This window comes from Brachybacterium sp. YJGR34 (genome assembly GCF_003347015.1).
Lineage (GTDB): Bacteria > Actinomycetota > Actinomycetes > Actinomycetales > Dermabacteraceae > Brachybacterium.
Window position 1 is genome coordinate 171309 of record NZ_PNFB01000004.1, and the last position, 86254, is coordinate 257562.

General features: G+C 71.9%; 73 protein-coding genes and 1 pseudogene (1 of these 74 running past the window's edge). 44 read left to right on the top strand and 30 right to left on the bottom strand.

Annotation, left to right across the window (positions count from 1 at the left end; genetic code table 11):
* Both CXH06_RS05820 and CXH06_RS05825 read left to right on the top strand, forming a co-directional pair.
* Nucleotides 1–195, top strand: the 3' portion of a protein-coding gene (locus CXH06_RS05820; protein ID WP_198684019.1) for a phytanoyl-CoA dioxygenase family protein. The gene continues 660 nt to the left of window position 1, outside the view; 195 of the gene's 855 nt are visible here — the last part of the coding sequence; the start codon falls outside the window, past its left edge; it ends in the stop codon at nucleotides 193–195.
* 1 nt (nucleotide 196) lies between these two features.
* Nucleotides 197–1582, top strand: a complete 1386-nt coding sequence (locus CXH06_RS05825; RefSeq protein ID WP_157975624.1) for a sugar porter family MFS transporter — start codon at nucleotides 197–199, stop codon at nucleotides 1580–1582.
* An 88-nt stretch (nucleotides 1583–1670) separates the two neighbouring features.
* On the opposite strand, the gene CXH06_RS05830 is transcribed toward CXH06_RS05825, so the two are convergent.
* Both CXH06_RS05830 and CXH06_RS05835 read right to left on the bottom strand, forming a co-directional pair.
* On the bottom strand, nucleotides 1671–2510 hold the full coding sequence (locus tag CXH06_RS05830; RefSeq protein WP_114854216.1) for an alpha/beta fold hydrolase: 840 nt from the start codon (nucleotides 2508–2510) through the stop codon (nucleotides 1671–1673).
* Between the two features lie 139 nt (nucleotides 2511–2649).
* Entirely contained in the window at nucleotides 2650–4593 is a 1944-nt protein-coding gene (locus CXH06_RS05835; RefSeq protein ID WP_114854217.1) for a glycosyltransferase, read from the bottom strand.
* Between the two features lie 205 nt (nucleotides 4594–4798).
* Here CXH06_RS05835 and CXH06_RS05840 point away from each other — a divergent pair, with 205 nt between their 5' ends.
* A complete protein-coding gene (locus CXH06_RS05840; RefSeq protein WP_114854218.1) occupies nucleotides 4799–5767 on the top strand; it encodes an aldo/keto reductase in 969 nt (322 codons plus the stop codon).
* Nucleotides 5768–5887: 120 nt separating this feature from the next.
* Nucleotides 5888–6652 carry a DUF6270 domain-containing protein gene (locus CXH06_RS05845; protein ID WP_157975625.1) on the top strand — a complete coding sequence of 255 codons (765 nt, stop codon included), beginning with the start codon at nucleotides 5888–5890 and terminating at the stop codon, nucleotides 6650–6652.
* A 42-nt stretch (nucleotides 6653–6694) separates the two neighbouring features.
* Here CXH06_RS05845 and CXH06_RS18310 read toward each other — a convergent pair whose 3' ends face one another.
* The 6 genes from CXH06_RS18310 to CXH06_RS05875 form a co-directional block, all read right to left on the bottom strand.
* On the bottom strand, nucleotides 6695–7360 hold the full coding sequence (locus tag CXH06_RS18310; RefSeq protein ID WP_157975626.1) for a hypothetical protein: 666 nt from the start codon (nucleotides 7358–7360) through the stop codon (nucleotides 6695–6697).
* Nucleotides 7361–7433: 73 nt separating this feature from the next.
* A complete protein-coding gene (locus CXH06_RS05855; RefSeq protein WP_114854219.1) occupies nucleotides 7434–8255 on the bottom strand; it encodes a carbohydrate ABC transporter permease in 822 nt (273 codons plus the stop codon).
* A gap of 3 nt (nucleotides 8256–8258) precedes the next feature.
* Nucleotides 8259–9188 carry a carbohydrate ABC transporter permease gene (locus tag CXH06_RS05860; RefSeq protein WP_114854220.1) on the bottom strand — a complete coding sequence of 310 codons (930 nt, stop codon included), beginning with the start codon at nucleotides 9186–9188 and terminating at the stop codon, nucleotides 8259–8261.
* A 76-nt stretch (nucleotides 9189–9264) separates the two neighbouring features.
* A complete protein-coding gene (locus CXH06_RS05865; protein WP_114854221.1) occupies nucleotides 9265–10539 on the bottom strand; it encodes an extracellular solute-binding protein in 1275 nt (424 codons plus the stop codon).
* 16 nt (nucleotides 10540–10555) lie between these two features.
* Entirely contained in the window at nucleotides 10556–11455 is a 900-nt protein-coding gene (locus tag CXH06_RS05870) for a dihydrodipicolinate synthase family protein (RefSeq protein WP_114854222.1), read from the bottom strand.
* Between the two features lie 3 nt (nucleotides 11456–11458).
* A complete protein-coding gene (locus CXH06_RS05875) occupies nucleotides 11459–12163 on the bottom strand; it encodes a FadR/GntR family transcriptional regulator (protein ID WP_114854223.1) in 705 nt (234 codons plus the stop codon).
* A gap of 141 nt (nucleotides 12164–12304) precedes the next feature.
* Between CXH06_RS05875 and CXH06_RS05880 the strand changes: the two genes are divergently transcribed.
* The 8 genes from CXH06_RS05880 (at nucleotide 12305) to CXH06_RS05915 (ending at nucleotide 25571) form a co-directional block, all read left to right on the top strand.
* Nucleotides 12305–12847, top strand: coding sequence for a SipW-dependent-type signal peptide-containing protein (locus CXH06_RS05880; RefSeq protein ID WP_114854224.1), 543 nt, complete (start codon nucleotides 12305–12307; stop codon nucleotides 12845–12847).
* A gap of 152 nt (nucleotides 12848–12999) precedes the next feature.
* Entirely contained in the window at nucleotides 13000–13611 is a 612-nt protein-coding gene (locus tag CXH06_RS05885) for a SipW-dependent-type signal peptide-containing protein (protein WP_114854225.1), read from the top strand.
* A gap of 43 nt (nucleotides 13612–13654) precedes the next feature.
* The gene (locus CXH06_RS18540; protein ID WP_114854226.1) at nucleotides 13655–14935 is read left to right on the top strand and encodes a signal peptidase I; all 1281 of its coding nucleotides are present in this window, start codon (nucleotides 13655–13657) and stop codon (nucleotides 14933–14935) included.
* A 452-nt stretch (nucleotides 14936–15387) separates the two neighbouring features.
* Complete coding sequence (locus CXH06_RS05895; RefSeq protein ID WP_198684020.1) at nucleotides 15388–19815, top strand: choice-of-anchor G family protein; 4428 nt, start codon at nucleotides 15388–15390, stop codon at nucleotides 19813–19815.
* A 154-nt stretch (nucleotides 19816–19969) separates the two neighbouring features.
* Nucleotides 19970–20689, top strand: coding sequence for a DUF5819 family protein (locus CXH06_RS05900; protein WP_114854228.1), 720 nt, complete (start codon nucleotides 19970–19972; stop codon nucleotides 20687–20689).
* The gene (locus CXH06_RS05905; protein ID WP_114854229.1) at nucleotides 20686–21774 is read left to right on the top strand and encodes an HTTM domain-containing protein; all 1089 of its coding nucleotides are present in this window, start codon (nucleotides 20686–20688) and stop codon (nucleotides 21772–21774) included. The genes CXH06_RS05900 and CXH06_RS05905 overlap by 4 nt, the downstream gene beginning before the upstream one ends.
* 135 nt (nucleotides 21775–21909) lie before the next feature.
* Nucleotides 21910–23703: a glycoside hydrolase family 2 protein gene (locus tag CXH06_RS05910; RefSeq protein WP_114854230.1), complete on the top strand. Its 1794-nt coding sequence runs from the start codon at nucleotides 21910–21912 to the stop codon at nucleotides 23701–23703.
* On the top strand, nucleotides 23700–25571 hold the full coding sequence (locus CXH06_RS05915) for a beta-L-arabinofuranosidase domain-containing protein (RefSeq protein WP_114854231.1): 1872 nt from the start codon (nucleotides 23700–23702) through the stop codon (nucleotides 25569–25571). The genes CXH06_RS05910 and CXH06_RS05915 overlap by 4 nt, the downstream gene beginning before the upstream one ends.
* Here the strand turns inward: CXH06_RS05915 and CXH06_RS05920 are convergent.
* The 3 genes from CXH06_RS05920 to CXH06_RS05935 all read right to left on the bottom strand — a co-directional run bounded on the left by CXH06_RS05920 (nucleotide 25505) and on the right by CXH06_RS05935 (nucleotide 28627).
* Entirely contained in the window at nucleotides 25505–26404 is a 900-nt protein-coding gene (locus CXH06_RS05920) for a helix-turn-helix transcriptional regulator (RefSeq protein WP_198684021.1), read from the bottom strand. The two genes, CXH06_RS05915 and CXH06_RS05920, sit on opposite strands and share 67 nt — an antisense overlap.
* A 566-nt stretch (nucleotides 26405–26970) precedes the next feature.
* Nucleotides 26971–28038: a patatin-like phospholipase family protein gene (locus tag CXH06_RS05930; RefSeq protein WP_114854234.1), complete on the bottom strand. Its 1068-nt coding sequence runs from the start codon at nucleotides 28036–28038 to the stop codon at nucleotides 26971–26973.
* A 46-nt stretch (nucleotides 28039–28084) separates the two neighbouring features.
* Nucleotides 28085–28627: a YdeI/OmpD-associated family protein gene (locus CXH06_RS05935; protein WP_114854235.1), complete on the bottom strand. Its 543-nt coding sequence runs from the start codon at nucleotides 28625–28627 to the stop codon at nucleotides 28085–28087.
* Nucleotides 28628–28745: 118 nt separating this feature from the next.
* On the opposite strand from CXH06_RS05935, the gene CXH06_RS05940 reads away from it, so the two are divergent.
* The gene (locus tag CXH06_RS05940; RefSeq protein ID WP_114854236.1) at nucleotides 28746–30005 is read left to right on the top strand and encodes an MFS transporter; all 1260 of its coding nucleotides are present in this window, start codon (nucleotides 28746–28748) and stop codon (nucleotides 30003–30005) included.
* 258 nt (nucleotides 30006–30263) lie between these two features.
* Here the strand turns inward: CXH06_RS05940 and CXH06_RS05945 are convergent, their stop codons facing one another.
* The gene (locus CXH06_RS05945) at nucleotides 30264–31484 is read right to left on the bottom strand and encodes a PT domain-containing protein (protein WP_114854237.1); all 1221 of its coding nucleotides are present in this window, start codon (nucleotides 31482–31484) and stop codon (nucleotides 30264–30266) included.
* Between the two features lie 137 nt (nucleotides 31485–31621).
* On the opposite strand from CXH06_RS05945, the gene CXH06_RS05950 reads away from it, so the two are divergent.
* From CXH06_RS05950 to CXH06_RS05960, 3 genes are read left to right on the top strand one after another with little or no spacing between them, the layout of a single operon-like run.
* Nucleotides 31622–32686: a MoxR family ATPase gene (locus CXH06_RS05950; RefSeq protein WP_114854238.1), complete on the top strand. Its 1065-nt coding sequence runs from the start codon at nucleotides 31622–31624 to the stop codon at nucleotides 32684–32686.
* Nucleotides 32683–34020 (top strand): DUF58 domain-containing protein, encoded by a 1338-nt coding sequence (locus CXH06_RS05955; RefSeq protein WP_114854239.1) that lies wholly within the window; start codon nucleotides 32683–32685, stop codon nucleotides 34018–34020. Before CXH06_RS05950 ends, CXH06_RS05955 begins: the two co-directional genes overlap by 4 nt.
* The gene (locus CXH06_RS05960) at nucleotides 34017–36551 is read left to right on the top strand and encodes a DUF3488 and transglutaminase-like domain-containing protein (RefSeq protein WP_114854240.1); all 2535 of its coding nucleotides are present in this window, start codon (nucleotides 34017–34019) and stop codon (nucleotides 36549–36551) included. Before CXH06_RS05955 ends, CXH06_RS05960 begins: the two co-directional genes overlap by 4 nt.
* A 201-nt stretch (nucleotides 36552–36752) precedes the next feature.
* Here CXH06_RS05960 and CXH06_RS05965 read toward each other — a convergent pair whose 3' ends face one another.
* Nucleotides 36753–38198 (bottom strand): NAD(P)/FAD-dependent oxidoreductase, encoded by a 1446-nt coding sequence (locus CXH06_RS05965; RefSeq protein WP_114854241.1) that lies wholly within the window; start codon nucleotides 38196–38198, stop codon nucleotides 36753–36755.
* Between the two features lie 535 nt (nucleotides 38199–38733).
* Here CXH06_RS05965 and CXH06_RS05970 point away from each other — a divergent pair.
* The 4 genes from CXH06_RS05970 (at nucleotide 38734) to CXH06_RS05985 (ending at nucleotide 43892) form a co-directional block, all read left to right on the top strand.
* Nucleotides 38734–41235 carry a 5'-nucleotidase C-terminal domain-containing protein gene (locus CXH06_RS05970; RefSeq protein WP_114854242.1) on the top strand — a complete coding sequence of 834 codons (2502 nt, stop codon included), beginning with the start codon at nucleotides 38734–38736 and terminating at the stop codon, nucleotides 41233–41235.
* Between the two features lie 173 nt (nucleotides 41236–41408).
* Nucleotides 41409–42794, top strand: coding sequence for an APC family permease (locus tag CXH06_RS05975; protein WP_114854294.1), 1386 nt, complete (start codon nucleotides 41409–41411; stop codon nucleotides 42792–42794).
* Between the two features lie 38 nt (nucleotides 42795–42832).
* The gene (locus CXH06_RS05980) at nucleotides 42833–43228 is read left to right on the top strand and encodes a helix-turn-helix transcriptional regulator (RefSeq protein WP_114854243.1); all 396 of its coding nucleotides are present in this window, start codon (nucleotides 42833–42835) and stop codon (nucleotides 43226–43228) included.
* Nucleotide 43229: 1 nt separating this feature from the next.
* Nucleotides 43230–43892, top strand: a complete 663-nt coding sequence (locus tag CXH06_RS05985) for an SRPBCC domain-containing protein (protein WP_114854244.1) — start codon at nucleotides 43230–43232, stop codon at nucleotides 43890–43892.
* A gap of 6 nt (nucleotides 43893–43898) precedes the next feature.
* Here the strand turns inward: CXH06_RS05985 and CXH06_RS05990 are convergent, their stop codons facing one another.
* The 14 genes and pseudogenes from CXH06_RS05990 to CXH06_RS06050 form a co-directional block, all read right to left on the bottom strand.
* On the bottom strand, nucleotides 43899–44657 hold the full coding sequence (locus CXH06_RS05990) for a bifunctional 2-polyprenyl-6-hydroxyphenol methylase/3-demethylubiquinol 3-O-methyltransferase UbiG (RefSeq protein ID WP_114854245.1): 759 nt from the start codon (nucleotides 44655–44657) through the stop codon (nucleotides 43899–43901).
* 198 nt (nucleotides 44658–44855) lie between these two features.
* The gene (locus CXH06_RS05995) at nucleotides 44856–45551 is read right to left on the bottom strand and encodes a hypothetical protein (RefSeq protein ID WP_114854246.1); all 696 of its coding nucleotides are present in this window, start codon (nucleotides 45549–45551) and stop codon (nucleotides 44856–44858) included.
* A 108-nt stretch (nucleotides 45552–45659) separates the two neighbouring features.
* The gene (locus CXH06_RS06000; protein WP_114854247.1) at nucleotides 45660–47123 is read right to left on the bottom strand and encodes an NAD(P)/FAD-dependent oxidoreductase; all 1464 of its coding nucleotides are present in this window, start codon (nucleotides 47121–47123) and stop codon (nucleotides 45660–45662) included.
* A 46-nt stretch (nucleotides 47124–47169) separates the two neighbouring features.
* Complete coding sequence (locus CXH06_RS06005; protein ID WP_157975630.1) at nucleotides 47170–47694, bottom strand: hypothetical protein; 525 nt, start codon at nucleotides 47692–47694, stop codon at nucleotides 47170–47172.
* 117 nt (nucleotides 47695–47811) lie between these two features.
* Nucleotides 47812–48177 (bottom strand): hypothetical protein, encoded by a 366-nt coding sequence (locus CXH06_RS06010; protein WP_114854249.1) that lies wholly within the window; start codon nucleotides 48175–48177, stop codon nucleotides 47812–47814.
* Between the two features lie 60 nt (nucleotides 48178–48237).
* Nucleotides 48238–48957 (bottom strand): DUF402 domain-containing protein, encoded by a 720-nt coding sequence (locus CXH06_RS06015; protein WP_157975631.1) that lies wholly within the window; start codon nucleotides 48955–48957, stop codon nucleotides 48238–48240.
* A gap of 68 nt (nucleotides 48958–49025) precedes the next feature.
* Nucleotides 49026–49730 (bottom strand): LD-carboxypeptidase, encoded by a 705-nt coding sequence (locus tag CXH06_RS06020; RefSeq protein ID WP_232820218.1) that lies wholly within the window; start codon nucleotides 49728–49730, stop codon nucleotides 49026–49028.
* Nucleotides 49731–49752: 22 nt separating this feature from the next.
* Nucleotides 49753–50139, bottom strand: a pseudogene (locus CXH06_RS18795) (LD-carboxypeptidase); the annotation flags it as partial.
* A 17-nt stretch (nucleotides 50140–50156) separates the two neighbouring features.
* Nucleotides 50157–50504, bottom strand: a complete 348-nt coding sequence (locus CXH06_RS06025; protein WP_114854251.1) for a ParB N-terminal domain-containing protein — start codon at nucleotides 50502–50504, stop codon at nucleotides 50157–50159.
* Between the two features lie 85 nt (nucleotides 50505–50589).
* The gene (locus tag CXH06_RS06030) at nucleotides 50590–51114 is read right to left on the bottom strand and encodes an ATP-binding protein (protein ID WP_114854252.1); all 525 of its coding nucleotides are present in this window, start codon (nucleotides 51112–51114) and stop codon (nucleotides 50590–50592) included.
* 49 nt (nucleotides 51115–51163) lie between these two features.
* Complete coding sequence (locus tag CXH06_RS06035) at nucleotides 51164–51949, bottom strand: inositol monophosphatase family protein (protein ID WP_114854253.1); 786 nt, start codon at nucleotides 51947–51949, stop codon at nucleotides 51164–51166.
* Nucleotides 51946–52326, bottom strand: a complete 381-nt coding sequence (locus CXH06_RS06040) for an N-acetyltransferase (RefSeq protein WP_232820219.1) — start codon at nucleotides 52324–52326, stop codon at nucleotides 51946–51948. Before CXH06_RS06040 ends, CXH06_RS06035 begins: the two co-directional genes overlap by 4 nt.
* A gap of 238 nt (nucleotides 52327–52564) precedes the next feature.
* Complete coding sequence (locus tag CXH06_RS06045; RefSeq protein WP_114854255.1) at nucleotides 52565–53032, bottom strand: NUDIX domain-containing protein; 468 nt, start codon at nucleotides 53030–53032, stop codon at nucleotides 52565–52567.
* A 60-nt stretch (nucleotides 53033–53092) separates the two neighbouring features.
* On the bottom strand, nucleotides 53093–53737 hold the full coding sequence (locus CXH06_RS06050; protein WP_114854256.1) for a hypothetical protein: 645 nt from the start codon (nucleotides 53735–53737) through the stop codon (nucleotides 53093–53095).
* Nucleotides 53738–53832: 95 nt separating this feature from the next.
* Between CXH06_RS06050 and CXH06_RS06055 the strand changes: the two genes are divergently transcribed.
* The 6 genes from CXH06_RS06055 to CXH06_RS06080 all read left to right on the top strand — a co-directional run bounded on the left by CXH06_RS06055 (nucleotide 53833) and on the right by CXH06_RS06080 (nucleotide 61017).
* Nucleotides 53833–54291, top strand: a complete 459-nt coding sequence (locus tag CXH06_RS06055) for an NUDIX domain-containing protein (protein ID WP_114854257.1) — start codon at nucleotides 53833–53835, stop codon at nucleotides 54289–54291.
* Nucleotides 54288–54878, top strand: coding sequence for a DUF402 domain-containing protein (locus CXH06_RS06060; RefSeq protein WP_114854258.1), 591 nt, complete (start codon nucleotides 54288–54290; stop codon nucleotides 54876–54878). Before CXH06_RS06055 ends, CXH06_RS06060 begins: the two co-directional genes overlap by 4 nt.
* Entirely contained in the window at nucleotides 54875–55699 is an 825-nt protein-coding gene (locus CXH06_RS06065) for a Cof-type HAD-IIB family hydrolase (protein ID WP_114854259.1), read from the top strand. The genes CXH06_RS06060 and CXH06_RS06065 overlap by 4 nt, the downstream gene beginning before the upstream one ends.
* A gap of 52 nt (nucleotides 55700–55751) precedes the next feature.
* Nucleotides 55752–56912, top strand: a complete 1161-nt coding sequence (locus CXH06_RS06070; RefSeq protein ID WP_114854260.1) for an exonuclease SbcCD subunit D — start codon at nucleotides 55752–55754, stop codon at nucleotides 56910–56912.
* Nucleotides 56909–59989: an AAA family ATPase gene (locus tag CXH06_RS18700; RefSeq protein ID WP_114854261.1), complete on the top strand. Its 3081-nt coding sequence runs from the start codon at nucleotides 56909–56911 to the stop codon at nucleotides 59987–59989. Before CXH06_RS06070 ends, CXH06_RS18700 begins: the two co-directional genes overlap by 4 nt.
* 74 nt (nucleotides 59990–60063) lie before the next feature.
* Entirely contained in the window at nucleotides 60064–61017 is a 954-nt protein-coding gene (locus CXH06_RS06080; RefSeq protein WP_114854262.1) for a beta-ketoacyl-ACP synthase 3, read from the top strand.
* Nucleotides 61018–61029: 12 nt separating this feature from the next.
* Here the strand turns inward: CXH06_RS06080 and CXH06_RS06085 are convergent, their stop codons facing one another.
* Entirely contained in the window at nucleotides 61030–61650 is a 621-nt protein-coding gene (locus CXH06_RS06085; RefSeq protein ID WP_114854295.1) for a VanZ family protein, read from the bottom strand.
* 168 nt (nucleotides 61651–61818) lie between these two features.
* Between CXH06_RS06085 and CXH06_RS06090 the strand changes: the two genes are divergently transcribed.
* From CXH06_RS06090 to CXH06_RS06140, 11 genes are all read left to right on the top strand, one after another.
* A complete protein-coding gene (locus tag CXH06_RS06090) occupies nucleotides 61819–62331 on the top strand; it encodes a DUF456 domain-containing protein (protein ID WP_114854263.1) in 513 nt (170 codons plus the stop codon).
* Nucleotides 62328–64418, top strand: coding sequence for an ABC transporter ATP-binding protein (locus tag CXH06_RS06095; protein ID WP_114854264.1), 2091 nt, complete (start codon nucleotides 62328–62330; stop codon nucleotides 64416–64418). The genes CXH06_RS06090 and CXH06_RS06095 overlap by 4 nt, the downstream gene beginning before the upstream one ends.
* A complete protein-coding gene (locus tag CXH06_RS06100; RefSeq protein ID WP_114854265.1) occupies nucleotides 64415–66292 on the top strand; it encodes an ABC transporter ATP-binding protein in 1878 nt (625 codons plus the stop codon). Before CXH06_RS06095 ends, CXH06_RS06100 begins: the two co-directional genes overlap by 4 nt.
* A 45-nt stretch (nucleotides 66293–66337) precedes the next feature.
* On the top strand, nucleotides 66338–66715 hold the full coding sequence (locus CXH06_RS06105) for a nuclear transport factor 2 family protein (RefSeq protein ID WP_114854266.1): 378 nt from the start codon (nucleotides 66338–66340) through the stop codon (nucleotides 66713–66715).
* A gap of 8 nt (nucleotides 66716–66723) precedes the next feature.
* Complete coding sequence (locus CXH06_RS06110; RefSeq protein WP_114854267.1) at nucleotides 66724–67554, top strand: class I SAM-dependent methyltransferase; 831 nt, start codon at nucleotides 66724–66726, stop codon at nucleotides 67552–67554.
* Nucleotides 67555–67597: 43 nt separating this feature from the next.
* Nucleotides 67598–68245 (top strand): DUF6318 family protein, encoded by a 648-nt coding sequence (locus CXH06_RS06115; protein WP_232820221.1) that lies wholly within the window; start codon nucleotides 67598–67600, stop codon nucleotides 68243–68245.
* Between the two features lie 123 nt (nucleotides 68246–68368).
* Nucleotides 68369–70105, top strand: coding sequence for an ABC transporter ATP-binding protein (locus CXH06_RS06120; protein ID WP_114854269.1), 1737 nt, complete (start codon nucleotides 68369–68371; stop codon nucleotides 70103–70105).
* On the top strand, nucleotides 70105–72156 hold the full coding sequence (locus tag CXH06_RS06125; protein WP_114854270.1) for an ABC transporter ATP-binding protein: 2052 nt from the start codon (nucleotides 70105–70107) through the stop codon (nucleotides 72154–72156). Before CXH06_RS06120 ends, CXH06_RS06125 begins: the two co-directional genes overlap by 1 nt.
* 109 nt (nucleotides 72157–72265) lie before the next feature.
* Nucleotides 72266–73198, top strand: coding sequence for an ABC transporter substrate-binding protein (locus tag CXH06_RS06130; RefSeq protein ID WP_114854296.1), 933 nt, complete (start codon nucleotides 72266–72268; stop codon nucleotides 73196–73198).
* On the top strand, nucleotides 73195–74181 hold the full coding sequence (locus CXH06_RS06135; protein ID WP_114854271.1) for an amino acid ABC transporter permease: 987 nt from the start codon (nucleotides 73195–73197) through the stop codon (nucleotides 74179–74181). Before CXH06_RS06130 ends, CXH06_RS06135 begins: the two co-directional genes overlap by 4 nt.
* Nucleotides 74181–74966: an amino acid ABC transporter ATP-binding protein gene (locus tag CXH06_RS06140; protein WP_114854272.1), complete on the top strand. Its 786-nt coding sequence runs from the start codon at nucleotides 74181–74183 to the stop codon at nucleotides 74964–74966. Before CXH06_RS06135 ends, CXH06_RS06140 begins: the two co-directional genes overlap by 1 nt.
* A 15-nt stretch (nucleotides 74967–74981) precedes the next feature.
* Here the strand turns inward: CXH06_RS06140 and CXH06_RS06145 are convergent, their stop codons facing one another.
* Nucleotides 74982–77273: an HAD-IB family hydrolase gene (locus CXH06_RS06145; protein ID WP_114854273.1), complete on the bottom strand. Its 2292-nt coding sequence runs from the start codon at nucleotides 77271–77273 to the stop codon at nucleotides 74982–74984.
* Nucleotides 77274–77394: 121 nt separating this feature from the next.
* On the opposite strand from CXH06_RS06145, the gene CXH06_RS06150 reads away from it, so the two are divergent.
* Genes CXH06_RS06150 through CXH06_RS06170 form a run of 5 tightly spaced genes read left to right on the top strand, consistent with a single transcriptional unit; the run spans nucleotide 77395 to nucleotide 81768 of the window.
* Nucleotides 77395–78171 carry an SDR family oxidoreductase gene (locus CXH06_RS06150; RefSeq protein WP_114854274.1) on the top strand — a complete coding sequence of 259 codons (777 nt, stop codon included), beginning with the start codon at nucleotides 77395–77397 and terminating at the stop codon, nucleotides 78169–78171.
* Nucleotides 78172–78175: 4 nt separating this feature from the next.
* Nucleotides 78176–79000 carry a lysophospholipid acyltransferase family protein gene (locus tag CXH06_RS06155; protein WP_232820222.1) on the top strand — a complete coding sequence of 275 codons (825 nt, stop codon included), beginning with the start codon at nucleotides 78176–78178 and terminating at the stop codon, nucleotides 78998–79000.
* Nucleotides 78997–80712: an FAD-binding oxidoreductase gene (locus CXH06_RS06160; protein WP_114854276.1), complete on the top strand. Its 1716-nt coding sequence runs from the start codon at nucleotides 78997–78999 to the stop codon at nucleotides 80710–80712. The genes CXH06_RS06155 and CXH06_RS06160 overlap by 4 nt, the downstream gene beginning before the upstream one ends.
* 14 nt (nucleotides 80713–80726) lie before the next feature.
* A complete protein-coding gene (locus tag CXH06_RS06165; RefSeq protein ID WP_114854277.1) occupies nucleotides 80727–81344 on the top strand; it encodes a histidine phosphatase family protein in 618 nt (205 codons plus the stop codon).
* A 34-nt stretch (nucleotides 81345–81378) separates the two neighbouring features.
* A complete protein-coding gene (locus tag CXH06_RS06170) occupies nucleotides 81379–81768 on the top strand; it encodes a hypothetical protein (RefSeq protein WP_114854278.1) in 390 nt (129 codons plus the stop codon).
* Nucleotides 81769–81908: 140 nt separating this feature from the next.
* On the opposite strand, the gene CXH06_RS06175 is transcribed toward CXH06_RS06170, so the two are convergent.
* On the bottom strand, nucleotides 81909–83492 hold the full coding sequence (locus tag CXH06_RS06175; RefSeq protein WP_157975633.1) for an HNH endonuclease: 1584 nt from the start codon (nucleotides 83490–83492) through the stop codon (nucleotides 81909–81911).
* Nucleotides 83493–84232: 740 nt separating this feature from the next.
* On the opposite strand from CXH06_RS06175, the gene CXH06_RS06180 reads away from it, so the two are divergent.
* Both CXH06_RS06180 and CXH06_RS06185 read left to right on the top strand, forming a co-directional pair.
* Nucleotides 84233–84997 (top strand): ThuA domain-containing protein, encoded by a 765-nt coding sequence (locus tag CXH06_RS06180; RefSeq protein WP_114854279.1) that lies wholly within the window; start codon nucleotides 84233–84235, stop codon nucleotides 84995–84997.
* A complete protein-coding gene (locus CXH06_RS06185; RefSeq protein WP_157975634.1) occupies nucleotides 84987–86195 on the top strand; it encodes a Gfo/Idh/MocA family protein in 1209 nt (402 codons plus the stop codon). The genes CXH06_RS06180 and CXH06_RS06185 overlap by 11 nt, the downstream gene beginning before the upstream one ends.
* The last annotated feature ends 59 nt before the right edge of the window (nucleotides 86196–86254 follow it).

Here is an 86254-nt window from a genome sequence, read left to right on the forward strand (position 1 = left end):
CGGCCGGTCCTCGTCCTGGGGATGGACGGCCCGGAGGCGGACAACGCGGAGCAGCACGACCTCGCCGTCACCCGCGGCTACTGGGAGGCGCTGCCCGAGCGGGTCCGCGCGCACCTGGACTGCCCCGTGGTCGACGAGCTGACGCCGATCACCCAGAAGCACACCATCGAGGGCCTGGTCATGGGTGATGCGTGAGGTGAGCGCCCGCACCCCGCGGCTCGTCTACGCCGTCGCCGGGGTCGCGGCCCTCGGCGGACTGCTGTTCGGGTACGACACCGGCATCATCGCCGGCGCCCTCCTCCAGCTGCGCGAGGACCTGGATCTCTCCTCCCGCGAGCAGGAGATCGTGGTGAGCGTGATCCTGCTGGGGGCGATGGTCGGTGCCCTCATCGCCGGCCGCCTGGCCGTGCGGTACGGGAGGCGCTCGGTGGTCACCGGGGTCGCGGTCGTCTTCGGTCTCGGGGCGATCGCGGCCGCCCTGTCCCCGAACGTCGCCGTGCTCATCGCCTCCCGTTTCGTCCTGGGGCTGGCCGTCGGCGGGGCGTCGAGCATGGTCCCGGTCTACATCGCCGAGCTCTCCCCGCCGGTGATCCGCGGACGCCTCATGGTGGCGTTCCAGCTCATGGTGGCCATCGGGCAGCTGATCTCCTTCGTCTGCGGGCTGGTCCTCGCCGAGGCCGGCGGGTGGCGGCTGATGTTCTTCCTCGCCGTCATCCCCGCGGTGGTCCTGGCCATCGGCATGGTCTTCCTCCCCGAGAGCCCGCGCTGGCTGATCGAGAGGGGCCGCCGGGACGAGGCGCTGCGCACCCTGCGGCGGCTGCGCCCTCACGGAGCGGACATCGAGGCCGAGGCCGAGGGGATCGCCGCCGTGGCCACCTCCTCCGGGACGGTGGCCTCGCCGTGGCGCTCCCTGGGGCAGCGCTGGGTGCGCCCCGCCCTGTTCATCGCGATCGGCATCGCGGCGTTCTCACAGCTGACCGGGATCAACGCGATCGTCTACTACGCGCCGACGATCCTGGCCGATGCGGGATTCGGCGACTCGGTGGCGCTGCTGACCGGGGTGGGGATCGGCGTGATGCTCGTGATCGCCGGAGTCGTCGGCGCGATCGCCGTCGACAAGATCGGCCGACGTCGCACCATGCTGTGGTTCCTCCCCGGATCGGCCCTGGCGATGGCCGTTCTCTCCGTGGTGTTCATCGACATCCCCAGCACGGACCTCCAGCAGTGGGTGGTGATCGGATCCCTGTTCGCCTACATCCTGTTCAACGGCATCGGCATGCAGGCCGTGGTGTGGCTCATCGGACCCGAGATCCTTCCCCTGTCCATCCGCGGGCCGGGCGTCAGCCTCTCGACCCTCAGCCTGTGGGCCTTCGACCTGCTGATCGCGGCGACGGCGCTGACCGCCATCAGGCTCATCGGCCAGTCGGGGACGTTCGCCCTCTACGCGCTGATGAACGTCCTGTGCATCGTCTTCGTGGCGCGGAAGGTCCCGGAGACGAAGGGACGCTCCCTCGAGGAGATCGAGAACGCGCTGCACACCCCGGAGCCGTTCCGCCGGGCGCTCGCCGGAACGAGATCCTGAGCAGCTCCCGGAGTGCTCCTCGCCCCGGACCGGTCCTCCCGGTCCGGGGCGAGGTGCGTCGGGGGGGGGGGGCGCAGCACCGGCGCGCTCAGAGCGCCAGCATCGCCGCCGCGACCTCGTCCGACGCCGCGTCCGGGAGCGCGCCCGCGGCGTCATCGAGCACCAGGAGCCGGGCCTCGGGGATCTCCCGCGCCAGGGCCTCGCCGTTGCCGAGCGGGAAGAACAGGTCGCGGCGTCCGTGCACCACGAGCGCCGGCAGGGCGAGGTCCGCGAGGCGTTCGCGCCAGCGCGGGCTGCAGTCCAGCCGGGAGAACACCATCGCCAGCTGGTCGGCTCGGTGCGCCTCCGGCTGCGTGCCGGGCGTCCGGTCCCAGATGCGCGCGGCGAGGTCCCGGGCGGCAGCGGGATCGTCGCCGAGGATCCGGGCGCTCTCGGCGGCGTGCTCCGCGACGGCCTCGCGATCGGCCCAGTCGGGTTCGGGACGGGAGAAGAGCCCCTCCAGCGTTGCGGCGTCGTGGTCGGGGAGGTCCGCATCGACCGGACCGGGCGCGAGAGGCCGGGTTCCGACGAGGGTGAGCGCCGAGAACGACTCCGGGTGGTCGAGCGCCGCCACCTGCGCGACCATCCCGCTCACCCCGATGCCCGCCAGGTGGGCGGGGCGTTCATCGAGAGCGCCGGCGAGGGCGGCGGCGTCGGCGGCGAGATCGCGCAGCGTGTACGCCGGCGCCGTGAGGTCGCCGATGGTCGATGCCCCCGCATCGCGCAGGTCGCAGCGCACCACCTGCCGACCTCCCCGCGCGAGGGCGGTGCAGAGCGCATCCGGCCAGGAGAGCATCGTGGTGGCGCCCAGGCAGAGCACCAGCGGATCGGCCTCGTCGCCGAAGCGCTCGATGCCGAGGCTCACGCCGTTCACGTCCAGGATCGTCATCGTCTGCTCGCTCCGGTGGGGGTCGGGGGGGGGCGCTCCGCGCCGCGTCGTCGGGGCCGACGGGTGGTGGCACTGTCCATCCTGATCCGCGGGGGACGGGGTGTCGAGCACATATCCCCTGGATGTCAGCGCCGCACCCTCACACCATCACGTGCTCCTCGTTCACCCCGAACCACGCCACCTCGCCGGTGGCCAGCACCTCGCGGTCGCTGACGGACCAGGCGTGCCCGCCCGTCTCGCCCCGCCGCATCTGCGTGAAGTTGAAGCGGTCCGCGGAATAGATCCGGCCGCCGGCGGAGACCACGGCCTCGAGGAAGCCGGAGTCCTCCCCGCGACTGACGTCCGCGAAGGGGTGCGCGGCGAAGACCTCGGCCCCGGCGGTGATCGTCGGCCCCATGACGTGGTCGGTGAAGCGGTGCTCCATCCAGGGGAAGCGCAGCAGCGTCGCATCGGGTCCGGCGACGTGCATGTAGTGGGCGTGCTTTCCCACCACGTCCGCGCCCGAGAACTCCCGCGCCCGCAGCAGGTCGTGGAGGTAGAAGGCGCCGTAGAGGTCGTCGTCGTCCATCTTGGTCAGCACGCCGCCCTCGGCCCGCTCCACCGCGGCGTTCAGGCACGCGCCCAGGGACCAGTCGCTCGGCGCCTCCATCACCACCACGTCCTCGACGCCCAGTTCGCGGGCGCGCAGCGCCACCGCCTCGGGCGCCTCGAAACCGTGCGTGACCAGAAGCAGCTGCCGCTGCACCCCCGCCTGCCGGCCGATCTGCCCCACCAGGTGATCCAGCTGCTCGGGCCGGTTGGTCACGGCCAGGATGCTCACCGCGGGCAGGCCCGCTCCGCCCACCAGCCCCGCGCGGCCGGCCCGCTCGCCGAGGCCCACCGCGTCGAGCACCTGGCGGGCGCGGTGGGTGTAAGTGTGCTCGTGCCAGATCCGGCGCTGGGCGAGGTGGACGGTGCGGTCGCGCAGCTCGCGGGAGCGCACCAGCGCGCGCACCACATGCGCGGCGTCCTCCCGCTCGGCGACCACGGGCACCTCCTCCTCGGCGAAGAACTTCCCGATCGCGGGGGAGGGGGCGGAGACCACGGGAGTACCCGAGGCGCTGATCTCGAAGATGCGCCGAGCGCACATCGAGGGGCTCGTGACCACGGAGTTCACGTTGAGGAACACCTTGTACGCCTTGTACGCGGTGAGCATCCGGTCATAGCTCAGCGAGCCCACCACCCGATCGGCCAGCTCTCCGGGGAACTGGTAGTTCTCGTCGTCGCCGAGGAAGCGGGAGAAGATCTCCAGGCCCTTGTCCATCCGCGCCGAGGCCTCCAGTGCCCCGCCCAGCAGCATGTCCATCTGCGTGCGGCGCTCGGGGAACTTGTGTGCGAAGTACATCCCGGCGAAGGCCACGTCCCGCGCCTGGTGCCCGTGCTGGGGACGGATCGGGTTGTGGACCGCGGACTGCGCGGCGAAGGGCAGCACCGCCACCCGGTCATGCCCCAGCTCCTCCCGGTACCGGGGCAGCAGGGTCACGTCCGTGGTGAAGACCTGGTCGAACAGCCGCGCCGTGTCCAGGAAGTCCTCGAAGTGCGGCGGGTCCTCCTTGTTCCAGAACACGGTGGGGATCCCCTGCTCACGGCAGTGCGCCACCAGCTCCTGCAGCGGCGGGCTGGGGGCCTTCGAGCCGGTGAGCTGGTACTGCCAGGCGTCGTCGTTGCCGTGCCAGGCGGACTCCACCAGCAGCAGATCCACCGCCGTCTCCGCGAGCTGCTCCCGCCACCGCGCCGGGGTCACCGCCACGGTCTCGAACTCGTGGCTCCAGGCCAGCAGCGAGAAGTCGTCGAGGATGACCGCGGCGCGCAGGCCGGCCAGGTGCGGGGCGCGCTCCGGCATCACGGCCGGCGCGAAGTCGAGGCCGCCGTCCCGGGCGGGCATGCCCGAGCCGTCGGCCGTGGAGGCGGCGATCCGCCGCCGCTGCTGCCAGGTGCGCAGCTGGGAGATCCCGCCCGTGCGCAGATGCCACAGGGCGGTGCGGGCGGTGCGGAGGGTGGACTCCGAGCGCCGGCCGGAGGGGCCGGGAGACTGCGCTGACATGCGGCGGGACCTCGAGGGGACGGTGGGGCAGGGGCGGGGCCAGCCTACGTGCTCGCCCCTCCGGCCCGGGGTCGTGCGGAGGGCGCCCGGAGCCTGGACGGGGCGGCCCCGGTGTGATGGGGTCGAGCACGGCGGCGTCGCCCGGAGCGGAATCGGCCGCGAGCCGCCGCCGGCCCGCCCACCACCCCCTTGCGAAACGAGCTCCATGGACAGCGATCGCCCCACCACCCCCGCCCCGAGCCTCCCGATCGGCGCCCGCCCGCTGCCCGGCACCGCCCTGGACGCCGGCCCCCTCACACTGGGCACCACCAGCCTGGGCGCCGACACCGCGCCGGGCAGCGCCGAGGAGGCACAGGCCGTGGAGCTCGCGACCGCGATGCTGCACGGCCCCTACGCCCTCATCGACACCTCCAACGCCTACGCGGGCGGACGCAGCGAAGCCGTGCTGGGCCTCGCCCTGCGCGAGGCCGGCATCGCCGAAGGCCGCGCGATCGTCACCAAGGTCGATGCCGACCCCACCACCGGCGCCTTCGACCGCGACCGCGTGCTGCGCTCCGTCGAGGAGAGCCGTGAGCGGCTGGGCCTGGACACGATCGGCCTGCTGCACCTGCACGACCCCTACGGGATCACGGTCGAGGAGGGCATGGCCGCCGGCGGCCCGGTCGCCGGTCTGCAGGAGCTCAAGGAGCAGGGCGTCGTCGGCGCGATCGGCATCGCCGCCGGGAAGCTCGACCTGATGCACCGCTACGTGGGCACCGGGGCGTTCGACGCGGTGCTCAACCACAACCGGTTCACCCTCGCCGACCGCAGCGCGACCGCGCTCTTCGAGGAGGCGAACAAGCGCGGCATGGGCGTGTTCAACGCCGCCCCCTTCGGCGGCGCGCTGCTGGCCAAGGGGTCCGCCAGCGGCGCCACCTACGCCTACCAGCAGCCGCCGGCGGAGCTGGTGGCCTGGGTGCGGCGCGTCGAGGAGCTCTGCGCGCGCCACGGGATCACCCTGCCCGCCGCGGCGCTGCAGTTCTCCCTCCGCTCGCCGCTGGTGCACTCCACCGTGGTGGGCATCTCCTCCGCGGCGCGGATCGAGCAGCTGGAGCAGCTGCGCACCGTCCCCGTGCCGGAGGCCTTCTGGGAGGAGCTCGAGGCACTGGAGCGGCCGGCGACGGGCACCGCGTAGGAGGGCGTGCGGAGGGTCTGTGACCTGGCACGAACGTGCGATCCGCCATGCGGACCGGTCGCGAGCACCGGGGTGCGGGTACTCTGATGCGCGCTTCCGCTCGTGCCCCGAAGGAGACCCGTGACCGCCGATTCGACTGCCAGCGCGCATCCCGTGCGCGTCGTCATCTACGGCAGCTGCGTGGCCCGGGACACCGTGGACCTCGCCGGCGGTGACCGCTTCGACGTCATCGCCTACATCGCCCGGCAGTCGCTGCTCTCCGCGGAGCACGACGCCAGTGCGCACTTCCCCGGCGACGCCTCGATCGAGTCCGACTTCCAGCGCCGCATGATGGAGGGCGACTTCGCCGGGAACCTCGCCGAGCGCCTCGCCGAGGCCGCGCAGGAGGCCGATCTGCTGCTGTGGGACCTGGTCGACGAGCGCCACGGCGTGCACGTCTTCGACGACGGCGGCGTCGCCACCCGCAGCATCGACCTGGTCCGGGTGCCCGAGGTGCTGGCCGCCGTCGAGGACGCCCGCCACCTCGAGTTCGGCGCCGAGGAGCACTTCGCGCTGTGGTCCGAGCGCGCCAGCACCCTCCGCGACGAGCTCGCCGAGCTCTCCCTGCTGGAGAAGACCGTGGTGCTGCAGGTGCCCTGGGCGCTGGTCACCGTGGACGGCCGCCACACCCCGCGCAGCATGGGCACCTCCGCCAAGGAGGCCAACGAGGCGTACCTGCGCTACTACCAGCGCCTGCGCGAGCTCGGCTTCCGGATCCTCGAGCTGCAGCCCCTCGGCGTGCTCGCCGATCCCGAGCACCGCTGGGGCCTGGCGCCCTTCCACTACAGCCAGGACGTCTACGAGGAGATCGTGGAGCGCCTGAGCGCCGAGGACCCCTCCGCCTGAGAGGCGCGGCGGCCGACGGGATCACCGGTCAGCGAGGCAGGTTCAGACCTCGCAGGTGACCAGCGGCATGCGCACCAGCACGTCGTCGTTGTACGTGTCGCTCGACTCACGCAGCAGATTGGACATCCCGACCGTGACCGTCTCGTCCTGCGTGGCGGTGAAGGTCACCGAGTAGGTCTGCCAGACGGGATCTCCCTCGGACATCGGCAGCGCCTCGGTGCCGTTGAAATCTTCCGGTCGGGTCGCGACCGCGGTCCGCGCCAGCGAACCGCCGTCCGCACCGGTGACGGTGAGCTGCATGGCCTGCCCGGCCGTCTCCGCCGCTTCCGGGTCCGCAGATTCGGCGGACCACTGCCCTGCCGCCTCGAAGGAGATGGTGTAGGTGACCCCCGCGACCACCGGAAGCTCGGCGTCCGTGAAGATCGTCGCGCCCTGGACGATGTCGTCCGGGGAGCTGTTGCGCTGCGAGATCCAGGTGTCGACGCCGTCGCGGTTCTGCCAGCTGGTGGTGGAGGTGTCCGTCTCGGCATCGAGCGCACCGGAGGGCATGGTGGTCTCCCACTCCTCCGCCGCCGGGAGCGTGGGGCACTCCTGGAGCGAGGCGGCGATCGCGGGGGCGGCGACGGCGATGCCCACCACGGGCGCGGTCCAGGCGACCCCGCGCAGGAGGGCGCGGCGCCGGAGCGGGGCGTCCGATGGGCTGGTCATCTGCCCTGTCTAGCAGGATGATGCGCCCAGCTCAATGGTCCTGTGCCCACGGCCTCGGACTCGCCTCCGCGCATCAGTCCTTGAGCCCGCCCTCGGCGAGGCCGGCCACGACGTGCTTCTGCAGCGCGATGAACACCACGATGATCGGGATCGCGATGACCGTGGAGACGGCCATGAGGTTCGTCCATTGGGTGCCGAAGCTGGCGATGAACCGATTGAGCACCACGGTGATCGGCTGCTTGTCGTCGCTCGTGGCGAGCGTGAGCCCGAAGACGAACTCGCCCCAGGTCATCACGAAGGTCAAGGTGGCCACCATGATCAGGCCCGGCCGGGCAAGCGGCAGCCCCACCCGGAGGAACGCCCCGACGATCGAGCAGCCGTCCAGCCGGGCGGCCTCCAGCAGCTCCCCGGGGATCGCGCCCATGTAGGGGCGCAGCAGCACCACCGCGAAGGGCAGTGTGACCGAGACGTTCGCGATGATCAGCCCCGTATAGGTGTCCACCAGGCCGTACTGGCTGAAGATCGCGAACAGCGGCAGGGCGAGGCTGATCGTCGGCAGCATCTGGGCGGCGAGCAGCAGGAACAGCACGGCACCGGTGATGCGGAACCGGTATTTCGCCAGCGCGTAGGCGGCCGGGGCGCTGAGGACCAGGGTCAGCGCGAGCGCGGGCAGGGTGATGATCGCACTCGAGCGCAGGCCGCTCCAGACCGCCGGGTCGGAGAGCACCGTGTCCGCGTAGGCCTGCAGCGTCGCGGGGCTCGGGATGATGTCCGGCGGGGTGGCGAAGACGTCGGCGGGGAGCTTGAGGGACGTCGCGACCATCCAGTACACGGGGACGAGGTAGATGAGCACCAGCACGGTCGCGGCGACGGTGAGGACGGCGGGTCGCTGCATCGCTCAGCCCTCCGTCCGGGTGGAACGGAAGTACAGGATCGCCAGCAGCACCGGGATCACCAGCAGCAGCGTGGTCACCGTGGCACCCGCGCCGAGGTCGAAGTTCACGAAGGCCTCGTTGTACGCGAGGATCGGCAGCACCGTGGTGGCATCGCCCGGCCCGCCGCGCGTCATGACGAAGATCGTGTCGAAGGTCTTGAAGGTGTAGATGAAGCCCAGCAGCGCCACCACGGCGAGGACCGGGCGCAGCAGCGGCACCGTGACATGCCGGAAGGACGCCCACGCCCCGGCTCCGTCGAGCGCGGCCGCCTCGTAGGTGGTGCGCGGGATGCCCTGGAGACCGGCGATGAGCAGCAGCATCGCGAAGGGGATCATGGTCCAGGCGGTCGCGAGGATCACCGCCGGCAGCGCCAGCACGGGACTGCCCAGCCAGAACAGCGGCTCGGGGATGATCCGCAGGGTGACCAGCACGTGGTTGAGCAGGCCGTTGGTGCCGTCCAGCATCCACCGCCACACGTTCGCCGCCACCACCGAGGGCAGGACGTAGGGCAGGAACAGCAGCGAGCGCAGCAGCTTGTTGCCCGGGAAGGGCCGGGTGAACAGCATCGCGAGCGCCGTGCCGATCACCAGCATCAGACCGATCGTGCACAGCGTGTACGCGAGCGAGGTGCCCAGGCCCGTCCAGAGCGCGGGATCCGTGAGCGCCGCGCGGTACTGCGCGAGCCCCACCCACTCCACGGTGCCGCGCAGGAACTTCTGGATCGGCGCGTCGTAGAAGCCGAGATTCACGGTGTACAGCAGCGGATACACGGTCGTGGCCAGGACGAAGAGCAGCGCCGGCAGGAGGAAGAGGTACTGCGCGCCGCGGCCGGCCCATCGGCGCCGCCGCCGACGGGCCGGCGGCGCGGAGCGCCGATCCACGGCGGCGGTCATCGTCGACCTCCCGTCCGGAGCCGACGGACGGTCCGCAGGTCCTGCCGCGTCCCGCGCGGGGTGTCGACGAGTGCCCTCACTCCGTCAGGGCCTTGTCCGTCGTGACCTGGAGGGTGGCCAGGGCGTCCTCGGTGCTCGCCGCGCCCGAGAGCACGGACTGCATCGCCAGTTGGACGGCGGTGAAGATCTCCGCGGAGGCCGGGGCCACCGACTCCTCGGGCGCCCAGGCGATCTCGAGCTGGTCGATGAAGACCTTCTTCACCGGATCCTGCCACTGCGTGTCCTCGGCGATGTCGGTGCGCACGGGCAGCTTGTTGCGCTCGGGGAGGTAGTCGTTCATCACCTCGGGCCGCTGCATCCAGACGATCAGCTCCCAGGCCGCGTCGGGATCGCTCGCGCCGCGGGTGATCGTGAGGTTCTCCGCGGACAGCCACGAGACGGGCTCGGCGTCGGCCGGCATCGGGACGATCTCCACCTCGAGGTCCGGCGCCTCCTCGGCGAGGGAGGTGAGGTACGAGGCGGAGTTGATCATCATGGCCGCGGCCTCGGTGCGGAACTGCGTGTAGGTGTCGTCCTCGTTCCACGTCAGCACCCCCTCGGAGAAGCCGTTCCCCTCGAGCATCCGGGTGAAGGACTCCATCGCGGCGGTCCCGGCGTCGCTGTCCGGGGCGGTGAGGTCGCCGCCCGCGGCGAGGAAGCGCAGCATCCAGGAGGTGGCGCCCTCGACGCCGGTGATCCCGCAGAAGGCGAGGCCGTAGCTACCGTCACCGGCGGCGGCGATCGCCGCCTCCTCGGTCTCCTGCCAGGTGCTGGGTGCCTGCGTTCCGGCGGCGGAGAGGGCAGTGGTGTTCGTCCACAGCGCGTAGGTGTCCGCGACGTGCGGCAGCGCGAAGGTCGCGCCGCCCACCTGGGTGGTGTCCCACGGACCCGCGGCATAGGCGTCCTGCTCGCCCCAATCGCCGACGCGATCGCTGAGATCGGTGAGCATGTCGGAGCCGGCGAAGAGGGCCGTGTCGAAGGCGTTGATCAGGGCGATGTCCGGCAGGTCGTCGCCGGTCGCCGCCTGCAGCAGGGTGCGGTTGAAGTCGCCGAAGGGGATGAAGCGGACCTCGACCTCGGTGCCGGTCTCCTCGGTGTACCGCTGGATCAGGGCCTCCAGCGGCGCGGTCGCGGCCCCTCCGTAGTAGTGCCAGAGGGTGAGGGGTCCGCCGTCCCCGCCGCCGTCGCTCGCGGCGGAGTCGTCGGCGGCGGGCGAGCCGCCCGGGGTGCAGGCGCCCAGGGCGGCTGCGGTGAGGCCGAGGCCTCCGGCGAGGGCGGTGCGACGGGTCAGGGGTGAGGGGGTGATGGGCATGACGACTCCTTCGTGGTCAGGCGGGCAGTTCGAGGGCGGCGACGTCGGCGAGGAGGCGCTGGCGCGCGGCCGCATCGAGATCGCGCTGGGGGCGCCGGCTGGGTCCCATGTCGAGGCCGCGCGCGGCGAGCAGCGCGCGCAGCGAGGGCATGACGCCGTGGTGCGCGAGCACGCGCACCAGCTCCTCGATGCGGCGCTGCGAGGCGAGCGCGGTCCCGTGGTCACCGGCGCGAAAGCTGCGCAGGAGGTCCTGATACAGGCGCGGGAAGACGTTGAAGGTGCTGCCGATCGCGCCACAGGCGCCGACGGACAGCCCGGCGTAGAGCACCTCGTCGTGCCCGTTCCAGACCCGGAACTTCCCCCCGCGCAGGCGCGTGAAGCCGGACATCTCGAAGACGTCCCGCGAGGTGTTCTTCAGTCCGTGGAGGTTCTCTTCCGCGGCGAGCTCGGCGAGCAGATCATCGGCGAGGCCCACGCCCGCCCGGGCGGGGAAGTTGTAGGCGATGAAGGGCGCGGGGGAGGAGCGGACCACCTCGAGGAAGTAGTCGCGGACCTCCGCCGGCGTCAGCGGGATCGCCGGGAGGATCGAGGAGACCGCGGCGGCGCCCGCCTGCGCCGAGCGCTCCGCGAGGCGCAGTGTGAGCGCCGTGGCGTTGGTGCCGACGTGCGCGATGACCGGGACCTCCCCGTCGGCGGCCTCGACGGCCGTCCGAGTGCAGAGCACGCGGTCGTCCTCGTCCAGGGTGACGCCGTCCCCGGTGGAGCCGCACACGTAGAGCCCGTCGATGCCGGCGGCGACGAGAGAGGCGGTGTGGGTCCGGAGGGTGTCCACGTCGATCGAGCCGTCGGCGCGGTAGGGCGTGATCAGGGCGGCGACGATGCCGTCGGCGCGGTCGAGGAGGTCGGTGTGCGGCATGGGTCAGCGTCCTTCGGAGGTCTCGGGCCGTTGCTGGCCGAAGTCCTCGGCACGTTGGCGGATGTCGAGGAAGTGGTCGTCGAGAGCGATGACGGGATCCAGGCGCTCGAGGTCTCGCAGCGCCCGCACGATGGCGGCGTGGCGCTCGGCGAGGTCGTCGTAGCGCAGGGGCGGGAGGCGGTCGCGCATACGGTCCATGAGCTGCCAGAAGGCCTCGAGGGTCCCCTCGACGACGCGGTTGTGCAGGTCGACGTACAGGCTGCGGTGGAACTCGCGATCCTCCTCCGGGAAGGCGAGCCCCCGGCTCTCGCGCTCGCGCATCTGCTCGACGATCTCGTCCAGGTGGGCGAGTCGCTCCTCGTCGAGGCGGCCGGCGACCTCGCGGATCAGTCCGCGCTCGAGGGCGGCGCGGGCCATGAGCAGCTCGTCGAGATCGGCACCGGACTCGATGAGCTGGTAGGGCAGGCGCGAGATGACCGGGGCCACGGAGAAGGAGCGCAGGAACAGTCCGCGCCCCTGCTGCGCCTCGAGCACCCCCTGGGATTGCAGGGCGCGGGTCGCCTCCCGGAGCGAGGCGCGGCTGACGCCGAGCTGCTCGGCCAGCACGGCCTCGGAGGGCAGGGCGTCACGGGGCTTCAGGTCGAGCTGCTGGATGAGCTCCAGCAGATCGCTCTGCAGCGTCTCGAATCGTGCTCCGGTGCGTGCCATGACGGCAAGTTATCAGATATCTGACAAGTGGGGGCGTCCGTGGTTCGGCCGATTGGGGCAGGGGGCGTGCTTGCGCCTGCCCGTGGATCGTGGTGATCTGTGCGGGTGGGCCCCGCGGCGCCAGGGAGGTTCGATCCGCATATGACCGCCATCCGCTCGCGGACTGCGCCTCGCCGGCTCCCCTTGTTCGGGCGCCTGCGTGTGGTCCTCGCTGCGGGGCTGGTCCTCGGGCTCGGGGCGACGTCGACGGTCGCGACGTGGACGGATTCGGAGCGCGTGACCGCGAGCTTCGAGGCGGGCGTGGTCCCCGCGCCGAGACTCACCCAGGCGTGCCGCTTCGTACCCGGGGTCCTCGGGATCGGCGCGAGGGTGCGTGTGTTCTGGGCCCTCCCGGAGGGGTACACGCTCAGCGACGTCCGGGTCGAGGCGTCGACCCGCGGACTCGGGTCCGTGCTCGCACCGCTGACGGGTTTCAGCCTGACCGCCAACACCCAGCGCCAGAGCGACGGCACCTATCGCACCGACGTCCCGACGAACCTCCTGGGAGGGCTGCTCGGGCTGGGGTCGGAGCTGGAGATCGCGTTCCGGGTCGTCGACGGCGGCTGGGAGTCGACCCGTGCCTCAGTCGCGAGCAATGCCGGCCTGATCGGCGGGATCGGTGGGAACTGCCGCAATCTGAGCTGACGGGCGCGCCTCCACGGCGCGAACCGGGGCCGGCTGCGCCCGTGCCTCGCTGTGGGCGGCGTCGGCCGTCTTCCGTCAAGGCGGCGCGCGACGGCACCGCAGTCGCTAGTCTGGCCGTGCGAGATCGCCACTGCGTCGTGAGGGGAACACCGATGTCCACTGCCACCACCAACTCCACCCGACGCGGACGAAAGATCCGCGCCCTCCTCGCCGGCGGTCTGGTGCTCGGAGTGGGAGCAGCCGTCACGCTCGCCGCGTGGACCGACGAGGAATGGGCGATCGGCACCTTCGGGGCCGGGAGCTTCAACGTCGAGGGCAGCACCGACGGCACCACCTTCGCCGATCACACCTCGGCAGACGGCGCGGCGGAGCTGGCCTTCGATCTCGAGGCGGCGGAGAACCTCACGCCCGATGACGTCGTGGCCGCCCCCTTCGTCCTCCGCCTGGATGCGGACACCAGCTACGACGCCGTCGTGGAGCTGACCGATGTGAGCGGAGCGGGGGCGAACGCCGCGAACCTGACCTACGGGATCATCACCGTGCCCTCGGCCGCAGAGTGCACGGCCGCCGCCACCGGCACCGAGATCGTCCCCGCGGGAACCGGACTCGATGCCGGCACCGGCACCTTCGACCTCACCGCCGGCACCGAGGGGGCTGCCGGCGACGAGGTCACCCTCTGCTTCCGGGTCACCGCCGGTCCCGACCTGGTGCAGGGCGAGTCCGGCACTGCGACGTGGGGGTTCACTGCCACATCGGCCGAGTGATGGCGTCGCGGCTGGTCGTACCGCCCTGCGCGGGGTCGGAGCGATGAGAGCTCGGATCCCGTCCACCGGCACGAGAGCGGTGCGGCGACTGGGTGACCTCCTGCTCACGCTTCTGGCCGCCGGCGGTGCGCTGTGCATCGTGCTGGTGATCCTCAGCGTGTTCTTCAGCATCTCGATCATGATGTTCCGCACCGGATCGATGAGCCCGACGATCACCGCCGGCTCGATCGCCCTGGTGCGTGAGATCCCGGCGGTCGAGATGTCCGAGGGGGATGTCGTCACCGTCGACCGTGGCGAGGGCATGCTTCCGGTGACGCATCGGGTCGTCGAGATCCGCGCGCGCGACAGCACCTCCGGCGAGGTCACCTTCACGATGCAGGGCGACGCCAACGACGTCCCGGACCCCGACGCCTACTCCGCCGTCGAGGTGCGGCGCGTGATGTTCTCCGTCCCCGGGGCGGCGGGCGTGGTCCAGTGGTTCGGTGATCCGCTCGTCCTCGGGGCGCTCACCCTCGGCGCCGCCACCCTTGTGGTCTGGGCCTTCTGGCCGCGGGCCGATGATCCCGACGGCGGCCTGCAGGCCGTCCGGAGCTCCTCCCCTCGCGAGCCCCCATCGCACACGGCGTTCGGCGTGCCCGCTCTCGCCGCCCTGGTGCTCGCGGCTCCTGCACTCGGCCACGCCGACGTCACCCTGACCACGGGCGAGCACCTGCGCATCCAGACCGAGGGGGACCCCGGCCAGATGCAGAACCTCGCCCCCGGTGACTCCGCGGTGTGGGAGGTCGGGATCTGGGCGGAGGCGCCGGAGCCCGGGGAGATCCGGCTCGGTCTCACCGGGCGCGGTGATCTGGTCGAGGCCCCGGGCGCGCTGCTGGTCACCGTGGACAGCTGTGGAGAGCCCTGGCGTGCCGAGACGTGTCGGTCGGGTCCGACGACGCTGCTGGACGAACAGAACCTCGCCGATATCGCTGCGCAGTCGAGGAGTCACCACCTTGCCGCCATGCCCAGCGATCAGCAGCGCTGGCTGCGTATCACGGTCACCCTCTCGGAGGCGGCCGGGCTGCACGGCCTGGAGGGCGCCCGGGGTGACGTGCTCATCCATGCTGCCGGCGCCGGGGAGCATCTCACCTCCGCGGGTCCCTCGCCCGTGGCGCCGGAGGTCGATGGCGAGGATGGCCGTGCGGCCGACGGCGCGGGCCTGGCCAGGACCGGTGCCGCCGGTCTGCTTTCGGTGGTCGTCGCGGCCCTCGTCCTCGGCATCGTCGGCGCCGCTCTGGGGTGGGCTGCGCGACGGTCGGGGAGTTCGCGGCCTCCAGTCTCCTGAGCCTCCTGAGCATCTGTGCTTCGGGGCGATGGAACGTGCGGAGCGTGGGGTGATCGGCGCGCGGGGCCGCGCCCGCGCGCGCTTTCCGACATGCGCCGTCACTGTCGTGCGAAGGGTCGTGAGCGGCGCCTGAGGTCAGTGTCGAGCCGGAGAGGGGGTGTGGAGAACCTCGTGCACTCAAGGGGAAAAAACTCTGACCCTACCAAGAGGTGTGATCAATGGGTAGTTACTCGCTGGTCATTACAGGCCCTCTCGGAAAGCGCTTGGAAAGATTGTGACGGTTGGTAACTTTCTGGCAACAAGTGCACGGCTGTCCAGAAGAAGCATTCCGCTGCGGGGCGGCGCCTGCGAGGCTGTCGAGGTCACCTGTGTGACCCCGCCCACCGCGTAGGCCTTCCCCCTTGGTGCGCTCGTGCGGGCCCTGTCCCCGACTCATCGATGATGGAGTGAATGTGGAACGACTGCAGCCCCCACGATCCTCGACGCACCGAGGGAGCCCACCCCTCCTGAAGGGCGTTGTCGCGGCCGTCGCCGCAGCGAGCCTGACCCTTCTCGGACTCCCGCCGGCGGTCGCCGCCGAGACGGACGACTCCGAAGCGCTGGGCCGCGTGATCAACGCCGATGCGCTGGGTCTCGACCTGGCCGATGTCGGCACCAGCGCCTCCGGCTTCCCGAGCGATGCGGGCCCGAACGCCAACCCGCTGAACGTCGGCCTGATCGACGACTCGATCGCGCTCGACCTCGGCACTCTCACCCTGCCGCTGATCGGCGACGAGAACAACGTCGGCCTGCTGCACCTCGGCGAGGCGGGGGCTCTCTCGAGCTTCGCCACGTCGCCGGATGCGGTCAGCTCGACCGCGAGCGCCGGAGCCGTGGGGGAAGGCGGAGGCCTGGACCTCGACGGGATCGCGAATGGCACGTACGGCACCTCCCGCGTCGACCTGACGACCCTGCTCGCGCAGGCGGGTGTGGACGGGCTGACCGATGACATCGTCGACGAGCTCGCTCTCGAGCTCGGCGCCATGGGGTCCACGGCCTCGGAGGCCAACGGGGAGACCTCGTCCGAGTACGTGATCGTGGACGGTCAGCTGATGATCAGCTCGCCGCTGGTCGGGGAGCTCGCCACCGAGCTCGACACCGCGGTGACAGGCGTCGGCACGACTCTCGACGCGGCCGTCGGGGCGGAAGGTGCGCTGGGAAGCATCGCGCAGGCCGCGTCGATCGATCTCAATGTCGGCCTGGTCGCCGTCGAGGCCGGCGGCGGGACGATCGGACTGACGGGGCTCGACGCGGCGCTCGAGCAGGCGAGCTCCTCGCTCCTCGAGCAGCCGTTGACCGATGAGAACGGCCTGGTCTCCATCAGCCTTGCGGACGGGACCATCGCTGTCGACCTGCAGCAGCTGGGCGGAGCGGACGGCCTCAACGGCCTCCCCGCGAACACCGAGCTCCTGGACGCGGAGACCATCGGACTGATCACGGGAGCCACGAGCGAAGCTCTCGGCACCGTCTCCGAGCGTGCCGGTCAGGTGCTCATCGACGACGTGTTCAACACTGTCGGTCTCACGGTCGAGCTCCCCGCCTCGGTCTCGGCCCTCGGGCTGCCCGCGGCCGATGTCGACATCGTCGTGGAGACGACGCTCGGCCAGCTCGCCGGCACCGCCGAGGGCGAGCCGACCATCGACATCGACGGAAGCCTGCTCGGTATCATCCCGATCGGCACTCTGCTCGATGCGGTCGAGCCGGTTCTCGAGACCGTCCTCATCGCGCCCCTCCAGGGGGCTATCGGTGGTGTGCTCGACACGGCCACCACGGGTCTCACCGAGACCATCGACGGGCTGGTCAACCCCGCCCTGAACCTGCTCTCCCCGGTGCTCTCCGGTGTGCTGTCCGAGGTCGTCTCCGTGACGATCAACGAGCAGCCGTCCCCGGGGTACCTCGGCGACGAGTCCTTCACGGTGAACGCCCTGAGCCTCGAGCTGCTCCCGAACCTCGCCGCGGTGAACGTGGATCTCGCCTCCTCCACCGTCCGTGCGGCGGATGAGGCGGTCTTCGATCCGACCCTCGCCGCAGAGCCCGGAACGGTCGAGGACGGTTCCACGACCAGCGTGACCGGCGAGGGCTACCCGCCGAACACCGAGGTGGACGTCCAGCTGACCGATACCGAGGGCAACCCGGTCGGTGAGCCGGTGACGGTCACCTCGGATGATGCAGGGGCCTTCACCACCGACCTGACGGTGCCCGAGGGCACCGACGGCGGTGACTACACGGTGGTCGGCACCGCTACCAGCGGTGAATCCGCCTCCGCGCCCCTCGTGGTGACCAATGCTCCGGCGATCACGGCGGATCCCGACCGTGTCCCGGCCGGTGAGACCACCACCGTGACCGGGACGGATTTCCCGGCGGACTCCGAGGTGACCGTGCAGCTCCAGGATGCTGCCGGCGACGATGTCGGTGACCCCGTCACCGTGACCACCGATGCCGACGGTGGCTTCGAGGCCGTCCTCCCCGTTCCCGCAGATGCGCCGGAGGGTGAGGACTACCAGGTCGAGGCTTCGGCTCCGACGGGTGAGTCGGCGACGACGCCCCTGGCCGTCATCGCGGACAGCGCGGCAGACAACACGGCTGAGAACACTGAGGTCAACACCGAGGTGAACACGGCTGAGAACACTGAGGTGAACACGGCTGAGAACACTGAGGTGAACGAGGCTGACAACACGGACGTGAACACGGCTGACAACACCGAGGTCAACACGGCTGAGAACACTGAGGTGAACGAGGCTGACAACACGGACGTGAACACGGCTGAGAACACTGAGGTCAACGCAGCTGACAACACCGAGGTGAACACGGCTGAGAATACTGAGGTGAACGAGGCTGACAACACGGACGTGAACACGGCTGAGAATACTGAGGTGAACGAGGCTGACAACACGGACGTGAACACGGCTGAGAACACTGAGGTCAACGCAGCTGACAACACCGAGGTGAACACGGCTGAGAACACTGAGGTGAACGAGGCTGACAACACGGACGTGAACACGGCTGACAACACCGAGGTCAACGCAGCTGACAACACCGAGGTGAACACGGCTGAGAACACTGAGGTGAACGAGGCTGACAACACGGACGTGAACACGGCTGAGAACACTGAGGTGAACACGGCCGACAACACTGAGGTCAACGCAGCTGACAACACCGAGGTCAACACGGCCGAGAACACCGAGGTCAACACGGCCGAGAACACCGAGGTCAACGCTGAGGTCAATACGGCTGAGAACACCGAGGTCAACGCGGCTGACAACACCGAGGTGAACACTGCCGACAACACGTCGGACAACACTGCTGACAACACTGCGCGGGCGGAGATCGATCTGACGCCCAGTCGCGCCGTGCAGGGCGTTGACGACGTGCTCGTCCTGGGGACCGGCTACACCCCGAACGGCACCGCTGAGGTCTACCTCAAGGCGACCGACGCTGATGTGCTTGAGCCTGACGCGTCTGCCGTCGAGGTCGCTGTGGCGGCACTTGCGGCCATCGTCGATCCGGGTGAGCGCATCAATACGGTCGACGTTGATGAGAATGGGGAAGTTGCCTTCCGCGTCAACTCCTCGGAGCTCGAGCTGGGTGACTATGTGGTGACCGTCATCGACAACATCGACCCGATGCTCGGCGACTCGGAGCCGTTCACTGTCGTGGCGGCCAGCGATGGCTCGGACAACACTGCCGACAACACGGCGGAGAACACCGAGGTGAACAACGCTGAGAACACTGAGGTGAACACTGGGGTGAACACGGCTGAGAACACTGAGGTCAACACCGAGGTGAACGCGGCTGACAACACGGACGTGAACACGGCAGAGAACACTGAGGTCAACACCGAGGTGAACGCGGCTGAGAACACCGAGGTGAACACGGCTGAGAACACCGAGGTCAACACGACCGACAACACCGGGGACAACGCTGGCGACAACGCCGAGGCTCCCGGTGTCTCGGTCGACCCGTCCACGGTCCAGGACGGAGAGTCCACGACGGTGACCGGTGAGGACTTCCCGCCGAACACCGAGGTGGAGGTCCAGCTGACGGGCCCGGACGGCAACCCCGTGGGGGATGTCGTCACGGTCACGACCGACGATGACGGTGGCTTCACCGTCGACATCCCGGTCCCCGAGGGCTCTGCCGCCGGTGACTACACGATCGTGGCCACTGCGGAGACCGATGAGACCGCCTCGGCGGACCTCACGGTCACCAACGGCTCCGTCGGTGATCCCGGTGATGACGGGACTGTCGATCCGGTCGTGAGTGTCGACCCGGAGTCCGTGGAGGACGGAGAGTCCACGACGGTGACCGGTGAGGACTTCCCGCCGAACACCGAGGTGGAGGTCCAGCTGACGGGGCCCGACGGCAACCCCGTGGGCGATCCCGTGACCGCCACGACCGACGATGACGGTGGCTTCACCGTCGATGTCCTGGTCCCCGAGGGCTCTGCCGCCGGTGACTACACGGTCGAGGTCGCTGCGGAGACCGGGGAGGCCGCCTCGGCGGCCCTCACCGTCACGAACGGCTCCGACGGTGGGAACGCGTCCGACAACGACGCGGACAACACCGCTGACAACGGGTCGGACAACACCGGGGCGAACGCCGGAGACGGCTCCACCGGTGGGAACGGCTCCACCGGTGGTAACGGTTCGACCGGTGGGAACGGCTCCACCGGTGGGAGCGGTTCGACCGGTTCGAGCAACGGCGGCAGCACCTCCGGTGACGGCTCGGGCTCCCTCGCCCGCACCGGCGCCGGCGGCACGGCCGCGATGGTCGCACTGGTGGTGCTGCTGCTCGTCGGCGGCGCCGCGGGGGTGATCGTCTCCCGTCGCTCCGCGTCCTGAATGACACGGACGTCCTGTTGATGGCCGTCGGGCCGGCACCGCACGCGGTGCCGGACCCGGCGGCCATCGCCGGTGCCCTGCCGGCTCTTCTCGCTCGCCCCCTGCAGATCGGACCCTCCCAATGGCTTCGCCACGAATCCGCCGCTTGCCCGCCGTGGTTCTGGCCACCGTCGGACTGCTCGCCGCCGGGCACATCGGCGCGACCCTCGCGTACACCGGACCCGACACCCCGGTCCGCGCCGCTCTGCAGCCCGCGCTGAACAGGTACTTCCTGGGCCCGCTCGATCAGGGCTGGAACCTCTTCGCACCGGGTCCGTACTCGCAGGACGAGTACATGCTCGTGCGTGCTTGCATCAGCGAACCGGAGGTGTGCGCAGGCGGTGCCGCTGCCGGCGCCGAGTTCACCGAGTGGCGGAACGTCACCGCGGAGGAGTCGGAGGCCATCGAGAACAACATCTTCGCCAACCGCGAATCGAGGCAGTCGAAGGTGGTCCATGGGCGGCTCTGGCCCGCGGCGCACCGTCTTCCCGACGACCAGCAGGCCATGGTGGCGGCCAACCACATCGACGGCGAGCCGGTGTTCGGGGTGGACCTCTACTCCGAGGAGGCGGAGGAGATCTTCGCTCCCGGCCAGCTGAACGATCTGCGAACGTACCAGCGGCTCGAGGAGGTCGCCGTCGGCATCGCCACCCTGTACCTGCAGCAGGAGCACGGCGATGCGGTCTCCCTCGTCGAGGTGCGGATGCTGCGCGAGGCCGTCCCCGCCTTCGAGCAGCGGCACGACCCGCCGGAGGAGCCCGCTCAGCAGTGGACGGAGATCGGCTGGCGCCCCGCCGCCGAGTTCGACGACGACGTGAAGGCGGCCTGGTCATGACTGCTCCCACCCCGGTCCGCAGCTGGCTGCGGGCTCATCGCGACCTCCCGGCCCGGACGCTGAGCCGGGTGGTCACCTGGTTCATCGCCGACCGCCACTCGGACTACGGCGTGGCCGTCATGCGCATCGCCACCGGGGCGTTCCTGCTGGGATGGCTGCTGGTGAACCTGCCCGTGGCGTCCCGCATCTGGGGGCCCGGCTCGCAGTACTGGCAGCCCTACCGCGAGATCCTCGGTTACGACGCCCCGTTCAACGCCCTCCAGCAGGCCGGGCCGGGTCTGTTCTGGCTGTGGTATCTCGCGACCATCGCCCTGGTCACCGCCTTCATGCTGGGCTGGCGCACCCGGATCGTGACCCCGCTGCTGTTCATCGCCTACACGACGCTCAACGGCCAGAACACCCCGATCTCCGACGGCGGCAACTACTTCATTCGGATCATGCTGATCTACCTGATCCTCATGGACGTCTCGCGTCGCTGGTCCCTCGACGCGCGGCGACGTGCCCGCAGCGCACGGCCGGAGACCCAGACGGGGTCGGTGCTGCACAACATCGGACTGTGCCTGGTCATCGCTCAGATCTGCATCGTGTACCTCGAGGCCGGGCTCTACAAGGTGCAGGGGACGCTGTGGCAGGACGGCACCGCGGTGTACTACCCGCTGCAGTCCGTCGCCTACGGCGTGTTCCCACCCCTGGCCGATCTCATGACCGCCTTCGCGCTCCCCGTGGTGCTGGCGACCTATGTGACCGTGCTGGCGCAGATCGCCTTCCCGTTCTTGCTGTTCCATCGGGTCACGCGACGCATCGCGCTGATCGTGCTGCTGGGCATGCATCTGAGCATCGCGGTGGTCATGGGGCTGCCGTTCTTCTCCGGCATCATGGCCTCGGCCGATGCCGTGCTCGTCTCGGGCGCGACGTGGATCGCGATCGTCACCTGGCTGCGCACGGTCGTCCTGGGGAACCCTGCTGCCCGGTGGGTGGCGCAGAAGGGGCGGCGACTGCGGCCGCCCCGCCCGTCGCCGGAGGGCGGCCGCTCGTCCACGGAGCCGAGCGCGGAGACCGCCGGCGAGGAGCGCGTCTCGGCGTGACCTGTGCGAGGCAGGACCGGCAGGCGACGCCGTCGTGGAGGTGCGGACCTGCCGTCGCACCCGCTACGCTGTGTTGTACAACGTGAGAACCCAGGACTCACCTGCCGCCCTCGACACCCTCTCCAGGAGCCACCGATGACTCTGCGCGCCACCCAGCACGACGGCACCCACCCCCGCCCCACGCTCATGCGCGAGGACTGGAGCAGCCTCGACGGCACCTGGTCCTTCGCGCACGACGACGAGGACCGGGGCCTGGCCGAGCGCTGGTACGAGCCCGCCCGGGAGGCGGTCTTCACGCGCTCCATCACCGTGCCCTTCGTGCCGGAGTCCGAGGCCTCGGGCATCCACGCCACCGGATTCCACCCCGTGGTCTGGTACCGCCGCACGATCACCGCCCGCGCCGAGGAGGGTCGGCGGGTCCTGCTGCACCTGGGCGCCGTGGACCATGCCGCGCAGGTGTGGGTCGACGGCCGCCTGGCCGGCCATCACGTGGGCGGACAGACCTCCTTCACCTGCGACCTCACCGATCTGCTGGATGCGGGCGACGAGCACGTCGTCGTGGTCCGCGCCTTCGACGACCCGCACGACATGGAGCTGCCGCGCGGCAAGCAGGACTGGCGCGAGGAGCCCCACGGCATCTGGTACCACCGCTCCACCGGCATCTGGCGCAGCGTCTGGCTGGAGACCGTCGCGACGCAGCACGTCACCGGCTTCCACTGGGAGTTCGACATGCCGCGGGCGCGCGTGGAGGTCTCCGCGCGCCTGGCCCGTCGGCCCGTGCCCGGCACCACCGTGCGCGTCACCCTCACCGCCGGGGAGGAGCACCTGGGCGCCGTCGAGATCGCCGCGCAGGACACCCGCCTCCAGGGCGTCGTCGACGTCCCCGCCGTGCGCAACACCCAGGACCGCGACCGCCTGCTGTGGAGCCCCGAGCACCCCAACCTCGTGGACGTGACCCTCGAGGTGCTCGTCGGCGGCGAGGTGGTCGACACCGCCGCGAGCTACCTGGGCCTGCGCACCACCGGCATCGACCGCGGCTGGTTCCTGCTCAACGGCGAGCCGTACTTCGTGCGCTCCGTGCTCGAGCAGGGCTACTGGCCCACCTCCCATCTCACCGCCCCGAGCCTCGAGGCCTACCGTGAGGAGGTCGAGCTGATCAAGGAGCTCGGCTTCACCGCCGCCCGCGTCCACCAGAAGGTCGAGGACCCCCGCTTCCTGTTCTGGGCCGATCGCCTGGGCCTGCTCATCTGGGGCGAGACCGCCAACGCCTACGCCTTCAGCCCCCGGGCCGCCGCGGCGCTGACCGACGAGTGGATCGAGATCGTCGAGCAGGTCCGCCCCCACCCCAGCGTCGTCACCTGGGTGCCGGTCAACGAGTCCTGGGGCGTGCGCGACCTCGCCGACTCCGCCCCGCAGAAGGACCTCACCATCGCCCTGACCGCGCTCACCCGCTCGCTGGATCCCAGCCGGCCTGTCGTCTCCAACGACGGCTACGAGCTCACCGGCGGGGACATCATCGCCCTGCACGACTACGCGACCGACGGCGAGGAGCTCGCCGCCCACTACGCCGACGAGGCCGCGACCGCCGCCACGATCGCCGGGCGCGGGCCGCAGCGTCGCCGTCCCATCGACGACGCCGCCCAGGGCCTCACCGAGGGCGCGCCGGTGATGGTCACCGAGTTCGGCGGCATCGCCTACGCGGCCGAGGGCACCTGGGGCTACGCCACCGTGTCCGGGCCCGAGGAGTTCGAGGAGAAGGTCAGCTCCCTCTTCGACGCGCTGAACGCGAGCCCCGTGCTGGCCGGGCACTGCTACACGCAGATCACCGACACCCTGCAGGAGGCCAACGGCCTGGCCACCGCGGACCGTCGGCCCAAGCTCGACCCGGCCGTGATCCGCGCCTTCGTCACCGGGCGCGCGCCGCGATGAGCGCCGCGCCCGTCGCGTCCCCCTTCCGCCGCACCGCGAGCGCCCTCCCGCTGGGGCGGATCCGCCCGCGCGGCTGGCTCGAGCGGCAGCTGCGCCTGCAGGCCGACGGGATCACCGGGCAGCTGCCGGAGATCTGGCCGGACGTGGGGGAGGACAGCGGCTGGCTGGGCGGGGACGGCGAGAGCTGGGAGCGCGGCCCGTACTACCTCGACGGGCTGGTCCCGCTGGCGCACGTCCTGGGCGACGAGCAGCTGATGGACCGGGCGCGGCCCTGGATCGAGTGGATGCTCGCCTCCCAGGACGCCTCGGGCTCCTTCGGGCCGTCCGCGAACGACGACTGGTGGCCCCGCATGGTCGCCGCGAAGGTCCTCATCCAGCACGCCGAGGCGACCGAGGACGAGCGCGTGGCCCCCTTCCTGCTGCGCTGGTGCGAGCATCTGCGCGAGCAGCTGCCCGCCCGTCCCCTGAGCGACTGGGGCCGGGCGCGCGGCGCGGAGCTCGCGCTCGCCGTCGTCTGGGTCCACGAGCGCACCGGCCAGGAATGGCTCGCCGAGCTCGTCGACCTCGTGATGTCCCAGACCGTCGACTGGAACAGCTACCTCACCACCGAGCTGGTCACCGGCCCCGCCCGCGTCTTCGAGCACCGCACCCACGGCGTCAACGTCGCGATGGGCCTGAAGACCGGGGCGGTCGCCTCCCTGCGCGGGGACGAGGCCGCCGAGCGCGAGCGCACCGAGGCGGCCTTCGCGGCGCTCGAGCGCTGGCACGGGCAGGCCCACGGCTGGTTCTCCGGCGACGAGTGGCTGGGCGGGCGCGAGGCCACCGCGGGCATCGAGACCTGCCTGGTGGTGGAGATGATGCACACCCAGGAGGTGCTGGCGCGGCTGTTCGGCGATGCCCGCCAGGGCGACCGGCTCGAGGAGCTCGCGCTGAACCTGCTGCCGGCCTCCTCGGACCCGCGGATGCGCGGCCACCAGTACCACCAGCAGGGCACGCAGATCGCGGCCTCGGTCGCACATCGCGACTGGTCCTTCTCCAGCGACGACGCGAACATCTTCGGTCTCGAGCCCCACTTCGGCTGCTGCACCGCGAACCTCCACCAGGGCTGGCCGAAGTTCGCCGCCTCGCTGTGGGCACAGGACGCCGACGGGGGCCTGCGCGCTGTCGCCTACGCCCCGGCGAGCGTGGAGGCCGCCGTCGACGGTCGGCCGCTGCGGATCGAGGTCGAGACCGAGTACCCCTTCGAGGAGACCGTGCGCCTCACGGTCACGGCCGACGGTCCGGCCCGCGTCCCGCTGCGGCTGCGCCTGCCGCAGTGGTGCACCGCGCCGGAGCTGAGCATCGACGGGAAGGAGCAGGAGGTGCGCGACCGCGGCGACGGCCACGTCGAGCTGGACCGGGACTGGGACGGCACCACCGCCGTGCAGCTGCGACTGCCGATGACCCCGCGCATCACGCGTCGCGAGCGGCAGGCCGCCTCGGTGCACCTGGGACCGCTGGTCATGGTCGCGAGCCCGGGGGAGAACTGGGTGGAGGTCGAGGGCGCGCCCGGGATCGGCGAATGGGAGGTCCACCCGCGCAGCTCCTGGAACTGGGCGCTCGCCGACCTCTCCGCCGCCGACCGCTGGCCGGTGCGCCGGGGGACGGTGCCCGAGGCGCCCTTCGCACTCGGCGACGCGCTCAGCCTCGAGGCCACGGGATGCCGCGTGCCGCACTGGCGACGCCGCGGCGCCTCGGCCGCGCCCCCGCCGCCGAGCCCGATCATGGACCGCGGACCGATCCACGGCCTGCGCCTGGTGCCCTACGGCACGGCGCGCCTGCGCGTCATGGAGTTCCCGGTCCTGCTCGAGGAGGGGGTCGAGAAATAGGGGGAGTGGTCCCACGGGCGGTCGCGGAGCACCGCCTGCAGGGCAGCTCCGGCGCTGCGCCACCGGTCCGAGGGCGCGGAGCACGCATCCACGAAGGCTCGTCCCAGCGAGGTGAGCCGCAGGGCATGCCCGCAGGTGATACCGCTGAGCTCGGGACCGTCGCTGCTCATGAGGAGGACGCCCCGCTCGGGGGAGGTCTCCGGCCACCGCAGCACGCGGGCGACCGCCGCGGGATCGCTGACATAGATCCTCGGGGTCGCGTGGAACGAGGCGTCCGGGAGTTCCAGGGCGGGCGCGAGGCCGGAGGCCGCATAGTCGAAGCCTGCCTCGTCGATCTGCAGCGCGGCCTCCCGCCAGTGCCGCGCGTCGCCGACGGCGAGGGCGGGCACGCCCCGGGGGAGAGGGCCGGAGACCGTCGCGGCGATCTCCACCATCCGGCGCACCTGGATCGCCTGCATGAACCTCTGCGTCTCCGGGCCGTGGGGGATGAATCCTGCTCGCTCGAACCGGTCGATCCAGCTCTGCATGGCCGTGGTGGGCTTCCGCTGCCTCAGCCTGCCCCCGAGGGAGACGAGGAGACGGTCCAGCACGAGCGCCGCCGCGGCGCCGGCCGCGGGGTCGCCCGTGGGCCGGACGTCGTCGCCGACGAACCGCGTTCCCGCGGCATCGAGCAGGCGCGTCAGCATGCCCCAGGTGGGGTCGAGGGTCCCCGCCACGATGCGGCCGACGGTCGACGGGCTGACCTCGGCGAAGCGGGCGAGCTCCGTGCGCGACAGCCTCATCCGGACGCAGACCTGCCGGATGATCATCCGTGCGGACATCGGTGCGGTCATCGGCGCAGGTGTCGGAGCGGCCGTCGGCACGGTCATCGGCGCGGGCGTCAGTGCAGGCGACGGCACGACGGTCGGCGCGTCCGGCGGTTCTGAGCGTGAAAGGGTCATCACGGGCGTACTTCCGGAGAGGCGGATGCTCCGGTCCGGAGCGTCGGTGCGGGGATGCTACCCATCGGCCGGCCGGCGATCGTGCGTCGTGCACAACGACGAGGTCAGCGGCGGGAAGTGGGGTGTCGACCGTTCACCAATTTGCGTATCCGCACATTAGTGAACGCCGCGGAAGGGACCTGGCCCAGGAGCGTGAGGCGCGACCTCGCGGCTGCCTCGCCTCGCCTCGCCTCGCCTCGCCGAGGAGCCGAGGAGCCGAGGAGCCGAGGAGCCGAGGAGTCGAGGAGCCGAGGGGCAGGGGACCGGGGGCCCGGGGAGCAGGGGGCCGAGGGGTCGAGGGGCTGAGGGGCAGAAGGACCCGAGGGCCGGGGCCCGAGGAGCCGCGGGGCTGCGGAGCGTCGGCCGCAGGACGCAGCACGGCGGCGACGCCGGCTGCTCGCGAGGGGGATGGCGTGTTTCTAGGCCGGTGAGGACGCTGGCCGGCCGCCGCGGAACGTCTCCACGTACCGTGCGAAGTCCCAGGGCTCGTGATCGTCGTCGCCGTCGAGGAAGGACGTCGCCGCCTGTCGCCCCGAGCGGTAGAGCTGCTCGCGGGATTCCTCCTCGAGATCGAACTCGGTGGGGCGCACGGCGTCGGTGTCGATGAAGATCGTGCGTGCGACGGCGTCGGAGGCATCGACGTGGAGGCGGTCATAGAAGCCCGTGACAGTGTCCAGCACCGCCCGGCCGTAGGACAGCGGGCCGGTGATCCGATGCGCCACGCCGTGGTCCGCCTCGGGCTTCGCCGAGAGCTTGATGCCGAGGGTGGGCCAGCGCGGGACCTCGCCGGCGGGCCGGTCGAAGACGGAGACCGGGAAGTTCGACAGCATCCCGCCGTCGACCAGCCAGGAGGTCGTCCCCGTCGCGCTCGTCCACCGTTCGGGGCGGAAGAAGAGAGGGATCGCCGTGGAGGCGCGGACGGCATCGGCCACGCGCAGCGTCTCGGGGGTCGTGCCGAGATCGTCGGCGTCGGTCGGCAGGTAGCGCAGGCGCCCGCTGCTGAGGTCGGAGACCGTGACCACCAGCCGGTACGGCGGCCCGCTCACCGCGGTCCGCTCCGGGTCGGGATCGCGGTAGACCAGATCCGCGAAGGTGCCCGTGGAGCCCGGGGCCCCGTGCGCGGTGAGCTGCTCCTCGATCCAGGCGCGCAGTCTCTCGCCGCGGTGGATGCCCTGGTGCAGCAGGACGCTCAGCGCCGCCCCGGGAGGGAAGCGGGTCCAGGCCGGGCCGTCGGCGAACCGCCGGTAGTCGGTCTCGCGGAGGATCTGCACGATCGTGGAGGCGGGGATCCCTGCCGTGATCAGGGCCCCGGCGACCGCTCCGGCCGAGGCTCCTGCCACCCGGTTGACGCGGTACCCGCGCTCCTCGAGCACCTCGAGCGCCCCGGCCAGCGCGACCCCTTTGACCCCGCCGCCCTCCAGGACCAGGTCGACGCGGCGCTCCGCGGTGGATCCGGTGGGGCCTGCGGCGGCATCGAGGGAGGTCATCCCGGCAGGATAGGAGATGGGGCCGAGGCCCCTCACTCCGCCGCGCTCACTCCAGACCGATCAGCTTCCCGCTCCTGGCGAGCTCCGGATCGGTGCACGAGGCGAGGTCGAAGCAGCAGGGCCGGCGCTTGCCACCGCGGAGCTTGTCGATCGAGACGTCCACGCGCTTGGCGCGGGTGGCGGGATTCTTCGTCGCACCGACCCACCGCACCCACTCCCAGCGGGCCATCGGCGTGATGCTGCTCCAGGTCCCGGCGAGGTCCTCGGCCTCGGCGAGGGCGGCGCCGAGGTCCTCGGGGATCTCCGGCTCGGGCCAGACCGCCGACGGCGTCAGGGAGAACTCGATGCTCATGCCGTCGGCAGCTCCCAGCGCGCGCACGAGCGCGTCCGTCAGCGAGATCCAATGGCCCTTGCGGCCGTCGGGCTCGATGACCAGGGTGGTCTCCGTGCCGCCGAGCACCGCGTCCACCGCGACCTGCCCGCGCGAGGGCAGCTGCGCGCTGGCCTCCTCGGGCAGCGGGAGGATCAGGCGCTCGCCCATCGTGCGGACGGCGGCGGTGCCGGTGATCGTGGTCTTCGTGGTCGCCATGATGTGGTCCTCCGGATCGTGACGGGCCGGGTCGGCCGCTGCGATCCACGGTACCGCCGCCGCGTCGCGCCGGCTTCTCGCATCCTGACCGACCCGTGCCGGAGTACGCTGACCTGCGATGAACCTCGCTCCCCCTGCCACTGCGCGCCGATTCGGTCCGCTGCGGGACTCCCACTCGCGCCCGTACCTGATCACGGCCGGGATGGCGATGATGGGCGACAACATCGAGCACGTCATCACCTACTGGGTGCTCTGGCAGGTCTTCGAATCACCGTGGCTGGTGGGATTCCAGGTCATCAGCCATTGGCTGCCGTTCCTGCTGTTCTCCGTGCTCTTCGGATCCCTGGCGGAGAAGTACGACTGCCGGCGCATCATCCAGATCGCGCAGGGTCTGTTCGCCGCGGTGTCCCTGGGCTGGGGCCTGCTGTTCCTCACCGGCACCCTGGAGATGTGGAGCGCCTGCGTGCTGCTGGTGCTGCACGGCTGCGCGGGCGCGCTGTGGGGGCCGGCCGAGCAGCTGATGCTCCACGACTTCGCCGAACCCCACGAGCTGCCCAGCGCGGTGCGGCTGAACGCCACCTTCAAGAGCCTCGGGGTGCTCGCCGGGCCGGTGGTCGGCTCGGTGCTGATGCTGCTGCTGGGGCCCACCTGGGGGATCTTCGCCAACATCGTCTTCTACCTGCCCATGACCCTGCTGATGCTGCGCACCCCGTACACCGGGCACGTCCGCAGCGGCTTCGTACGGCGCGAGCGGGTCTCGATCCTGGACACCCCGCGGGTGCTGCGCACGGTGGCCGACGACAGGGTCCTGCTGGGCATGATCGCGCTGGCCGGCCTGATCGCCGTGTGCGTCGGCTCCTCGCTGACCGTCGCGATGCCCAACTTCGCCGAGACCCTGGGCGCCGGGGACGACGGGGGACTGGGCTACGGCGCCCTGCTGTTCGCCAACGGCATCGGAGGCGTGGTGGGCGGCTTCCTGCTGGAGGCCACCGGCTTCCTGCGGGTCACCGTGCGCAGCGCGATCGTCGCGGCCGTCGTCTTCGGGCTGACCACGGTGATCGTCGCCGTCACCGCGTCCTACCCGGTGGCGCTGACCGCGCTGGTGATCGGCGGCATCGCCAACCTCGCCGCGGTCTCGATCGGCCAGGCGATCGTGCAGCTGCGCGCCCCGGAGGACCAGCGCGGGCGCGTGATCGGTGCCTACTCCATGATCGGGAGCGGCCTGCGCACCGGCAACGGCATCACCCTCGCCTGGCTGGGCGCGCTGATCGGCGTGAGCGCCGCCGTGGCGGTGGGCGGCGCGGCGCTCGTGATCGGGGCGCTGATCATCGCGGTCCTCGTCGCGCAGGGCGCCCGGCGCCGCCGGACCGCGGTCTGAGGCCTGATCCGGGGGTCGGCGCTCCGGAGGCGGGGTGCGCGCTCGAGGTTCCCGCGGTGCGGGGCGGGATCACAGCCAGTATGTGCACAGGAAGGCCCTCAGTGAGGCCTTCCTGTGCACATACTGGCTGTACTCAGCCCTGAACCACCGATGGGTGATGACACCGGGCGCCGGACTGGAGGTCGCGGACGTTCGGTGACCCAGGCACGCGACGTGGCCCACCACGGCCAGCGGATCGGGGAGGGGGCGGCGACGGTCTCAGCGGCCGCGGCGCCGCTGGTACCAGAGGGCGCCCGCGCCGCCGGCCAGCAGGATCCCCGCGACGGCCAGGGCGGGGCCGACGGAGGTGCCGGTCGCGGCGAGCTCGCCGCCGCCGTCGGAGGCGTCCTGCTCCGCGGAGGGCTCCTCGTCGACGGCCCCGAGCTCGCCGTCCTCGAGCAGGGCGGCCAGCATGCGGGCGAGCTCCGTGCCGCGCGTCTCCTCCGAGCTCTGCTCCGGGGTCGCCGATCCGCTGTCCGGGGTCGAGGGGTCGTCCTCGTCCGCCGAGGGCTCGTCCTCCGACGGGGGAGGGGTGGTCTGCTCCGGGGTCGTGAAGACAGGGTCCTCGCCCTCGCCGCCGCCCTCGTTCTCGTCCGGGCCGGCCGGCGGGGAGTCGGTCCCCTCGGCCGGAGCGGTCGGGGAGCCGGTGGTGTCCTCGTCGCCGGGCTCGACCGTGGGGGTCGTGGACGGGTCCTCGGCGGGGGCCGACGGCTGCTCGCTCGGCGTGTCGGTGGGGTCGCTCGTGGGCTCCGGGGTGGGGGTGGTCGTGGGATCGGTCGTCGGGTCCGCGGTGGGTTCCTCGGTCGGCTCCACCGTCGGTTCGCCGGTGGGGTCCTCCGTCGGCTCCACCGTCGGCTCGCCGGTGGGCTCGTCCGTGGGTTCCGCGGTCGGCTCCTCGGTGGGTTCCGCCGTCGGCTCGTCCGTGGGCTCCTGCGTCGGTTCCTCGGTGGGTCCTTCCGTCGGCTCGTCCGTCGGTTCCGCGGTCGGCTCCTCCGTGGGCTCCTCGGTCGGCGGGTCCGTCGGCTCCTCGCCGCGGCCCATCGCCGAGAACTGCCCGTCGTCCTGGACCTCGTCGACGGTGGCCACGAAGGTGTAGTCGCCCGGGCTGCTCGGAGCGTAGCTCGCCGCGGCATTGCCGTCGAGATCCGTCGTGATCGAGAGCGATTCGTGCTCGCCGTTCGGGCCGATCACGGTGATCGTGCCCGAGGCGTTCTTCGGGAAGCACTGGATCGAGAACTCCGCGGCCTGGCCGGTCTCGAGATTCACGGTGTCATCGGCGACCGTCGCGGTGGGGGTCTGGCAGATCTCGCCGCCCGCCATCGGCGCCGCCTCCGCGGCAGCGATCTCGCTCGGCGCCGTGGCCGGGACCAGCACGCAGGCGGCCGCGAGCGCGAGGCCGGCACCCAGGCGGGCGGGAGCCGGACGGCGGAGGACGAGCACGAGAACTCCTCTGAGGACAGCAGGAACCCGTCATACTGTACGAGGCATCACCTCAGTTCGGTCCTCGATCAGTTCATCGCAGGGCAAACTCTTTGTGAACACCCGTCACGGTGGTGGAACCGGAGGAGCGCGACATCATGACGCAGAACACCGCACCGGCCCAACCGCCCGACGACCTCCCGCCCTCCGAGGGCGACCGCGGGGCGCGGTTCGACCCTCACGGCCCCGCCGCCGTCCTCACCGAGGCGGAGGCGCGCGATGTCGCCGACGAGGCCCAGGCCGTGGTCGAGGAGATCGCGACCGTCGTCGAGGGCAAGGACGAGGTGGCGCGCATCGCCGTGCTGGTCCTGCTCGCCGGCGGTCACCTGCTCATCGAGGACATCCCCGGGGTCGGCAAGACGATGCTCGCCAAGTCGCTCGCGGCCTCCCTCGGCGCCGAGCGCCACCGCATCCAGTTCACCCCCGACCTGCTGCCCGGCGATGTCACCGGCGCGAGCGTGTTCAACCAGGCCAGCGGTCAGTTCGAGTTCCGGCGCGGCGCGGTGTTCACCCAGATCCTGCTGGCCGACGAGATCAACCGGGCCTCCCCGAAGACGCAGTCCGCGCTGCTCGAGGCGATGGAGGAGCGGCAGGTCAGCGTCGACGGCGAGACCTACGCCCTCGCCGAGCCCTTCATGGTGGTCGCCACCGCCAACCCCGTGGAGATGGAGGGCACCTACCGGCTGCCCGAGGCCCAGCGGGACCGCTTCCTCGCCCAGACCACGATGGGCTATCCGATCGCCTCCGCCGAGGCGCGGATGCTCGCCGCCCAGTCCGGGCCGGTCCGCGCCGGGGATCGCGACGTGCTCGACGCCGTCGCGCGGCGCACCACCCCCGAGCGGATCGCCGAGCATGTCCGCGCGGTCCGCACCGTCCACGCCTCCCCGGTGATCCTCGACTACGTGGTGCGCCTGGCCGAGGCCACCCGCAGCCATCCGCACGTCACCCTGGGCGCCTCCCCGCGCGCGGCCGTCCACCTGGTGCGCGCGGCCAAGGCCGGCGCCGCGCTGGACGCCCGCACCTTCGTCACCCCGCAGGACATCGCCGACGTCATCATGCCGGTGTGGCGCCACCGCATGCACCTCACCCCGCAGGCCCTCTCGCGCGGGGTCGGGGCCGGGGACCTCCTCGACCAGGTGCTCGCCGGCACCTCGCAGACGTGAACCCGGCCCCCGGCGCCCGGCTGCGTCCCACGGGGCGCGGGATCGTCGTGCTCGTGGCCTGCCTGCTGCTGTGGGTGCTGGGGGACCTCACACGGGTGGTGCCCGCCCGCCAGGTCGCCGCCGGGCTGCTGCTCATGCTGGTCATCGGCGCGATCTCGATCGCCGTGTGCAGCATCGGGCTGCGACCGCGCCGCTCGCTGGTGGACGACGCGGTGCCCGTCGGCGCCGTGGCCCGGGTGCAGCTCGAGCTGCTGGGCACGCCGTGGATCACCGTGGTGCCGCTGGGCCGCGGCGTGGTGCGCGAGCACCTCCCCGAGGCGCTGGGCGGGCAGGGGGACCTGCCGATGGACCGGGCGATGCCGCACGTGCTGCGGGTCGCCCGTCGCGGCGCGCACCCGCTGGGGGCCTACAGCCTCATCGTCCGCGACGTGTTCGGGCTCTTCCACCTCCGCCGCACCCTGAACGACTCCCTGCAGATCACGGGCCTGCCCGTGATCGCCGAGATGTCCCCGGCGGCCGAGCGCGCCACCGGCATCGCCCGCGAGGACGCGCTCGGCACGGCGGCCGCCCCGGGCGTCGGGGAGATCGGCCCCATCGCCCGTCCCTACGCCAGCGGGGACGACATCCGCCGCATCCACTGGCGGGCCAGCGCCCGCACCGGTCAGCTCATGACCCGCGAGGACGAGCCCGCCGCGGGGTTCAGCGCCGTGATCGTCCTGGACACCAGCCAGCGCGCGCACCCCTCCGCCGAGGTCGAGGACCGCCTCGTCTCCCACGCCGCGACGCTGCTCGAGTCCCTCGGGCTCAACGGCTGGGACGTGCGGATCCTCGACGCCTCCGGGGACGAGATCACCCGCAGCTCCCGCCGCCGCGGCATCCCCGGCCCCTCGCCGCTGGGCAGCGAGGCCGATGCCGTCGAGCGCCGCGCCTCCCTGCTCGCGCTCGCCGACGTCGCCTTCGACGACGACGCCTCCGGCGGGATCGGCCACGACCACGCCGCCGGGCACACCGCGCTGGCGATCGCCCTGGGCCCGGATACAGGCGAGCCGTTCTCCGGGCTCGAGCTGGACCGCTTCGCGGGCCGCGCCACGCGCCGCACCGCCATCGCCGTGCGGTCCGTGCTCGCCGAGAGCGAGCAGAGCGCGCCCCGTCGCGCCCGTCGGCTGGAACCGGCCGACGCCCCCGACGGCGGCCGCGCCGAGCAGCTCGCCGCCGCGCGCGAGCAGCACACCCCCACCCGCAGCGAGCTCGGCGCCTGGACGCTCGTGCGCGGGACCACGGCCGACGCCCTCACCGACCTGCTCACCGCTGCCCGGGAGGAGGAGCCCGCATGAGCCCGCTCATGGGCCGCCCGCCGCTGGAGGGTCGCCACCTCACCGGCCGAGCCCTGCTGCTCCTGGTCGCCGTCGTGCTCTCCAGCGCCCCCGCCTCGCAGCTGCTGACCGGCTCCTCCTGGCTGCTGCTGACGCTCACCGCCGCCACCGCCGTGATCCTGGGCGGGCTCGCGCTGCGCCGCCTGGTCCGCCAGCAGGTGCTGGTCCCCGTGCTGCAGATGGGCGTGCTGCTGGTGCTCGTGCTCGTCCTCGAGCTCGCCGAGGATCTGATCCAGCTGGAGGACGGGCCGTTCGCCGCCCTCGCCGCCCAGGAACAGATCGTCCGGGTGGGGCTCGAGGAGCTCGCCGGGGGCCTGGCGCCGATGACCCTCGGCCCCAGCGCGACTGCCGTGGTGGTGCTGGTCATCGGGTTGATGGTGCTCCTGCTGGATGTCATGTTCCTGGACCTGGGCTGGCACACGCCCACCGCGCTGCTGCTGATCAGCTCGATCCTGCTGCCGGCCCTGCAGCAGCCCGCCGGCGGGCCCTGGTGGAACGTCTCAGCGCCCATGCTCGCCGGGGCGATGATCTTCGCCGCTCGCACCGTGCACTCCGATCCGCGCTACATCCAGGGGGATCGCCGGCCGCAGGCGGGACCGCTGACCGCCCCCGGTCGCACCCTGGGCGCGGCCGTGCTCTGCGTGGGGCTGGTCGCGGGGCTCACCCCGGGGCTCGCGAGCACCCTCCCGCAGCTCGCCCCGACCCGCATCGCGCTGAACATCGATGTGCTGAACTCGTGGCAGAACCCCGGCGGATCGTCGCTGGGACCGGTGATGATCGACGACTCGGTCTCCGTGCGCCGCTCCCTGCTCCAGCAGGAGGAGGTCGAGGTGCTGCGCTACTCCACGACCGACCAGGACCCCTCCTACCTGCGGCTGCGCACCCTGAACACCTTCGACGGCGAGACCTACAGCGGCGGTGCCGAGTCCGAGCAGCCGCTGCTGGGGACGACCTCCTTCTCCGACGCCCGCACGGACGGGCAGAGCGTGGCCGGCTCCGCCGAGGACCTCGCCGAGACCACCGTCGAGATCACCGACCTCGCCGGCAACCGTCTCCCCGTGCCCGAGAACATCCGCTCCGTCAGCGCTCCCGACCCGGCCCTGACCCGGGCGATGTCTGTGCAGCCCACCGATGGGGAGGTGGCCCTCACCGGTGTCCCCGCCGGGCTCATCGGCCAGAGCTACACCGTGCGCACCGAGGAGAACCCCGCCACCGCCGAGCAGCTGCGCGCCGTGGACCCCGCCGCCTTCACGACCCCCTTCGACGACGGCTACACCTCGCGCGCGGAGGTGCCGCAGCCCGCCGCGGACCTCGCCGAGGAGCTCGCCGCGGACGCCGGCGCCGAGACCGCCTACGACACCGCCATCGCCTACCAGGACTACTTCCGCAGCTCCTTCGCGTACTCGCTGACCGTCAACTCCCCGCCGGGCGAGGACCCCCTGGAGTCCTTCCTCGAGGACCGGATCGGCTACTGCGAGCAGTTCGCCTCCGCCTTCGCGCTGATGATGACCTCCCAGGGGTACCCCACCCGGGTCGCCATCGGCTTCACCGCCGGGGAGCAGGACGGCGGCGACTGGTCCGTGAGCTCGACCAACGCCCACGCCTGGCCCGAGGTGTGGTTCGGCCCCGAGCACGGCTGGGTGCGCTTCGAGCCGACGCCGGCCGCCGCGGCCAACGGGGTCAGCGCCCCGGACCGCAGCGAGCCGGCCCCCGGCCAGGAGGAGCCCGCGCCGGAGACCGAGGAGTCCGCGCCGCCCGAAGAGGAGACCCCCGCCGAGGAGGAGGGGCCCACCGAGGAGCCCACCAGCTCCGAGGAGGCCGCGGCCTCCGACGCTGGCGGGACCCCGGTGCTCACCCAGGAGACCGCGCAGCGAGTGGAGGGCGGGCTGCTCAGCGCGCTCTCCCTGGGCGCGCTCGTCGCCGGCGGCGGAGCCGCCGCCGTGCTGCTGATCCGGCGCCGACGCCTGCGCGCCCGCGAGGAGCGCTGGGCCGCCCAGGCCGGCGGCGGCGCGGCACCGGGCACGGATGCCGCGGCCCGCGAGCGGCAGCGGCGCGGTGCGGGGGAGCTGGCCTGGTCGGAGATCGAGGGCGAGCTCGCCATCCGCCGAACCGCGATCCGCTGGCTGGGTGTCACCGGTGCCTGGGGTCGCCCGCCGCGGGCGATCGGTCTGGACGGGGCGCTGCCCCCGGAGCGCGCGCTCGAGGACCTGCTCGACCAGATCGCCGCCGGCGACCGCGAGGTGACCGCGGAGCATCACGCCGCGGCCGGTCGCATCGCCGCGGCGGTCTCCGCCGCCCGCTACGCCGCACCGGTGGTGGACGGGGGCGGCGTGGCCACGGAGGAGGCGCCGGGCGCTGAGGACGGAGCGGAGACCGGGCCCGTGCCGGGGGAGGGGGCTACACCGTCAGGGGCCGCCCCGACCGCCACCACGCAGCACCCCCTGCGGCGCGACAGCGACCTGATCATCCACCTGCTCCGCGCCGCGCGGTGAGGTCCGCCCGGTCCACGTCGAGGCCGGGACGCCGGGGCTCCTTGCGATCAGTGTCGGTATACGGACAGGCAGCGCGTATAGGGGCCTGCCTGTCCGTATTCCGCCACTGATCGTCACGGGTGCCGCCGGGGACCGCTGCCATGACGCCGTCGGGGCCCCGTGCGCGTCCGTGGTGGCGCGGGCCTGGCGACCGGCGCGCGCTCAGTCCTTCGTGGGCTCCGCGACGGAGGCGGCGCCCTCGGCCCGCGCGGCGGCACGGACGGAGGAGCGGTCCCCGGCGCCGGCGCCCTTGCCGAAGCGTCGGCGGGCGGCCTGCTCCTCGAACACCCGCGCGGCGCGCAGCGAGTCGACCTCGCCGACCACGGGGTTCGGCTGGTGGGTGGCGCGGGTGCCGCCGTAGAGGGAGATCAGGTTCATCGCCACCGCGCGCTGGTTGCGGTGGCCCATCATCTTGGTGATGTGCACGCCCAGCCAGGCGGCCCAGCCGATCGAGCCCTCGAGGCCTCCGATGCCGGGGATCTGCGCGATCGCGGCGTGCCGGCCGATGGTCGCCATGGTGCCCAGGTCGGTGTACTTGAAGGGCTTGCGCGGCGTGCCGGCGACCTCCGCGGCGATCGCCTGGGCCGCGGCCTGGCCGGTCTGGATCGCCGGCTGGGCGAGCTGCGGGAGCGGCTCGTCCTGGCCTGCGACGTCTCCGGCGGCGTACACCCCGGGGAATCCCTTGACCTGCAGGTACTCGTCCACGGAGAGGCGGCCGCGGCGGTCCTGCGGGAAGCCCCAGCGGGAGACCTTCTCCGGGATCGCGACGCCCGCGGCCCAGATCGTGATGTCGGACTCGAGCACGGAGTCGTCGTCGAGGATGACGTGGTCGTAGCCCACTTCCTTCACGCCGCGGCCCAGGCACAGCGTCACCCCGCGCTCCTCGAGCTCCGCGGCCGCGTACTCGCGGTGCTTGGGGCTGAACTCCTTGATCAGCTCACCGCCGCGCTGCAGCACGGTGACCTGCAGGGTGCCGGGGTCCATCTCGGGGTAGAGGATGTCCAGCTCCTGCATCCGGAAGTCCGCCAGGGCACCGGCGATCTCCACCCCCGTCGGCCCGCCGCCGACGATGCAGACGTTCAGCCGGTCGTGCGAATGCAGCTGCTCGCGGCTGGAGCGCTCCAGCTCCGAGAAGATCCGGTCGCGGATCGCGAGGGCCTGGGAGCGGGTGTACATCGGCATCGCGTGCTCCTCCGCGCCGGGAGTGCCGAAGTAGGTGGTGGTCGCGCCGTTGGCGACGATCAGGTAGTCGTAGGACAGCTCCTGGATGCCCTTCTGCCCCTCGTCCATGCGGACCACCTTGCGCTCGGGGTCCACGCCCTCGATCTCGCCCTGGCGGTAGCGCATGTTGGGGACCTTCAGCGAGAGCCCGCGCAGGAACATCGTGACGTCCCCCGGGTTCAGGCCGGCGGTGGCGACCTGGTACAGCAGCGGCTGGAAGGTCTTGTAGACGTTGCGGTCGATGAGGGTCACGCGCACGCGCGCGTCCCGCAGGGCCGTCACGGCGTGCGCCCCGGCGAATCCGCCGCCGAGGATGATCACGTGCGGCCAGCTCGCGCCGTCCTTCGCGGGGACGGTGGGGCGGCGGCTGAGGAACGGCATGGCCATGACGAGGACTCCTGGGTCGACGGGGTGGCGGCCGGGTCGCGGCGCGGGGTGGACCAGGTCGTGCACCCATCCGGGTGGGGAGGGGCGGCGGGCGGAGCGGGCTGCGGGCGGTGCCCGGGGATCCCGGGAGGGGCCGAGGTCATCGGGGCCGCGACCCGCTCGGCGGCGGGACGCCGGGCCCGTCCGAAGTCCCTGCCGATGCTACCCATTCCGGGGTCGAGCGGGAACCGCGCCGCCGCCCCGGGCCCACCTCGTGACTGGCGCCGAGGGAGCCGCGATGCCCCGGGGCGACGCGGGTAAGCGTTCGCCGGTGACCGGGGTCTCGTCGTCGTCGGTGCGAGCGACAGGGGCGGGTCAAGGGCGGGCAAAGCGGTCGCCGAGAAAGTGTCATCACCGAGGGGCTGGTCACAGTCCCGGGTGAACAGCTGGTGACGGGAGGCGGCCGGGACGGGGAAGTCGCGGGCGCGCACCCTCCCCGATGGGCTGAGATGGAGGCATCCCACCCCCGCAGGCCCCTCGCCCCAGGAGCTCCTCCATGCCCGCCTCCTCCTCCCGACGCCTCGCGCACCGGGCCTCCGCCGGCCTCGGTGCCGCGGCGCTCGCCCTCGCCGGGGTCGCCGTCCCGCTCGGTGCCGCGCACGCCGCCGATCCCGGCGACGAGGTCACGCTGCTGGCCTTCAACGACTTCCACGGCGCGCTCGACGCCGGTGACGCCTTCGCCTGCACCGTGACGGGGCTGCGGGCCCAGCACCCGAGCTCGGTGCTGATCTCCGCCGGGGACAACGTCGGCGGCAGCGCCTTCGCCTCCGCCGTCGCGAACGACGAGCCGACCATCGACTTCCTCAACGCGCTGGGCGTGGACGCGGGCGCGATCGGCAACCACGAGTACGACCAGGGGCTCAGCGACCTCACCGAGCGCATCGCGCCGGGCACCGACTTCCCGGACCTGGCCGCGAACGTCTATGCGGCCGACGGCACCCGCGTCCACGATCCCTACGCGATCGTCGAGGCCGACGGGGTCCGAGTGGCCGTGGTGGGAGCGGTGACCACCAAGACCGTCGGCAAGGTCTCCCCGGCCGCGATCGAGGGCCTGACCTTCGGCGACCCGGTGGAGGGAGTCAACGACGCGGTCGCGGAGCTCGAGGCCTCCGGCGAGGAGTACGACGTCCTGGTCGCCTCGTACCACGAGGGGGCCAGCGGCAGCGGGGAGGCCGGCGCCGCCCCGACGAACTCCGATCCGATCTTCGACTCGATCGTCGAGGGGACCTCGCCCGAGGTCGACGCGATCCTGGGCGGTGACTCCCACCAGAGCTACGCCTACCACGCCCCGGTGCCCGGCCAGGACGGTGAGGTGCGCCCGATCGTGCAGACCGGTGCGAGCGGCGAGGCCCTGGGTGCCATGACGCTGGCCCTGGGCGAGGACGGCGACTGGGACGTGGTCGAGGGCGGCACCGCGCTGCACCCCACGGAGTCCGCGGATCTCGGTGCCTGTGCCGGGGACGAGACCTATGAGGCTGCCGCGGGGGTGGCCGAGCAGGCGCTCGCCGATGCCGAGGTCGCCGGCTCCGTGCCCGTCGGCTCCGTCGCCGGGGACATCACCACCTCCTGGGACTCCTCCGTCGCCGAGTACGAGGACGGCGCGCGCGTCCCGCGCTCCCCGGTCAGCGACCAGGCCTCCACCAAGGGCGATGACCGCTCCCGGCACTCCGCCGCCGGCTCGATGCTCGCCGATTCGATGGCCTGGTATCTCGACGAGCGCGGGACGGCGGGCGACTCCGAGGTCATCGGCTTCATGAACCCCGGCGGCATCCGCGCCGAGCTGTGGGAGGAGGCCGCCGGCGGCGAGGGCGACGGCGTGGTCACCTACGCCGAGGCCAACTCGATGGTGCCCTTCGGCAACACCCTGAACACCGGCGAGGTCACCGGCGCCCAGTTCGAGCAGATGCTCGAGGAGCAGTGGCAGCGCGACGGGAGCGGGGCGCCCACCAGCGAGTTCCTCGCCTTCAGCGTCTCCGAGAACGTCGAGTACGTCTACGAACCCAGCCGCGAGGTGGACGACCGCATCCTCGAGATCCGCATCAACGGCGAGAGGATCGACCCGGAGGCCACCTACACGATCGTCACCGCCAGCTTCCTCTTCGAGGGCGGCGACAACATGTGGGCTCTGTCCGAGGCCACGAACGTGCAGGACACCGGCGTGCTGGATCGCGACGCCTTCGTCGAGTACCTCGGCGCGCACGAGGACCTGGCCCCCGACTTCTCCCAGCGCCAGCTCGAGCTGCAGGTCCTCGAGGCCGGCGAGTACGACGCCGAGGCCGGCGTGGACACCGATCCGGTGCTGCGCCTCGGCGGGCTGGAGTCCCCGAGCCTCGGCGCCCCGGAGATCACGAGCGTGGTCCTGGACGCCGGTGAGCACGGCACCTTCGAGGCTCCCTACGACGTGGTCGAGGACTCCGGGGAGCTCGCGGCCGACGTCACGCTCGAGGACTGGCTGTGCGTGCCCGAGGGCACCGAGGTCCCGGTGAGCATCACCGCGGTCCCGGACACCGGCACCGACATCGTCCTCGACATCCCGTCCTTCACCTGGACCGCCGGCGGCGCCCCGGAGGACTGCGGGGACGACCAGGGCACGGAACCCCCGGCCGAGGGCGACGAGGAGACCACGCCCCCGCCCGCCGAGGGTGATGACGAGGGGACCACGCCCCCGCCGGCCGAGGACGAGGGGACCACACCCCCACCCGCCGAGGGCGACGACGAGGGCACCTCGCCCCCGCCGGCCCAGGACGACGACGAGGGCGCCACCCCGCCGGCGGCCGATGGCGACTCGGGCACCACCCCGCCCCCGGCCGACGACGACGCCGCCCTGCCGGCACCCGCGCCCGAGGCCGAGGACCCCGCCGGTGACGACACCGCCGCGGGCTCCGAGAGCCTCGCCCGCACCGGCGCGACGGTCTGGCCCCTCGCCGCGGCGGCCGGTGCGCTGGCCCTCGCCGGCGCCGCGGCCCTGGCGCTGCGCCGGCACCTGCGCCGCCGCTGACCCCCGCGCCGCCGACGCCCCCGCCCGGCCGTCGGCGGCGCACGACCTGCCCGCCGGCGGTGCGGGTGGGGCGTCGGCCGGGCGCGTCGGCCCGCCCCGGCGCGAGGGCGAGCAGGGACAATGACGACCGGGCGGTGCTCGCTCCCTGCACGGACCTCGACGAACGGACCTCCATGACCGCTTCCCCCGCCCCTGCCGGCGGCGCGCTCGCGCGCCGGCTCGGCCTGCGCGACGCCGTGGTGATCGGCCTGGCCTCGATGATCGGCGCGGGCGCCTTCGTCTCGCTCGGCGCCGCCGTGGAGCTCGCCCGATGGCTCGCACCGCTCGCGGTGCTGATCGCCGCCGGGGTGGCCCTGTGCAATGCGACCTCGAGCGCGCAGCTGGCCGCCCAGCACCCCAGCTCCGGCGGCACCTACCACTTCGGCCGCGAGCAGCTGGGCCCCTGGTGGGGATTCCTCGCCGGGTGGTGCTTCGTGATCGGCAAGACCGCCTCCTGCGCGGCCATGGCCCTGGTCATCGCCGCCTACCTGGTGCCCGAGGGTCTGCAGCGACCCGTCGCCGCGCTCGCGGTGGTGGTGCTCACGGGCGTGAACCTGGTGGGCATCACACGCACCGCCGCGCTCGCCCGGGTGCTGGTGACCATCGCGCTCGGCGCGCTGGTGCTGACCGGGGTCCGGCTGCTGGTGGGCCTTCCGGGGGTCGAGGCCGAGGCGGGGCCTGCGGACGCGACGTTGGGTGGCCCGGCGTACAGCACACCGGTTCTCCTCTGGGACCGAGGGCTGGCGGGAGCGCTCGACGCATGGGCCGGCGGCCCCCTGGGCGTGGCGCTCGCCGTCGCGCAGGCCGCGGCGCTGATGTTCTTCGCCTTCGCCGGCTACGCCCGCGTGGCGACCCTGGGGGAGGAGGTCGTCGAACCGCGGCGCACCATCCCGCGAGCGATCCTGCTGGCCCTCGGCATCGTGACGGTGCTCTACCTGGCGCTGTCCGTGGTGCTGGTCCAGCTCCTGCCCGCCCTGAGTGTCGGGGGCTGGGGTCCGGCGCCCTTCCTCACCGCGCTGGAGATCGTGGGCGCGGGGGCGCCGTGGCGCGTGATCATCACCGTCGGGGCGGTCGCCGCGGCCGCCGGTGCGCTGCTCGCCCTCATCGCCGGCATCTCCCGCACCACTCTCGCCATGGCCCGCGAGCGCGATCTGCCCCCGGTCCTCGCCCACGTGGATCCCGCCCGCTCGGTGCCGCAGCGCGCGGAGCTCGCCGCCGGGATCGCCATCGTGCTCATCGTCCTGCTGGCCCCGGACGTGCTCACCGCGATCGCGGCCTCCTCCTTCGGCGTGCTGCTCTACTACGCGATCGCGAACCTCTCCGCCTTCACCCAGCGCGCGCCGTGGCGGCTGTACCCCAAGGCGATGCAGGTGATCGGCGTGGTGAGCTGCGTGCTGCTGGTGGCCTCGCTGCCCGGGCGCACGATCGCGGCCGGGGTGGCGCTGCTGGCGGTCGGCGTGGCGTACCGGGGCGTGGTGCTGTGGCGCCGCCGGTCCCGCGAAGGTGCCCCCAACGCGTAAGTCTTGACTTATATGTGGGAGGCGGGGAGCATGGCGCCATGCACGCGCTCGACGTCCTGGGGGACCCGGTGCGGCGGAGGATCCTCGAGCTCCTCGCCGACGCCGGGGAGCTCAGCGCCGGCGAGCTCGGGGAGTCGGTGCAGGAGGAGTTCGGCATCAGTCAGCCGGCCGTCTCCCAGCACCTGCGCGTCCTGCGCGATCACGGCTTCACGCAGGTCCGGCCGGAGGGCCGGCGCCGGCTCTACTCCCTCGACGCCCGCGGTCCGCAGGAGGCGGAGCAGTGGCTGAGCGCCTTCGAGCGCTTCTGGCTGCCGCCGCTGGACGCCCTGGGCACCGAGCTGGCCCGCGGTCGCCGGGAGCGGCGGCTCGCGGCCGAGCGTGCACAGGACCCCGACCCCACCACCGCATCACCACCACCGAGCAAGGAGGCCTGACATGGTCGACGTCCCCCGTCAGCTGCAGTCCGTCACCCGTTCGATCCGCACCGAGGACCACGAGGGCGAGCCCTCGCACATCCAGACCCTCGAGCAGACCTACCCCGCCCCGCTCGAGGACGTCTGGGAGGCCGTCACCACCGCCGAGCGCATCGCCCGCTGGTTCCTGCCGATCACCGGCGAGCTCGAGGAGGGCGGCAGCTACCAGCTCCAGGGCAATGCCGGCGGCACCGTCCTGGAGTGCTCCCCGCCGGCCGACGGCGCCGCCGAATACCGCGTGACCTGGGAGTTCGATGGCAACGTCACCTGGGTGACGATCCGCCTCGCTGCCGAGGGCGAGCAGACCCGCTTCGAGCTCGAGCACATCTCCCGCGCCTCGGACATCCCCGAGGGCATGTGGGACTCCTTCGGCCCCGGCGCCACCGGCGTGGGCTGGGACGGCGGCCTGCTGGGCCTGGGCCTGCACCTCGGCGCCACCGAGGGCTCCCTGTCCCCGGGCGAGGCCGAGGCCTGGGCCGGCACCGAGGAGGGCCGCTCCTTCTACCGCGGTGCGGCCGACGGCTGGGCCGTGGCCCAGGTCGCCGCGGGCGAGGACCCCGAGGTCGCCCAGCGCAAGGCGGACGCCACCTACAACGCCTACACCGGCGCCGAGCCGGAGGCCTGATCGCCCTCAGACCGCCCGGGCGATGACCACGAACTCGCGGCCCGGGCGGTCCGGCGCCTGCCGGATCTCCCGGGTCTCGAAGCCCGCCGAACTCAGGGCATCCCGCAGCTCCTGCTCCTCGCGGAAGCGGAGGGTCACTCTCGAGTCGACGACCGCGCCGCCGTCGAGATGGAACTCCTCGGTGAGCGTCACGATCGGCCAGTCCACCTCGACGCCCAGCGGGTGTTTCCGCACCCGTCCTGTGCCCGGCACCTCGTAGATCTCGTCCTCGATCGCCGCGGACCACTCCTCCCAGGCCCGCGCGGCAGGGCGACGGGCCTCGAACACCAGGTGCCCGCCCTCGCGCAGCGCCGCGCGGATCGCCCGCAGCGTCGAGGCCCAGGCCGCGTCGGTGAGGAACACCTGGGCGACGTTCCCGGTCATCACCGCGGCATCGGCCCCGGGCCCACCGCCCGCCCCGGGCGCCGACAGGTCCTCGGCAGTGCCGTGGAGCCAGGTCACGCGCTCGGCACCCGGCTTCGCGCGGGCCACCTCGAGGGAGGCGGATGCGGGGTCGATGCCCGTCACCGCGACGCCCCGTGCGGCGAGCCGCAGGGAGAGCGAGCCGGTCCCGCAGCCCACGTCGATCACGGAGCGGGCCCCCAGCTCGTCCAGGATCTCCTCGTAGTGATCGAGGTCGTCGCGCTCGCCGTCGAGAGTGTCGTAGCAGGCGGCGAGGCGGGGATCGGCGTAGAGCGGCTCGGGCGCGGGGTGCAGCGGGGTCATGCCGTCACCGTAGGCGGCACGGCGCTCCGCGGCCCACCGGTTTTCCGCCGACGGCCGCACCGCTCCCCGAACCGGTGACGATCAGTGTCGGAATGCGGCCACCCTGCGCGATATACGCGCTGCTCGGCCGTATGACGACAGTGATCGACATCGGCCCGACGCCACGCCCCACAGGACCCCGCCTCGCCGCCGCGCCGCTCAGGCCAGACCGGTCCAGGTGGTGTCGGCGTCGATGAGCCAGTGGTTGCGCAGAGTGAGCGCCCGCTCGGTGGCCGCGAGAGCGCCCGCCACCAGCAGCGCCCCGTTCGCCCAGGCCGGCAGGCTGAGCGGGGAGGTGAAGGGATCGACATGGTCGGCGACCAGCTCGAGATGCGTGACCAGCTCGACCAGCTGCGGCACCGCCACCACCAGCCCCACCAGCAGCACCACCACCGCGATCGCGCCGATCGCCCGGCTCGCGGCGGGGAAGCGCCGGCCGAACCGCGCCCGCCACCCCTCGAGCGTGCGCGGATGCGGGGTGAGCGCGCGGGCGGGGCCCTCGACGGGGACGTAGTGCATGCGGGTCATCCCGTACAGGTTCCTCGCCACCTCCAGGTGGCCGCCGGCGACGGGGAAGGCGGCCGGAGGGTTCGCGCGGGCCACCTGGACCCCGTCGCGGTACAGCGCCACCGGGGGCATCTCGTCGGAGTCCGAGGTGCTGTCGTCCAGCGAGAGATCGTCGGCGAGGTGGTGCACGTCGACCGTCATGCGGTGCATCGCGCCGTCGGCCTCCGGGAGGTCGAGGACGAACAGCGAGCGATGGAAGAGCTGCCAGAAGCGGTAGTCCCTCAGCGCGCTGTCGTCACCCGGGCGCACCCGGCGCTCCCGGCGTCGCCGCCGGTGGGTCTCGAACATGGTCCTCCCGCCCGTGCCGTCGTCTCTCCGATCGACTCCATTCCAGCCGATCGCCCCGGGGGAGAACCAGTGCGATCTGTCATCTCCTCCCCATGGAGGAGTGCACGGTCAGCGCGCCCGCAGCTCCTGCGGCAGCTCCTCGAGCAGGCGCAGCCACAGCTCGGAGGAGGCGGGGAAGCTCGGCACCGCGTGCCGCAGCACGTGGACGGGCACTTGGCCGGTGATCGCGATGGTCGCCCCGTGCAGCAGCTCCGCGGCCTCGGGACCCGCGAAGGTCGCCCCGAGCAGAACGCCCGCGGCCCGGTCGACCACGATCCGGGCGGTCCCCGCCACGTCGTCGCGCAGCAGGGCGGTGCCCGCGGTGCCGCCGTAGGGGACGGTGGCGACGGCGACCTCGTGCCCGGCCTGCTGCGCGGCCGCGGCGGTGAGGCCGACGGAGGCCACCTGCGGGTCGGTGAACACCACCTGCGGCACGGGCACCACCTCGGGCACCGGCTCGAGCGCCTCGCCCGTCGCCTCGGCGCGGAGGGACTGGCCGATGACGCGTGCGCGGTACTTGCCCCAGTGGGTCAGCGGCGCCTCCCCGCTCGCATCGCCCACGACGCGCAGCCAGTCCGGGAGCCCCGCCCCGTCGGCGGCACCGGTGACGTCCTCGGCGGTCAGCCCGACCGCCTCGAGGCCGACGTCCGCGAGACGGGGCCGGCGGCCGGTGGCGAGCAGCACCTCGTCGGCCGCGAGCTCGCCGGGACCGTCGGGGCCCTGCAGCTGCAGGTGCACCCGGCCGCCATGGACCCGACCCACGCCGGTATCCCGCACCTCCTCGCGGGTCCCGGAGACCACCGAGGTGCCCAGGCGCACCTGCACGCCGAGCGCCTCGAGGGCGTCGCGGAGATGCTCGCCCGCGAAGGGTTCCGCGTCGCGCAGCAGGGCCTCGCCCCGCACCAGCAGCGTGACCCGGCTGCCGAGGGCGGCCATCCAGGTCGCGGCCTCGACCGCCACCACGCCGCCACCCACGATCGCCAGCTCGCCCGGGACCTCCTGCACCCCGGTCGCGTCGCGGGAGGTCCAGCCCTGCAGGGGTGCGAGCGCCTCGGGGATGGTCGGGACGGAGCCGGTCGCCAGCACCACGGCCCGCCGGGCGTGGACCCGGGTTGCGCCGCCGTCCGGCGTCTCGACGAGCACCTCGCGCTCGCCGACCAGCCGGCCGTGGCCGCGCACCACCTGCATGCCGGCGCCCTCGGCCCAGGTGACCTGCGAGGAGTCGTCGTAGTGGGAGACCCATTCGTCGCGCCTGGCCAGCAGCGCCTCGCGGTCGATCTCCGGGGCGGTGATGCCCGGCAGGTGCGCCGCGTCGGCGGCGACGGCGAGCGGCCTCAGCAGCGCCTTGGAGGGGATGCACGCCCAGTAGGAGCACTCGCCGCCCAGCAGCTCGCCCTCGACGAGCACGGCGGTGAGATCGGTGCCCTCGATCGCGTACTGGGCGACGTTCTCGCCGACGGGCCCGGCGCCGAGCACGACGATGTCGGCGGTGGTCTCCGTGGTGGGGGCGGGGGACGGTGCGGAGGTGCTCATGGTCTGACGCTACGCCGCCGATGCCGTGTCGTCACGGGGCGACGACTCACTGTCGCCGAAGGTGCGTCCGTGCGGCCTCCCAGAGCGCATCGGCACAGCACTCCGGCGCATCGTCTGATCCCGTGCGGAGGACTCTCGACGGTGACAGCAGGTCACGAAGGGCGATGGCGTCCGAGCGTGCACTGGCAACAGTGGCCTCGGGTTCTTGGCGATGCCGGAGCCGATCAGCCCGTGTCGCGTCGTCGACCTCCCAGCCGATGAGCGTCCCCTTCTCCGGTGCTGGGAGGCTGTCCGGCACCTGCGTCAGCAGAACCATGTCGAATCCAGCCCGGGTGACGAACCCAGCGATGCGATCCCAGAGCCGGTCGTAGGCGGGCCAGATCGGCGCCGCGGACGGATCGGCGATCCGGACGCCCAGCAGGGAGCCGCTTTCGAGCACTTCGTCGATGTCAGCCACCACGGCGTGGCCCCGGGCGCGAGCGATCAGGTGGGGGAGGACTGTCGACTTTCCCGTGCCGGGCGGAGCGGCGATGCAGACGAGCGCACCTCCACGGCAACGCAGATCGTCCACAGCAGTGACCTCTCGAGGGAAAGCGGCGATGTCTCGGGCCAGCATGCCGAATCGTGCCTCGAATCGCGACCCATCAACGGATGCTTCAGACGGCGCGCCATGTGCTGCCGATGATGCTCAGAGGTTCTGAGGGGTCGAGGGATCCGGTACGAGACTGATGGGGAGCCCGGACACCGTGCACGCGACGGCGATGGCGCCGGTAATGACACCTGCAACGGCCCACACCCTTCTGGTTTGCCGAGTCAGGAGTCCGATCGTGCCGAGCCCGAGCGCCAGAAGTGCACAGATGAGTCCGGGAGCCGGAGCGAGGAGCGCGATTCCGTCGAACATCACCGGGTGTCCGTTGCGGACGCGGAGTGCGTGTCTCTCGGCAACCACCAGTTGTCCCCACAGCATGAGAGCGATCCCGATACCGCCCGCGGTGGTCGACATGACGCCGAAGATGTCGGCGGCACGTGAGGTGATCGAGCGGCTGGATCCCATCCATCCACCGTACTCAGGTGCCGGACCCGGCCTGCGCCAAGACGGGTTCTCTGCGCCCGACTACGCCGGTGTTTGCCAGCAAGCCGGTAGCGGTGTGGGTCCGAGCTCGCGCGGAGGAACCCATCGACTCCAGTCCTCGCGCGTCACCTCGCTGTCGTGCTCGAGCGAATCGACGAGAGTCTGTCCGACCTGACGGATGCCCTCAGCCTGCTCGGTCGAGTAGACCCCCTGACTGATGAACCACTCCAGTTCGTCGTCGTCCTTGAGGCGCACAGTCCAGTCAGAAGTGCCAGGCGACCCCTCTGCTACGACATCGAGTGTCCAATCCTGGGTGTCATAGCCCATTGCTGTTCGCTTCCACGGGGCCTCGAGGTTGCCATACCAGGTCTGATTCCACTGGTGGCCATCGTGGAAGCGCCAGATAGACCAGCACTGCCCTCGGCGATGCACCCTCGCGACGCTCTCGCCGTCCCAGATGCCCAGTTCATACGCACCCTTCCATTGAGAGTGAATAATGTTGCGACCTCGGGGCCCTCCTCGTGCTCCTGTTCGGGCAGCCTTCCCCGACCCCGAAATCGACGCGACCACAATGGCGTCGTCGTCGTCTCGGAGGACAACCCCGGAGACGGCGAAACCCACCGCTTCGCCGCGTCCCTCCACTGGCTCAATGCTCCGGAGCACCACCGTGCTGCCTACTGGGTGCGGACCAACCTCGAGTCCGTCGTTGAGCGCCTGCGAGGCACGAGGCACGCTGGTTTCATCTACGTCATTGTCGGCCATGTAGGCAACGTACCCGGCCACGCTTCATAGTGATCCAACAACGGTTCTCTCGGAGCCAGCGGCTCGGCCTAGAAGACCCGGAAGCGTACGCCGTCTCCCACAGTGACCTCAGCGTGTCCCCCGATGGGAAGGGTCGCGAGCGGCATGGTGTGTCCGATGTCGGCGCCGGCCACGACGGGCTTTCCGATCAGGGCCGGTTGGCGGGCAACGATCTCGGAGAGCAGCTCCTCCGTCATCGCTGACTGGCGTTGGAACCGGCCGACGACGAGTCCCTGGACGCCAGCGGCGTCGGGCAGCTGGAGCAGCGAGGTGAGGTTTCGAGCGAACTCTCTGGCATCGCTGGCGGCGTCATCCTCGAGGACCAGCAGTGCGCCGTCCAACGAGGGCATGTACGGAGTGCCCTGCAACAGGTTGAGCGTGCAGAGGTTCGTGCCGATGATGCGACCGACACCGACGCCCTCCGAGAGCGTCTGCCAGCCGGGGTTAGGTGCGGGGCGACGGTCGTCCTGATCTACGAACCACAGGTCATCCGTCCATTCCGCCGACGGCTCGAGGTCGAACGGACCCTCCTCGCAGACGGCGCGACGGAACCACTCCTGGGTCTGCGTGAAGTGGTCTCGCATACCGAAGCTGGACCAGTGGGGGCCGCTGTAGGTGACGAGGCCGGTGCGCGCGAGGATCGCGCACTGCAATGCGGTGATATCGGAGTAGCCGCAGAGAACCTTGGGGTTCGCGGCGATGAGGTCGAAGTCGAGAATGGGGGAGCAGCTCATTGCTGTTGAAGCCGCCGATCACGGTGAGGATCGCCCGAACATCCTGGTCAGAGAACGCGTCATGGAGGTCTGCGACCCGCGAGTCGATGGACGAGGAGTCGAAGCGATCCCGCTCGTCCACGTGCTGCCCGTAGGTCAGGCGAAGCGACATTTCCTCGAAGCGTTCTTCGATGATCCGCGCGTGGTCGAACTCCATCACCATGGCGCGAGACTGCGCCGGTGCGACGACGCGCACCTGATCGCCGGGGCGAAGTCGAGGACGAGAGGGAGGCATGGGCAGGACCCTATCTACGGCGCGTCCAGGACGCTCCGCACACAGGGCGGCGGCCACGGAGGCACGATGCCACGCGCGCGAGCGTTGTACTGGTCGCCCCGCGATCGCTGGTGACGAACGGGCCCGCTGCGCCATGAACTGTCGTCGATGGATCAGCGCTGCATAGATTCCCCCGCGCCGATGAGCACGCGGTGATCCGCGGCGGCCATCGGTTTCGCGTGGTCCGGTCTCGGACGCTCAGGAAGCTGATGGAGCACTACGGGCACATAATCCAGACCGAGGCGTAGAGCCACCGCGATCCGGTGGTTTCCGTCGAGGGTCGCAAAGAGCCGATTGAACCTGAGGTCGAGCGGCACGAGGATGCCTCGTCGTCCGATGTCCGTTGCGAGGTGGTCGAGGTGCGACGGAGTGTCGACGAGGGCTGAACCGACCAACTCCCGGTCCACGGCCCTGTACCGAGCCACCAAGGAGGTGGGGAGCTGGACGACGGTGGTTCGCATCGGGCGAGCGTACCGATGCGGCCCCGGGATCGACGACCAATTGTGGCTCCCGGCCAGCAGGGTTTCCTTTCGCAGCCGTGCCTGTCTAGCCGGCTTGAAGTGAGCGGAGACGCTGGGCGATCGCGGCCACCTGCTCCGGATCGTCGGTACACCGAGCGTCGACGATCAGCGCGTCCTCATCGGTCGGAGGCTCGAAGGTCGCGCGATGCTCCCGAAGGACAGCGTCCGTGACGTCGTGACGGTCGAGGGATCTCCTGGTGGCGCGAACTCGTTCGTCCTGCAGGGCGGCGCTGATCTGGACCCAGACGAGCGCGAAGGGCACCCCCGACCGCTCGGCGACGTCCCGCCATCCCTCGCGGATGAAACGTGGCGAACCGGTGTCGTCCACGACCACGTGATGACCCGCCTCGAGGAGCTCGTGACCGCGCTCGTGGGCCATCCGGTTCGTCGTCGCCCACTCCTCGAGCGGGATGCCCTGTCCACCGTCCAGACCGCGCTCCTCGTTGAGGAGGTCGAGGCTGACCACACGTGCGGGCAGCGCCTCAGCCAGCCGGGCGGCCAGGGTGCTCTTGCCCGAGAACGAGAGACCGCACATCAGCGTCAGAGTCATCCCGGCAACCTATCGCCGGCCGGAGCCCCTGTCGCCGTGAACAGTGCAGTCACCCGTCCAAGCGACACAGCTCGGGAACGGCCTGCACCTGTTCGGTGAGCAGGTCGTTGGTGTAGATGCCGCCGTGCGCGTCGATGCGCGTGCCTCCGAGCTTGTCGATGTACCGTCCGCCGGCTTCAGTGGTGAGCAGGACTTGTGGAGCGTGGTCCCAGATCTCTCCTGCGGGGGCGACGACGGCATCGACCCGGCCTTCGACGAGAGCGATGATGTCGCCCAGAGGGTCGGCGACCCAGTGCCCGTGCCGAGCGATCGCGCTGGCCATCTCGGAGCCGGGAGCGACGAAGCCGCCGATGCGTGCGTCGGCGAGCACGTCGGTCCGTGACACCGCGAGCCGTGTGGCGGTCTGCTGGGCTCGGCCCGTGGGAGAGGACCAGGCGCCGAGGCCGCGGACGGCCCACCAGCGCCGGCGCTCGGTCGGCCGGGTGATGACGGCGATCTCCACCTCGCCGTCCACGGCGAGGGCGATGTGCGTGCCCCAGGATCGCTGCCCGGCCAGGAACGGCTCGGTGCCGTCGATCGGATCGAGGATCCACTGCCGATGACGTCCGGAGGCGACGGTCCCGCTCTCCTCGCTCAGCACGCCGTCGCCGGGTCGCTGGGCGCGCAGGATGTCCACCAGTGCTTCCTCGACGGCGAGGTCGGCCGCGCTGACCATGGTGCCGTCGTCCTTTCGTGCTGTGGCGAGCGATCGTGGGAAATGTCGAGCACTGATCGAGTCGGCGACGTCGGCGAGCCGGTGGGCCAGCTCGACATCATCGTTCTGCGGAGACGTCATGGAGCCTCATGGCCCCAGGCCCACAGCGGTCGGTTCTCGGTGCCGGGCAAGATCGTCTCGCCCGGTCGGGCCCATGCCATGACCACCCCCTTCGAGGCGGCTCGGACCTCCTCGAAGCCTCGCGACCTGTACAGCTCCGCCGCCGGTGCATTGGTTGCGTCGACATGGAGGCTCAGCCTCGGGACCTGCAGTTCGTCGGCGCGACGCAGCAGTTCGTCGAGCAGACGGCTGCCGATGCCTGCCCGTCGGAACCCCTCGTTGACGGCCAGGACGAGCTCTGGGGTGGAATCGTCGACGTATCCCGCGCGAGCGGTCTCCCGAGTGAAGAGACGGAACCAGGCGGCGCCGCAGACCGCCGTCCCCTCGACGGCGATCATCCCGGTATCGCCTATGCGGGTTCCGAAGCCATCCACATAGGAGTCGGGACCGCCCGCCCGGACGTGCTCCTGGTACGCCCTCTCGTCCCATGGCTCGTGCCATCGCCATGCGGCGTGAACTGCGCGTCTCAGCTCCGGCTCGTCCGTGGGTACGGCACGACGCAACGTCACAGTCATGGCGGGAACCGTAGCAATCAGGGATCGCGCCATGTGCAGCTCCACGCACTGCGCCGTGGCCTCATGATGGCGGTATGCCTCGGTCCCCGTTGAGGCGGGGACCCGGAACGTTGATGGCGTACGGCGGGAACAGCAGGAGAGCTTCGATAGCCAGGGGAGAGAGCTGTTCGCGGGAGGGAGCGTCGGCGAGCACCACGCCGGATACGTCCTCGTCGACGATGTCGACACGAAGGGTGCCGGTGACCTGTACCTCGGCGATCCAGCCTTCATGGAGTAAGTCGATCGGGAGGCCTTCGGCATCCGCAGTGACGTGGATGCTGAAGGAGCACATCCTCAGGACGCCGGTGAGCTCGACGCCCGTCTCCTCGTGCAGCTCGCGGCGAAGTGTCTGCTCCGTCGTCTCCCCGGCCTCGGGGGTGCCGCCGGGAAGGTCCAGCAGCCCGGTGTATGGTCCGCGCGTTTTGCGGACGAGAACCAGACGGCCGTCCTGCTGCCACAGTCCGTACACACCGCGATGAGCCGCCATCATGGTCTGAGCACAGCACAGGCGCGCGTGTCGCCGTCGACAGGTCCGCTGTCCGGCCTGTGCTCAGAGGTCGTGAGCGGAGCCGCAGAGCTGCCGTCCTGCCTCAGTGACGATCTCCGTGGTGAAGGCGAGCAGATGCGGGCGCTCGCGTCCGATCACTTCGGAAAGGTGCACGATGTCGTCCCGCACGCCGGTCTGTGGACGAGGACGGTCGATCCGTTCGTACCCCCTGGTCAGGAGCGCCTCAGCGAGGTCATCACGTCCTCTCCTGACAGCCTTGATGGTGGCCAGGGCGTTCTGGGCGGCGCTCTCATACGGATCCCATTCCTGGACCTGCGGGACCGTAGGGCCCTCGACTGCGCCGTCAGCGGTCGTGCGCACCTCGAGATCCAGGGGCCACCAGAGGGGGACGGCGAGGAGCCGAGCGAAGATGAGCCGCCGAGTCCTGGACGTCTGGTCCTCGCGGTCGATGCGGAAGGAGAGCAGGGGCTGCACCGACGCGATGACTGCGGATGACGAGCCGATGGCTTCCCCGAAACGGCCGCGTGGAACCGTCCACAGGAGATCGATGTCGCTGAACTCATCGGCACCACCGGTCGCGAGGGACCCCTGGATGTCGGCGTGAGATCCGGGGCATGCACTCGTGAGAGCCGTGGTGAACCGGCGTGCCAGCTCGAGACGATCTTTCGGTGCGGGAGCCGTCGTCATGGCTGCACGCTAGTGGACCGGCGAGCGCGCGACCGAGCACCCGGAGCACGTATCGCCGCTCAGGCCACGAGGCTCCGTAGACTCCGGAGATGCCGATGTCGGATTATGTCGCCTCCCTCCGCTCGCGGATCGGGAACGATCTCCTCCTCCTGCCCGGCGTCACCGCCGTGATCCGTGAGGGGGATCGCTACCTGCTCGCCCGGCATCGCGACTCGGATCCGTGGAGCCTCATCGGCGGTGGCGTCGAGCCGGGTGAAGAACCCGCCGATGCCCTCGTGCGCGAGGTCGTCGAGGAGATCGGCGCCGAGATCCGCATCCGAGGGATCGTCGGCGCGTACGGCGGGCCGCCGATGACTGTCACCTACCCGAACGGGCACCAGGTCGGTTACGTGACCGTCGCGTATGACTGCGAGCTGCTGACCGCGGCGCGCCCCGATCAGGACGAGGTGTCGCAGCTGGGGTGGTTTCCGCAGTCAGCCATCGCCTCCCTGCCGCGCCAGACGTGGATCGATCGCGTCATCGACGACGCGGCCCTGCCACAGCCTCGGCGATGACACGACCGACGACCACCCCGGAGGACTCCATGGACACCGCCGCCGCTCACGCCCTCGAGCAGGTGACCGTGTGGCACCGCAGCGGGCAGGAGTGCCGGGGCGTGCGGCTCGGCTCCGTCATCGCCTACGACGTGCGGATCCTCCCGGAATATCGGATCGAGGGCGGGGGCGAGATCGACCGGTGCTTCGTGCTCCCGGACGAGGGCATCCAGCTGAGGCGACCGACGAACTGGGCCCCTCCGCTGGCAGGCGGGTGGTACATCGACCTCGTCGAGCTGGACACCGATGAGCAGGGCCGGATCGTGGTGCGTGACCTCGACGTCGATCTCGTGGTGCATCCCGTCGGGCGGCGCTACGAGATCCTCGACCTCGACGAGTTCGCCGACGCGATGGAGTCCGGGACGATCAGCCAGGACACCGGGCTGCGCGTGCTCCGGCAGACCCAGCGCTTCATCGATCGCCACCTGCTGGAGCGCGGCGCCGGACCGGAGGACGCATGGCCGGACTTCCCGCCGGCGGCGATCCGTCCTCTGCTGGACGTGCCCCTCCCTGACCAGGACACGAGCGCTGGTACTGTCCCGAGGTGACCTACCGACTCGTCGCCACCGACCTCGACGGCACCCTCCTGCACGACGACCTCAGCGTCAGCCCGCGCACCCGCGCCGCACTCGACGCCGTGCGTGCCGCGGGCGTACCCGTCGTCCCCGTCACCGCCCGCCAGCCCGAGGGCGTCCGGGACATCGCCGAGCAGGCCGGGATCGACGGCTGGGTGCTGTGCAGCAACGGCTCCCTCGCCCTCCACTGGCGCACCGGCGAGCGGCTGTTCGAGCAGGCGATCGCCGTCGAGGCCCAGCAGGAGCTGGCCGCGGCGCTGAACGAGCGCATCCCCGGCCTGCTCTACGCGAGCGTCCGCCAGGGTGGGGAGGTCTTCCTCGCCGAGCACGACTACGCGCGCTCGGCCACCTACGCCGACCACAAGCGCGACCCGGAGTCCATGGCGGTCGCCGTGCTCGAGGACGTCCTGGCCGAGCCCAGCCTCAAGCTGGTGGTCCGTCACCTCTCGCGCACGCCCGCCGAGCTGCTCGAGGCCGCCCGGGAGCTGGGGGTCGACGGTGTCGAGCTCACCCACTCCGACGCCCCTTTCCTCGAGGTGCAGCCCGCCGGGGTCACCAAGGCGAGCTCCCTGGCCCGCCTCTGTGAGGAGCTGGGCGTGGACCGCAGCGAGGTCGTCGCCTTCGGTGACGCCCCCAACGACCTCGAGATGGTCGGCTGGGCAGGGCACGGCGTCGCGGTCGCGGGAGCCGACGCGGCGGTGGCCCGCGCCGCCGCGGAGGTCACGGGCTCCAACAACGCCGACGGTGTCGCCCAGGTGCTCGAGCGGATGCTGGAGCAGGGGGAGCTGGGCTGAGACGAGGGCTCCCGCGCCTCGTCCGTCGGAACCCGCTCGTAGAGTCGAGCCCATGAGAATCCTGCACACCTCGGACTGGCACCTGGGGCGCACGCTGCACAAGGTCGACCTCCACGAGCACCAGGCTGCCTTCCTCGACTGGCTGGTGGACCTGGTGATCGAGCGCGAGGTCGACGTGGTCGTCATCCCCGGCGACGTGTACGACCGCGCCGTCCCCGCCGTCTCGAGCGTGACCCTGCTGGACGGGGCGCTCGGACGCCTCGCCGAGCACGCCACCGTGGTGGTCACCTCCGGCAACCACGACTCTCCCGAGCGGCTCGGCTTCGGGCGCGACCTCATGCGGCCCGGCATCCATCTGCTCACCGACGTCGCCGGCATCGAGCACCCGGTCGCCGTCGAGGACGAGCACGGCGAGGTGCTGTTCTTCGGCCTGCCCTACCTGGAGCCGGACCGGGCACGGATCGAGCTGGTGGACGCGGGGGAGCCGCCGCTGGCCCGCAGCCATGAGGCGGTCACCCGCGCCGCCCTCGAGCGGGTGCGCGAGCGGGCCGCCGCGCATCCCGGCGCCCGCACGGTCGTCCTCGCCCACACCTTCGTCACCGGGGGCCAGGGCAGCGACTCCGAGCGCGACCTGACCGTCGGCGGCGTCGACTCGGTCCCCGCCGGCGTGCTGGGCGGCATCGACTATCTCGCGCTCGGCCACCTGCACGGCTGCCAGGACCTCACCCGCACCGTCGGCGCCCCCGCCTGGTACTCCGGCTCTCCGCTGGCCTTCTCCTTCTCCGAGCGGACCCAGCGCAAGGCGGTGCTGCTGGTGGATCTCGGCGCCCCCGGCGCCGCGGTGAGCGTGGAGCGGGTCCCCACCCCGATCCCGCGGCCCCTCACCGAGCTCCGCGGCACCCTCGAGGAGATCCTCGCCCGCCGCGATGAGCACGCCGGCGACTGGCTGAAGGCCGTCGTCACCGACACCTCCCGCGCGCCCCACCTGCAGGAGCAGCTCCGGGACGCCTACCCCCACCTGCTGCTGACGGAGTACGCCCCCGAGGGCCGCAGCGCCCACGAGAGCACCCCGGTGGTGCGTCGCGAGGCGAACCCGCTGGAGGTGATGGACGAGTTCCTCACCGCCGTCACCCACGCCGCCCCCACCACCGCGGAGCACGCGGTGCTCGAGCGCGCCTACACCCGGGCGCGGGACCTGAAGGAGGCCTCGTGAAGCTCCACCACCTGCGCCTGAGGGGCATCGGCCCCTTCGCCGGCACCGTCGACATCGACTTCGCCGCTCTCTCGGCGAGCGGCATGTTCCTGCTCGAGGGCCCCACCGGCTCCGGCAAGTCCACGATCCTGGACGCCATCGTCTACGGCCTCTACGGCCAGGTGGCCGGGCAGGCCACGAGCGCGGATCGCATCCGCTCCCAGTTCGCCGCGCCCACCGAGGCGAGCGTCGTGGACCTGATCGTCGAGACCGCGAGCGGCATCTTCCGCGTGCGCCGCCAGCCCGAGTTCCAGCGTCCCAAGCTGCGCGGCTCCGGCACCACGAAGGAGCAGGCCCGGGCCGTGCTGTGGCGGATCGGCTCCCCGCAGGCCCTGCCCGCCGTGATCGCCGACGATGCCGGCGGCGGCGCCGGGGTCGAGGTGGTCGCCAGCCGCATCGACGAGGTGGGCCGGGAGATCCAGCGCGCCGTGGGGCTGACCCGCGACCAGTTCACCCAGACCGTCCTGCTGCCGCAGAACGAGTTCTCCCGCTTCCTGCGCGCGGACACCAAGGAGCGCCAGCAGGTGCTGCAGCGCGTCTTCGGCACCGAGATCTACGCCGGCGTCGAGAAGCAGCTCGAGGAGATGCGCAAGAGCGCCAAGCGGGAGGTCGACGCCGCCACGCAGACGCTCCTGACCGCGCTGGCCCGCTTCACCGAGGCCACCGCGGTCGAGGACGAGGAGACCGCCACGCTGCAGAAGCATGCGAGCGCCCTCCGCCTCGAGCCGCTCGCGCAGCGGGCCGATCACCAGCTCGCCGCCGTCACCGCCCAGGCCGGGGCCGCCGCCCAGGCCCAGCAGGACGCCCAGGCCCGCGAGCAGCAGACCGCCGCCGCGGCCGAGGCGGCGCGCACCGCCGTGGCCCGCATCGACCGTCGGCGCGAGCTGAACGCCCTGGCCGCCCGGCTGCGCGAGAGCGAGTCGACCGTCCGCGCCGCCCGGCAGTCCCTGCAGCGGGACCGCACCGCGCGCCCCGTCGTCGAGCTGCTGCGCCGCCGCGATACGGCCTCCGCCCAGGCCACCACTGCCATCGAGGCCCTCGCCGAGCGCGCCGCGAGCACCCGGCCCGCCCATCCGGACCTCGTGGACCTCCTCGAGCACCGCGAGGGCGACGACACCGCCGCCGAGGCGCTCGCCGAGGCCGCCGAGGAGGCGACCACCGCCGCCGGCGCCCTCGCCGATCTCGTCGCCCTCGAGGCCGCCCTCCCGGAGCGCGAGCGAGCCCTCGCCGCGCGGCGCGAGGCGCTCGAGGAGTCCCGGACTGCCCAGCGCACCCTCGCCGAGCAGCTCGAGCAGCGGCCCTCCCAGCGCGAGGAGCTCGTCGCCGCCCGCGACGCGGCGCGCACCACCGCCGCCACCGTCGCCGACGCCCGGCTCGCCCAGCAGGCCGCCGAGGAGAAGCACCGCGCCGTCACCGCCGCAACCGCCCAGCAGGCCACGGTGGAGACGGCCCGCACCGCGACGGCCGACGCCCTGGCCACCGCCCGGCAGCGCAGCGAGCAGGAGATCTCCCTGCGCCGGCGCCGCTTCGCCGGGATCGCCGCCGAGCTCGCCGCGGACCTCGCCCCGGGCGAGGCCTGCGCCGTCTGCGGCGCACTCGACCACCCCCACCCGGCCGATCCCGCCGAGGACGCCGTCACCCCCGAGCAGGTCGAGGCGGCCGAGGCCGCCCGCCGCGACGCCGAGTCCGCCCACTCCCGCGCCGAACAGGCCCATGCCCTCGCGCTCCAGGAGCTCGAGCGGCTCCGCGAGACCGCCGGGGAGCTCACCGCCGAGCAGGCCGCCGCCGCCCTCGAGACGGCGCGAGCCGCCGTCGCCGCCGCGCGCGCGGCCGAGGACACCGCCACCGCGCTCGAGGCGAAGATCGTCGCGCACGACGCGGAGACGGAGCAGCTCACCCGGCGCCGGGAGGCCGAGGCCCTCGCCGTCGAGCGCGAGCGCACCGCGATCGAGGAGGCGGCCCGCACCCTCGAGGCGGACCGCGACCGCCTCACCGCCGCCCGCGGCGAGGACAGCTCGATCCAGGAGCGGCGCCGCGGCCACACCGCCCGCGCCCGTGCCGCGACCGCCCTCCGCGAGGCCCTGCGCACCCGGGACCAGGACGAGGCCCGCGCCGCCGAGCTCACCCAGGAGGCCGCCGACGCGCTCGCCGCCGCCGAGCTCGCCACCGCCGAGGAAGCCCGCGCCGCGGTGCTCGAGGACGCGGAGCATCGCCGTCTCGAGCAGCTGGTCCGGACCCGCGCGGTCGAGGAGTCCCGGCTCGGCGACGGCCTCGCCGAGGAGGGGATCGCCGAGGCCCCCGCCACCGAGGAGGCCCGCACCGAGGCCGCAGCCCGGCGCGAGACCGCCGAGGAGACCCTCGCCGCCGCCCGGGCCGCGGCCCGCGAGGCCGACGGCATCGCAGCCCGCCAGGGCGCGATCGCCGAGCGCGGCACCGCCGCCCGCACCGCCCTGGCCGCCGCCGCGGACCAGGTCCGGGACGTCGGCGAGCGGGCCGGGGTGGTGGTGCGCGTGGCGGACCTCGCCACCGGCCGCTCGGCCGATGGCCAGCGGATCCAGCTGTCCACCTTCGTGCTCATGTGGCGCCTGGACGCCGTCATCACCGCCGCGAACGCGCGCCTGGCGCTGTTCTCCGGCTCCGATCTCGAGCTGCAGCGCGACCCCGGCGCCCGCGGCGCGAAGAAGACCGGCCTGGACCTGCTGATCCTGGACCGCCGCACCGACCAGGTGCGCGTGCCCGAGACGCTCTCCGGCGGCGAGACCTTCTTCGTCTCCCTCGCCCTCGCGCTGGGCCTGGCGGACATCGTCGCCGGCGAGGCCGGGGGCGTGGCGATGGAGACCCTCTTCATCGACGAGGGCTTCGGCTCCCTGGACCCCGAGACCCTCGAGACCGTGGTGCGCGAGATCGGTCACCTCGCCCAGAACGGGCGCGCGATCGGCATCGTCAGCCACGTCGGGGACATGAAAGCGCAGATCGCAGAGCAGATCCACGTGCGCCGCGGGGCCGATGAACGCTCCACGCTGACCATCACGGCCTGAGCGCGGATGCGCCATGATGGGACGGGCCCGCGAGCAGCCGGGCCGCCCCCAGTCGGTCTGCAGGGAGGACCTCCATGACATCCACCGCCGCCGGGTCCTCGATCATCGGCATCGGCCACCACCGGCCCGAGCGCATCCTCACCAACCATGACCTCGAGCAGATGGTCGAGACCAGCGACGACTGGATCCGCCGCCGCACCGGCATCGAGCAGCGCCGCATCGCCGGCGAGTCCGAGACCGTCGCGCAGATGGCGTCCCAGGCCGCGCGCGCGGCCCTCGCCGACGCCGCCATCGACCCCGCCGAGGTCACCCAGGTCATCGTCGCGACCTGCTCGAACGACGAGGGCTCCCCGAGCGCCGCCGGCCGCGTCGTGCGCGAGCTGGGCCTCGACGCCCCCGCCGCCTTCGACCTGGGCGCCGCCTGCTCCGGCTTCAGCCACGCCCTCGCCGTCGCCGACCAGGGCATCCGCGCCGGCGCCTCCGGCACCACCCTGGTCATCGGTTCGGAGAAGCTCTCCGCCGTCACCGACTACACCGACCGCACCACCTGCGTCCTCACCGCGGACGGTGCCGGCGCCGTGGTGCTGCGCGCGAGCGAGCAGGCCGGTGTCCACCCCGTCGTCTGGGGCACCGTCCCCGAGCTCGTCGACGCCGTGACCATCTCCCCGCCCGCGGGGACCTTCGCGCAGAACGGCCGCCAGGTGCTGGGCTGGGCGCTGCGGGAGGCGCCCGTCATCGCCCAGCGGGTGATCGAGGCCGCCGGGGTGCAGATGACGGACATCGACGTGTTCGTCCCGCACCAGGCGAACCTGCGGATGATCGAGCCGCTCGCCGAGTCCCTGGGTCTCCGGTCCGATGCGATCGTCGCCGACGACGTCACCACCTCCGGCAACACCTCCGCCGCGACCATCCCGCTGGCGATCTCGCGGCTGCGCGAGGCCGGCCGGATCCCCGACGGCGCGACGGCCCTGCTGCTCGGCTTCGGCGGCGGCTTCTCCTACGCCGGGCAGGTCGTGCACCTGCCCTGAGGCCGGCACGGCTCAGCGGCGAGCATCCGCCCGCTCCTCCCGCACGAACAGCGGCACGCCCAGCCGCCTCAGCAGCGGAGCGCACAGCGCCCCGAGCAGCGCGCCGGCGGTGTTGGCGAGCAGATCCTCGATGTCCGCGATCCGCACCCCGCACGGATACAGCCCGAACGCCCCCGTGAACTGGGTGACCTCGATCAGCGCGGAGAGCAGCATCGCCATGGCCACCGAGGTGGTGGCGTCACGGCGGAACACCCCGCGCAGGATCAGCCCCAGCGGCACGAACAGCGCCATGTTCATCGCGAGCTGCAGTACCGGGAAGCTCCCGGCCACCTCCCACCAGGCGGCTCCCTCCCGGTGCAGTCCCAGCACCTCCCGGGCCGTGCGGAAGGGGTCCCAGCGGGCCGCGCCGCCCGCCCGGTCCCGGCAGGTGCTCTCCACGTCGTACGCGGGGGCGATGGTCAGGCCCGCGAGCGTCATCGTGTACACGCAGATCGCGGCGACGGCGAGCAGGCGCAGCGGACGCACCCGCCCGAAGCGTCGGCGCTGCAGGGCCGCGGCGGGCAGCAGGATCACCGCGAACACCCCGAGGCCGCCCGCGACCCCCACCACCGCCAGTCGCATCAACTCGCTCACCCGGGCACCGTACGATCCGCGGCTGGACGGCGAGCCGTCGCCGGGATCCATCCGGGGACGTGAACGTTCCCACGTGGCATCCCGGCTAGGATGGACACGGCCCGGCAGGCGTTTTCCCCGCCCGCTCCCCGGCCGCACCGACCCATCTCACCCCCGTGGAGGACGACCGTGGTGGACTCCCTGACCGTCCAGATCGTGGTGACGGTCCTCGCCGGCCTGGCCTACATCGTGGGCCTCACGGGCATCATCGTGCCCGTGCTCCCCGGCACCATCACCATCGTCGCGGCCACCCTCGTCTGGGCGATCGTGGTGGGCGGCTGGCCCGCCTGGGTCGCCTTCGGCCTGGTCCTCGTGTTCGGGGTGATCGGCATGGGCACCAGCTACGTGCTCACCGGCCGCCGCCTCCAGCAGGCCGAGGTCCCCATGTGGCCGATCTACGTCGGCATCGCCGCGGGCATCGTCGGCTTCTTCGTCATCCCGCTGCTGGGCCTGCCGATCGGCTTCCTGCTGGGCCTGTACATCGCCGAGGCGGCGCGCACGAAGGACCTGCGCCAGGGCCTGACCTCCATGAGCGTGGCCCTCAAGGCCCTCGGCATCGGCATCCTCATCGAGTTCTCCCTGGCGATGCTCTCGACCATCACCTTCGCCGTCGCCGTCGTCGTCCACTTCGTCTCCGTATGAGCGCCCACCCCGACCCCACGCGCCCCGCCGACCCCACCCGCCGCACCCCCGCCGTCCTCGTCCCGGGCCTCAAGCGCCTGTTCACGGGCGCCTGGGAGGTCCGTCCCTGGTTCGCCCTCGCGATCCTCGGCGCGATCGCCTTCGCCCTGCTGCAGATCGCGACCTCCTCGATCGTCGGCCGCGTCACCGAGGACGTCGTCGTGCCCTCCTTCGCGAGCGGGGAGATCAGCCCCGCGCTGCTGCTGGGCGGCGGTGCCGCGATCCTCGGCATCGCGGTGGCCCGCGCCGTCTCCGTGATGGCCCGCCGCATCTTCGCCGCCGGCGCCCAGTACGACCTGTTCCGGCTCTACCGCGAGCGCCTCTCCGCGGTCTACGCGAAGGTGCCGCTGCTGTGGCACCGCCGCCAGGCCACCGGCACCCTGCTGTCGGCGATGTACTCCGACGTCGAGGCCGCCTTCTTCGCGATGGCGCCCTTCCCCTTCGCGCTGGCCACCATCGTCATGCTGGTCTACGCGACGATCGTGGTGGCCCGCATCGACCCCGTGATCCTGCTGGTCATGCTCGCGCTGATCCTCCTGCTCATCGCGCTGAACGTGCTGCTGCAGCACTACGCGACGCCGATCGCGATGCGCTCCCAGCAGCTGCGCGCCGAGGTCGCCGAGATCGCCCACGAGTCCTTCGACGGCGCCAACGTCGTGAAGTCCCTGGGCCGCGAGGACATCGAGGAGCGCCGCTTCACCCGCGCCGCCGAGGACCTGCGCCGCACCGGCATCCGCTTCGGCTACGTGCGGGGCTGGTTCGACCCCGCGATCGACGCCCTGCCCAACCTCGGCATCCTCGCCGTCGCGGTGCTCGGCGCCTGGAGGATCGGTGAGGGCCACCTCACCACCGGCCAACTGGTCGAGGTCTCCTACCTGTTCACGCTGATGGCCCTGCCCATCCGCTCCTTCGGCTGGGTGCTGGGCGACCTGTCCCGCACCGTCGTCGGCGGCGGCCGCGTCCAGCAGATCCTCGAGGTCACCGAGGAGCGCACCTATGGACCGGACCCCCTCCCGGACGGCCCCGGCGTGCTGGCCCTCGAGGACGTCACCTTCGTCTACCGCGACGACCCCTCCCAGGTCATCCTGGGCCGCGGCACCCGCGCCGAGGACCTCCACGTGCGCACCAGCCGGTCGCTGACCGACGTCTCGCTGCGCGCGGACCCCGGGGCCGGCACCCGCGTGCTGGCCGTCGTCGGCGCCACCGGCTCCGGCAAGTCCACCCTCGCCCTGCTCGCCGCGGGCCTGATCCACCCCAGCGCCGGCAGCATCAGCCTGGACGGCGCGGACCTGCGCACCCTGACCGCCGAGGCGCTCACCGCGGACGTGGCGCTCGTGCTCCAGCAGGCCTTCGTCTTCGACGCCAGCGTGCGGGAGAACGTCACCCTCGGGGAGGACATCGACGAGGAGACCGTGCGCTGGGCGCTGCGCGTCGCGCAGGCGGAGGCCTTCGTCGACGCCCTGCCCGACGGCCTGGACACCGAGCTGGGGGAGCGGGGCGGCTCGCTCTCCGGCGGGCAGCGCCAGCGCATCGCCCTGGCCCGCGCGCTCGCACGCCGGCCCCGGCTGCTCATCCTGGACGACGCCACCAGCGCCTGCGATCCCAGCGTCGAGCTCGCGATCCTCGACGGCATCCGCACCGAGATGACCCGCTCGACCCTGCTGCTGATCGCCTACCGCAAGTCCACCATCTCCCTCGCGGACCAGGTGGTCTTCCTCGATCACGGGAAGGTCGCCGCCACCGGCACCCACGAGGAGCTGCGCAGCACCGCCGCGGGCTACCGCGCCCTGGTGGACGCCTACGACGAGGCCGCGATCTCCCACAGCCTGCTGGAGGCCTCCGGCCCCCAGCCCAGCGACGGCCCCGACCCGGCCGTGGCGGTGCCCGCCCAGCGCGCCCGCGCCGTCGAGGCGGCGGTGGAGCGCCACGGCGCCGGCCGCCTGCGCCACGAGGAGGAATGGGCCGACGAGGATTGCGAGCAGGAGGTGCCCGCGATCACGGGTGCCACCCCGGCCGTCGGCCAGGACGACGAGGAGGACCGACGATGACCGCCGCCCCCGCCACCTCTTCGTCTCTCGGCACGGAGACCACCACCGACGAGGGCGCCCTCGGGACCATCCGCCGCGGCCTCGCGCTCACCCCCGAGCTGCTGCGCGGGCTGTGGATCACCCTGCTGCTGGCCGTCGTCGCGACCGCCGGCAAGGTGGTGGTGCCGATTGCCGTGCAGTCGATCCTGGACCGTGGCATCATCGCCCCCGAGTCCCCGGACGTCGCCTTCGTCGCCGGGGCCGCCGGGCTGGCCGCGCTGGTGCTGCTGGTCACCGCGGGATGCAACGTGCTCATGAACCGTCGGCTGTTCCGCCTCGCGGAAACCTCGCTGGCGACCCTGCGCACCCGCGCCTTCCGCCACATCCACGACCTCTCCCTGCTCACCCAGGGCACCGAGCAGCGCGGCGCGCTGGTCTCCCGCGTGACCAGCGACGTCGACACCGTCAGCCAGTTCATGAGCTTCGGCGGCATCATGCTGGTGGTGATGAGCCTGCAGGTGGTGCTCGCCACCGGGGTGATGGTGGCCTACTCCTGGCCGCTCGCGCTGGTGGTCTGGATCTGCTACCTCCCGATCCTCATCATCATGGGCTTCCTGCAGAAGCGCATCCGCGCCCGCTACCAGGTGGTGCGCACCAACGTCGGCCGGATGCTGGGCACCGTCTCCGAGTCCCTCGTCGGCGCCGCGACCGTGCGCGCCTACGACATCGAGGACCGCAGCCGCCGCGGGCAGGTGGACCGGGTCCGGGAGGTCCGCTCCGCCCAGTTCTCGGTGCTGAAGCCGCAGTCGCTGTCCTTCCTGCTCTCGGAGACGGCCGACGGCCTGGCCACCGCCGTGGTGGTCGTGGTCGGCGTGCTGCTGGGCACGCAGGCCCTGGGTCTGGACCTGCCCGGCGGCGACCTCACCGCCGGCGCCGTGGTCGCCTTCATCTTCCTCGTCTCGCTGTTCAGCCAGCCGGTCCGGATGGGCATCGAGATGCTCTCCGAGGCGCAGAACGCGGTGGCCGGCTGGCGGCGCGTGCTGGGCGTGCTCGACACCCCGGCCGACGTCGCCGACCCCGCCGGCGGCATGGACCCCCACACCGGCACCCGGCGCGAGCCCGTGCCCGGGGCGACGCCGCTGCCGGACGGGCTGCTCGACATCGAGGTGCGCGGCCTGCGCTTCTCCTATCCGACCGGCCCCGAGGTGCTGCACGGCATCGACGTGGACATCCCCGCCCGCTCCCGCATCGCGATCGTGGGGGAGACGGGCAGCGGGAAGACCACCTTCGCCAAGCTGCTGACCCGCGTCATGGACCCCGCCGGCGGGGAGATCCGCATCGGCTCCGTGCCGCTGCACCTGGTGCCCTACGCCTCGCTGCGCTCGCGCGTGATCATGGTGCCGCAGGAGGGCTTCCTCTTCGACACCTCCGTGGCCGGCAACCTGCTGTACGGGCGGCCGGAGGCGACCGAGGAGGAGATGCGCCGCGCCCTGGACGAGCTGGGCCTGGGCACCTGGGCGGACGAGCTGCCCGAGGGCCTGTCCACCCCCGTCGGCCAGCGCGGCGAGTCCTTCAGCGCGGGGGAGCGGCAGCTGGTGGCCCTGGCCCGCGCCTATCTCGCGGATCCGGACATCATCGTGCTCGACGAGGCCACCAGCGCCGTCGACCCCGCGGCGGACGTCCGCCTCCAGCAGGCCATCGACGGCCTCGCCCGCGGCCGCACCACGATCACCATCGCCCACCGCCTCTCCACCGCGGAGCGGGCGGACGCGATCATGGTGCTGGACGACGGATCCCTGGTCGAGCACGGCACGCACGCTGAGCTGGTGGACCTCGAGGACGGCATCTACGCCGGCCTCCACCGCTCCTGGGTCGCCCACCGCCAGTCCCGCTGAGACAGGGCGCAGACAGGATCCGATCCCCTCTGCCAGGATGTCCGCATGGACACCGCAGCGCTCACCAGTCGGGAGAACCTCGTACGTCGGGAGCACGAGGGCTGGGAGGCTCTCTGCCGCGGCGAGGGCGGCACCTTCTACGGCGAGCTGATGACCGAGGACGCGGTGATGGTCCTGGTCAACGGCATGGTGCTGGACCGGGACGCGGTCGTCGCCTCCCTCGACGGCGCCCCGGCGTGGGACGCCTTCACGCTCCAGGACCCGCGCCGGATCGACCTCGGCCCCGGCGCCGCGGCGCTCGTCTACACGGCCGAGGCCCGTCGCGGCGAGGAGCTCTTCACCGCCCTCATGACCAGCGCCTACCGCGAGATCGACGGTCGTCTCCGCCTCGCGCTGTACCAGCAGACCACCATCACCCACTGAGACCGCTCGTGTCCGATGCCCTGCACCCGCCCGTCCCGCCGATCTCCGGCCGCGACGAGCCCCGTTTCGGCAGCGCGGAGCGCAAGAGCGCCCTCGCCGCCGCCTTCCAGGACCAGGGCGAGGACTACGACCGGCTCCGCCCCGGCTATCCGGAGGCGGTGCTCGACGCGCTGCTCGACTCCGTCCCGGAGGGGGCCGACGGGCGCGCGGCGCGCGCGATCGACCTCGGCGCCGGCACCGGGAAGCTCTCCTGGGCGCTGAGTGAGCGAGGGCTCGAGGTCACCGCGGTGGACACCAGCGCGGAGATGCTCGCCGCGGCGCGCCGGGGCGGTCCCGCGCTGGCCACCCACCTCGCCCCGGCGGAGGCGACCGGCCTGGAGGGCGCCTCGGCCCAGCTGGTCACCGTCGCCCAGGCCTGGCACTGGTTCGACGCCGCGGCCGCCTCCGCGGAGGTCGCGCGCCTGCTGGCCCCGGGCGGGGTGCTGGCGCTGGTGTGGAACATGCTGGACGTGACGATCCCCTGGGTGCACCGCCTCTCGCGGATCATGCACGCCGGCGACATCCACCGCGAGGACTTCCGCCCCACCGTCGGCCCCGAGCTCGCGCCGCTCCGGCGCGGGGTGCACGACTGGGAGGACCCGATGCCCACCCAGGACGTCATCGACCTCGCCCGGACCCGCAGCTACGTCCTCACCGCCACCGAGGAGCGCCGCGAGCGGGTGCTGGCCAACCTCGACTGGTACCTGCACGACCACCTGGGCCACGAGCGCGGCGCCGTGATCGGCCTCCCGTACCGCACCGACTGGTTCCTCTACCGCGCTGCCCCCTCGAGCCCCTGAGCCTCCCCGGGCCCGTGGAGCCGCGTCGTCTACCGTGGTGGGCGTGAAACGTCCCGCCCAGCGCCTCGTGGTGATCGCGCTCGCCCTCCTGCTCGTGGTGCCGATCGGCGCCGTCGGCCTCAGCCAGCTCCTCGGCCCGGACCAGGAGGACCCGGCGGCCGAGAGCTCGGCGCCCGTCGACCAGCGCCCGGAGGTCGACCCGGCCGATCAGCCGCCTCGACCCGAGCTGCCCCGCCCCGAGGAGCCGGCCGGCCTGACGGAGCAGACCGCCGAGGGGGCGGAGGCGACCCTCACCTACCTGCTCGAGTCCTACGCGTACATGATGAGCAGCGGCGACGTCTCGGTGTGGGCGAACTCCGTGGATCCGAACTGCCAGGTCTGCGTGACCTTCCTGGACAACGCCGCGCTCCTGGCCGAGCAGGACGGCTACATGGTGGGCGGTGCCTTCGAGGTCCAGGGCACCTCCTTCACCGGCACCGGCGAACCGCCGGCGACCGGCGAGGTCACCGCGGACTTCGCGCAGCAGGAGAGCACCATCGTCGACGACCCGACCCGGGCGCCCACCCCGGTCGACGCGGTCTCCGGGCAGATCGTCGCCCAGATCGCCTGGGACGGCCAGCGCTGGCGGGTGACCGACATGTCCCTCGGTGCCGCCGAGGGGGCGGGGGCGAGCGACGCGGGCGAGGGCTGACAGAGCCCCGATCGGACCCGGGATCCCCTCCGGAGGTCGGATGCTGACAGCGTGCCAGCAACCCTATGATGTGACGGTCGCCTGTGCGCTGCCTCTCACAGCGACCCCTTCGGAAGGAACGATGTGACGCTGCTGCGACTGGTGCTGGGGAACCTCAGGCCGTACTGGATCTGGGTGCTCCTGGTGGTGGTCCTGCAGATCGCCGGGGTGCTCGCCGCCCTCTACCTGCCCACGCTCAACGCCGACATCATCGACGACGGCGTCGCGAAGGCGGACGTCCCCGTCATCTGGCGGCTGGGCCGGATCATGCTCGTGATCTCGCTGGTGAACATCCTCGCGCTGATCGGCGCGAACTTCTTCGCGGCGCGGTCCGCGATGCGGGTGGGCCAGGACCTGCGCTCGAAGGTCTTCGCCCGGGTGAACTCCTTCTCCCCGCGCGAGCTGGGGCGCTTCGGCACGCCCTCCCTGATCACCCGCTCCACCAATGACGTCCAGCAGGTGCAGATGCTGGTCTTCTTCTCCCTGAACATGCTGGTCCAGGCGCCGGTGACCGGGATCGGCGGGGTGGTGCTGGCGCTGCGGGTGGAGCCGGGGATGGCCTGGCTGATCGCGGTGATGGTCCCGGTCATGCTGATCGCGGTGGGCATGCTCATCGTGCGGGCGGCTCCGCTGTTCAAGCAGATGCAGGGAAAGATCGACGACATCAACGGGGTGCTGCGCGAGCAGATCACGGGCATCCGCGTGCTGCGCGCCTTCGTGCGCGAGGACCGCGAGCGCGAGCGCTACGAGACGGTCAACCACGAGCTGACCGAGCTCAACCGCCGCATCGGCCTGCTGATGATCCTCATCAACCCGATCATCATGTTCATCCTGAACATCTCCAGCGTCGCGGTGCTCGCGGTGGCCGCGCCGCGCATCGATGACGGGCAGATGGAGATCGGCTCGATCACCGCCTTCATCGCCTACCTCATGCAGATCCTCATCGCCGTGATGATGGCGACCTTCATGACCATGATGATCCCGCGCGCGATGGTCTCCGCCGATCGCATCACCGAGGTGCTCGAGACCGAGACCAGCGTGGTCCAGCGCACCGACGGCGTCCGCGCGCTCGAGGGGCCGATCGAGCTGACCTTCGAGGACGTCTCCTTCACCTACCCGGGCGCCGAGCGCCCGGTGCTCGAGGGCATCTCCTTCTCCGCCCGCGCCGGGGAGACGGTCGCGATCATCGGCGGCACCGGTGCCGGCAAGACCACCCTGGTGAACCTGGTCCCGCGCCTGATGGACGCGAGCGAGGGCCGCGTGCTGCTGAACGGGCACGACGTCCGCGACCTCGATGCCCGGGTGCTCTGGGACCGGGTGGGCCTGGTCCCGCAGCGCCCCTTCCTGTTCTCCGGGGACATCGCCTCGAACCTGCGCTTCGGCAACCCCGAGGCCGACGAGCAGCAGCTGTGGCACGCCCTGACCGTCGCCCAGGGCCGTGACTTCGTCGCCTCGATGCCGGAGCAGCTCGACTCGCCGATCGCGCAGGGCGGCACCAACGTCTCGGGCGGACAGCGCCAGCGCCTGTGCATCGCCCGCGCCCTGGTCGCCGAGCCCTCGCTGTTCCTCTTCGACGACTCCTTCAGCGCGCTCGACCTCACCACCGATGCGCGGCTGCGCAGCGCCCTGGCGCCGGAGACGCGTGACGCCCTGGTGCTCATCGTCGCCCAGCGCGTCTCGACCATCACCTCCGCGGACCTGATCCTGGTGATGGACAACGGCCGGATCGTCGACCAGGGCACCCATGCCGAGCTGCTGGAACGCTCGGAGACCTATCAGGAGATCGTCCGCTCGCAGGGCGTCGAGGAGGAGGTGGCCTGATGTCCGAGCAGAAGAAGTCCGCACAGCGTGCCGGCGACGAGGCGGCCGCGGCCGAGGAGATCGCGAGCGAGAAGGCCGCCGAGCGCGGGCTGCGCCCCGGGCAGAGCGCGAAGAACTTCTGGCCCTCGACCAAGCGTCTGGTCCGGGAGATCGGTCCGGAGCGCCGGTACCTGCTGGCCGCGATCCTCATCGGGGCGGTCTCGGTGGCGCTCGGCGTGGTGGGCCCGCGCATCCTGGGCCGCGCCACCGACCTCATCTTCACCGGCCTGATCTCGAAGGAGCTGCCCGCCGGGGCGGAGCCGGAGGAGGTCATCGCACAGCTGCGCGCGGAGGGCGAGGAGCAGTTCGCGGACATGCTCTCGGGCATGACCCTCACCCCCGGCCAGGGCATCGACTTCACCGCGCTGTACCAGACGCTCGCCCTGGCCGTCGGCCTCTTCGCGATCTCCGCCCTGCTCATGTGGCTGCAGGGGGTGGCCCTGAACCGCATCCTGGTGCGGATGGTGTACCGGCTGCGCCGCGACGTGGAGGAGAAGCTGCACCGCCTGCCGCTGAGCTACTTCGACCGCATGAAGCGCGGCGAGATCCTCTCCCGCGTCACCAACGACATCGACAACATCCAGAACACCCTGATGAACACGATCACGGGCCTGGTCAACTCGATCCTCACGGTGATCGGCGTGCTGGTGATGATGGTGCTGATCTCCTGGCAGCTGTCGCTCATCGCGCTCGCCGTGATCCCGGTGGCGCTCGTGCTCACCGGCATCGTCGGCTCCCGCTCCCAGAAGCTCTTCGCCCAGCAGTGGGACGCGACCGGCGTGGTGAACTCCGAGGTGGAGGAGGCGTACACCGGCCACAGCCTGGTCACCGTCTTCGGCCGCCGCGACGAGGTCGCCGCCCGCTACGAGCGGCGCAACCAGGAGCTGTTCCGGGCGTCCTTCGGCGCGCAGTTCGTGTCCTCCCTGATCATGCCGCTGATGATGTTCGTGGGGAACCTGTCCTACGTGGTGGTCGCGATCGTGGGCGGGCTGCGGATCGTCTCCGGTCAGCTCACCCTGGGCGACGTGCAGGCGTTCATCCAGTACTCGCGCCAGTTCACCCAGCCGCTCTCCCAGATCGCCTCGATGGCCACCATGCTGCAGTCCGGGGTGGCGAGCGCGGAACGGGTCTTCGAGCTGCTGGACGCCGAGGAGCAGGAGCTCGAGACCGTCGACCACTCGGCCGCCGCGGGCATCCGCGAGGGCCGGGTCGAGTTCGAGCACGTGCGCTTCTCCTACAAGGCCGACCGCGAGCTGATCCGGGACCTCTCGCTGGTCGCCGATCCCGGGCACACGGTCGCGATCGTGGGCCCCACCGGCGCCGGCAAGACCACGCTGGTGAACCTCGTGATGCGCTTCTACGAGGTGGACGGCGGCCGGATCACCATCGACGGGATCGACATCCGCGACCTCACCCGCGCCCAGCTGCGCGAGCGCACCGGGATGGTCCTCCAGGACACCTGGCTGTTCAAGGGCAGCCTGATGGAGAACATCCGCTACGGCCGCCTGGACGCGAGCGACGAGGAGGTGATCGAGGCCGCCCGTGCCACCCATGTCGACGACTTCGCTCGCCAGCTGCCGGACGGCTACGACACCGTCGTGGACGATGACGAGACCTCCCTCAGCGCCGGCGAGAAGCAGCTGGTCACCATCGCGCGCGCCTTCCTCGCCCGGCCCAGCCTGCTGATCCTCGACGAGGCGACCTCGAGCGTGGACACCCGCACCGAGGTGCTGGTGCAGAACGCGATGAACCGCCTGCGCGAGGGCCGCACCTCCTTCGTCATCGCCCACCGTCTCTCGACGATCCGCGACGCGGACCTCATCCTCGTCATGGAGAGCGGGGACATCGTCGAGCAGGGCGATCACGACCAGCTGCTCGCGGTCGGCGGCGCCTACGCGCGGCTGTACCGCTCGCAGTTCGAGGGCGCCGCGGTGGACATCGACGCGGAGGAGGAGAAGGCGGGGCACACCGAGGAGGTCCCGACGACCACCGGCGGGATGATGCCGGGATGACCGCGGGACGACTCCCGGGTTCGCATGGCAGGATTCGATACGGCCTCCGCCCGCGAGGCCTCCGACACGTCGATTTGATGCCATGCAGACCCCTGACTATCGTGCGCCGGTGACTTCGCCCCGTCCCCGTCGGCGCACCCTGCTGCGCGCCGCCCCGCTGGCCCTGGCCACGGCGGCGCTCACCCCTGCGCTGGCCTCCTGCACCCGCGCCTCCGAGCGTCTGGACGCCGAGTCGAACGCGGTGCCCGAGGTGGACCTCAGCGGCATCGAGGAGGTGCCCGAGATCGCCGCCCTGGTGCCGGAGGAGACCCGCGCCCGCGGCGAGCTGGTCAACGGCGCCGCCCTGAACTACGCGCCGGGGGAGTTCGTGGGCTCCAGCGGCGAGGCGGTCGGCTACGACATCGACATCCTCGCGGCGATCGGCCGGGTGCTGGGGCTGGACACCCGCACGGAGGCGGCCGTCTTCGCGCAGATCATCCCCGCCGTCGGCTCCACCTACGACATCGGGATGTCGAGCTTCACCGTCAACGAGGAGCGGCTCGAGGCGGTCACGATGATCTCCTACTTCCAGGCGGGCATCTCCTACGCGGTCAAGGCCGGCAACCCCTACGGCATCGACCCGGCGGACCTCTGCGGCCGGCGGGTCGCCCTCCAGGTGGGCACCTACCAGGAGGAGCTCTCCGCCGAGCGCTCCCAGGAGTGCCGCGACGGCGGGGACCGCGCCTACGACGTGCTCGCCTACACCTCGAACTCCGACGCCGCCACCAACGTCGCCGGCGGCAAGGGGGACATCCTCATGGCCGACTCCCCGGTGACCAACTACGCCATCGCCCGCTCCCGCGGGACGCTCGAGGCGATCGGCGAGATCGAGGAGTCCGCCCTGAACGGCATCGTCGTCGCCAAGGACCAGCCCGAGCTGGCCGAGGCGATCCGCGCAGCCGTCCAGCACCTCATCGACTCCGGCCACATGGAGCGCATCCTCGCTGCATGGGGCAATGAATCCGGCATGATCCCGACCGCGGAAGTGAACCCCCAGCCGTGAGCACCACCCCGACCCCGACCCCGCCCGTCGGCGCCCCCGCCGCCGGCGAGGACTTCGTGCCGATCCGCGCCCGGGCGGCCCCGCGGCCGGGCACCTGGATCTCCGCGGTGATCGTCGCGCTGCTGGCCCTGGCCCTGGTCAACTTCCTCATCACGAACCCGGTCTTCGAGTGGGACACGGTCGCGACCTACCTGCTGGACGTCAAGGTCGTCCAGGGCGTCGGCTGGACGCTGCTGCTGACCGTGATGTCGATGCTGCTGGGCACGATCGTGGCCCTCACCGCGGCCGTCATGCGCCGCAGCGACAACCCCGTACTGCGCGGCGTGAGCTGGGTCTACATCTTCGTCTTCCGCGGCATCCCGGTGTACACGCAGCTGGTGTTCTGGGGTCTGTTCACGGTGATCGTCCCCAAGATCGTCATCGGCGTGCCCTTCGGTCCCGAGCTGTGGAGCTTCTCCACCCGCGACCTGGTCACCGCCTTCTGGGCGGCGGTGATCGGCCTGGGCCTCAACGAGGGCGCCTATCTCGCCGAGATCATCCGCTCGGGCCTGAACTCGGTGGACCGGGGGCAGAGCGAGGCCGCCAAGGCGCTGGGCATGGGCAACGGCAAGATCCTGCGCCGCATCATCGTCCCGCAGGCCATGCGCGTGATCGTGCCGCCGCTGGGCAACGAGACCATCGGGATGCTCAAGACCACCTCGCTGGTGCTCGCGGTGCCGTTCACGCTGGACCTCACCTTCGCGACCAACGGCATCGCCAACAAGCTGTTCACCCCGATCCCGCTGCTGATCGTCGCGGCCCTGTGGTACCTCGCGATCACCAGCGTGCTGATGGTGGGCCAGCACTACCTCGAGAAGTACTTCGGGCGCGGCTTCGACGACCGCACCCCCGGGCCGCGCCGCGGCGGCGGGCACGGCCGCCAGGCCGCGGTGAACTCCTCGGCCACGACCCCGAAGAACCCCCTCCCGGAGGTGGAGCTGTGATGAGCACTGACGAGTCCCCCGTGGTGATCCGCGTCGAGGACGTGCACAAGGTCTTCGGCGACCTGCACGTCCTGACCGGCTGCGATCTCACCGTCCGCTCCGGCGAGGTGGCGGTGCTGGTGGGTCCCTCGGGCTCCGGCAAGTCGACCCTGCTGCGCTGCATCAACCAGCTCGAGGAGCCGACGGCGGGGCGGGTGCTGATCGAGGACGTCGTCCAGGGCTACGCGCCGGACCCGCTGCCCGACGGCCGCTGGCAGAAGCTCTCCGCCGCTCAGATCGCCGCGCAGCGCTCCCGCATCGGCATGGTCTTCCAGCGCTTCCACCTCTTCCCGCACCTCACGGCGCTCGGCAACGTCATGGAGGCGCCGGTGCAGGTGCGCGGCCTGCCCAAGGCGGCGGCGGAGACGAAGGCCCGCGCCCTCCTGGAGCGGGTGGGTCTGGCCGATCGCGCGGACCACTACCCCTCGGAGCTCTCCGGCGGTCAGCAGCAGCGGGTCGCGATCGCCCGCGCGCTCGCGATGGATCCCGAGCTCATGCTCTTCGACGAGCCCACCAGCGCCCTGGACCCCGAGCTGGTCTCCGAGGTCCTGGCGGTGCTCAAGGACCTCGCGGCCGACGGCATGACGATGGTCGTGGTCACCCACGAGATGGGCTTCGCCCGCGAGGTCGCGGACCAGGTGGTGTTCATGGACGAGGGGCGCATCCTCGAGCAGGGCGCCCCCGAGCAGGTCATCGACAACCCGCGCTCGGAGCGCCTGCAGGGATTCCTCGCCTCGGTGCTCTGAGCGCGGGCATCCCGCTCACCACTCCAGGATCTGCCAGCGCTTCTTCTTCGCCACGGCGTACAGCCCGAGGTCCGGCGCGATCGCCGTCGGGGTGCCCACGAGGGACAGCCAGGCGGCGTCCGCATGGGAGTCGCCGTAGCCGTAGGAGTCCGCGAGCCGGGCGCCGTGCTGGTCGGCGTACTTGCGCAGCCAGTTCGCACGTGCCTCGTCGACCAGCGGGGGAGTGGCGAGGTAGCCGGTCATGACCCCGGCGGCGTCCTCGTCCATGTGGGTCGCGATGACCTCGTCGAAGAGGTCCGCGAGGGGCTCGACCAGCACGTCCAGCGCCCCGGTGACGAGCACGGTGCGGTGCCCGGCGGCGCGGTGGCGCTCGATGGTCTCGAGGGCCTCGGGGCGGATCGAGGCGCGGATGCGGCGCCCGGCCTCGCCCTGCATGAGGGTGCGCAGCTCCTGGGCGCGGTAGCCCTTGTAGCGGCGGTTGACCAGGCGGATCAGCTCGGAGCGGTCGCGCTTCTCGGCGCGCAGGTAGCCGGGGACCGCGGCGAGCAGGCCGCCGATCTCCGCGGGCCAGGTGCGCCGGGGCGTCGTCGCGCGGACCACGGCGAAGTACTGCTGGACGATGTTCGTGGCCAGCACCGTGCCGTCGAGGTCGAAGACCGCGAGCGCGGTCTCGGAGGTCTTGAGCGCCGGGGCAGGGCGGTCGGCGCGCTTGCGCTGCGCGGACTTCGCCCGGGAGTAGGCCTTGGTGAGGTCGGTGACGGCCGGCAGGTGCTGGTTCTGGAAGTAGTCCTTCCAGTCGATCTCGGTGACGTCGAAGTCGTGCTCGGCCAGGAAGTCCGCCGGTAGCTCCTCGCGCATCGCGCGGGTGTTCGCGTCGTCGAAGACCATCTCGGTCTTCGTGTACTGCCGGTACAGCTCGATGTACTTGCGCAGCATGGTCAGGCCCGAGGTGGCCTTGTGCAGCTCGGAGGTCCAGCTGCGGGTGCGGCGGGTGGCCGGCAGGTAGGCGACCGCGGCGGAGCCCACCTTGGCGGCGATCTCCTTGCCGCGGAAGCGCTGCTCGACCATCTCCACGGCGGGGAAGGACCACTCGGGGACCGTGATCGGCCGGCCCTTGTCGTCCTCCAGGGGGTGCTCGACGAAGTACTCGCGCACCGCGGTGACCATCTCGTGGAAGGGCAGCGGGTTCGAGGCCCCGGAGACCACCTGGTAGTAGGCCTCGTCGCCGCGACGGGAGACGTCCTGGGTCGCGAGCGCCACGATCACGTTGACGACGTGGTCCACGGGGATGACGTCGAGGATCGAATCGGCCAGGCCCGGGAACTCCGGCAGGGCGCCGCGGGCGTAGGCCATGATCAGGGGGTCGGCGACCTTGTAGCCGTCGATCCAGCCCGGGAACGGCTTGTGCATCGCGGACTCGATGATCGAGGGGCGCACGAAGGAGACGCGGTGGCCATTGCCGGCCCACATCTCCTCGGCGACCTGCTCGGCCATCGCCTTGGTGAAGGTGTAGATGTCGGTCCAGCCCACGGACTGGGCGCGGGTGCGGCCGAAGTCGACGAGGCGCTCGTCGACCCAGGCGCGGCGCGCCTCCTCGGAGGCGGAGGCCACTGCCTTGGGGCCCATGCGGCCGTCGCGCAGGCGCGCGGCTCGGATCTGGGAGCGCAGGGTCTCGGGCCGGCGGGACTCCGCCTCGACCCGGGCACGGGCGCCGAGCGCGGCCTCGTACTCGGCGCGCCAGTCGACGTCGGACTGCAGCGAGCCCTCCTGCCGCAGCCCCTTGGAGATCCCGCCGACGTACGCGGTGGAGACGTGGATGACGTGCGGGTCCTGGCCGGAGGCCAGCAGCGCCTCGTACAGATTGCGGGCCCCGCCGACGTTGGTGTGGAAGGCCTCGTCGATCGGGGGGTCGAAGGAGACCGAGGAGGCGGAGTGGATGACCACGTCCAGCGGCTCGGTGATCTCCGGCATGTCCGTGAGGTCGCCCTCGAGGACCGTGACGCGGTCGGTGAGGATCTGCTGCAGGGCCGCCCGGCCGTCGGTGCCCTCGGGCCCCGCGGCGGCGATGAGCTCCGCCCAGGAGGCGAAGACGGGCTTGCGCAGCAGCTGCTCGAGACGCTTGCGGCCGTTCACCGAGCCCTTGGGGCGGACCACGGCCGTGACGTGCACGTCCTCGGTGGTCTCCAGCAGTGAGCGCAGCACCGCCTGGCCGAGGAACCCGGTCACCCCGGTCAGGAGGATCCGGCGGCCCCCGCGGGTGGTGCCGCCGGCGGCGGACGGAGCGGCAGGGACAGTGCTGTGCGACATGGGATCCTCTGTGGACGGGGCTTCTCGGCGGTGCCCGGGCTGCGCGCGACACGCCTGGAGGGCTCGTCACCAGGGGTCTTCTCAGCGCTGGTCAGGGACTCGCTAGTGTATCGTAGCCGCCATGCACAGGGCCCTGATCACCGGTGGCACCGCAGGCATCGGGGCCGCCTTCGCCAGAGCGTTCGCCGCGCGAGGGTCCTCCCTCGTCCTGGTCGCGCGCGACGCCGCACGTCTCGACGAGTCCGCGGCGCAGCTCCGCCGCGAGTACGGCGTCGAGGTCGAGACGCTCGTCGCCGACCTCGTCGACCGCGATGCCCAGCAGCGGGTGGCCGACCGCCTCGAGGACGACGACGACCCCGTCGACGTCCTCGTCAACAACGCCGGATTCTCCGTCCGGGCGAGCCTCCTGGACGAGGACCTCACCCCGCACGACCTCGGTTTCGAGGTGATGATCCGGGCGGTCCTGAAGCTGGGCGGCGCGGCCGGCCGCGGCATGGCGCGGCGCGGCGGCGGCTGGATCATCAACGTCGGCTCCGTCAGCGCCCTGGTCACGCAGAACAACTACTCCGCCATCAAGGCCTGGGTGGGCAACTACTCCGAGTCCCTCGGCGTGCAGCTCTCCGGCACCGGGGTGAAGGTCACCGCCCTGATGCCGGGCTGGGTGCGCACGGAGTTTCATTCCCGGGCCGGGATCAAGGGCTCCTCGATCCCGGGCGTGCTGTGGCTGGACGCGGACCGCCTCGTGGAGGACTGCCTGCGGGACGTCGCCCGCGGGAAGCCGGTCTCGATCCCCTCGAAGCGCTGGAAGCTCATCGCCGCCGTGCTGCGGACCACTCCGCGCGGCCTCGTCGCCCGGCTCAGCGCGGTGCTCAGCCACCGCCGCAATCGAGAGAAGTGATCGCTTGACCCCGAAGGATCCCGCCGCGAGCTCCTCGAGCTCGGACAGCGATGCGCGGAGCGGACCCCAGCGACTGCTGAAGTCGCTCTCGGCGCGCTCGCGCGCCGAGGGCTGGGAGAAGCCGGAGGGGGAGCTGGCGAAGTACCGCTCCCGCTGGCGCGCGAACGTCCGCTTCGTCCTGCAGCGGGTGGTGTTCCGCGCGGTGGTGAACTCGGCGGTGACCCCGATGGTGGACACGCATCGCCGGGTGAAGAGCATCCGGGGGCCGTTCGTGCTGGTCGCGAACCACACCAGTCATGTCGACGGGCCGCTGCTGGCGATGAGCCTGCCCTGGGCGCAGGGCCGGTACCTGTGCACCGGCACGGCCGCGGACTACTGGTTCGACCACTGGTACCGCCGGATCTTCGTGCGCCTGATGCTCAACGCCTTCCCGATCGACCGCGGGGGCAGTCGCAAGTACTCGGGCACCTCCCGGCGCCTGCTGCGCTCCGGCGTGCCGATCCTGGTCTTCCCCGAGGGCGGGCGGCAGCAGACCGGGCGGATGGCCTACTTCAAGCCCGGTGCCGCGGCGCTCGCGATCGGCGTCGGCGTCCCCGTCGTGCCGGCCGCGATCGTCGGCGGCTACGAGGCGATGCCCAAGGGCCGCAACTGGCCCATCAAGGGCCGCCCCCCGGTGCTGGTCGTGTTCGGCGAGCCGATGGTCTCCCGCGAGGAGGAGTCCGCCGTCGCGTTCACCGAACGGATCCAGGCCCGCGTGAAAGACCTGTACGACGAGCACCACGACGAGGTCCTGGGCGGCGCCGCCCGGGACGAGGAGGATTCCGCATGAGCTCTTCCGCGAGCAGCCTGAGCGCCGATGAGGTGAAGCGCCACAAGTGGTGGGGCTGGGGCCTGGACGACGTCACCTTCAACTGGCGCAACAAGCCGGGCTTCGCCCCGCTGGCCCAGGAGAAGATCGGCCTGGACCTGCACACCATGCCGGATCCGATCGAGCCGGAGCTGAGCGCGTACGAGGCGCCCGCCTCCCGTCTCACCGCCGCGCAGCGCGAGGCGCTGGTGACGATCGTCGGCGAGGAGAACCTGCGCGACGACGACGAGTTCCGCGTGGTGCACTCCTTCGGCCGCTCCCTGCCGGACCTGTTCCGCGTGCGCCACGGCGACTTCGCGCGGCTGGTCGACGCGGTGGTCTACCCGGCCGACGAGGAGGAGATCCAGGCGGTGCTCCGCCTCGTGCTCGAGCACGACCTGGTGCTGATCCCCTACGGCGGCGGATCCTGCATCTCCGGCTCGCTGACGCCGGATGCCACCGAGCAGCGCCCGATCCTCACCTTGAACCTGGGCCGGCTGGACCGGGTGCTCGAGATCGACGACACCGCGGGCCTGGCCCGTGTGCAGGCCGGGGTCTACGGCCCCGCCCTCGAGGAGCAGCTCAACGCCCTGGGCTGGACCATGGGGCACTTCCCGGACTCCTTCACCTACTCGACCGTCGGCGGCTGGGCGGCCACGCGCTCCTCGGGCATGCAGTCGGACAAGTACGGGGACATCGAGCAGATCGTGCGGGGGCTGCGGATGGTCCACCCCGACGGGGTGGCGCACACCAAGGCGATCCCCGGCCGCGACGCGGGACCCAGCGTCCACGAGATGATCCTGGGCAGCGAAGGCCGGCTGGGCATCATCACCGAATGCACCGTGCAGGTGCACCGCCAGGCGCCGGTGCGCCAGGTCATCGCGTACATGTACCCGGACTGGGAGAGCGGGATCCGCGGCATGCACGCGATCTCCCGCTCCGATGTGGAGCCCACCTTCACCCGCCTGTCCGACGGCCCGGAGACCCGCTTCAGCCTGGCCCTGGTCAAGGAGCCCACCTCCCGCAAGGGCCGGGTCATGAGCAAGGTGCAGGACGGGCTGTTCGCCTACCTGCGCTCCAAGGGCTGGGACACCGAGGAGGAGATGTGCATCTCCTACGTGTGCTTCGAGGGGTCGAAGGAGCGCGTCGAGCGGGAGAAGGCGGTCGTGAAGAAGATCGTCGCCCGCAACGGCGGCGTCACCCTCGGCGCGGGACCGGGCGCGGTCTACGACCAGAAGAAGTTCGACACCCCGTACCTGCGCGACTTCCTGCTGAACTACCAGGTGTTCGGCGACGTCTGCGAGACCGGCGCGAGCTGGTCGAACCTCAACGAGGTGCACGCGAAGGTGTACGACGCCTACTACGCGGTCCGCGAGGCGGCGAACGGTCCGGGCTTCATGTTCTGCCACATGTCGCACAGCTACCACGGCGGCGCCTGCCTGTACTTCACCTTCGCCTTCCCGTACACGAGCGACGAGACCGCGCTGCAGGAGTACTACGACGCGAAGAACGCGGTCCAGCAGACCTTCGTGGATCTGGGCTCCGGGGTCTCGCACCACCACGGTGTGGGCGTCGAGCACCGGCCCTGGATGGAGCAGGATCTCGGCGAGGTGGGTGCGCGCATGATCCGTGGGCTGTTCGCGGACAACGACCCGGGGCAGAACCTCAATCCCGGCAAGGTCCTCGGCCCCTGAGCGAGGAGCGAGCGGTGGGCGATCTGTGGGTGCTGCGGCACGGTGAGTCGACGGCCAACGTCGAGGGGCTCATCGTCTCGACGCCGGGGCCGCGCGCGTTCACCGAGGTGGGCCTGACGCCGCGGGGGCGTGAGCAGGCCCGCCGGAGCGCGCGCGAGGCCCGGGAGCAGGGGCTCGGCCCCGGGACCGTGGTGGTCACGAGCGACTACGCGCGGGCGCGGGAGACCGCCGAGGAGTTCGCTCGCGGGATCGGGGCCGCGGCACCGCGCGTGGATCCCCGGCTACGGGAGCGCAGCTTCGGTGCGCACGACGAGGGACCGGCCGACGCCTACGAGCAGGTGTGGGCCGTGGACCGGGCGCGCGGCGAGCATCGGGACCGGGTCGAGCCGGTGCGGCAGGTCGCCGAGCGCGTGCTCGAGGTGCTGCGTGAGGCCGACGGGACCATCGGCGACGCCGCGGACGCGGACGTGGCAGGCGCGGCACCGGTCGTGCTCGTGGCCCACGGCGACGTGCTGCAGATCGCGCTCGCCCTCGGGGCCGACCGGGATCCTCACGATCACCGCGAGGTGCCCCACCTCGCCAATGCGGAATTCCGCCGGCTCGGTCCCGGTCGCGGCGCGGCCCGGGTTTGAGGGCGGAGCCGGTGGCGAGCGGCGAGGCACGATCGTGACCGGCGCGGAGCCGCACGCGGTGGTGTTCACTCTCCGCGGCGAGGCGGCGACGGCGCGGCTCGCGGTGGGGGAGTTCTTCGAGGATCGCGGCTGGCGCGTTCGCGAGCGGGGCGAGGGGCGCGTCGACTTCGAGAGCGGCAGCCGACGGCGCACGATCCTGCTGGGGGCGCCCGCCGGCCGGCGGTTCCTCCTTACGGCGCAGATCTCCCTGCGCGAGCTCGGCGACCGCACCGAGGTGCGGTATCGCTGGGGCGAGTCGGCCGGACAGGAGCTCGGGGGGAGGCTCGGTCGCACCCGTGCGCGACGAGCCCACCGGGAGACGGCGGCCGCTCTCGAACAGGTGCTCCACGACGACGGCATGCTGCTCAGCACGCGCTGGACCTGACGGGGTCGTTCTGCTGGAGGGTGGTGACGAGCGCGAGGAGCGTCGCCCGGCCGTCGTATCGCGATGCCCGTCGCCTGGTCCGGGGTGTGCGGCCGGCGGGGCAGGGTGCTGCCTCGGTGCGGGGCCATGCCCCGGGGTGGTCAGGGTGGGTCGTTGCCGGGGGAGTCGTGGTGGCGGGTGGCGCGGGAGCGTCGGGATCGGTTCGTGAACAGGGGTGGGGTGGTGGAGGTGCCTCGGGCGCCGTGGGGGCTGGTCCAACGCCAGCCCGTCGGCGTGGAGGTGCTGGGCGGCGGCGTCTCGTCACTGTTGGTGGTCGCCTCAGCCGGCGTCGTACCGGCCCCGGTGCTGGTGAGGGGTGCGAGGGTCCACAGGCCGTGTTCTTTGAGGTAGTTGCAGCGGGCACACAGTCCCTGGCCGTTGGCGTAGCTGGTGGTCCCGCCGGCGTGGACGGGGGTGGCGTGGTCGGTGTGGCGGATCCTGGCGTTGCACCACGGTGTCCGGCAGGTCTCGTCCCGCCACCGGATCATCCGTGCCAGTCCGGTGGTGAAGGCGCGGGCGCGGGATTCCATCGCGACCAGCTGCCCACTGGACGGGCAGGTGTACAGGCGGCGGAACACCGCGGAGACCTCCCGATCCGGATGAGCCTCCCCACGACGAGGGAGGTGGCCGGGCGGGCGCCCCAGCAGGCTGTCGGTGACGATGTGGGCGGGCAGCGCTCCGTAGCCCTCGAGTTTCGCGCTCTGGCCGTCGTCGCGGTCGAGGAGGGCGGTATCGGTGATGACGATCCCGACATCCAGGCCCGGCCCGGGACTGTGTTGATCGTCCGTGCCGGTCAGGACTGCGTCGACGAGGGCGTCAGCCTCCAACGCGGGCACGGAGTCTTTCGCTCCCGCAGCCCGGGCCGCTTCGGCGCGGGTGTGGAGGGTCTTCATCATGGCGGTGGCCTCGATCGCGCGCAGCACCGCCGACACCCGCGCCATCCCATCCGCCAGCGGCGTCATCGTCACATGCCGGGCGCGGGCGGCACGCTCGGCGCGGGCGCGGGAGGTGTCAGGCTCGAGCTGCTGGATCAGCTGCTGGATGTCCGAGCGCAGGCGTCCGCGGCTCTTGCCGTGCAGCGCCTCGGGGTGCTCGCCGATCATCCGGTCGATCTCCCCGCACGTCTCCGGCGACGCGTGGTCCAACGACCGGGCCACGGTCTGGGCCTGCAGGGTCGTGACGGCCCCGGTCTGGAGGGCGTCGAGCAGCTCCGGCATCGAGCGGACCATCCGCCGCGCCGCGGCCAGGGAGAACGACGACGCCGCCGGAGAGATACGACGGGCCAGGGCGATCTCCTGCGCCGCCCCCTTCCCCCGCGACCGCGCCGGGACGCCAGCCTCGCGGTCGGTGTGGTGGATCCGCTGCTGGGTCGCGACCTGCCAGCGGGCATCCAAAGCACTCAACGCGGCGCTGAGGTGGTCGATCCCCGCCACCACCGCCAGCCCCTCCGCGGGACTGTCCGGCGCGGTATCCGGCAACGGGTCACGCACGGAGCTGGTGGTCGTGAACGCCGTGGCCACCGCTGCCGTCACCTCCGCCAGCAGCAGCCGCGCCGAATCGCTGGCCTCCACCCCCGCCAGACGCTCCGCGACCGCGGTGAGAGCGTCCTGCGGCGCGCCACCACCAGGGCGGGGCGTGCCCCCGTCACCGGTGCGGCGGCTGTGCGCAGAACGGAACTCATCCATACCCACCACCCTACGAACAACCCCGACAATCGAACAGACAGACGAGCATTCTGTGGATAACCATGAGGTGTGGAGGAACCATCACCGCAGAGTTCGCCGATCCCGCAACGGAGCTCCGCATGCGCCTATCGGGCCAGCCGCTGGCGGTGGTGGCCAAGTCGCTCGTGAGCAGGGGTGACGAGGGGGCTCAGAGCGAGCGCCGCCTGCCGACCGCGACTGCGGAGGTCGGCATCGCGTGCCCCGGGACGAGCTCGCCGACCCGCTTCCCATGACGTCGGGCGCGGCTCCTGCGCATTCCCGGTGATTCGCGTGATCGCGACTGCGGAATGCCGTCACGCCGACGCCGGGACGGATGTCGGGACATGTTGACCGGCGTTGCGCCCGCGGACGCAGCGCACTGCAAGCGCGGTGGTCAGCGCGTCGATGCGGACGGGCCGGAGTCGAGCTGGCGGGGTGCCGTCGCGCCGGCCCCGGAGAGAGGAGTGGCTCCCTCGCCATTGAAGGAGCCTGTCGATGACCATAGCCGGGTTCCCGTGAGAAGCAGGTCACATCCCGGTCACGGTTCGTCGTGTCGTGCGTCGGGTCCGTCGGCGGCCGGGACCCGTCCGGCACCCGGAGTCGACGCGCCGCGTCAGCGGCGCGAGAGGGTGCCGGCCGCCCCTACGATGGACGCACCGTCCGCAGGGGCGGTGCTCTGAACGACCAACGACGAACGATCAGCGACAGGACGAAGAATCGCAATGACACTGCGCATCGCCGTTTTCGGCGAGAACCGGCACGAGAAGGTCGACCCCAAGGTCCAGGAGGTCTACCCGGAGGGGATGCACACCGTGATCGCCGAGGGGCTGCGCGAGCTCCTCGCGGCCGACGGCGTGGACGCGGAGGTGAGGATCGCCCTGCTCGACGACATCGAGGAGTCCCTCTCCGAGGAGGCCCTGGCCCGGACCGACGTCCTCACCTGGTGGGGCCACATGGCCCACGGGGACGTCCCCGACGAGGTGGCCGAGCGCGTCGTGCGCCGCGTCCACGAGGGCATGGGCCTGGTGCCGCTGCACTCCGCCCACTACTCCAAGCCCTTCAAGGCCCTCATGGGCACCACCTGCAACCTGCTGTGGCGCAACGAGGGCGAGGAGGAGCGGGTGTGGACCGTCAACGGCTCGCACCCCATCGCCCGCGGCGTCCCGCACCCGATCGTCATCCCCGCCCAGGAGATGTACGGCGAGATGTTCGACATCCCGGCGCCCGACGAGCTCGTGTTCGTCTCCTCCTTCGCGGGTGGGGAGGTGTTCCGCTCCGGGGCCGCGTTCCGCCGCGGCAAGGGCAAGGTCTTCTACTTCAGCCCCGGCGACCAGGAGTACCCCGTCTACCGGCAGGGCGAGATCCAGCGCGTGCTCGCCAATGCAGTGGTCTGGGCGCGTCCCGAGGAGCGCGAGATCGCGCCCGTGAAGATCGCCAACGCCCCGCGCGACTGGTACCGCGGAGACGAGGTGTCCCGTGTCATCTGATCTGCACGTCGCAGCCAGCAGCACCTCGGAGGCCGTCGCCGATCCGAACGCCGCCCTCGCGAACTCCGCCGGACAGGCGCCGCTGCGCGCCGTCGTGGTGGGCGCCGGCGGCATGGGGCGATGGTGGGCGCGCGTGATCGCCTCGAGCCCGGTCACCGAGCTGGTGGGTGTCGCCGACCTCGTCGAGGGGATGCCCGCGGAGTCCATCGCGCAGTCCGGTGTCGAGGATCCGAGCGCGGTCGCCATCGGCACCGACGGCGTGGACCTCGCCCTCGAGGTCGGCGCCGACATCCTCATCAACCCCACGGTGCCCGTCGCCCACCACCCGGTGACGGTCAAGGCCCTGCACGCCGGGATCCCGGTGCTGGGGGAGAAGCCCGTCACCGAGACGCTGCCCGAGGCGCTGAGCCTCATGGCCCACGCGGAGCTGACCGGGGTGCCGTTCATGGTCTCCCAGTCCCGCCGCTTCTTCCCGCAGGTGCGGGAGCTGCGTCGCTTCGTCGCGGAGCACGGGCCGACGGTGCTCACCAGCGCCTTCTTCTCGCTGTTCCACGAGCACACGGGCTTCCGTGCGGAGCAGCAGCACCCGCTGCTGCGCGACATGGGCATCCACGCCTTCGACACCGCGCGGTACATCACCGGCACCGATCCGGTCGCCGTCACCGCGCACGGCGCCAACCCCGCCTGGAGCGTGTACGCCGGCGACGCGACGGTCACCTGCACCTTCGAGATGACCGGCGGCTCCCTGTTCGTCTACAACGGCACCTGGAACCCGCGCGGTCTGCCGACGTACTGGAACAGCGAATGGCGCATCGGCGCGGAGCACGGCTCGGCGACCTGGGACGGCACCGGCGTGCCGGTGCTGGGCACCGAGGACGAGGATCGCACCCGGGATCTGCAGCGCGCGATCGAGCAGGCCCTGGACACGCCGGAGCCCGACCAGATCGACGCCTCCATCATCGAGTTCGTGACCTCGCTGCGCGAGGGCCGCACGCCCATGTGCGAGGTGCACGAGAACATCCTCAGCTTCGCCATGGTCGAGGCGGCCGTGGCCTCGATCGACCGCGGCTCCCGCGTCGTGATCGACGAGCTGCTCGAAGAGGCGCGCGGCCAGGCGATCGCCGCGGAGACCGACGCGGACGCCCGCGAGATCCTGCAGGGCTGGGGGTCGGTCCGCGAGGCCATCGAGCGCCGCTGAGTCCGGCTCGGCGGCATCGGGCCGCCGACGGGATCATCGCGCCGCGTGGACCACGGTCC

Coding starts and splice junctions, on each gene's coding strand:
- CXH06_RS05830 (WP_114854216.1), bottom strand. CDS start 2,510: ATGACGATCCTGGACGTGAACGGCGTGAGCCTCGGCATCGAGCGCTTC.
- CXH06_RS05835 (WP_114854217.1), bottom strand. CDS start 4,593: ATGTCAGCGCAGTCTCCCGGCCCCTCCGGCCGGCGCTCGGAGTCCACC.
- CXH06_RS05840 (WP_114854218.1), top strand. CDS start 4,799: ATGGACAGCGATCGCCCCACCACCCCCGCCCCGAGCCTCCCGATCGGC.
- CXH06_RS18310 (WP_157975626.1), bottom strand. CDS start 7,360: ATGACCAGCCCATCGGACGCCCCGCTCCGGCGCCGCGCCCTCCTGCGC.
- CXH06_RS05855 (WP_114854219.1), bottom strand. CDS start 8,255: ATGCAGCGACCCGCCGTCCTCACCGTCGCCGCGACCGTGCTGGTGCTC.
- CXH06_RS05860 (WP_114854220.1), bottom strand. CDS start 9,188: ATGACCGCCGCCGTGGATCGGCGCTCCGCGCCGCCGGCCCGTCGGCGG.
- CXH06_RS05865 (WP_114854221.1), bottom strand. CDS start 10,539: ATGCCCATCACCCCCTCACCCCTGACCCGTCGCACCGCCCTCGCCGGA.
- CXH06_RS05870 (WP_114854222.1), bottom strand. CDS start 11,455: ATGCCGCACACCGACCTCCTCGACCGCGCCGACGGCATCGTCGCCGCC.
- CXH06_RS05875 (WP_114854223.1), bottom strand. CDS start 12,163: ATGGCACGCACCGGAGCACGATTCGAGACGCTGCAGAGCGATCTGCTG.
- CXH06_RS05880 (WP_114854224.1), top strand. CDS start 12,305: ATGACCGCCATCCGCTCGCGGACTGCGCCTCGCCGGCTCCCCTTGTTC.
- CXH06_RS05885 (WP_114854225.1), top strand. CDS start 13,000: ATGTCCACTGCCACCACCAACTCCACCCGACGCGGACGAAAGATCCGC.
- CXH06_RS18540 (WP_114854226.1), top strand. CDS start 13,655: ATGAGAGCTCGGATCCCGTCCACCGGCACGAGAGCGGTGCGGCGACTG.
- CXH06_RS05905 (WP_114854229.1), top strand. CDS start 20,686: ATGACTGCTCCCACCCCGGTCCGCAGCTGGCTGCGGGCTCATCGCGAC.
- CXH06_RS05910 (WP_114854230.1), top strand. CDS start 21,910: ATGACTCTGCGCGCCACCCAGCACGACGGCACCCACCCCCGCCCCACG.
- CXH06_RS05915 (WP_114854231.1), top strand. CDS start 23,700: ATGAGCGCCGCGCCCGTCGCGTCCCCCTTCCGCCGCACCGCGAGCGCC.
- CXH06_RS05920 (WP_198684021.1), bottom strand. CDS start 26,404: ATGACCGCACCGATGTCCGCACGGATGATCATCCGGCAGGTCTGCGTC.
- CXH06_RS05930 (WP_114854234.1), bottom strand. CDS start 28,038: ATGACCTCCCTCGATGCCGCCGCAGGCCCCACCGGATCCACCGCGGAG.
- CXH06_RS05935 (WP_114854235.1), bottom strand. CDS start 28,627: ATGGCGACCACGAAGACCACGATCACCGGCACCGCCGCCGTCCGCACG.
- CXH06_RS05940 (WP_114854236.1), top strand. CDS start 28,746: ATGAACCTCGCTCCCCCTGCCACTGCGCGCCGATTCGGTCCGCTGCGG.
- CXH06_RS05950 (WP_114854238.1), top strand. CDS start 31,622: ATGACGCAGAACACCGCACCGGCCCAACCGCCCGACGACCTCCCGCCC.
- CXH06_RS05960 (WP_114854240.1), top strand. CDS start 34,017: ATGAGCCCGCTCATGGGCCGCCCGCCGCTGGAGGGTCGCCACCTCACC.
- CXH06_RS05965 (WP_114854241.1), bottom strand. CDS start 38,198: ATGGCCATGCCGTTCCTCAGCCGCCGCCCCACCGTCCCCGCGAAGGAC.
- CXH06_RS05970 (WP_114854242.1), top strand. CDS start 38,734: ATGCCCGCCTCCTCCTCCCGACGCCTCGCGCACCGGGCCTCCGCCGGC.
- CXH06_RS05975 (WP_114854294.1), top strand. CDS start 41,409: ATGACCGCTTCCCCCGCCCCTGCCGGCGGCGCGCTCGCGCGCCGGCTC.
- CXH06_RS05980 (WP_114854243.1), top strand. CDS start 42,833: ATGCACGCGCTCGACGTCCTGGGGGACCCGGTGCGGCGGAGGATCCTC.
- CXH06_RS05985 (WP_114854244.1), top strand. CDS start 43,230: ATGGTCGACGTCCCCCGTCAGCTGCAGTCCGTCACCCGTTCGATCCGC.
- CXH06_RS05990 (WP_114854245.1), bottom strand. CDS start 44,657: ATGACCCCGCTGCACCCCGCGCCCGAGCCGCTCTACGCCGATCCCCGC.
- CXH06_RS05995 (WP_114854246.1), bottom strand. CDS start 45,551: ATGTTCGAGACCCACCGGCGGCGACGCCGGGAGCGCCGGGTGCGCCCG.
- CXH06_RS06000 (WP_114854247.1), bottom strand. CDS start 47,123: ATGAGCACCTCCGCACCGTCCCCCGCCCCCACCACGGAGACCACCGCC.
- CXH06_RS06010 (WP_114854249.1), bottom strand. CDS start 48,177: ATGGGATCCAGCCGCTCGATCACCTCACGTGCCGCCGACATCTTCGGC.
- CXH06_RS06015 (WP_157975631.1), bottom strand. CDS start 48,957: ATGGCCGACAATGACGTAGATGAAACCAGCGTGCCTCGTGCCTCGCAG.
- CXH06_RS06020 (WP_232820218.1), bottom strand. CDS start 49,730: ATGAGCTGCTCCCCCATTCTCGACTTCGACCTCATCGCCGCGAACCCC.
- CXH06_RS06025 (WP_114854251.1), bottom strand. CDS start 50,504: ATGCGAACCACCGTCGTCCAGCTCCCCACCTCCTTGGTGGCTCGGTAC.
- CXH06_RS06030 (WP_114854252.1), bottom strand. CDS start 51,114: ATGACTCTGACGCTGATGTGCGGTCTCTCGTTCTCGGGCAAGAGCACC.
- CXH06_RS06035 (WP_114854253.1), bottom strand. CDS start 51,949: ATGACGTCTCCGCAGAACGATGATGTCGAGCTGGCCCACCGGCTCGCC.
- CXH06_RS06040 (WP_232820219.1), bottom strand. CDS start 52,326: ATGATCGCCGTCGAGGGGACGGCGGTCTGCGGCGCCGCCTGGTTCCGT.
- CXH06_RS06045 (WP_114854255.1), bottom strand. CDS start 53,032: ATGATGGCGGCTCATCGCGGTGTGTACGGACTGTGGCAGCAGGACGGC.
- CXH06_RS06050 (WP_114854256.1), bottom strand. CDS start 53,737: ATGACGACGGCTCCCGCACCGAAAGATCGTCTCGAGCTGGCACGCCGG.
- CXH06_RS06055 (WP_114854257.1), top strand. CDS start 53,833: ATGTCGGATTATGTCGCCTCCCTCCGCTCGCGGATCGGGAACGATCTC.
- CXH06_RS06060 (WP_114854258.1), top strand. CDS start 54,288: ATGACACGACCGACGACCACCCCGGAGGACTCCATGGACACCGCCGCC.
- CXH06_RS06070 (WP_114854260.1), top strand. CDS start 55,752: ATGAGAATCCTGCACACCTCGGACTGGCACCTGGGGCGCACGCTGCAC.
- CXH06_RS06080 (WP_114854262.1), top strand. CDS start 60,064: ATGACATCCACCGCCGCCGGGTCCTCGATCATCGGCATCGGCCACCAC.
- CXH06_RS06095 (WP_114854264.1), top strand. CDS start 62,328: ATGAGCGCCCACCCCGACCCCACGCGCCCCGCCGACCCCACCCGCCGC.
- CXH06_RS06100 (WP_114854265.1), top strand. CDS start 64,415: ATGACCGCCGCCCCCGCCACCTCTTCGTCTCTCGGCACGGAGACCACC.
- CXH06_RS06105 (WP_114854266.1), top strand. CDS start 66,338: ATGGACACCGCAGCGCTCACCAGTCGGGAGAACCTCGTACGTCGGGAG.
- CXH06_RS06125 (WP_114854270.1), top strand. CDS start 70,105: ATGTCCGAGCAGAAGAAGTCCGCACAGCGTGCCGGCGACGAGGCGGCC.
- CXH06_RS06140 (WP_114854272.1), top strand. CDS start 74,181: ATGAGCACTGACGAGTCCCCCGTGGTGATCCGCGTCGAGGACGTGCAC.
- CXH06_RS06145 (WP_114854273.1), bottom strand. CDS start 77,273: ATGTCGCACAGCACTGTCCCTGCCGCTCCGTCCGCCGCCGGCGGCACC.
- CXH06_RS06150 (WP_114854274.1), top strand. CDS start 77,395: ATGCACAGGGCCCTGATCACCGGTGGCACCGCAGGCATCGGGGCCGCC.
- CXH06_RS06160 (WP_114854276.1), top strand. CDS start 78,997: ATGAGCTCTTCCGCGAGCAGCCTGAGCGCCGATGAGGTGAAGCGCCAC.
- CXH06_RS06175 (WP_157975633.1), bottom strand. CDS start 83,492: ATGGATGAGTTCCGTTCTGCGCACAGCCGCCGCACCGGTGACGGGGGC.
- CXH06_RS06180 (WP_114854279.1), top strand. CDS start 84,233: ATGACACTGCGCATCGCCGTTTTCGGCGAGAACCGGCACGAGAAGGTC.